109 protein-coding genes and 1 tRNA gene (2 of these 110 running past the window's edge) are annotated in these 114209 nt (G+C 67.5%); 56 read left to right on the plus strand and 54 right to left on the minus strand.

The annotated features are described in order from the left end of the window. Positions 1-1253: the 5' portion of a proline--tRNA ligase gene (gene proS / locus ACZ42Y_RS05830; protein WP_058370854.1), read on the minus strand. It extends 199 nt beyond the left edge of the window; only the first 1253 of its 1452 coding nucleotides appear in the window; the start codon lies at positions 1251-1253; its stop codon lies off the left edge, out of view. A gap of 144 nt (positions 1254-1397) precedes the next feature. Further along, positions 1398-1718 carry an ATP synthase subunit C gene (locus ACZ42Y_RS05835; RefSeq protein ID WP_464735264.1) on the minus strand — a complete coding sequence of 107 codons (321 nt, stop codon included), beginning with the start codon at positions 1716-1718 and terminating at the stop codon, positions 1398-1400. 127 nt (positions 1719-1845) lie between these two features. Between ACZ42Y_RS05835 and ACZ42Y_RS05840 the strand changes: the two genes are divergently transcribed. Further along, positions 1846-2685 (plus strand): D-aminoacyl-tRNA deacylase, encoded by an 840-nt coding sequence (locus ACZ42Y_RS05840; protein ID WP_464735265.1) that lies wholly within the window; start codon positions 1846-1848, stop codon positions 2683-2685. Positions 2686-2697: 12 nt separating this feature from the next. On the opposite strand, the gene ACZ42Y_RS05845 is transcribed toward ACZ42Y_RS05840, so the two are convergent. From ACZ42Y_RS05845 to ACZ42Y_RS05865, 5 genes are all read right to left on the minus strand, one after another. After that, positions 2698-3357 (minus strand): V-type ATP synthase subunit D, encoded by a 660-nt coding sequence (locus tag ACZ42Y_RS05845; RefSeq protein WP_070807908.1) that lies wholly within the window; start codon positions 3355-3357, stop codon positions 2698-2700. 33 nt (positions 3358-3390) lie between these two features. Beyond that, positions 3391-4815, minus strand: coding sequence for a V-type ATP synthase subunit B (locus tag ACZ42Y_RS05850; protein WP_201783113.1), 1425 nt, complete (start codon positions 4813-4815; stop codon positions 3391-3393). Positions 4816-4879: 64 nt separating this feature from the next. After that, complete coding sequence (locus ACZ42Y_RS05855; RefSeq protein ID WP_464735266.1) at positions 4880-6688, minus strand: ATP synthase subunit A; 1809 nt, start codon at positions 6686-6688, stop codon at positions 4880-4882. An 86-nt stretch (positions 6689-6774) separates the two neighbouring features. Continuing rightward, positions 6775-7401, minus strand: a complete 627-nt coding sequence (locus tag ACZ42Y_RS05860; RefSeq protein ID WP_058370849.1) for a V-type ATP synthase subunit E — start codon at positions 7399-7401, stop codon at positions 6775-6777. A gap of 7 nt (positions 7402-7408) precedes the next feature. Then, positions 7409-7717, minus strand: a complete 309-nt coding sequence (locus tag ACZ42Y_RS05865; protein WP_058370848.1) for a V-type ATP synthase subunit F — start codon at positions 7715-7717, stop codon at positions 7409-7411. Positions 7718-7822: 105 nt separating this feature from the next. Here ACZ42Y_RS05865 and ACZ42Y_RS05870 point away from each other — a divergent pair, with 105 nt between their 5' ends. Next, on the plus strand, positions 7823-9901 hold the full coding sequence (locus tag ACZ42Y_RS05870) for a V-type ATP synthase subunit I (RefSeq protein ID WP_058370847.1): 2079 nt from the start codon (positions 7823-7825) through the stop codon (positions 9899-9901). Between the two features lie 186 nt (positions 9902-10087). Here ACZ42Y_RS05870 and ACZ42Y_RS05875 read toward each other — a convergent pair whose 3' ends face one another. From ACZ42Y_RS05875 to ACZ42Y_RS05895, 5 genes are all read right to left on the minus strand, one after another. After that, complete coding sequence (locus ACZ42Y_RS05875; RefSeq protein ID WP_058370846.1) at positions 10088-11101, minus strand: V-type ATPase subunit; 1014 nt, start codon at positions 11099-11101, stop codon at positions 10088-10090. Further along, a complete protein-coding gene (locus ACZ42Y_RS05880; RefSeq protein ID WP_058370845.1) occupies positions 11098-11439 on the minus strand; it encodes a hypothetical protein in 342 nt (113 codons plus the stop codon). The genes ACZ42Y_RS05875 and ACZ42Y_RS05880 overlap by 4 nt, the downstream gene beginning before the upstream one ends. Before the next feature lie 68 nt (positions 11440-11507). Continuing rightward, the gene (locus ACZ42Y_RS05885; protein WP_058371409.1) at positions 11508-12818 is read right to left on the minus strand and encodes a cyclic 2,3-diphosphoglycerate synthase; all 1311 of its coding nucleotides are present in this window, start codon (positions 12816-12818) and stop codon (positions 11508-11510) included. 90 nt (positions 12819-12908) lie between these two features. Next, positions 12909-14177 (minus strand): hypothetical protein, encoded by a 1269-nt coding sequence (locus ACZ42Y_RS05890; RefSeq protein ID WP_058370844.1) that lies wholly within the window; start codon positions 14175-14177, stop codon positions 12909-12911. Between the two features lie 69 nt (positions 14178-14246). Then, entirely contained in the window at positions 14247-14525 is a 279-nt protein-coding gene (locus tag ACZ42Y_RS05895) for a hypothetical protein (protein ID WP_058370843.1), read from the minus strand. Between the two features lie 87 nt (positions 14526-14612). On the opposite strand from ACZ42Y_RS05895, the gene ACZ42Y_RS05900 reads away from it, so the two are divergent. The 6 genes from ACZ42Y_RS05900 to ACZ42Y_RS05925 all read left to right on the plus strand — a co-directional run bounded on the left by ACZ42Y_RS05900 (position 14613) and on the right by ACZ42Y_RS05925 (position 22032). Further along, positions 14613-16802, plus strand: a complete 2190-nt coding sequence (locus ACZ42Y_RS05900; protein ID WP_058370842.1) for a CDC48 family AAA ATPase — start codon at positions 14613-14615, stop codon at positions 16800-16802. Between the two features lie 382 nt (positions 16803-17184). Next, positions 17185-17694, plus strand: coding sequence for a cytochrome ubiquinol oxidase subunit I (locus ACZ42Y_RS05905; RefSeq protein ID WP_464735267.1), 510 nt, complete (start codon positions 17185-17187; stop codon positions 17692-17694). Then, positions 17585-18976 (plus strand): cytochrome ubiquinol oxidase subunit I, encoded by a 1392-nt coding sequence (locus ACZ42Y_RS05910; RefSeq protein WP_464735268.1) that lies wholly within the window; start codon positions 17585-17587, stop codon positions 18974-18976. The genes ACZ42Y_RS05905 and ACZ42Y_RS05910 overlap by 110 nt, the downstream gene beginning before the upstream one ends. Before the next feature lie 136 nt (positions 18977-19112). Next, positions 19113-20348: a cytochrome ubiquinol oxidase subunit I gene (locus tag ACZ42Y_RS05915; protein WP_464735269.1), complete on the plus strand. Its 1236-nt coding sequence runs from the start codon at positions 19113-19115 to the stop codon at positions 20346-20348. Positions 20349-20629: 281 nt separating this feature from the next. After that, positions 20630-21469: a serine protein kinase RIO gene (locus ACZ42Y_RS05920; RefSeq protein ID WP_236698141.1), complete on the plus strand. Its 840-nt coding sequence runs from the start codon at positions 20630-20632 to the stop codon at positions 21467-21469. Next, the gene (locus ACZ42Y_RS05925) at positions 21400-22032 is read left to right on the plus strand and encodes a KH domain-containing protein (RefSeq protein ID WP_058370838.1); all 633 of its coding nucleotides are present in this window, start codon (positions 21400-21402) and stop codon (positions 22030-22032) included. The genes ACZ42Y_RS05920 and ACZ42Y_RS05925 overlap by 70 nt, the downstream gene beginning before the upstream one ends. A 139-nt stretch (positions 22033-22171) precedes the next feature. Here ACZ42Y_RS05925 and ACZ42Y_RS05930 read toward each other — a convergent pair whose 3' ends face one another. After that, on the minus strand, positions 22172-22516 hold the full coding sequence (locus ACZ42Y_RS05930; RefSeq protein ID WP_058371408.1) for a translation initiation factor aIF-1A: 345 nt from the start codon (positions 22514-22516) through the stop codon (positions 22172-22174). Positions 22517-22985: 469 nt separating this feature from the next. On the opposite strand from ACZ42Y_RS05930, the gene ACZ42Y_RS05935 reads away from it, so the two are divergent. Continuing rightward, positions 22986-23447 (plus strand): hypothetical protein, encoded by a 462-nt coding sequence (locus tag ACZ42Y_RS05935; RefSeq protein ID WP_058370837.1) that lies wholly within the window; start codon positions 22986-22988, stop codon positions 23445-23447. A 240-nt stretch (positions 23448-23687) separates the two neighbouring features. Here ACZ42Y_RS05935 and ACZ42Y_RS05940 read toward each other — a convergent pair. The 3 genes from ACZ42Y_RS05940 to ACZ42Y_RS05950 form a co-directional block, all read right to left on the minus strand. Then, positions 23688-23804, minus strand: a tRNA-Pro gene (locus ACZ42Y_RS05940). An 802-nt stretch (positions 23805-24606) separates the two neighbouring features. Continuing rightward, complete coding sequence (dcd, locus tag ACZ42Y_RS05945) at positions 24607-25137, minus strand: dCTP deaminase (protein WP_464735270.1); 531 nt, start codon at positions 25135-25137, stop codon at positions 24607-24609. 64 nt (positions 25138-25201) lie between these two features. Continuing rightward, entirely contained in the window at positions 25202-25924 is a 723-nt protein-coding gene (locus tag ACZ42Y_RS05950; protein ID WP_058370834.1) for a biotin--[acetyl-CoA-carboxylase] ligase, read from the minus strand. A gap of 141 nt (positions 25925-26065) precedes the next feature. On the opposite strand from ACZ42Y_RS05950, the gene ACZ42Y_RS05955 reads away from it, so the two are divergent. Both ACZ42Y_RS05955 and ACZ42Y_RS05960 read left to right on the plus strand, forming a co-directional pair. Then, entirely contained in the window at positions 26066-27550 is a 1485-nt protein-coding gene (locus ACZ42Y_RS05955) for an acetyl-CoA carboxylase biotin carboxylase subunit (RefSeq protein WP_464735271.1), read from the plus strand. Next, a complete protein-coding gene (locus tag ACZ42Y_RS05960) occupies positions 27522-27986 on the plus strand; it encodes an acyl-CoA carboxylase biotin carboxyl carrier protein subunit (RefSeq protein ID WP_058370832.1) in 465 nt (154 codons plus the stop codon). Before ACZ42Y_RS05955 ends, ACZ42Y_RS05960 begins: the two co-directional genes overlap by 29 nt. Here ACZ42Y_RS05960 and ACZ42Y_RS05965 read toward each other — a convergent pair. Beyond that, positions 27983-29539, minus strand: coding sequence for an acyl-CoA carboxylase subunit beta (locus tag ACZ42Y_RS05965; protein WP_058370831.1), 1557 nt, complete (start codon positions 29537-29539; stop codon positions 27983-27985). The two genes, ACZ42Y_RS05960 and ACZ42Y_RS05965, sit on opposite strands and share 4 nt — an antisense overlap. Before the next feature lie 30 nt (positions 29540-29569). After that, positions 29570-30682 carry a M42 family metallopeptidase gene (locus tag ACZ42Y_RS05970; protein WP_058370830.1) on the minus strand — a complete coding sequence of 371 codons (1113 nt, stop codon included), beginning with the start codon at positions 30680-30682 and terminating at the stop codon, positions 29570-29572. A gap of 93 nt (positions 30683-30775) precedes the next feature. On the opposite strand from ACZ42Y_RS05970, the gene ACZ42Y_RS05975 reads away from it, so the two are divergent. Then, the gene (locus tag ACZ42Y_RS05975; RefSeq protein ID WP_058370829.1) at positions 30776-32932 is read left to right on the plus strand and encodes a GNAT family N-acetyltransferase; all 2157 of its coding nucleotides are present in this window, start codon (positions 30776-30778) and stop codon (positions 32930-32932) included. Between the two features lie 730 nt (positions 32933-33662). Here the strand turns inward: ACZ42Y_RS05975 and ACZ42Y_RS05980 are convergent. From ACZ42Y_RS05980 to ACZ42Y_RS06015, 8 genes are all read right to left on the minus strand, one after another. Next, positions 33663-34343, minus strand: a complete 681-nt coding sequence (locus tag ACZ42Y_RS05980) for a VTT domain-containing protein (protein WP_464735272.1) — start codon at positions 34341-34343, stop codon at positions 33663-33665. Between the two features lie 187 nt (positions 34344-34530). After that, positions 34531-35055 carry a Mut7-C RNAse domain-containing protein gene (locus ACZ42Y_RS05985; protein ID WP_236698139.1) on the minus strand — a complete coding sequence of 175 codons (525 nt, stop codon included), beginning with the start codon at positions 35053-35055 and terminating at the stop codon, positions 34531-34533. Positions 35056-35163: 108 nt separating this feature from the next. After that, on the minus strand, positions 35164-35973 hold the full coding sequence (locus ACZ42Y_RS05990) for a CBS domain-containing protein (protein ID WP_464735273.1): 810 nt from the start codon (positions 35971-35973) through the stop codon (positions 35164-35166). A gap of 67 nt (positions 35974-36040) precedes the next feature. Continuing rightward, a complete protein-coding gene (locus ACZ42Y_RS05995; RefSeq protein WP_058370825.1) occupies positions 36041-36874 on the minus strand; it encodes a CBS domain-containing protein in 834 nt (277 codons plus the stop codon). A 90-nt stretch (positions 36875-36964) separates the two neighbouring features. Then, entirely contained in the window at positions 36965-37912 is a 948-nt protein-coding gene (locus tag ACZ42Y_RS06000) for a CBS domain-containing protein (protein WP_058370824.1), read from the minus strand. A gap of 74 nt (positions 37913-37986) precedes the next feature. Then, positions 37987-38823 (minus strand): CBS domain-containing protein, encoded by an 837-nt coding sequence (locus ACZ42Y_RS06005; RefSeq protein ID WP_464735274.1) that lies wholly within the window; start codon positions 38821-38823, stop codon positions 37987-37989. 37 nt (positions 38824-38860) lie between these two features. Further along, positions 38861-39313, minus strand: a complete 453-nt coding sequence (locus tag ACZ42Y_RS06010) for a CBS domain-containing protein (RefSeq protein WP_464735275.1) — start codon at positions 39311-39313, stop codon at positions 38861-38863. A 71-nt stretch (positions 39314-39384) separates the two neighbouring features. Beyond that, positions 39385-40023 carry a tRNA(Phe) 7-((3-amino-3-carboxypropyl)-4-demethylwyosine(37)-N(4))-methyltransferase gene (locus tag ACZ42Y_RS06015; RefSeq protein ID WP_236698138.1) on the minus strand — a complete coding sequence of 213 codons (639 nt, stop codon included), beginning with the start codon at positions 40021-40023 and terminating at the stop codon, positions 39385-39387. A 122-nt stretch (positions 40024-40145) separates the two neighbouring features. Between ACZ42Y_RS06015 and ACZ42Y_RS06020 the strand changes: the two genes are divergently transcribed. The 3 genes from ACZ42Y_RS06020 to ACZ42Y_RS06030 all read left to right on the plus strand — a co-directional run bounded on the left by ACZ42Y_RS06020 (position 40146) and on the right by ACZ42Y_RS06030 (position 42532). Then, the gene (locus tag ACZ42Y_RS06020; protein WP_058371405.1) at positions 40146-41294 is read left to right on the plus strand and encodes a PhoH family protein; all 1149 of its coding nucleotides are present in this window, start codon (positions 40146-40148) and stop codon (positions 41292-41294) included. Between the two features lie 91 nt (positions 41295-41385). Beyond that, positions 41386-41862: a putative metallopeptidase gene (locus ACZ42Y_RS06025; RefSeq protein ID WP_464735276.1), complete on the plus strand. Its 477-nt coding sequence runs from the start codon at positions 41386-41388 to the stop codon at positions 41860-41862. Then, positions 41816-42532 (plus strand): hypothetical protein, encoded by a 717-nt coding sequence (locus ACZ42Y_RS06030; RefSeq protein WP_236698137.1) that lies wholly within the window; start codon positions 41816-41818, stop codon positions 42530-42532. Before ACZ42Y_RS06025 ends, ACZ42Y_RS06030 begins: the two co-directional genes overlap by 47 nt. Here ACZ42Y_RS06030 and ACZ42Y_RS06035 read toward each other — a convergent pair. Then, on the minus strand, positions 42529-43734 hold the full coding sequence (locus ACZ42Y_RS06035; protein ID WP_058370820.1) for a proteasome-activating nucleotidase: 1206 nt from the start codon (positions 43732-43734) through the stop codon (positions 42529-42531). The two genes, ACZ42Y_RS06030 and ACZ42Y_RS06035, sit on opposite strands and share 4 nt — an antisense overlap. Before the next feature lie 93 nt (positions 43735-43827). On the opposite strand from ACZ42Y_RS06035, the gene ACZ42Y_RS06040 reads away from it, so the two are divergent. The 5 genes from ACZ42Y_RS06040 (at position 43828) to ACZ42Y_RS06060 (ending at position 47635) form a co-directional block, all read left to right on the plus strand. Further along, on the plus strand, positions 43828-44421 hold the full coding sequence (locus ACZ42Y_RS06040) for a multiprotein bridging factor aMBF1 (RefSeq protein WP_464735277.1): 594 nt from the start codon (positions 43828-43830) through the stop codon (positions 44419-44421). An 89-nt stretch (positions 44422-44510) separates the two neighbouring features. Beyond that, positions 44511-45629 (plus strand): GTPase HflX, encoded by a 1119-nt coding sequence (gene hflX, locus ACZ42Y_RS06045; RefSeq protein WP_464735278.1) that lies wholly within the window; start codon positions 44511-44513, stop codon positions 45627-45629. Beyond that, positions 45575-46135, plus strand: a complete 561-nt coding sequence (locus ACZ42Y_RS06050; RefSeq protein ID WP_058370817.1) for a tRNA (cytidine(56)-2'-O)-methyltransferase — start codon at positions 45575-45577, stop codon at positions 46133-46135. The genes hflX and ACZ42Y_RS06050 overlap by 55 nt, the downstream gene beginning before the upstream one ends. Before the next feature lie 41 nt (positions 46136-46176). Continuing rightward, positions 46177-46701 (plus strand): helix-turn-helix domain-containing protein, encoded by a 525-nt coding sequence (locus tag ACZ42Y_RS06055; protein ID WP_058370816.1) that lies wholly within the window; start codon positions 46177-46179, stop codon positions 46699-46701. Next, a complete protein-coding gene (locus ACZ42Y_RS06060) occupies positions 46685-47635 on the plus strand; it encodes a DNA cytosine methyltransferase (protein ID WP_464735279.1) in 951 nt (316 codons plus the stop codon). Before ACZ42Y_RS06055 ends, ACZ42Y_RS06060 begins: the two co-directional genes overlap by 17 nt. Here the strand turns inward: ACZ42Y_RS06060 and ACZ42Y_RS06065 are convergent. Then, the gene (locus tag ACZ42Y_RS06065) at positions 47607-48083 is read right to left on the minus strand and encodes a RecB-family nuclease (RefSeq protein WP_058370814.1); all 477 of its coding nucleotides are present in this window, start codon (positions 48081-48083) and stop codon (positions 47607-47609) included. The two genes, ACZ42Y_RS06060 and ACZ42Y_RS06065, sit on opposite strands and share 29 nt — an antisense overlap. Before the next feature lie 232 nt (positions 48084-48315). On the opposite strand from ACZ42Y_RS06065, the gene ACZ42Y_RS06070 reads away from it, so the two are divergent. From ACZ42Y_RS06070 to ACZ42Y_RS06080, 3 genes are all read left to right on the plus strand, one after another. Further along, positions 48316-49134: a hypothetical protein gene (locus tag ACZ42Y_RS06070; protein ID WP_464735280.1), complete on the plus strand. Its 819-nt coding sequence runs from the start codon at positions 48316-48318 to the stop codon at positions 49132-49134. 246 nt (positions 49135-49380) lie between these two features. Beyond that, complete coding sequence (locus tag ACZ42Y_RS06075; RefSeq protein ID WP_464735281.1) at positions 49381-49752, plus strand: winged helix-turn-helix transcriptional regulator; 372 nt, start codon at positions 49381-49383, stop codon at positions 49750-49752. A gap of 79 nt (positions 49753-49831) precedes the next feature. Beyond that, the gene (locus ACZ42Y_RS06080) at positions 49832-50914 is read left to right on the plus strand and encodes an AAA family ATPase (protein ID WP_201783112.1); all 1083 of its coding nucleotides are present in this window, start codon (positions 49832-49834) and stop codon (positions 50912-50914) included. 6 nt (positions 50915-50920) lie between these two features. On the opposite strand, the gene ACZ42Y_RS06085 is transcribed toward ACZ42Y_RS06080, so the two are convergent. Together ACZ42Y_RS06085 and ACZ42Y_RS06090 are read right to left on the minus strand one after the other, a co-directional pair. Next, positions 50921-51877: a hypothetical protein gene (locus ACZ42Y_RS06085; protein WP_058370810.1), complete on the minus strand. Its 957-nt coding sequence runs from the start codon at positions 51875-51877 to the stop codon at positions 50921-50923. Between the two features lie 7 nt (positions 51878-51884). Continuing rightward, on the minus strand, positions 51885-52649 hold the full coding sequence (locus ACZ42Y_RS06090; protein ID WP_236698197.1) for a lipoate--protein ligase family protein: 765 nt from the start codon (positions 52647-52649) through the stop codon (positions 51885-51887). 96 nt (positions 52650-52745) lie between these two features. Here ACZ42Y_RS06090 and ACZ42Y_RS06095 point away from each other — a divergent pair, with 96 nt between their 5' ends. From ACZ42Y_RS06095 to ACZ42Y_RS06115, 5 genes are all read left to right on the plus strand, one after another. Beyond that, the gene (locus ACZ42Y_RS06095) at positions 52746-53690 is read left to right on the plus strand and encodes a radical SAM protein (protein ID WP_058370809.1); all 945 of its coding nucleotides are present in this window, start codon (positions 52746-52748) and stop codon (positions 53688-53690) included. Between the two features lie 6 nt (positions 53691-53696). Further along, positions 53697-54548, plus strand: coding sequence for a radical SAM protein (locus ACZ42Y_RS06100; RefSeq protein WP_058370808.1), 852 nt, complete (start codon positions 53697-53699; stop codon positions 54546-54548). Between the two features lie 12 nt (positions 54549-54560). Then, positions 54561-54848 (plus strand): hypothetical protein, encoded by a 288-nt coding sequence (locus ACZ42Y_RS06105; protein WP_058370807.1) that lies wholly within the window; start codon positions 54561-54563, stop codon positions 54846-54848. A gap of 189 nt (positions 54849-55037) precedes the next feature. Next, complete coding sequence (locus ACZ42Y_RS06110; protein WP_464735282.1) at positions 55038-56459, plus strand: ABC transporter substrate-binding protein; 1422 nt, start codon at positions 55038-55040, stop codon at positions 56457-56459. A gap of 223 nt (positions 56460-56682) precedes the next feature. After that, positions 56683-57426 (plus strand): metallophosphoesterase, encoded by a 744-nt coding sequence (locus ACZ42Y_RS06115; RefSeq protein WP_464735283.1) that lies wholly within the window; start codon positions 56683-56685, stop codon positions 57424-57426. 8 nt (positions 57427-57434) lie between these two features. On the opposite strand, the gene ACZ42Y_RS06120 is transcribed toward ACZ42Y_RS06115, so the two are convergent. After that, complete coding sequence (locus ACZ42Y_RS06120) at positions 57435-58157, minus strand: hypothetical protein (protein WP_058370804.1); 723 nt, start codon at positions 58155-58157, stop codon at positions 57435-57437. Positions 58158-58336: 179 nt separating this feature from the next. Between ACZ42Y_RS06120 and ACZ42Y_RS06125 the strand changes: the two genes are divergently transcribed. Continuing rightward, on the plus strand, positions 58337-59251 hold the full coding sequence (locus tag ACZ42Y_RS06125) for a fumarylacetoacetate hydrolase family protein (RefSeq protein WP_058370803.1): 915 nt from the start codon (positions 58337-58339) through the stop codon (positions 59249-59251). Here ACZ42Y_RS06125 and ACZ42Y_RS06130 read toward each other — a convergent pair. Both ACZ42Y_RS06130 and ACZ42Y_RS06135 read right to left on the minus strand, forming a co-directional pair. Continuing rightward, positions 59248-60084 carry a metallophosphoesterase family protein gene (locus ACZ42Y_RS06130; RefSeq protein WP_070807826.1) on the minus strand — a complete coding sequence of 279 codons (837 nt, stop codon included), beginning with the start codon at positions 60082-60084 and terminating at the stop codon, positions 59248-59250. The two genes, ACZ42Y_RS06125 and ACZ42Y_RS06130, sit on opposite strands and share 4 nt — an antisense overlap. Before the next feature lie 117 nt (positions 60085-60201). Continuing rightward, complete coding sequence (locus tag ACZ42Y_RS06135) at positions 60202-61689, minus strand: 4Fe-4S binding protein (protein ID WP_464735284.1); 1488 nt, start codon at positions 61687-61689, stop codon at positions 60202-60204. A gap of 126 nt (positions 61690-61815) precedes the next feature. Here ACZ42Y_RS06135 and ACZ42Y_RS06140 point away from each other — a divergent pair, with 126 nt between their 5' ends. Continuing rightward, positions 61816-61968, plus strand: coding sequence for a hypothetical protein (locus ACZ42Y_RS06140; protein ID WP_168371287.1), 153 nt, complete (start codon positions 61816-61818; stop codon positions 61966-61968). Between the two features lie 102 nt (positions 61969-62070). Here ACZ42Y_RS06140 and ACZ42Y_RS06145 read toward each other — a convergent pair whose 3' ends face one another. Beyond that, a complete protein-coding gene (locus ACZ42Y_RS06145; RefSeq protein ID WP_058370800.1) occupies positions 62071-62820 on the minus strand; it encodes an MBL fold metallo-hydrolase in 750 nt (249 codons plus the stop codon). Between the two features lie 103 nt (positions 62821-62923). Here ACZ42Y_RS06145 and ACZ42Y_RS06150 point away from each other — a divergent pair, with 103 nt between their 5' ends. The 6 genes from ACZ42Y_RS06150 to ACZ42Y_RS06175 all read left to right on the plus strand — a co-directional run bounded on the left by ACZ42Y_RS06150 (position 62924) and on the right by ACZ42Y_RS06175 (position 66882). Then, entirely contained in the window at positions 62924-63745 is an 822-nt protein-coding gene (locus tag ACZ42Y_RS06150) for a ZIP family metal transporter (protein WP_168371285.1), read from the plus strand. Between the two features lie 52 nt (positions 63746-63797). Beyond that, a complete protein-coding gene (locus ACZ42Y_RS06155) occupies positions 63798-64514 on the plus strand; it encodes a phosphoribosyltransferase family protein (protein ID WP_464735285.1) in 717 nt (238 codons plus the stop codon). A 23-nt stretch (positions 64515-64537) separates the two neighbouring features. Beyond that, positions 64538-64909: a hypothetical protein gene (locus tag ACZ42Y_RS06160; RefSeq protein ID WP_464735286.1), complete on the plus strand. Its 372-nt coding sequence runs from the start codon at positions 64538-64540 to the stop codon at positions 64907-64909. After that, a complete protein-coding gene (locus ACZ42Y_RS06165; RefSeq protein WP_464735287.1) occupies positions 64876-65523 on the plus strand; it encodes a hypothetical protein in 648 nt (215 codons plus the stop codon). Before ACZ42Y_RS06160 ends, ACZ42Y_RS06165 begins: the two co-directional genes overlap by 34 nt. A gap of 202 nt (positions 65524-65725) precedes the next feature. Next, on the plus strand, positions 65726-66550 hold the full coding sequence (locus ACZ42Y_RS06170) for an SAM hydrolase/SAM-dependent halogenase family protein (protein ID WP_058370797.1): 825 nt from the start codon (positions 65726-65728) through the stop codon (positions 66548-66550). Positions 66551-66624: 74 nt separating this feature from the next. Then, complete coding sequence (locus tag ACZ42Y_RS06175) at positions 66625-66882, plus strand: hypothetical protein (RefSeq protein ID WP_058370796.1); 258 nt, start codon at positions 66625-66627, stop codon at positions 66880-66882. Here the strand turns inward: ACZ42Y_RS06175 and ACZ42Y_RS06180 are convergent. Then, positions 66879-68423, minus strand: a complete 1545-nt coding sequence (locus ACZ42Y_RS06180; RefSeq protein ID WP_058370795.1) for a carboxypeptidase M32 — start codon at positions 68421-68423, stop codon at positions 66879-66881. The genes ACZ42Y_RS06175 and ACZ42Y_RS06180 overlap by 4 nt on opposite strands. A gap of 158 nt (positions 68424-68581) precedes the next feature. Here ACZ42Y_RS06180 and ACZ42Y_RS06185 point away from each other — a divergent pair, with 158 nt between their 5' ends. Beyond that, positions 68582-69919, plus strand: coding sequence for a DsbA family protein (locus ACZ42Y_RS06185; RefSeq protein WP_058370794.1), 1338 nt, complete (start codon positions 68582-68584; stop codon positions 69917-69919). A gap of 65 nt (positions 69920-69984) precedes the next feature. Here ACZ42Y_RS06185 and purM read toward each other — a convergent pair whose 3' ends face one another. Further along, positions 69985-70986 carry a phosphoribosylformylglycinamidine cyclo-ligase gene (gene purM / locus ACZ42Y_RS06190; protein WP_464735288.1) on the minus strand — a complete coding sequence of 334 codons (1002 nt, stop codon included), beginning with the start codon at positions 70984-70986 and terminating at the stop codon, positions 69985-69987. Between the two features lie 319 nt (positions 70987-71305). Between purM and ACZ42Y_RS06195 the strand changes: the two genes are divergently transcribed. Further along, positions 71306-71524 (plus strand): hypothetical protein, encoded by a 219-nt coding sequence (locus ACZ42Y_RS06195; RefSeq protein ID WP_058370792.1) that lies wholly within the window; start codon positions 71306-71308, stop codon positions 71522-71524. Between the two features lie 39 nt (positions 71525-71563). On the opposite strand, the gene purT is transcribed toward ACZ42Y_RS06195, so the two are convergent. The 10 genes from purT to ACZ42Y_RS06245 all read right to left on the minus strand — a co-directional run bounded on the left by purT (position 71564) and on the right by ACZ42Y_RS06245 (position 81476). Continuing rightward, a complete protein-coding gene (gene purT / locus ACZ42Y_RS06200; RefSeq protein ID WP_168371284.1) occupies positions 71564-72814 on the minus strand; it encodes a formate-dependent phosphoribosylglycinamide formyltransferase in 1251 nt (416 codons plus the stop codon). 60 nt (positions 72815-72874) lie between these two features. Next, complete coding sequence (gene purD / locus ACZ42Y_RS06205) at positions 72875-74353, minus strand: phosphoribosylamine--glycine ligase (protein ID WP_058370791.1); 1479 nt, start codon at positions 74351-74353, stop codon at positions 72875-72877. Beyond that, a complete protein-coding gene (locus ACZ42Y_RS06210) occupies positions 74350-75579 on the minus strand; it encodes a phosphoribosyltransferase family protein (RefSeq protein ID WP_464735289.1) in 1230 nt (409 codons plus the stop codon). Before ACZ42Y_RS06210 ends, purD begins: the two co-directional genes overlap by 4 nt. Before the next feature lie 9 nt (positions 75580-75588). Continuing rightward, the gene (gene purF, locus ACZ42Y_RS06215) at positions 75589-76935 is read right to left on the minus strand and encodes an amidophosphoribosyltransferase (protein ID WP_236698196.1); all 1347 of its coding nucleotides are present in this window, start codon (positions 76933-76935) and stop codon (positions 75589-75591) included. 19 nt (positions 76936-76954) lie between these two features. After that, entirely contained in the window at positions 76955-79132 is a 2178-nt protein-coding gene (gene purL, locus ACZ42Y_RS06220) for a phosphoribosylformylglycinamidine synthase subunit PurL (RefSeq protein WP_058370788.1), read from the minus strand. Next, complete coding sequence (purQ, locus tag ACZ42Y_RS06225) at positions 79132-79809, minus strand: phosphoribosylformylglycinamidine synthase I (protein ID WP_058370787.1); 678 nt, start codon at positions 79807-79809, stop codon at positions 79132-79134. The genes purL and purQ overlap by 1 nt, the downstream gene beginning before the upstream one ends. After that, positions 79802-80056: a phosphoribosylformylglycinamidine synthase subunit PurS gene (gene purS / locus ACZ42Y_RS06230; protein WP_058370786.1), complete on the minus strand. Its 255-nt coding sequence runs from the start codon at positions 80054-80056 to the stop codon at positions 79802-79804. The genes purQ and purS overlap by 8 nt, the downstream gene beginning before the upstream one ends. A 7-nt stretch (positions 80057-80063) precedes the next feature. Beyond that, complete coding sequence (locus ACZ42Y_RS06235) at positions 80064-80804, minus strand: phosphoribosylaminoimidazolesuccinocarboxamide synthase (RefSeq protein ID WP_058371401.1); 741 nt, start codon at positions 80802-80804, stop codon at positions 80064-80066. 61 nt (positions 80805-80865) lie between these two features. Beyond that, entirely contained in the window at positions 80866-81099 is a 234-nt protein-coding gene (locus tag ACZ42Y_RS06240; RefSeq protein WP_464735290.1) for a hypothetical protein, read from the minus strand. 44 nt (positions 81100-81143) lie between these two features. After that, positions 81144-81476, minus strand: a complete 333-nt coding sequence (locus tag ACZ42Y_RS06245; RefSeq protein WP_464735291.1) for a hypothetical protein — start codon at positions 81474-81476, stop codon at positions 81144-81146. Between the two features lie 452 nt (positions 81477-81928). Between ACZ42Y_RS06245 and ACZ42Y_RS06250 the strand changes: the two genes are divergently transcribed. Beyond that, positions 81929-82348 carry an aldo/keto reductase gene (locus tag ACZ42Y_RS06250; protein WP_058370784.1) on the plus strand — a complete coding sequence of 140 codons (420 nt, stop codon included), beginning with the start codon at positions 81929-81931 and terminating at the stop codon, positions 82346-82348. A 116-nt stretch (positions 82349-82464) separates the two neighbouring features. Here ACZ42Y_RS06250 and ACZ42Y_RS06255 read toward each other — a convergent pair whose 3' ends face one another. From ACZ42Y_RS06255 to ACZ42Y_RS06270, 4 genes are all read right to left on the minus strand, one after another. Continuing rightward, complete coding sequence (locus ACZ42Y_RS06255; protein WP_058370783.1) at positions 82465-82950, minus strand: DUF1641 domain-containing protein; 486 nt, start codon at positions 82948-82950, stop codon at positions 82465-82467. Positions 82951-82972: 22 nt separating this feature from the next. Next, positions 82973-84151 carry an NAD(P)/FAD-dependent oxidoreductase gene (locus ACZ42Y_RS06260; RefSeq protein WP_464735292.1) on the minus strand — a complete coding sequence of 393 codons (1179 nt, stop codon included), beginning with the start codon at positions 84149-84151 and terminating at the stop codon, positions 82973-82975. 335 nt (positions 84152-84486) lie between these two features. Continuing rightward, positions 84487-86385, minus strand: a complete 1899-nt coding sequence (locus ACZ42Y_RS06265) for an aldehyde ferredoxin oxidoreductase family protein (RefSeq protein ID WP_464735293.1) — start codon at positions 86383-86385, stop codon at positions 84487-84489. Between the two features lie 66 nt (positions 86386-86451). Further along, complete coding sequence (locus ACZ42Y_RS06270) at positions 86452-87843, minus strand: TIGR04013 family B12-binding domain/radical SAM domain-containing protein (protein WP_058370780.1); 1392 nt, start codon at positions 87841-87843, stop codon at positions 86452-86454. Positions 87844-88014: 171 nt separating this feature from the next. Between ACZ42Y_RS06270 and wtpA the strand changes: the two genes are divergently transcribed. From wtpA to ACZ42Y_RS06285, 3 genes are read left to right on the plus strand one after another with little or no spacing between them, the layout of a single operon-like run. Continuing rightward, positions 88015-89040: a tungstate ABC transporter substrate-binding protein WtpA gene (gene wtpA / locus ACZ42Y_RS06275; protein ID WP_464735294.1), complete on the plus strand. Its 1026-nt coding sequence runs from the start codon at positions 88015-88017 to the stop codon at positions 89038-89040. Continuing rightward, positions 89012-89824, plus strand: a complete 813-nt coding sequence (locus ACZ42Y_RS06280; protein WP_236698133.1) for an ABC transporter permease — start codon at positions 89012-89014, stop codon at positions 89822-89824. The genes wtpA and ACZ42Y_RS06280 overlap by 29 nt, the downstream gene beginning before the upstream one ends. After that, positions 89808-90533, plus strand: coding sequence for an ABC transporter ATP-binding protein (locus ACZ42Y_RS06285; protein ID WP_058370777.1), 726 nt, complete (start codon positions 89808-89810; stop codon positions 90531-90533). The genes ACZ42Y_RS06280 and ACZ42Y_RS06285 overlap by 17 nt, the downstream gene beginning before the upstream one ends. 59 nt (positions 90534-90592) lie before the next feature. On the opposite strand, the gene ACZ42Y_RS06290 is transcribed toward ACZ42Y_RS06285, so the two are convergent. After that, positions 90593-93220: a radical SAM protein gene (locus ACZ42Y_RS06290; protein WP_464735295.1), complete on the minus strand. Its 2628-nt coding sequence runs from the start codon at positions 93218-93220 to the stop codon at positions 90593-90595. Between the two features lie 394 nt (positions 93221-93614). Beyond that, positions 93615-94892 (minus strand): NAD(P)/FAD-dependent oxidoreductase, encoded by a 1278-nt coding sequence (locus ACZ42Y_RS06295; protein ID WP_464735296.1) that lies wholly within the window; start codon positions 94890-94892, stop codon positions 93615-93617. A 106-nt stretch (positions 94893-94998) separates the two neighbouring features. On the opposite strand from ACZ42Y_RS06295, the gene ACZ42Y_RS06300 reads away from it, so the two are divergent. From ACZ42Y_RS06300 to ACZ42Y_RS06330, 7 genes are all read left to right on the plus strand, one after another. Then, complete coding sequence (locus ACZ42Y_RS06300) at positions 94999-95673, plus strand: 2-oxoacid:acceptor oxidoreductase family protein (RefSeq protein ID WP_083494502.1); 675 nt, start codon at positions 94999-95001, stop codon at positions 95671-95673. A 35-nt stretch (positions 95674-95708) separates the two neighbouring features. Then, positions 95709-96020, plus strand: a complete 312-nt coding sequence (locus tag ACZ42Y_RS06305) for a 4Fe-4S binding protein (protein ID WP_058371399.1) — start codon at positions 95709-95711, stop codon at positions 96018-96020. Between the two features lie 11 nt (positions 96021-96031). Continuing rightward, positions 96032-97261: a transketolase C-terminal domain-containing protein gene (locus tag ACZ42Y_RS06310; RefSeq protein WP_083494600.1), complete on the plus strand. Its 1230-nt coding sequence runs from the start codon at positions 96032-96034 to the stop codon at positions 97259-97261. A gap of 8 nt (positions 97262-97269) precedes the next feature. Further along, positions 97270-98190, plus strand: coding sequence for a pyruvate synthase subunit PorB (porB, locus tag ACZ42Y_RS06315; protein WP_464735297.1), 921 nt, complete (start codon positions 97270-97272; stop codon positions 98188-98190). A gap of 267 nt (positions 98191-98457) precedes the next feature. After that, positions 98458-98784, plus strand: coding sequence for an acylphosphatase (locus ACZ42Y_RS06320; protein ID WP_058370773.1), 327 nt, complete (start codon positions 98458-98460; stop codon positions 98782-98784). 122 nt (positions 98785-98906) lie between these two features. Further along, a complete protein-coding gene (locus ACZ42Y_RS06325; protein WP_058370772.1) occupies positions 98907-103340 on the plus strand; it encodes a coiled-coil domain-containing protein in 4434 nt (1477 codons plus the stop codon). 157 nt (positions 103341-103497) lie between these two features. Further along, complete coding sequence (locus tag ACZ42Y_RS06330) at positions 103498-104193, plus strand: hypothetical protein (RefSeq protein WP_058370771.1); 696 nt, start codon at positions 103498-103500, stop codon at positions 104191-104193. Here ACZ42Y_RS06330 and ACZ42Y_RS06335 read toward each other — a convergent pair. Further along, positions 104170-104712 (minus strand): NUDIX hydrolase, encoded by a 543-nt coding sequence (locus ACZ42Y_RS06335; protein ID WP_269082809.1) that lies wholly within the window; start codon positions 104710-104712, stop codon positions 104170-104172. The genes ACZ42Y_RS06330 and ACZ42Y_RS06335 overlap by 24 nt on opposite strands. 134 nt (positions 104713-104846) lie before the next feature. On the opposite strand from ACZ42Y_RS06335, the gene ACZ42Y_RS06340 reads away from it, so the two are divergent. The 6 genes from ACZ42Y_RS06340 to ACZ42Y_RS06365 all read left to right on the plus strand — a co-directional run bounded on the left by ACZ42Y_RS06340 (position 104847) and on the right by ACZ42Y_RS06365 (position 110686). Then, complete coding sequence (locus ACZ42Y_RS06340; RefSeq protein ID WP_168371281.1) at positions 104847-105635, plus strand: hypothetical protein; 789 nt, start codon at positions 104847-104849, stop codon at positions 105633-105635. A 12-nt stretch (positions 105636-105647) separates the two neighbouring features. Continuing rightward, complete coding sequence (locus ACZ42Y_RS06345; protein ID WP_464735298.1) at positions 105648-106187, plus strand: hypothetical protein; 540 nt, start codon at positions 105648-105650, stop codon at positions 106185-106187. 73 nt (positions 106188-106260) lie between these two features. Next, a complete protein-coding gene (locus ACZ42Y_RS06350; protein WP_464735299.1) occupies positions 106261-107964 on the plus strand; it encodes an APC family permease in 1704 nt (567 codons plus the stop codon). After that, entirely contained in the window at positions 107858-108898 is a 1041-nt protein-coding gene (locus ACZ42Y_RS06355) for an ABC transporter substrate-binding protein (protein ID WP_464735300.1), read from the plus strand. The genes ACZ42Y_RS06350 and ACZ42Y_RS06355 overlap by 107 nt, the downstream gene beginning before the upstream one ends. Positions 108899-108918: 20 nt before the next feature. Then, a complete protein-coding gene (locus tag ACZ42Y_RS06360) occupies positions 108919-109890 on the plus strand; it encodes an iron chelate uptake ABC transporter family permease subunit (RefSeq protein ID WP_058370767.1) in 972 nt (323 codons plus the stop codon). A 7-nt stretch (positions 109891-109897) separates the two neighbouring features. Continuing rightward, positions 109898-110686 (plus strand): ABC transporter ATP-binding protein, encoded by a 789-nt coding sequence (locus ACZ42Y_RS06365; RefSeq protein ID WP_058370766.1) that lies wholly within the window; start codon positions 109898-109900, stop codon positions 110684-110686. Positions 110687-110785: 99 nt separating this feature from the next. On the opposite strand, the gene ACZ42Y_RS06370 is transcribed toward ACZ42Y_RS06365, so the two are convergent. Continuing rightward, positions 110786-113014, minus strand: coding sequence for an ABC transporter substrate-binding protein (locus ACZ42Y_RS06370; RefSeq protein ID WP_058370765.1), 2229 nt, complete (start codon positions 113012-113014; stop codon positions 110786-110788). Between the two features lie 260 nt (positions 113015-113274). On the opposite strand from ACZ42Y_RS06370, the gene ACZ42Y_RS06375 reads away from it, so the two are divergent. Beyond that, a protein-coding gene (locus ACZ42Y_RS06375; RefSeq protein WP_464735301.1) for an ABC transporter permease crosses the window boundary here: on the plus strand, positions 113275-114209 show its 5' portion. The gene runs 64 nt beyond the window's last position; only the first 935 of its 999 coding nucleotides appear in the window; it begins with the start codon at positions 113275-113277; its stop codon lies off the right edge, out of view.

The following is a 114209-nucleotide window of genomic DNA, read 5'->3' on the forward strand; positions in this document are numbered from 1 at the left end:
CCCGCCTCCTCCACGCCCTCGACCCTCTTCACCTTGCTGCGCAGCCAGCTCCAAGCCCGCTCGCGGAGCCCCCTGGCAACGTCCTCGAGGATGCCGGGTAGCTTCTCCTCCAGCTCCTCCAGCTTCACGACTGTCTTCTCGAGGGTGTCGCGCCGCGCTACCACCAGGGTCCTGGTCTCAGCCTCCTTGGGCCCGGCCTCTATCCTCACCGGGACGCCGCGGGCCTCCCACTCGTAGAACTTCCTGCCCGGCCTCACCTCCTCCCTCCGGTCCACGTGGTAGCGGAGCCCCAGGCGGCGGAGCCTCTCCTCGACCTCCCCGATGTACTCCTCCAGCCTCCGGGCCTGCTCCTCCCCGCGGGCAGGTATCGGGACGACCACCACCTGGATGGGGGCCACCGCGGGGGGCAGCGCGGCGCCCCGATCGTCGCCGTGGAGGGCTATTAGGCTCGCTATCACCCTGTCGCTGAGCCCGTAGCTCGTCTGCCAGGCGTAGTCGAGGCTCTCGTCCGGCAGCTGTATGCGGACCTCGAAGGGTATGGTGAAGTTCTGGCCCAGGTGGTGCACGGTGCCTATCTGCAGCACCCTCCCGTCCGGCATTACTGTATCGAAGGCCACTGTGTAGACGGCGCCCGCGAACTTGTCCCACTCCGGCCTCCTGCTCACCGCGTAGGGTATCCCGAGCTCGTCGAATATCCGCTTGTAGAGCTCTATAGCCTCCGCCACCTGGCGGTCAGCGTCCTCGAAGCTGGCATGAACCGTGTGGGCCTCCTTGAAGGTGGTTACCTCCCTCAGCCTTATCAGTGGCCGCGTGGCCTTGGTCTCGTAGCGGAAAATGCTCACTATCTGGTAGAACCGGCGGGGAAGCTGCTTGTAGCTCTTAATCCAGAAGCTCTCCATGTAGCTTATACTCGTCTCGCTCGTGGGCCGCAGCGCGAGCCTCACGTCGAGGGGCTCCGAGCCGCCGTGGGCGACCCAGTAGACCTCACCCTCGAAGCCACGGATGTGCTCGCTCTCCCTCCGGAGCAGGGTCTCGGGTATCAGCAGGGGGAAGAGAACCTCCTCATGCCCGGCCCCGTCGAGCACCCTCCTGACGAGCTCGATAACCCTCCTCCTAATCTGGAAGCCGTAGGGCAGCCAGACACCCATACCTTTGACCGGGTAACGCCCGTAGTCGTAGATCCCGGCCTCCTCGAGCACCCAGTCGAACCACCGCGAGAACTCCCTACTCCACCGCTCCCTCTTCGCAGGCAAGGGGCGCGTGGCACCTCCGCTGCCCTGGAGAACACCCGGGGGCTGGATGCCTGGAGAACCTGGTTCGGTAAAAGAGGCCCCGGCCGTGGGGGTTCCGGTGACGCTGCTAAAAACCGTGGGCCGGTTTCCGGCGTAGCCGCGGGGCTACTTCACCGCGAATATTATCAGTATGGCTATCAGCAGCCCGTAGATGGCGAGACCCTCGCCCAGCACCAGGTATATCAGCAGCCTGCCGGCGACTTCCGGCCTCTCAGCTGTAGCGGCGCTGGCAGCGGCTCCAGTCTTGGCGAGTGCGTAGCCGGCGCCGAGGGCGCTGAGGCCTATAGCTACCGCGGCTGCCCAGGCCTTGGCCGAGGCCACGCTGCCCGCAGGGTCGGCGGAGGCCGCCTGCGCATGCAGCGCCGGTATCAGAGACAGTAGCGCCAGCAGGGCGAGAGCCCTCATGAGCCCGCTCCCAATCTCCATTGGTTTGCACCGGTTGAGCGTGTTGTATGTCAGAGATAAAAATACTATACGGGTATCATCCCGCGGCCGCAGGGCAGCCGCCGGAGAGAGGCGGTTGAGGACACCCAGCCCCCGGGAGGGAGCCGTAGTGGCGGGCAGGGCGCCAGTGATGCTGGTGTACTCGCTCCCCGACACAGCGGGCAGCGGCGCGGCCAGGGAGCTGCGGAGGCTCACTGACTGGAGGAGCTGCAGCCTGCCCAGGGCAGCTGAGTGCCTCCATAGCCCCGGGCTCAATGCCTACCTGGCGGGCTTCTCGGAGGACAGCATCCACCTCGACTTCCTTGACGAGGTGGCGCCCTCCGAGGTGGAGGCCTACATAGTGCTCAGCAGGCACAGCGGCGGAAAGCCCTCCCTCACAGCCCACTACCCCGGCAACCCCGGGCCGGAGGCCCCCTACGGTGGGAGGCCCAGGGAGCTGGCCCACACCTGGCCCCGGCTGCTGGCAGCGCTGATCAGGGAGTACCGGAGGGTTGCTGGGGAGGCCGGGCTCCTCCAGGAGTTTAGCCTAAGCCTCGAGGCGACCCACCACGGGCCGACGAGCCTGAAGAAGCCTATAGTGTTCATCGAGATCGGGAGCGGCGAGAGAGAGTGGGGCAGGAGCGACGCCCACCGGGCCCTGGCGGAGACGGTGCTCCGCGTCCTAGAAAGGGGCTGGCTCAGCGAGCCCTGCGCCTCGGTAGCAATGGGCGTGGGCGACACCCACTACCCGGCCAGCCACACCAGGGCGGTTCTCGAGGAGGGGGTGTGCTACAGCCACATATTCTCGAGGCACGTGCTGAACAGCCTCACAGAGGAGGTCCTGGCCCAGGCGGTGGATAAGAGCAGGGACCCGGTGGACTCGGTGAGGCTGGCCAAAGTATCCTCCCGCGTCAAGAGGCTTGTGGCGGGCTTCGCGGAGAGGAAGGGGCTCAGGGTGGAGAAGGCCTAGGGGGAGAGGGGCCTAGGCTAGGCCCTCGCCGCCGCGGCTCCGGGCCAGCCTCTTCTTCAGAGTCTTCAGCCTTATCACCTCCTCCCTCATCCGGTCGTCCAGCACCAGCTTTATGTACTTTATGTTCTGCTCGTAGCTGGGTATAATGCTGTAGTCGAGCGCGTTCAGCAGCCTCTGGGTCTCCCGCAGCTCCTCCAGCAGCCTCTGTATGGCAGCCTCCGTCTCCACAACCTTCAGCAGGCTCTGGAAGACCTCCAGCAGCCTCTCCCTAGCCCGGATCAGCGAGGGGGAGAGGCGGGCGGCGGAGACTGGCAGCGGGGGCACCGTATCACCCCTAAGCCTGTAGCTCGGCGTCTTGACGGCGAACAGCACCCTGGCAGCCACGTCCACCTCCATGCTGCTGGGCACGGATTCTAGCACAGGCTTAACCTCCTCGAGGCCGCCGCTGGTCATGAGTGCTAGGAAGAAGCTCCGGTAGGCGTCCGCCAGCGCCTCGGCGACCTTCTCGTACTCCCTCCGGTACTCCTGGCCCAGCTGCCTTATGTACAGGAGGATTACATCCCTCTTCTCCTCGACTACCCTCCTTATCCTCCTGAGGTTCTTCAGCTCCCTGCGCAGGTTGATCAGGTTTATCTTGGTTGGCAGCACCCTAGAGGCGCCGCCGAAGGTCATGGACAAGGCCTGCTACACCCCGGGGTGCTGGGCTCAGCCCTCCTCCTTGGCCTGCTCGCCCGCCTTCTTCCTGTACTTGGGGTGGTACTTGCGTATGAACTCGTCCTTGATCCTGTAGAGCTCGCTCTCCGGGAGTATCGAGAGCACCTCCCATGCTATGTCGAGCGTCTCCTCTATGCTCCGGTTCTCGTAGAAGCCCTGCTTGAGGAACCTCTGCTCGAACGCCTCCGCGAACCTCAGGTACTTGCGGTCCACCTCGCTGAGGCTCTCCTCGCCCACTATCGCTGCGAGGCTCCTCAGCTCCACGGCGCGGCTGTAGGCTGCGTATAGCTGGTCGGAGACATTAGCGTGGTCCTCCCTAGTCTTACCGGGACCTATGCCCTCCTTCATCAGCCTGGAGAGGCTCATCAGCACGTTTATCGGCGGGTAAATGCCGCGGTTGTAGAGCTCGCGACTCAGCACTATCTGGCCCTCAGTTATGTAGCCGGTCAGGTCGGGTATCGGGTGTGTTATATCGTCGTTAGGCATCGTGAGTATGGGCATCTGCGTTATGCTGCCCTTCCTCCCGTGGGCGCGGCCAGCCCTCTCGTAGATGCTCGCCAGGTCGCTGTACATGTAGCCGGGGTAGCCCTGGCGGCCCGGCACCTCCTCGCGGGCGGCGCTGATCTCGCGGAGCGCCTCAGCGTAGTTCGTCATATCGGTGAGTATCACCAGCACGTGCATGCCCAGGTCGAAGGCCAGGTGCTCGGCGAGGGTGAGCGCTATGCGCGGGGTTATCAGCCTGACCGAGGCGGGCTCATCGGCTAGGTTTATGAAGAGCGCCGCCCTCTTTATAGCGCCGGTCTCCTCGAAGAACTTCTTGAAGAAGAGGGCGTCATCGTGCATCACGCCTATGGCTGCGAAGACTACTGCAAACTCCTCGCCCGTGCGGACCGTGGCCTGCCTAGCTATCTGCACGGCTAGCTTGTTGTGGGGGAGGCCGGCGCCGCTGAAGAGGGGCAGCTTCTGCCCGCGGACCATCGTGTTCATACCGTCTATGGCGGAGATGCCGGTCTGGATGAAGTCCTCCGGGTAGGCGCGGGCCGCCGGGTTGAGCGGGTCGCCGTTGATGTCGCGCCACACGCCGCTGGTTATCGGCGGGCCGCCGTCGATCGGGTCGCCTAGCCCGTTGAATACCCTGCCCAGCATCTCGTCCGAGACCTTGACCTCGAGGGTCCTGGCGAGGAACCTTACCTTGGTCCCGGTCAAGCTGATGCCGGTAGTGCCTTCAAACACCTGGACTACGGCGTAGCCCCTCCCAGTCTCGAGTACGCGGCCGCGCCTCCTCTCCCCGCTGGGCAGCTCCACCTCCACTATCTCGTCGTAGGCCGCGTCGCTTATACCCTCGACTATGAGTAGGGGGCCACGTATCTCACGTATACTCTCATACTCGCGTATAACTCTCGACTCGGGGGCCACCGCCAAGGCTCTTGCCACCACGCAGCCTATGGCTCGGTCACGGGTACGTGTGGGGGCCGAAAACCTAGGCTGTGGGGGCCGCGGCCAGGGAGCCGCGCTGCTCCATAAGCTCCTCCAGGCCCTTGAGCAGCTCCTGCTTTATCCTGTCAAGCTCCTCCAGCCTGTCGTTGGGCACGTTGAACCTAGCCATTATGAACTCGCGTATCTTGTCTGCGAGCTTCTCGCGTATCTCCTTCACGGTCATGCCGTGGTCGAGGGCGTCGAGGGCGGCCTTGTAGAAGTCTATTATAGTCTCCAGCTGCTTCCACTGCTTCTGCGGTGTTGCGAACGCGTCTATCTTGTCGAACGCGTTCTGCTGGAGGAAGCCCTCCCTTATGATCCTAGCTACCTCGAGCACCAGCTTGTCCTTCTCGCTGAGGCCCTCAGTGCCGACGAGCCTCACTATCTCCCTCAGCTCGTCCTCGCGGAGCAGCAGCTCGTAGGCGGTGTTGCGGTACTCCAGCCACTTGGGGCTAATGTTCTCGTGCCACCACTTGGCCACGGTCTCGACGTAGGCGGAGTAGCTGAGTAGCCAGTTTATAGCCGGGTAGTGCCTGCTGTAGGCCAGCTTGGCGTCTAGCGCCCAGAAGACACGGATGAACCTCTTAGTGTTAGCGGTAACGGGCTCGGTGAAGTCGCCGCCGGGCGGCGAGACGGCCCCGACCACCGTCACGCTGCCCACGCGCTCCGGCTTGCCGGGGACGCGGACGCGGCCAGCACGGCTGTAGAACTCTGCCAGCCTGGAGGCCAGGTAGCTCGGGTAGCCCTCCTCGGCGGGCATCTCCTCGAGGCGGCCTGCTATCTCGCGGAGTGCCTCCGCCCAACGGCTGGTGGAGTCAGCTACTAGGAGCACGTCGTAGCCCATGTCTCTATAGTACTCAGCCATGGTTATGCCGGTATAGATGCTGGCCTCCCTAGCCGCGACAGGCATGTTGCTAGTGTTGGCTATCAGTATAGTGCGCTCCATCATGGGCTTGCCCGTCCAGGGGTCCTGCAGCTCTGGGAAGGTCTCCAGCACCTCGGTCATCTCGTTGCCGCGCTCGCCGCAGCCTATGTAGATGACTATCTTCGCGGAGCTCCACTTCGCCAGGCTCTGGAGGGTCACGGTCTTCCCGCTGCCGAAGGGCCCAGGTATGGCGCCGGTACCGCCTTTAGCCATGGGGAACATGGTGTCTATAACGCGGAGGCCCGTGATCAGCGGCTCCACGGGATCCATTTTCTCCACTACAGGCCTGGGCCTGCGGACGGGCCAGCGGTGGTATAGCTTGATTTCAAACTTCCTGCCGTCGCCCGCCTCCACCTCGGCTATAGTGTCCTCTACCGTGTACTCGCCCTCCGAGGCTATCCAGCGGAGCATGCCATGCACTCCCGGCGGCACGAGGACGCGGTGTGTGACGAGAGAAGTCTCGGGGACCTCGCCCAGCACGTCCCCGCCGGACACCTTGTCGCCCGGCCTGAGCCCGGAAGGCTTGAAGCTCCATTTCCTGCCACGGTCGAGGGCGGGGACCTTGACGCCTCTACGTATGAATATGCTCTTCGTCTGATCCCTTATAGCGTCGAGGGGCCTCTGGATGCCGTCATATATCCTGCCTATAAGCCCGGGGCCGAGTTCCACGCTTAGAGGGGCCCCGGTGCCGTAGACGGGCTCGCCCGGCTTGATGCCGGTGGTGGTCTCGTAGACCTGGATGTAGGCCTTGTCACCCACTATCCTGTTGACCTCGCCTACGAGCCTCTCCTCGCCTACCTCGACCATCTCGTACATCTGCACGCCCTGCATGCCCTCGGCTACCACGAGGGGGCCGGCCACGCGGATAATCCTACCCTTCACGGGCATACTGCTCATCCTCCCTTCTAGACTAGTGTGGCTAGGCTCCTCCCCTGCACCCACGACTCCCGGGGTGGGAGAGACTGCGTTAAGCTCTACTCTTCAAAAAGAATGCTGGCAATCCTGGACCTAGCCTCCTCTACTGCCGTTGAGAGCACCACGTCCAGCCGGTAATCCAGCGAGGGGCCGCCCCGGGCGCGTATTATGAAGCCGCCTATACCCTCCACGGTCTCGTCCGCCAGGGACGCCTTGACCCCGCCGGGGAGCCGCGCCCTCTTCACCGCCCTCTTCACCGCCTCCCTGTCAGGCCCCGCCGGCACCACCACCAGCTCCCTATACTCGGCGGCGAGTCTCCTGGCAGCCTCCTCGAGCAGCCTGGCTAGGAAGCCGGTATACTCCTCCTCGCCCACAGTGCTGCGCAGCTTCTCGAGGGCCTGCCTCAGCGCCTCCTCTACAGCCTCGGCGCGCAGCTTCGCTATCTTCTTCCGGAGCTCCACCTCGTGGCGCGCGGCGAATGACTCCAGTCTCTCGCTCGCGCTCCTCGCGCTCCTCCTCAGCTCCTCCTCCAGCCGGCTAAGGCTCTCCTCGAAGGCCTTGTCGAGTATCTTCCTAGCTGCCTCCAGCGCCTCGTTCATCCTGGCCTCGGCGTTCCTCCTAGCCCTCTCAATAACCTCGTCGACGAGCTTCTCCGGGCTGCCTATCAGCCGGATGCGCGCAGCCATCGCAGGCTCACCCCATGCCTAGTGCCCTGAGAAGCTCCCTCTGAACATCCATGGGCCTGCCCGGCTCGCGGACCGTGGGGAGCCGGGCTATCACCGCGTCGCTGCGGGCGCGGCGGAACCTATCCACAGCCTCCCTCGCCTCGTCAAAGTACTCGGCCGAGAGCAGGACGAGGCCCACGTCCTCGCGGGGTATGAGGCTCTCGACAACCCTGGCGGCTTCGCGGGGCGAGTTCACGCTATAGCCCTCCACCCCTAGGAGGCGGAAGGCGTAGACCGTGTAGGTGTCGGCTACAACCACCACACGCCTTGCCGCCAAGACTCGGCCTCCTGGGCCCAGGGGCAGAACTATGATATTTAAATATTGCAGTAACGCTGAGGGCCGGCGGGAGGAAGGGTAGCGCGCCGGCCGCGGTGAGGCTGCATGGCCGCGTCCACGCTCATAGCCCAGCCCACCAGCCCGGTGTCGGTGATAGTGGCTAGGGAGGCGCTAGCCGACACCCTCAAGCTGCTGGCCGAGTGCGGCTGCCTCCACCCGGAGCCCCTCGAGGCGGAGGGGGCGCTCTCGCAGACCCTACGCCACCTGCGCAGCGAGCTGGAGTCGCTGGCGCAGCGGCTCCTCGAGCTCCTGCGCGCCGCTGAGGAGGCTGGGGCGGGCGCCGCCGAGGGGGAGCAGGTTCTCAAGATCAGCCGTGAGGCCGACATCGGGCTCTCTAGGCTCCTAGGCGAGATAGACAGAGCTGTGAGGGACGTGGAGTCGCTTGTGGAGAGGCTCTCCCAGCTCCGGAACCCCGAGTCCGAGCTGGCCGAGATGCTGGCCGCGCTGGAGGCCTACAGCTTCATAAACATCGATATCGAGGCGTTGAAGAGGAACAGCTACATACGGGCCAAGGTCTACCGCGTCCCCCGGGGCTCAGTGGCGGGCTTCATAGCCGACCTTGAGGCAATCGGAGCCATAGCAGGCCTCCATGCCACCGGGATAGAGGAGGGAATGGAGACGGTTGTGGTCGCCTACCCCACATGGCTTGAGGCGGAGGTCGGCAAGGCCGCTCTCCGGAGCAGGGCAGTGCCCCTAGAGGTGCCCGAGGGCCTGCCGAGAATCCCCGCCGAGGCCATAAGCAGGGTGCGCAGGGAGCTGGAGGAACTGCCCCTGGCTCTCCGGCGCCACGCCCCCAGGATCCGGGAGGCGCTCGTAAAGGTTGAGGCTGCCAAGAGGCTGCTCAGCCTCCTCGAGGCCACCCGTATAACCAGGCTGCTCGCCGTGATCAACGGGTACATCGCCCCCGGGAGGGAGGGAGACCTCGAGGAGGCCCTCGCCAGCCTGGGCGGGGGCTACACGGCCCTGGTGTACGAGGAGACCGGGGGAAGCAGGGGCCACGGAGGAGAGGCCGGGGAGAAGCTGCCCCCGAGCTACTTCAGGGTTAGCGAGAAGCTGGCACCCTTCGCCAGCCTACTCGAGATGGCCGGGTACCCGAGGCCCCGCGAGTTCGTGCCGGCGGTGCTGATGGCCTTCACGCTGCCCCTAGTCTATGGCCTCATGTTCCCCGACATGGGTCACGGCCTCGTCCTGCTGCTGGCCGGCTACTACCTCTTCTACAGGAAGATGGGTGATAGGAACAATGGCCGACTACTCATGCTGTTCGGCGCGGTAGCCATGGCCACCGGCTTCCTCGCCGGCGAGTTCTTCGGCCCCCTGCCGGCAGTAGCCGGCTGGCTGAACGCCATATGGCATGGCCACCCGCCGCTGGCCAGCCCGCTACACCCCTTCGCCGAGGAGCTGGCGGCGGGGACGGCGGGCGAGAACCTGGCCGGAGAGGCCACGCTGCTCATATACAATGCAATCTACCTCTCGGTGGCGCTTGGAGCCCTGCTGATGGCGCTATCCTCCTGGGTCTCTGTGGCCAACGGCGTGTTGATAGGCGACAAGGAGATAACCGCAGTGGGCCTCGGCAAGGCCCTAGTGTTCACCGGTATAGCGGTAGTCTTCCTTGTAGGCGGTGCCGTGGGTCATGGGGCTACCCCGCTGGAGAGGGCTGGATCGGTGCTCTACGATGCAGGCCTGGCCCTCGTGCCTAAGACGAGCCTGGGCATGGCGGCGAGGCTGATGGTTACCATAGGCCTCCTGCTGGCGCTGGCGGCGCCGGCGCTCTTCGGCCACGGCTCCGCGGGGGAGAGGGTTATGAACGGTATAGTGGAGGCCTTCGACATACTGCTCATGGCTATAGGCAACACGGCATCCTTCATGCGAATAATGGGCCTAATGCTGGCCCACAGCGGCCTCATGTTCGGCTTTGCTATACTAGCGGTGGTCGGCGGCCCGGTACTAGGCGGTATAGCCTACATCTTCGGCAACATACTAGTGATAGGCCTAGAGGCGCTGGTTGCCTACGCGCACTCGCTGAGGCTCCACTTCTACGAGATGTTCAGCAAGTTCTACCTCGACGGCGGCAGGCCCTACACGCCAGTGAAGCTGCCGGAGAACGTGAGGCTGGTGGTTGAGTAGAGAGGCCGCGGGAGGGCCAAAGGAGGCATCTCCCGGCCCTGGGCCCAGCCCCTTTTTATCTACAGGGTGGCAGGAGGAGGCCGCCCTTTTCTCCCAGGAGGTGGGGGAGGCGCCCGGGCCCCTGCCGATAGGGGGCTGGGGGCAGTCTCTAAAGGCGCGCGGATCCCCGGCAGGGGAAGGGAAGTCCTAGAAGGAAAGGAGGCCCGTCACTATGCTCTTGGGCTGCCTGCTGTAGCCCGCCAGGGCTATGGCTATGGCGTCCTCGGCGTCGAGGAGGAAGAGCTCGGCGAACCCCGCGACCACGTCGAGGGAGAGGGGCTCCCTGATGAAGATGGTCTTGGCGCTCGCCCTGTTCTCCCTGCGCCTGCTGGCTATGAAGGCCTCCAGGGCTGATAGGCCCTCGCTGGGCCCGGTGCCCGCAGCCTCTAGGAGTATGTTCTCCACGGATTCCGCGTCGCTGGCCTCTATCGCGTCTATGAGCTTCCTCCTGGGGAGCTTGTAGGTGTCGAGCACGCTTGTGTAGAGCGAGACAGTGCTCTTGTCGATGCTCGCCGCCACGAGCGTGGCGGCGGCGCGGGCGGCGTAGATGTCCTGCCGGGCGCCTACTATCTCCCTCCCAGCCTCCGTCCTAACGGCCCTCCTCGCCCTGTTGAATGCCTGGAGCAGCTCTAGCTCCACCGCCACGCTGAGAAGCTTGGCGTCCCTCGCGCGCTGGAGAAGCTTGGCGGCCTCGCTCATCCCCGCCGCCGCTAGCACCGCCGCGGGGTCCGCGCCCTCCTCCGCCTGCCGGCGCGCGGCCGCCGTCTCCGGCGCCTCGGGGTGGATGAGCTCGCCCGGGGAGGGAGGGGCCTCGCCCTGCAGCCTCCTCCTGGCTATAAGCTCCACGTCGCGGGCCACTACCACGAGGCGGTAGGCGTGGTAGACCGCCTCCGAGTAGCCGGGGGTTCTGCCCCTCAGCGTCTCGAGTGCATCCATGTAGTAGCGGAGGGCGGCCCTCTCTACCGCACCGGGCTCCAGCCTCTCCCCTGCCGGGGGGAGGTAGCGGGCCAGCTTCGTGGCCCGGAAGAGCTCGAGGGTGGCCTCGTCCCCAGTGTACTGGGCCAGGAGCGCCCGGAGGTCGTCCTCGTAGCTGAGGGTCTTCCCGACCATAGCCTTGGAGTAGAGATACTCAGCGCCAAGACCTTCGTAGCTGAGCCTCAACCACGCACCACCCTTGCAAGCAGGTTTAGTGCCTCCTCGACAGCCCTCTCCCGGTTCCTCTCGATCCTATCCCGGAGGCTGCTAAGCTCCCGCTCCTCCCTCTCACGGTACTCCTTCTCCAGCCTCTCCAGCTCCTTCTCGAGCTCCTTCTCCAGTCTCCTCCGGTACTCCTCAATAATCTTGTCCGTCTCCTCGGCCAGGCTACGCGCCATCTCATCCGCCTTGGCCAGGAGCCTGGCGGCGTCGCCGCCCAGCTCCTCCTCTATCTTCTTAAGCTTCTCCTCGGCCTCGGCCACGGCCTGGAGAAACTTGTTGATAACGCTGGCAGCCTCGGCCAATGCCGACCCCAGGGTTGAGGTGTAGCCGGCTCCGGCGCTATTTAAAGGATGTCCATTAGGGCCTCGGGCTAGGCCTCCGGGACCGGGTGGCGCTCGAGCAGCCGGTCTATCATGTCCCTGGGGGTCGGGCCCTCCAGCACCTTTATCTCGTAGCTCACCCTGGCCACCGGCTTGTTGAGGCTCAACATACTCTCTATCCTAGCCGGGCTCGCGACCACTATGGCGTCGGCTGGGACGCTGTTGAGCGTCTCCTCCAGGCTCCGGAGCTGCTCCCTGGTGTACCCTGTCGAGGGAACCACCGGGCCAATGTGGGGGTACCGCCTATACATCTCCTTTATCACGCCGGTTGCGTAGGGCCTGGGGTCGATGATCTTGGCGCCGAGCTTCCTGGCGGCGACGTAGCCGGCCCCGTAGGGGGCTCCGCCGTGGGTTACGGTGGGCGAGTCCTCGACCACCACGACCCGCCTGCCCTCGACGAGGTCTGGCTTGTCGACGTTAACCACCAGATCGGCTACGGCTATCTCGAGCCTCGGGTTTATGCGGGTCAGGTTCTCCCTCACCTTCTTCACGTTGTCCTCCCCGGCCTCGCTTGCCTTGGTTATCACGGCTATCTCTGCCATCCTCACGTTGACCTCTCCGGGGAATGTGGAGTACTCCATCCCCGGCCGGAGGGCGTCGGCCACCACGACCCAGAGGTCGGGCCGTATGAAGGGCCAGTCGTTGTTGCCCCCGTCCCATACTATCACGTCGCCGAGCCGCTCCGCCTCCCTTAGCACGGGGCCATAGTCTATGCCGGCTAGCACCGGTGTCTCGAGGTCGAGGTATGGCTCGAACTCCTCCCTCTCCTCGACCGTCAGGGGGTACTTGGAGAGGTCCTCGGGCTCCACTATCACTATGAGCTTCCGGGCCTCGAGGTCCCCGTACGCCATCGGGTGCCTCACTACCACGGGTGCCAGCTGCCTGGACTTTATCTCCCGGACCAGGGCTCTGGAGAGCGTGCTCTTACCAGCACCGGTCTTCACGGCGGTGACGGCTATCACCGGCTTGTAGCTGGCGAGCATGGTATCGCGGGGCCCTACTATGCGGAAGCTCGCCCCCGTCGAGAGGGCCAGGCTCAGCAGGTGGCCCAGCTCCTCGTAGGTGAGGTCGCTATAGGCTAGGACCACCTCGTCGACCGCCTGCTCCCTCACTATCTCCGGGAGGAGCTTCTCAGGGTAGATGGGGATCCCGTGGGGGTAGCGGTGGCCGGCGAGACTGGGAGGGTAGCGGCGCCACTCGATCCCAGGTATCTGGGCGGCGGTGAAGGCGACGACCTCGTAGCCGGGGTTGTCGCGGAACACTGTGTTGAATACGTGGAAGTCGCGGCCGCCAGCGCCCATTATGACTACTCTGCGCTTAGCCAAGGTTACGCTGCACCGGGCTACCCATGAGGCGGCCTGGGGGTTAAACGCTGGGAGCCGCCCCGGGGCTTAGAGCCTGTCCACCCTCACCCCGAGCATCTCTGCCGCGGCCGTCAGGGCGTCGACCCAGTCCCCGGGCACCATCACATAGTGGTTGCCTATGCTCTCGCGGAGGAGCCTTTCCGCGTCGCCCTCTAGCCTCACCCAGACCTGGGTCCGGCAGTGGAGCTTGCTCCGCGGCTCCCCCTCCATCACGGTGCCGCGGGCCACCCGGAGGAGCTCAAGCCCCGGGTCTAGCCTGGCGAGGGTCACCGTGCTCCCCCGGGGCATGGTCACCGCGACGCCCACCCCCATGCCGGTCTCGAAGTGGGTCCTCAGCATGTAGGCTGGGCCGAGGCTCCTAGCGGCGGTGCAGTGGGCTAGAAGCACCCGGCCCCCATCTATGGCGGCGGGGTTGGCCATGAACCCGGGCCTGCCCGAGGCCCAGCTGGCAAGCATCATGGCCACCGTCGTGGGCACGTCGCCCTCGCAGCCCGCCACCACCCCGCTGTCGTTGAACAGGGAGAGGGCGAGACATGCCGTCGTCTTCAGCCGGGGTATGATCTCGAAGCACTCTATCGTGAAGGCGTCGAGCCTCCTCCTCTCGACAATCCTGCGGAGCGCCTCGTAGACCCGGAGGGCCCTGGCCACCTCCTCCCTCGGCACCTCGACGGCCGCGGCGCCCCCCAGGATCCTCTCGAGCAGCTCCCCGCCGGGCTCCGCCTCCTCGAACTCCCTGTAGAGCTCCTCCAGCGGGACCTCCACCAGCTCCACGCCGAGCCTCTCCCGGAGCCTCCCTGGCTCAACCCTGCTGTAGACAAGCCAGGGGCTGGGCTCCCCCACGAGGCCTAGCCTGCTCCCCCGGAGCCTGGAGGCTGCCCGGAGCCCGGCTAGGCCCTGCTCCAGCCTCCTCCTCGCGCGCTGGTCGCGGGGGTCGAGGCTCGGGAGGAACACCGCCGAGGCCCCGAGGCGGCGGGCCAGCGGGTAGACCTCGAGGAGCGCTGGCAGGCTGTTCGCATAGGGATGAGCTACCAGGAGCGCGGGGCCCCTGAGCGCCCGGAGCCCCTCGAGGACTATGTGCTCGGTGCCCCCCGTCGAGACCACTATGGCCGCGGAGCCGCAGCCCCGCAGCTTCTCCGCCGCCTCCTCCGGGGAGGCGGCCACGCCGAGGTCGCGCAGCCCCGAGGCACCCATGGAGGATGTGCTGGCCCGGAGCCCCTCGAGGAACTCCCTGCTATGGATGGGTGAGGCCGCGTAGAGCAGGCAAGGCTCTCCGCCCCGGCCGCGGGGAGCTGTCAAGGCTCAGGGCTCCTCCGGGCTGGCACCCCGCCCCCGGGGGCTGATAGGGCCGGCGGCGGCTCCTATCAGCTATGTGGCGGTGGGAGGGGCTAGGCCGGCGCGCTGGGCAGCTGCCTCCAGGAGGAGCAGGAGGCTGGCCACACCCCTGCAGCTTGAGGCCAGCCTGGGCAGGGGCTCCGGGGGCTCCACCCCCGCCTCCTCTAGGAGCAGCGCCGCCTCCTCCAGCGGCGGCTCAGCCCCCTCCGCCAGGTCGCAGAGCCCCGACAGCCTGGCCAGCCTGCAGAGGAGCCTGGCGGTTACCCGGAGCGCCTCACCCAGGCCCAGGCACGCCTCGTACTGGTCCTCCAAGCCCCCGGGCGCCCTAGGGGGCCGTGGCCAGAGCCACCACTATATAACCCTAGGTTCATCCTTCCCATACCACGGGTGCGTAGAGTAATGGCGTCCGAGATACAGCTCCGCGTCGCCGAGGCCAGGAGCAGGGACGTGGGGAGGAAGATAGCGAGGATAAGCAGGGAGGCCATGGCTAAGCTCGGCGTAGAGGTAGGCGACTTCATCGAGATCGAGGGCCCCAAGGGCGTCGCGGTGGCGCAGGTCTGGCCCCTCCACCCGGGCGAGGGCGACTCAAACATGATAAGGATAGACGGCTTCATCAGAGAGGCAATCGGCGCCAGCATAGGCGATACGGTCACGGTTAGGAAGGCAGCCAACGTGCAGCCCGCAACCAGGGTAGTGCTCGCCCCCACCGAGCCGATAAGGTTCAGCAGAGACTTCGTCGAGTACGTAAAGGAGTACCTGATAAGGAAGCCGGTGGCCCGCGGGGAGACCATCATCGTCCCGGTGCTGGGCAGCGGCCTCAGGCTAGTGGTGGTTGCAACCCAGCCAGCCCAGTTCGTCTACATAACGGAGCAGACTGACTTGGAGATAAGAGAGGAGCCGGTGAAGGAGGAGAGGCTCCGCCGCGGCATACCCAGGGTGACCTGGGAGGACATAGGAGACCTCGAGGAAGCCAAGGAGAAGATAAGGGAGATAGTAGAGCTGCCGATGAAGCACCCGGAGCTGTTCAAGCACCTGGGCATAGAGCCGCCCAAGGGCATCCTCCTCTACGGCCCGCCCGGCACCGGTAAGACGCTGCTAGCTAAGGCCCTGGCCAACGAGATAGGCGCCTACTTCATAGCCATCAACGGGCCGGAGATAATGAGCAAGTACTATGGCGAGAGCGAGCAGAGGCTCCGCGAGATCTTCGAGGAGGCCGAGAAGAACGCGCCGAGCATCATATTCATAGACGAGATAGACGCGATAGCGCCGCGCCGCGAGGAGGTAACAGGCGAGGTGGAGAAGAGGGTAGTGGCGCAGCTACTAACCCTGATGGACGGGCTCAAGAGCCGCGGCAGAGTGATAGTGATAGGCGCAACCAACAGGCCCGAGGCGCTCGACCCAGCCCTCCGCCGCCCAGGCCGCTTCGACCGCGAGATAGAGATAAGGCCGCCCGACAAGAGGGCCAGGAAGGAGATACTCCAGGTACACGTCCGCAACATGCCGCTGGCCGAGGACGTGGACCTCGACAAGATCGCGGAGATGACCCATGGCTACACCGGCGCGGACCTAGCGGCGCTGGCCAAGGAGGCCGCTATGAGCGCCCTGAGGAGGTTCATTAAGAGCGGTAAGATAGACCTCAACAAGCCGATACCAGCCGAGGTCCTCAAGGAGCTCAAGGTGACTATGGCGGACTTCCTCGAGGCTATGAGGTATATACAGCCCAGCCTCATAAGGGAGATCTACATCGAGGTTCCGGAGGTCCACTGGGGGGATATCGGTGGGCTTGAGGATGTTAAGCAGCAGCTCCGCGAGGCTGTGGAGTGGCCGCTCAAGTACCCCGACGTCTTCCGGCGCATGGGGATAACGCCGCCTAAGGGTGTGCTGCTCTTCGGCCCGCCCGGCACCGGTAAGACGCTACTCGCTAAGGCGGCCGCGACGGAGAGCGGTGCGAACTTCATCGCCGTGAGGGGCCCAGAGGTGCTCAGCAAATGGGTGGGCGAGAGCGAGAAAGCGATACGTCAGATCTTCCGCCGCGCTCGCCAGGTAGCCCCGACAATAGTCTTCTTCGACGAGATAGACGCGATAGCGCCGGCCCGCGGCATGAGGCATGACACCAGCGGGGTCACCGACAGGATTGTGAACCAGCTGCTGACAGAGATGGATGGCATAGTGCCGCTCAGCAACGTGGTTGTGATAGCCGCCACGAACAGGCCGGATATACTCGACCCGGCCCTCCTGCGGCCCGGCAGGTTCGACAGGCTGATCTACGTGCCGCCGCCGGACCGGAAGGCCAGGCTCGAGATACTCAGGATACACACCAGGAAGATGCCACTAGCAGAAGACGTAGACCTAGAGAAGATAGCGGAGAAGACCGAGGGCTACACCGGCGCAGACCTCGAGGCAGTCTGCCGCGAGGCGGCAATGATAGCGGTGAGGGAGGCCTTCCGGAAGGGCGCTAAGCCATTATCCACGGTGGTGAGGATGGAGCACTTCGAGAAGGCGCTGAAGGCTGTGCAGCCCAGCCTAACGCCGGAGGATATAAGGCGCTACGAGAGGCTCGCCAGGGAGCTCAAGCGCATGGTGCTCTAACCCCCTTCCGCTAGGGTATCTGTTTTCCTCACCCCTGCCCCTCTAGCCCCGGGCTCCTTGCCCAGGCCCGGGAGGCCCTAGGGTGCTGTCCTAGGCCTCTACTGCCCCCTTCTAGTGCCGGGACGCCTCTCTGGAGGCCCCCGGGGGAGAGGCTCACCTTCTAACGTGTACAGGGTGATGCTGTGAGCCGGGCGTTTTGGAAAATTATGTACAATAACATGTTTGATAGAGCGGCTTCGCGTGGCGTTTCAACAAGCATAATACACGATTCTACTCTATCATAGTACAAGTAACAGTTATGTTTAAAATAGGGCAACCAAGACTTTTCGTACGTAAATGGTGCATTGGAGAAAAGGGAGCGGTATGAGGAGGGGCTGCGGCCATGGCAGGCGTTGCATACTGGTCCGGGTACCCTCTGCCCGGTATGAGGCTACTGTCATTCATTGGTGTCGACTTCCACTGGGATATACTGCAGTACGTGCTCGGCCTGCCATTCATGACGTTCCTGGCGCTGCTGCTCTACCTGCGGAGCCGCGACGAGGACTGGATGAGGCTAGCCAGGACCCTAGCCAAGGGCTTCATACTAGTGTTCGCCGTAGGCGCTGCCACGGGCACCGCCAGCGAGTTTGGCCTAGTGCTGCTGTGGCCCAACCTGACGGAGGCGGCGGGCCGCTACATCTACTTCCCGCTATATATGGAGATATTCGCCTTCATGATGGAGGTAATATTCCTCTACATGCTATGGTACGGCTGGAATAGGATATCTCACAAAGGCTCTAGCGGTGGTGGCATTCTTCGGCTTCCTCGGCGCCTGGTACAGCGCCAGCATGATTATCAGCGTGAACAGCTTCATGGTGGCGCCCACCGGCATACTACCCGCCTACGAGCCTGACGGCACCTACCTCTACAGCCAGGGCTACCCGAAGCTGGCCATCTACCTGCCCAAGGATGTGGCCAAGCTACTTGACATAAAGAAGCTGGCGGCCGCTGGCGTCGAGGTGCTCGGCGACGCAGGCGACTCCTATAAGGTGGCGATACCGGTTAGGGTCGTGCAGCAGCTAGTGCGCGAGGCCTTCACCGGGGTGGCGCTCAAGGACAGCATACTCGTCAAGGGCGGCTTCGTCAACGTGAAGGCTGTGGAGCAGCTGTCCCCAGAGCAGCTCCGTCAGCTCGCCGAGCACCTAGGCCTGCCGAGCAGCAGCCTGCTAGCCTCCGGCAGTGATCCGGTCAAGACGCTGCTGCAGGTGCCGGTGTTCAATGTCCTAGACTACATAGTGATGACCACTGTAAGGCGTGTAGGCTACATGTCCATAACCTTCAAGAGCCCTGTGTACCTGGCAAGCATAGCCCATACCCTGGGCGCCGGCCTCACGGTGTCCGGCTTCACCGTGATGGCTGCCTACGCCCTCCGGCTTCTAAGGATGCCGGAGAACGCTGACCCCAGGTACCGCCGCTACGTCGAGAAGGCCTTCAAGTTCGCCACAATATTCACGCTGATAGCGATAGTCTACCAGGGCTTCATAGCGGGCCACCTAATGGGTGAGGCGGTGGCCGAGTACAACCCCGAGAAGTTCGCCGCCATGGAGGGTACCAGCCAGCACATACTGAGCCTCTCAAGGCTACTAGGCACTGATAAGATAATGCCGCTTATAGCCTACGGCTCTATGAACGCTAAGCTGCCCGACTACGACAAGATACCCAGGGACTACTGCATCTGTAAGCTGGCAAACACGCCGCCGGTGCAGGACTGCAGGCCGCCGATAATGATCCACTACATCTACTACGCCAAGGTAGGGCTAGGGATACTGCTCGGCCTCTACGCAGCCCTCATGACCCTGGTGGTGCTGCGCGACCGCTGGGGCTTCGCGGACGCGCTGCTCAACATACTGCGTATACGCGGCAAGTACCCGAGGACGCTGCTAGCCTCCGCCATAGTGGCTGCCGCCGTGGCGCAGCTGGTGAGCACCATGGGCTGGGTTGTCAGGGAGGTTGGCCGCAAGCCGTGGAGCATATACGGAATGATGACTGTCGACGTTGCCGGCACGGCCAACCCGCCGCCGGCATGGGAGCTGGGCCTAGTGGCTGCCTACTTCCTCATAATGCTTGGTGCCCTGGTGTACGCGGTATACAGGATACTCTGGCTGCCCGGCAAGCCGGAGAAGTTCACGGCCTAGCGCCTCACCAGCCCTTGACGCTCACTCTTCTTTTTACTACTTGCTATAGCTGCTCTATGCATTGAGCCTCTAACGTATATTTTTTAACACCCTAAATATGCTAGATAAGTGTGTAGCCATGGAGAGGGGAGATGGGATGGTAGGGATAGCGCCAGCCTTCCTGGCAATAATGTTCGGAGCCCACATAGTGATGGTTAACCTTGGTATCGGGCTGGCCTGGCTGGTGCCCTACCTGAAGTGGAGGGCTGACCGGGGCGAAAAGGAGCTGGAGGGGCCGGCGAGGGAGCTCATGAAGTTCTACGCCGCCACATACGGTGTCGCGGGCGTCTTCGGCACAGCGTATACAGTGTTCCTGCTGAGCTACTACCCCAAGTTCCTGGGCTTGGCCGGCCATATAACGCTGATACCCTTCGGCATAGCGATACTCGCGATAATACTGCACTTCTTCAGCATAGCAGCCTTCTGGTACGGCTGGGACCGCTGGAGCAGGGCCGCTCACCACTTCATAGGCCTGCTGCTCGGCATCTCGGCGCTTCTAATACCCCTAGGGTTCCGCGCCGTCTTCGCATTCCTCAACATCCCGGCCGGCCTCGGCTACGACCCGGTGCACAACAAGTTCTACCTCGACGTCGGCGCCGCCCTGACCAAGAACCCGACCTACTGGCCGCTCTACCTGAAGAGCATAGCAGCGGCGTTCGCTGCCACCCTAAGCGTTGTGGCGGGCGCATACGCCTACAAGGCGTTCTTCCGCGCCAAGAGCGAGGAGGAGAGGAGGGCCGCGCTCCGCGTGGCGAGGATGACAGCCACCCCCGCCATAATAGCGCTGGTTATAACAGCCCTCTTCGGCGTCTGGTACGCTGTATCCCTGCAGAACGTACCCTATAAGTTCAACAACGTGTTCGCCAGCCTCGGCTGGAAGACTGCTGACGGCAAGGTCTACTACAACATGTCCTGGCTCTTCGTGCTTAAGATGGTGTTTGCCAGCATACAGCTGATAGCCCTGGCTGTCGCTATACCCGCGCTGGCCGCTGGCAGGATGAGCCCCGGCAAGGCCAGGTTCCTGCTGCTCGGCGGCATACTGGGCTTGCTCACCATACTGGCGGGCGAGTACCTCAACGCGTTCAGCCAGTACCCGTTCTTCATAGCGGTCTGGCCCGACGTGCTGACCGGCAGGGTGCCGGTGTCGGCTCTGCCGCAGTTCGGCATACAGGTGCTCAAGGAGGCCCTGCCCAGGGTTGTCGAGGCTGTGAACTCTGTGGTGCTGCTAGACGATGGGCCCACGGTGAAGAGCATACTCGCCAGCATGGGCATCGAGAAGTACTTCAGCCTACAAGAGGTTACCAACAGCATAGCCGCGATAAGGGAGTGGTAACTATGACTGTAGTATTCCTATCGGCGCTGGCGATCGCACTAGTGTACCTCTTCTACGTGCTACTGGCCCCGGAGAAGCCCAGGCAGGAGCAGCTGGCAGCAGCCAAGTCCTAGGAGGAGTGGGGCCAGTGGCCGCTGGACCTCTAGCCCCCCTTTTCCTACTCTGCGCCCCCCAGGGTGCTCCACTCTTCTTCCGCTCATGCATGGTAAGGGATAGGAGGGGCTGCACCACCAGTATCCCCCGCGGGCGTCTCTGGCGGGTGCCGGGCCTGCAGCTGGCTGGTGGAGAGGGGTGTTGCTGGGCTGGGTGGTAGGCGGTACAAGCGGCTGAAGGATAAGGACCTCTTCGAGACCGTGGAGGAGGTCTGGGACCGGCAGACGCTGCTAGCAGCCTACGAGGTCATGAGGAGGCTCCGGCTCGACCGGTTTGCAGGCGTGCTGAGCGCTGGCAAGGAGGCCCGGGTCTACCGCGCAGTGGGCCGGGATGGGCGCGAGTACGCTGTAAAGATATATCTCACGGTCACAGCGGAGTTTAGGAAGAGCATCCAGAAATACCTGCTCGGCGACCCCAGGTTCGAGAACGTGGATACCAGTAACACGAAGAAGCTGTTCTTTGCCTGGGCCCGGAAGGAGTACCGGAACCTCCGGAGGATGTACGAAGCCGGGGTCCGAGTCCCCAGGCCCTACCTGGTGTACCAGAACATTATCGTGATGGAGTTCCTGGGCCGCGGGGGGCTGAGGGCGCCCACGCTGCACGAGATAAGGCACGAGCTGGACGCGGAGCTGGCCGAGAGGCTCGCGCGGGAGGCGCTGGAGCAGTACATGAGGATCTACTGCTGTGCCAGGCTTGTCCACGCGGACTACAGCGAGTACAACCTAGTCTACTTCGACGACCGGCTCTACGTGATAGACGTGGCGCAGGCTGTGTCGCTGGAGCACCCTAACGCCCAGGACTTCCTGCGCCATGACATAGAGAACATATACAGGTTCTTCGCCCTCCAGCTAGGAGTGGAGCTGCCCGAGCCAGAGGAGCTGGTTAGGCGGGTGGTAGCATGCAGGACACAGTGCCCCGGGAAGGAGAGGAGGGAGGACAGGGGGCAAGGGCAGCGCCAGGCCTCCTGAGGCTCTACGCGCGGCTACCCCCGGACCGGATAGGGGTGTTCATAGGGGAGGGCGGTAGGGTCAAGACGGAGGTGATGAGGAGGACCCGGACGAAGATAACGGTTGACAGCAGCACCGGCATGGTCATCATCGAGCCCGAGGCGCCGGACGTGCCGCCCTACATGGTTATGAAGGCCCAGGAGGTGGTGCGCGCCATAGCATACGGATTCAGCCCGGAGAAGGCTATGAGGCTCCTCGAGGACGACCAGGTGCTCGTAGTCATAGACCTCAAGCAGTACGTAGGCGATGCACCCAACCACCTCCAGAGGGTCAAGGGGAGGATTATAGGGGAGAAGGGGAAGGCCAGGAAGACCATAGAGGAGATGACCGGCACATACATATCGGTCTACGGCAATTACGTGGCGATTATAGGGGACTTCGAGACGGCGAACATAGCCAAGCAGGCTATAGAGATGCTTATCCAGGGCAGGCAGCACAGCACAGTATACAGGTTCCTGGAGCGCACAATGTTCAGGCTGCGCAGGACCCGTATGACGCAGCTCTGGGAGCCGCCCCAGCCCTAGCCCCCATCGGGCGTGAGGAGGGCCAGGATAGCCGACCCTCCAGTGGAGGCACAGCCTCCAGGAGCAGGGAGGGGATGAGGTATCTCCTGAAGGCCGAGGCCCCCCTTGGGTAAAAACACTGCTCCCCTGCTCCAGGCTTCTATGCCAGCTCCTCGGACAGTTCGAGCAGCTCCTGGGGCACCAGGCCCTTCTCGACCAGCTTCCTCAGCTCCTCCTTAGTGTAGCGGTACACCACGTCAGCCCGGTCGGGCTTGAAGTCCCAGGGCGCCGCCAGCACTATGTCGCCCTCCCTCATCCACATGCGGCGCCTTAGGCTGCCCGGGATCCTCGCCTTCCTCTCCACGCCGTCCTGGCAGCGTATCAGCAGGTGGTCGGCGCCCAGCACCCTCACCACGACGCAGAGTATGGTGCCCTCCTCCTTGCTGGGCAGGGGGATCTCCTTCCTGCTTTCCTCCCCGCCGCCTTTCCTCCTCTTCTTCGCCAGGGCAGCCTCACCCTTCAACCCTTGCCTACGCCTACACGCCCCTGATTGGTATCCTAAGGAGCCTGGGCGCCGGGGCTCTATTAAGTAGATTAGGCCCTCCCCGGGGCCCCCTGGGGCCGGCCCGGGGTGGCTGGGAGGCTTCTGCTCCTCCGCGTATTCCTGGACACCGGCAGCCTGCCCGGGGGAGGCTACTACTCCCCACTCCACCGGGACCTGGGCTGCGCAACCCTCATCCCGGTGCCCGAGACCCTAGCGGAGAGGGCGAGCCCCGACACCCTCCCCTGGCTCGCCAGGGACCAGTGCACTGGGAGACCCCCTGGCAGGCTTCCTCCCCAGCGACGCCTGGTGGCTGCTCCACAACGATCCCCGGCTGGACCTCGGCTTCTACACCGACTACCCCGCGCCCCGGGGCAGGCTGCCCCGGCGGCTGGGGAGGGGCGACGTAATCGGCTTCATAGCGGGGCTCGCCGTGTACGCTGAGGGCTTCTGGAGCAGGCCCAGGAGCCTGGGGGAGATACGCCGCGCCTTCCGCCGCGCAGCCGCCGAGGGCAGGGCGGGGGTCTACCTGGTGGGCCTGCTAGAGGTCCGGGAGATCCTCGACGCCTCAGAGCAGGGCTGGGCCGCGATACTCCAGAGGCATCCGGAGCTGCGCCACAGCCCCCACCTGCTCCGGCCGGGGGACAGGCCGGCGGCGGTGACGGGGAGAGGCCTCCTCGTGCACCCGCCGGCACCACTCTCCGAGCCCGGGCCGGGGCCCCAGGCCCAGAGGCCAGCGAGGCTGCTCCAACGCCTCCTGGGGGCCAGCGCGGCGGAGGCCCTCGCTAGGGGCAGGTACCGGCGCTCAAGGATCGTGGACCGGAGCCTGGACGAGGTGGCCGAGCTGCTCCGGGAGGAGGGCCACCGGGTCCTGGAGCTCTCCACGCCTGCCTAGGGGCTAGAGTACGGGGGGATGGAGGCGCCTGGGGAAGCGGGCTAGGCACGCACCTCCGCCACTATCGCCTCGGTAGTGTACTGCACGAGGTGTGTAATCGCCGGCAGCCCATAGAGAAGGGTTAGGAAAGTCCGGAGTACTACGTGGTGTGATTGTGAAGTGTCTTGTGAAGTCTCCTAGGCCGCTGTGCTTTCCGGGGAACGCTGGGCCCTGTAAGGCCGGGGGACTCCCCGGAGAGAATGGTGGGGCCGCCGGGATTTGAACCCGGGACCACCAGCGCTCTGGCGCCCGCCCCCGCGCCGGGGGCGGCGGGGTGCGTCCCCAGGCTGGCATCCTACCAAGCTAGACGACGGCCCCGCCCAAGCCCGTGTTAGAGTATCGCGGAGCTCCGGGCCGGGGTTTATTTAGACTACTACCCTCGGCGTGTTTTGCCGACGGCTTCCAGAAGGGCCGAAGTTTAATGTCTTTATAGGGCAGTTCCCACCAGTGTGTGCCAAGGGGGCCTGCCAGAGGCGGAGCCGGTAAGGAATGCCGCCGACGTCGTTAAGAGGCTTAAGGAGAAGCTTAGAGAGCTCAACATGGATCCAGGCTGTATATCCATAGGTGGCGCTGGTGAGAGAAACAGCTTATGGGTTATAGAGTTAACGTGTTCGAGAGATACGTAGCCGAGGACGGAAGGATACCGTCTCTTAAGAGCAGGTTCCTGCTCGCCGGGGTTGCTCTACGAGCCTCGTAGACACGCCGGCTCTCTACGAGAAGCCGCTGCGCAGACGCTACATCCAATACGGGGAGCTAAAAACCGGAGGCGGCTTGTGAGGGCAGGCGAGCTACCATGGTCCATGGTGCTTACCATGCTCTCCATGATATCGCTGCTCCTTGGCGGCAGGCCCTGCGGCGCCACCAGGAGGCCAAGATGCTCGTAAAGACGAGGCTGGCCACGCTCTATGAGAGCCTCTATGGCAGGACCCGGCCTGCTCGTGGCCTCTTCGAGGCTCTGGAGCAGCTCCCGCCAACTTCTACCACGAGTTCCTGGACTCTAAGCAGCTTCTAGACTACCTTGGCGCCGGCGAGGAGCTTGCCACAATACTGCGCGACATGCTTTGCGTGCTTGCGGCTCGCCGGGGGCGGCTCCAGGCGAGCCCCGTGCGCGTAAACCTCTCTAATCCATCTTGGGTGGTGTTACGCCGCGCTGGCCCTGGTACTTGCCCCTGTAGGGCCTGGCCACGGGGCTGGTGGTCTTCACGAAGACTACGTGTAGGAAGCGGTGGCCGGGGTAGAGCTTGACGGGGAACCCGCCGCCCACTATCTCGACGGTGACCTGGCCGCAGAACCCCGCGTCTATCACGGTGGGCGGCACGAAGAGCCCCAGGCGTGCGAACGTGCTCCTCACGTTCACGAGGCCGACGAGGTCGTCGGGGAGGCACACCTCCTCCAGCGTGGTCGCCAGCACATGCTCCCCCGGCGCCACGACGAAGCCGTGGTCGGGGTCCACCTTCCTGCAGTCGTAGTAGGCGCTGGGGTCGATCTCCCCCCGGGTGTCCAGCGTCGGCGCGTCCCCCCGGAACCTGCAGAGCTCCCCGCCTAGCCTCAGGTCCACACCATTCTCCCTGACAGTATCCTCCGAGAGCGGCTCGATGCGCAGCAGCCCCTTATCCAGGTACCAGTATATGTCGCGGTCGGAGAGGATCACCGCCCACGCACCCCTCTACTACAGTTATCACCCTCGTGCGGGGGCAGGGCTGCTCCGGCCCCGTCTACACCCGGCTAATACCGCGGCGATGGGGTTTGCCGTCCCTGCTCCAGCCTAGCACCCGGCAGCAGTAGACCTCGCGGAGGCCGTGGGTGGTCTCCAGGAGCAGGGCCCCGGTGCCCGTGATCCCCCTCGCCACCCCTGCCGCCGGGCCCCAGGGGGTCTCCACCTCGACCCATGCGTCCCGGAGCACGTCCCTCTCCCGGGCCTCCCCGAGGCAGCGGCCCGGGTCCCGGGCGGCATCGAGCACCGCCTCCACAACGGCCAGGTATACCTCGGCCAGGGGGCCCCGGTAGCCCAGGTCCGCGAGCCTCGCGGCGCCCCTGGGGGCCTCGTTGTACACGTTGACCCCCACCCCTATCCTCAGCGCTCCGCCCCTCTCCTCCACGAGCACCCCGGCGAGCTTGCCCCGGTACGTGTAGAGGTCGTTGGGCCACTTCACCTCTATGGAGCCGGGCCCGGCGCCGGCTAGGTTCTCAAGCCGCGCGGCCAGGCAGCCGCCCACGGCCACGGGCAGCCGGGGGCCCGCGGCAGCGCCGGCGGGGAGGCTTATGGTCAGCCATGCTCCCCCACGGGGGCTTAGCCAGGCCCCTGTGCGCCCTCTCCCCCTTGTCTGCGTGAGCGCTGCTACAACGCCGGGGAGCCCGGGGGGCTCAGCGTCCATGGTGGAGGGGAGGGCGTCGTAGACCTCTATGGGGAGGTGTGTGAGGATGACGTGGAGCACCACTCTTCCCAGCCCCCCGTATATAAGCCTTATCTACGACTGCCGCCGTACACCGGTTTCGCCAGCCGCCTTAAGCTTTATATTTTTAAGTATTGGGAGCCCTCGCTCGGTTGTGAAGAATCCAGCCGCAAGGGTGCCGGCGCCGTGGCTAAGAGGGTGCTCATAGCAGCCCGCGGCGAGGTTGCCATCCGCGTCGCCCGCGCCGCCAGGGAGCTCGGCTGGGAGCCCGTCACGATCTACGAGGAGGACGACCGCGCCAGCCCTCACGTCGCCGCCGGCGTGCTCGCGCTCCCGGTTAGGAGCTACACCGACCCCGACTCGATAATAGAGGCGGCGGTGAAGGCTGGCGCGGACGTGCTCCACCCGGGCTACGGCTTCCTCTCCGAGAGCCCCGAGTTCGCCGAGAAGGTGCTCAGCGCTGGCATCTCATGGGCCGGGCCAAGCCCCAAGGCCATGAGGATGCTGGGCGACAAGACGGGCGCCAAGCAGCTGGCGGAGAAGCTCGGCGTGCCGACCCTTCCCTGGTGCAGGGCCCGGAGCCCCCGGCAGGCCGAGGAGTGCGCCAGGAGGCTCGGCTACCCCGTGGTGATCAAGGCGTCGCGGGCCGGCGGCGGCAGAGGGATGAGGGTGGCCAGGCGGCCCGGGGAGGCGGCCCGGCTCTACAGGCTCGTCTCGCTGGAGGCCGAGCTCGGCTTCGGCGGCGCCGGCGAGGTCTACGTGGAGCGCTACCTCGAGAGGCCCCGGCACATCGAGGTCCAGGTCCTCGGCGACGAGGACGGCGTGCTGCTCCACCTATACGAGAGGGAGTGCAGCCTCCAGCGCCGCCGCCAGAAGGTGGTGGAGGAGGCCCCGAGCCCGCTGGCGGAGAGGCGCCGGGGGCTGCGGGAGAGGCTCATAGACTACGCGCTCCGGCTCGCGGAGCACGCGGGCTACACCAGCGCCGGCACCATAGAGTTCGTGGTCGACGGCAGGGGCGAGGCCTACTTCATAGAGGCCAACACGAGGCTCCAGGTCGAGCACGGGGTGACCGAGGAGGTCACCGGAGTGGATATGGTGAAGATGCAGCTCCTGGTTGCGGCGGGCTCCCGGCTCCCCATAAGCCAGCGGGATGTGAGGCTCCACGGCTGGGCGGTGGAGGCCCGCGTCTACGCGGAGGACCCCTGGGCAGGGTTCCAGGCATCCGAGGGCGTGGTCACGAGGTACCGGGAGCCTAGGGGCCCCGGGATACGGGTGGACTCGGGGATAGCCGAGGGCGTCCCGGTCTCGAGCCGCTACGACACCCTGCTCGCCAAGGTGATAGCCCGGGGGATGGACCGGGGCGAGGCGGTGGCGAGGCTCCGGGCGGCGCTCGGCGACATGGTCGTAGCGGGCGTCGAGACCAACCTGGACCTCCTACGCGCCGTAGTCGATAGCCCCTGGTTCGCCGACGGCGAGTACGACACCGCCACCCTGGAGGAGAGGCTCCCCGAGCTCCTCCGCCAGGCCGGCGAGAGGCGGGCCCTGGCAGCAGCTATAGCCTCGGGCCTCCGCGGCGTGGCCCGGCTCCCCGGCCCCCGGGCTCCGGCAGCCGCATTCTCCACGGCAGCGGTGGTAACGGGCCATGGATGGCCCTGGCCGCCCTGGAGCTAGGCTGCTTGAGATCCGGGAGACCGCGCCCGGGGTCTACGAGGCCAGGCTCGAGGTCGGCGGCCGCGTTCTCACGGTGAGGGCGCGCCTCGTGGGGGATGTCCTGGAGACCCCTTACGGCAGTTACCATCTCCCCTCCCTGCTGTCCCGCGGCCACGCCGCCGGGGCGCAGAGGGGCCGCCGCAGGGAGGAGTGGCTGGTCCAGCTCGACGCCGGCGGCGTCCTCCGCGCCAAGCTCCCGGTGAAGGTTGTGGAGGTGAGGGTGAGGCCTGGGGACCGGGTCGAGGAGGGCCAGGTGATAGTCATCCTGGAGACGATGAAGATGGTTAACGAGGTCCACTCGCCCTGCAGGGGCGTGGTAGAGGAGGTGGCTGAGCCGGGCCGGGGCCTGGCCCGGGGCGAGCCGCTGGCCAGGATAAAGTGTCTGGGGGAGGGCTAGAGGGGTATGTTGCCGTGCTTCCTCCGGGGCCTCTGCTCCCTCTTCCCGAGCAGCACCGATAGGGCGTTGTAGAGCTTCTTCCTCGTCTCCCGGGGCTCTATAACATCGTCTACGAGGCCTAGCTCGGCCGCCCGGTAGGGGTTGAGGAAGGTCCTGCGGTACTCCTCGGTCAGCCTGCGGCGCAGCTCCTCCGGGTTCTCGGCGGCCGCCAGCTGGCGGCGGTAGAGGATCCTCACCGCGGCCTCGGCGCCGAGCACAGCTATCTCGGCGGTGGGCCAGGCCAGCACCAGGTCGGCGCCCATAGAGCGGCTCCCCATAGCTATGTAGGCGCCGCCGTAGGCCTTCCTGAGCACCACAGTTATCTTGGGCACAGTGGCCTCGGCGTAGGCGTAGAGCATCTTCGCCCCATGCCTTATTATGCCTCCATGCTCCTGGCTCGTCCCCGGCATGTAGCCCGGCACGTCTACGAACGTCACTATAGGGAGGTTGAAGGCGTCGCAGAACCTTACGAAGCGGGCCGCCTTGCAGGAGGCGTCGATGTCTATAGCGCCGCTCATTACCAGGGGCTGGCTGGCGACGACGCAGACGGGTATCCCGCCTAGCCTGGCGAAGGCGGTCACTATGCTGGGGCCCCACTCGGCCTGCACCTCGAGCAGGCTGCCCGTATCGAATACCCTCGCGAGCACCTCCCTCACGTCGTAGGGCTTCACCGGGTCCGGCGGCACTATCGCGTCCAGCTCCGGGTCCTCCCGGTCCACGGGGTCGCCCGTGTCAGCTATGGGGAGGGGGGCCTGGTTGTTGTCGGGGAGGTAGCTTAGCAGCCTCCGCGTAGTCTCGAAGGCCTCCTCCTCGCTGCCCGCCCTGAAGTGGGCCACTCCGCTCCTCCCGCTGTGCACCCTCGCTCCTCCGAGGCTCTCGAAGTCCACCTCCTCGCCCGTGACCTCCCTCACCACGTCGGGCCCGGTCACGAACATGTAGGTTATCCCGTCGACGACTATGGTGAAGTCCATGAGGGCTGGGGCGTAGGCCGCCCCGCCGGCGGCGGGGCCGAGGACCAGGGAGATCTGGGGCACGACGCCGCTTGCCTGGACTATCGCGTTGAGTATCCTCCCGACGCCGTGGAGCGCTGCGACCCCCTCCTGGATCCTCGCCCCGCCGGAGTCCCAGAGCCCTATCACCGGGACGCCGCTCTTCACGGCAAGCTCTATGGTCCGGACTATTTTCTCGGCGTGCATCTCGCCTATACTGCCGCCCATAACGGTGAAGTCCTGGGCGAATATGTAGACGGGGCGGCCGCCTATCCTCCCGAGGCCCGCCACCACGCCGTCGCCGGGGACACGGCTGCGATCGAGCCCGAAGAGGCTGCCCCGCGTGGAGACGAGCCAGCCTATCTCCTGGAAGCTGCCGGGGTCGAGGAGGGCCTCTATCCTCTCCCTCGCGAGCAGCTTGCCCCTCTCCCGCTGCCTCCTAGCCCTCTCCGGGCCCCCTCCCTCGAGGGCCCGCCTCCTAAGCTCCCGCAGCTCCCTCAGCCGGTCCTCGATGCCCGGCCCCATGCCGCCTTTCTCCCCGCGCACCGCCGGGGGCTAGGGCTTGAGCCTAGCCCCCCAGAGTATCTCGCGCTCATACCACTCCCGCGTCATTCTCCTCGTAGCGGCCTTCACCAGGCGGGCCGTGTACAGGGCGTCGCGGAGGCTCAGCAGCTCCACTGGGCTGTGGATGTACCTGGTCGGCACGGAGACTACGGCGCTGGGCACGCCCTCGCCGGCCAGCGCTATCGCCGCAGCGTCGGTGGTGCCGCCGGGGAGTATGCTGAGCTGGTAGGGTATCCCCTCGCTCCTGGCGGTCTCGATTAGGAGGCGGAGCATCTTAGGGTGGGCTATCAGCCCGGAGGCGCCGCGGCCGTCGGCCACGGTGAGCGCCGGGCCTCCCCCCACCACCGCCACCCGGTCTCTCGGCGCCACTCCAGGCACGTCGTTGGCGGTGGTGACGTCAACCGCTATAGCGGCGTCGGGCTGTATCTGCTGCGCCGCCACCCGGGCGCCCTTGAGCCCCACCTCCTCCTGCACCGCCACCACGAGGTAGACTGTGGGCTCGAACCCGTCTATCTCCTTGAAGGCTTTGATCAGCACGGCCACGCCGACCCTGTTGTCGAACGCCTTCCCCGTGACCCTGTCCCCCAGGAGCATGGTGGCCTCCCGGTCGAGGTCGACGGGGCTACCTATCCTCACGCCAGCCCTCTCCGCCTCCTCCCTGCTCGAGGCCCCTATGTCCACGAAGAGCTGGTCGAGCGGGATGACCTTATCCCTCTCCTCGGGCTTCATCAGGTGGGGCGGCTTGACCCCCACCACGCCGCGGATTATCCTCCCGTCGTCGGTGCGTATCCTCACCCTCTGGCCGGGGAGGACCCGCTCGCTCCACCCGCCGACGGGGGAGAGGTAGATGAAGCCCTTCTCGTCTATATCCCTCACGAAGAAGCCTATCTCGTCCATGTGGCTGTCCCAGAGCATCCTGATGCCTCCACGCTCCCCCCTCTTCACGGCTATGACGTTGCCCAGCCTGTCCACGCGGAGCTCGTCGGCAGCCTCCCGGAGCTCGTCGACCACTATCCCGCGTGCCTCGTCCTCGTAGCCCGAGACCCCGAAGGCGTCTGCAAGCCTCTTGAGGAGCCTGAAGAACTCCTCCGCCTCAGCCGCCACGGCTCCCAGGGCCTCCAGGCCTCCCCAGGCCGGGGCCCGAGCCTATTATGCCGGCCCGCGCCCCCAGGGGCCCCCGGGGAAGGGAGGGTAGGAGTGCCGCGTGTAGGCGTCTCAACGGCGCTCCGCGGCTGGCTGGATGAGCTGCGGGCCAGCGGCTACCGGGGCCTCGCCCTAGTCCACTCCGCCTCCCCGGTCTACGCGGCCGGGCTCCTGGCCAGGCTGCTTGGGGAGAGCTACAGCCACGTCACCTGCATCGCCCCGGGGGAGTACCGCCCCCTCCTCCGCGGCGACTGCGAGAGGCTCGAGAGCCCCGGGGCCATAGACAGGCTGCTGGGCACCGAGAACGATGCAGTGGTGCTCCTCATCCCAAGGCTGCTCCGCCCCAACCTCCTCGCAGCCGCGGCCGAGACGGTGCGCGGGGGAGGGGTGCTGGCCCTGGCGCTCCCGCCGCCCGAGGAGTGGAGCCCCGGGGGCGCGGGCACCGGGGCCTACCGCCGCTACCTCCTCAACCGGCTGGCCGCGGCCAGGTCCATATTCTGGGCCGACTACGACAGGGGCATAGTCTACCGCGAGGCCCTGCCCGGCGGCCGCGCCCGGGGGCCGCCGGGGCCCCAGGGCTACCAGGCGAGGAGCCCAGTCCACCGCAGGCTCCTAGAGGCGGCGGCGACCCTCGACCAGGCCCGGGCGCTGGACGAGATAGTCCTCCACTTCCGCTCCCGCGGCAGGAGCGTCCTGGTCACCGGGGACAGGGGCCGCGGCAAGTCCGGGTTGCTGGGGCTGGCCGCGGCGTACCTGGCCGCCAGCAGGATGGTGGGCTTCGTCCCAGTCACCGCGCCCCGGCCGGAGGCGGTGCAGAGCCTCTTCAGGGTGCTCGACGAGGCGCTCGACCGGCTCGGGGCCAGGCACTGGAGGGTAGAGAGGGGAGGCCTCGTACTAGGCGTCGCGGGCCCCTGGTTCCACTTCCGCTACCACACCCCGGACAGGGTGGAGCCCGGCGCCTTCACGATAGTGGACGAGGCCGCGGCGCTGAGGCCGCTCCGGCTCCGCCGCATAGCCTCCAGGAGCCCGAGGCTGCTAGCAGCCACAACGATACACGGCTACGAGGGCAGCGGCAGGGTGCTCGCCAGGATGGTGGAGGAGATCCTCCCCGAGCCCAGGCTGGTGGTGAGGCTCGAGCACCCCGTCCGCTACCCGCCGGGGGACCCGCTGGAGGAGTGGGTCTACGAGACCTTCCTCCTCCGCGCCGAGCCCGGCGAGCCCCCGCCCTGGCCCCCGGCCAGGCTGGAGCCGGTGGAGCTTGACCGCATGAGGCTGGCCGACGACTATGAGGCGCTCAGGCTTGTCTACGGGCTGCTGGTGCAGGCCCACTACCGCAACGAGCCCGACGACCTAGCGTTGATCCTCGACGCGCCCCACCACAGGCTCTACGCCCTCCTCGCCGACGGCACCCCGGTGGCTGTTGCCGACGCCTCGCTGGAGAGCTGGGACACTGCCTACGAGGCGAGGATAATGCCAGACCTCCTGGCCCAGTCGAGCCCCCTGGCCGAGAAGGCCCGGGGGGTCAGGATAGTGAGGATAGCCGTCCACCCCAGTCTCCAGCGCCGGGGGCTCGGCTCCACGCTGCTCCGCTACATAGAGGAGAGGGCGAGGGAGGTGGGCGCCGACTGGCTGGGCGCGGTCTTCGGCCGGCCCGGTGTCCTAGGCTTCTGGAGGCGTAACGGGTTCCAGGCAGTCTACGTCTCACCCCTCCCCAGCAGGGCGACCGGCGAGCACAACATAGCGGTGGCGAAGCCCCTCACCAGCCTGGGCAGGGAGCTGGTGCTCACGGCGGCGAGGGACCTGCTCCGCCGCCTCCTCCTGGCGGGCCACAGCCTCTACCGCGGCCTCCCCGTCGAGGCCTACGTGGAGCTGCTCCAGGGCTCCCCCGGGCTGGCCCAGGACGCCCTCGCAGACCCTAGCCCGGCGCAGCGCCGCCGGCTAGAGCTCGCCCTCAAGGGGGTGCTGGATGTGGAGGCCGTGCTCGACGCCCTCTGGCTCCTCCTGGTCAACCACCTGCTCCGCCGCGGGGGCCTCTGGGGCACCCCGCTGGAGCAGCGGGAGCGCCTAGTCCTGGCGGCCAGGGTGCTGCAGGGGAAGACCATGAGCGACATAGTGGCGGGGCTGCGCATCCCCCTGCAGGAGGCCAGGAGGGCCCTGCGCAGGGCCCTGGAGCTGCTCGCGGGCCCCGCCCAGAGCGGGGAGCCGGGCTAGGAGGCCCCCGCGGCGCCGCCCTCTGGCACGCGCCGGGAGGCATGAGGGGGCAAGGATAGAAGAGCCCTGGCCTCCGGGAGACCCTCGCGGAAGGTGGTGTCTTGCAGGCACCCGCCGCTCTGGGCGTCTCCATGCTTATCGGGCTGCTGGCCTCCGCCGCGGCGGGGGCGGGCTGCGGCCTCCACGTGGACGTGAAGACCCTGCTAGTGGAGCCGATGCCGGGCGTGGCCATGGGCTATAGGGTGCTCGTGACGGTGTGCACGGCGGGCGGGCAGGCCCCCAGGCTGGAGGCCAGGATGGGCCCCATACCGGTGCCCCTCCACGTCGAGAGGCTCAACGCCACCTGCATAGCCGCCTACACGGAGCCCGCTATCCCGCTCGGCGAGAGCCTAGAGATCATCGCCGGGTCCGGCGCCTGCCGGCGGGTGTTCATGGTGAGCCCACCAGCCCCTCCACCCCCGCCGAGCCTCCCCGAGGCCGGCGAGGAGGCCAACGAGACCCCCTTAACGGAGCCCCTGGAGCCCCTTCTGAGGCTGCTCAACCAGACCGGTATCCGCATCCCCTTCGGCGGGCCCCTCCCCCAGGGAGGGGTGGGGAGCGGGCCGGCGGCGGGGAACGGGTCCACGGAGAGCGGTGGGGCGCGGCACGCGGGGCGCCCGGGGAGCCGGGGGCGCGGCGCCGGGCTGCTCCTGGCCGTCTCGCTGGCCGGCCTCGCGCTCGTGCTCGCCGACTACCTTGTGGACCGCCTAGGCGGCCGCCCTCCCCATGCCGGGCTGCGGACCGGGAGTAGGGCTAGGAAGGCCTGCTTGATCATCTCTATGAACGCGGGTATCACGCCCTTCTCGTCATAGACTTCTATTATCTTATTCCAGTTCATCCTCACTATGACTATCGACACTATTATGCTGGCCACTATGAGCCCGGCTATTGTCTCGGGGTTGAAGCCCCCCTCGGAGCCCGTGAGTGAGGCCACCACGTTGCCGAGGAGGACGGCCAGCGACGTTATGATTATCTTGCCCAGCGTCACAGCTATGAAGAAGAGGAGAGGGTTGTAGCCGGCCACGCCGACGGGTATGTAGAGCACGTCATCGGGGAGCGGGAGGGCGGCAAAGAGGAATATGGCTATAAACATGCCCTTGTTGAAGACACGGGCGAACAGCTCCACGTTCTCCCGCGCCCGCTCGGGGAGCACCTGGTGGACGCCGCGGCCGAGCATGTAGACTACGACCTTGCCCAGGCCGGCCCCCAGCCCGCCGGCGAGGGCGACGAGGATCTTCTCGTAGACGCTGTTGAGGGCGGCGCCGTAGCCGGCTATAACCACTAGGTAGGGCACAGTCATGTACGGGATGGCGTTGCTTACGAACGCTGTCAGGAAGGCGCCGATTGCTGCGCCGTAACCCGCCGTCAGCAACTCGAGGGACCCGAGGATATTCATTCCTGCTCCACGCTCCCCACGCTGCTGGCAGGCCTCTCTAGGCTCATGGACCGGGAGACGTTAGCTAATTAGAGCAGGCCTCCAGGGGCTAGATAGCCCCGGCGGCGGGATGGGGACTGCAAACGCGGCTTAGCCGGAGAGGGGTGCTGAGGCCCTCGATCGCTCACCGCCGCCTGCTCTCCCTGAGCCTCTCGGCCCAGCGCCTCGCCTCCCCGAGCGTCCTCTCTATCCCTCTCCAGTGGCCGCCCCTCCAGTAGACCTGGCCGCAGCCCGTGCAGACCCAGAACTCGGTGTAGGACTCGTAAACCCTCGGCGGCACCCTCCCCCTGACCTCCTCCCTGGAGGCCAGCCGCAGGGGGCTGTTGCAGACGGGGCACCTGCTCCTCCCCGGGTCTACCTCCAGAGGGACGCCGTAGCGCAGGCTTATCAGGGCCAGCGCCCTGGCCAGGTCCTCGCCCACCAGCACGGCTTCGAGGCCCCGGCGCCTGGCACGGTTGTAGAGCCCGCGGTCCCTCGTCACTATTATTCGGCGGCTCTTCTCGGCCTCCTCGAGTATCCTGGAGTCGTGCCAGCCCCTGGCGTACAGCGTGTCGCAGCCCATCATGCGGAGCCAGCGGGCCAGGTTCCCCAGCATAGAGTCCACTATGAACCTGGCGGCCCTTAGCCTCGCCTCGAGCCTTGGCGCCAACTCTGCAGCGCCCCGGGAGGCCTGGTCGCTAGCAGCTGCGGGGTGTATAACGTCTAGGCGCTCCGGGGGGAGGGGCGGCCCCGGCCCGGGAAGAAACCCTTCGAGAGGCTAGCGGCCCCTGGAAGCCACGAGCTTTACGAGCTCGTTCAGAGTAATTATGCCCACCAGCCTGCCCTCGTGCACGACCACGGCCCCCTTAGACTTCTTAGCCTCCATCTTCTCGAGAGCCTCAGCCACGCTGCTGTCCGGGGACACCGTGGGCGGCCTCAGCCTTATTATGTCGTCCACCAGCAGGTGCTCTATACGCTCCTTGCGGTACTTCTCCGGCACTATGTCGTGGAAGGCTAGGAAGGCGTCGGCAACCTCGTCGGCGGTTACGTATCCCACAAGCCTCCCCTCCTCGTCGAGCACCGGTAGGAAGAGTATGTTGTAGCGCAGCAGCAGCTGCCTGGCGTGGAGCACCTTGTTAGTGGTCCTCAGCACCTCCGGCACGGTAACCATAACATCCACTGCCTTCACATCCGGGGCCAGCTCGTGGACGAGCCTCGCCACCTCCCAGCGCGTTATGAGGCCAACAACCCTGTCGCCCTCAACAACGGGGAAGCTCCCCACGCCCTCCTCTATCATCCTCTGCGCTATGCTCGCGGCATCCTCCTCCGGGCCAGCGGTCTTCGGGTCGGGCGTCATGAAGCTCGAGACGTGGAGCCTCCCCACCACCAGGTTGCGGGTCCGCAGCGTAGCCAGCTTCATCATTATATCCTTCTTCGTCATTATGCCCACGAGCTTCTCGTCCTCGAATGCGAGCACCCTGTCGCTATCATGCTTCCTCATAACCCTCACGGCCTGCTCTAGGGTCTCGTCCTTATCCACGGCCGGGTACCGTGTATTCATTATATCACGGGCCTTCCACTCCACCATCCCGGTACGCCTCCAGCACTGCACGTCGTCCACGAGGCGCGGGAAGCCTCGAGGCCTCCTAGGCCTCTTATATCGCCCTCAAGATATTATGCTTGACCACTACGCCCAGAGGAGCCCCCTCCTCCACTACGGGCACAGAGCTGAACCCGTGCTCTATCATGAGCCCGGCCGCCTCGGCCAGGTCGCTCTCCGGGGCGACCGAGACCGGGTCCCGAGTCATCACGTCCTCGGCCGTGGGCAGTAGGGGCTCGTAGACGGGGCCAAGCCTGCCCTTAGGCAGCTCGGCGAACCGGCGAATCCTCTTCTTCTCCTCGAGAGCGGCGGCCGGGGAGGCGAACGCTATGTCGCTCGGCGCTATTATCCCTACAAGCCTCCCGCCGTCCACCACTAGCACGCGGCGGGAGGGATGGCCCTCAAGCAGCTCCACCACGTAGGCCAGGCTATGGCTAGGAGAGGCTCTCGGCGCGTCGCTGTACATGTAGTCCCCGGCCCGGCCTCTGCCCCGGAGCCTCTCGGCGTAGGCCCTCACCACGTCGGTCTTGGTTATTATCCCCACGAGCCTCCCGTCCTCGCCGACCACCGGCAGCCCGCCAATGCCGTGCTGGAGCATTAGCCTCGCGGCCTCCCGGAGGGGCCAGCCAGGCTTAGCCACGACAGGCTCCCTGGTCATTACCTCGGCGACCGGTATGGAGTCGAGAGGCCTGCCCCGGAGCCTCCTGGAGGCCAGCTTGAGGAAGTCAGCCTTTGTGACCACTCCCACGGGCTTCTCGGCCTCGTCAACCACCACGAGCCTTCCGACCCGGTGGCGTATCATAAGCCTCCTGGCGTGGGCGAGGCTATCCCCGGGCCTAACAGCCACGACGGGGGAGGACATGTAGTCCGCTATCCTGGGATACGACATTGCTCCAACCCAGCTCTATACGGGTATGGGATGACACGTGCCCGGGCAAAAATCTGGTGAGGATTGAGAGCCCTGGGGCCCTCCGCCCCTCTAGGAGGGCTGCGTGGCGAGGGCGTAGAGTATGTCCCTCTCAGTAACTATGCCCACTAGCTCGCCGTCCTTCACCACCAGGAGGCTACTGACACCCTTCTCCCTCATCAGGGTCGCCGCGTCGCCGGCGTCCGCGTCGGGGCTAACAGTAACGTAGCCGCTGAGCCCGACGAGCTTCACCGGGGCCCTTAGCGCCTCCTCCATGCTATCGCCCTCCATGTAGCGGAAGACGTCGTGGCTGCCGAAGAAGCGTACGATATCCTTCGCCGTTATCATGCCCCAGAGCTTGCCGCCCTCTACTATGGGCAGTCTCCTGACACCATACTTTATCATAGTCTCGGCTGCCTCTTTCAGCGTGGCCTTAGCATCTATGGTTATCACGTTACTCGTCATTATGTCGGATACTTTGCGGCCGATCCTCTTCTCGGCCAGGTGCTCCACCAGGTCGTGCTCGGTTATGATCCCCCAGAGGCTACCGTCCTCCATCACCACGGGTAGGACACCGACGCTCCTGGTAACCATGATCTCCAGTATCCTCGGCAGCTTATCCGCCACGGTTACGTAGACGGGGTTGGGGTTCATGATGGAGGAGACGTGCTCCTTCAGCAGCGCGGAGAAGATGTTGCCGCGGTGCCTGTTAACAACTATGTTGTAGAGGTCGCCGCCGCCCAGGTAGCTGACGAGATCCGTGGCGGTGACTATGCCCTCCAGCTTCTCGTCGCTGGGCGACACCACGGGCATAGCCCTTACCCTGTAGCGGCTCATATCCTCCGCCAGCCCCAGTATGGTGGTGGTCTTGGTAGTGGTGTAGACGGGCCTCCTAGCCAGGATCTTGGCGTCGCCCTCGCTCCTGTGGATGCGGTCGCTGAAGTTCGGCTTCCCGTCGCTCCTCAGCCACCTAATACCCTCCGGCCTCCTGGGGGGCAGGGGCGCTCTAGGCGCTCCCACGGCTCAACGCCTCCCTGGCACCCTCTCCCCTGGGCATCCAAGCCCAATCCCGGTTCTACACGAGGGCCATGGTATTAAACTACCTTGGACCGAGGGCGGCCCCGGAGCCACGCAGCCACCACATCGCTTCTATCCACGACCCCGAGGAGCCTGCCCTCCTCATCCACGACGTACACCCTGCCTATATCCCGGCGCAGCATGAGCCTAGCAGCCTCCGCGGCGGGGGCATCGGGCTCCACCGCGGCCGGCGGGGTGGACATCACCTCCTCCACGCGGGGGCCCCTCCGCAGCCCCGAGGGGGACTCGAGGTCCGGCCTCGTGAACCCGCGGGCCAGCAGGTCGTGCTCAGCCACAACGCCCACCAGCCTGCCGTCCTTAACGACTGGGAGGGCTGAGAAGCCGCGGGAGAGCATTAGCTGCCACACCTTGTAGACCGGGGTCCCGGGCTCGACGTAGACGAGCCTGGTCTCCATAAGCCGCGACACGGGCTTCTCGAGGAACTCCTCCCCGCTCTCCAGGAGCCTCTCTATAACCCCCTCGAGGCCCAGGACGCCGAGCAGCCTGCCCGCATCGTCCACCACGGGGGCGTACCACTCGTCAAGCTCCAGCATCCTGCCGGCCGCCTCCCGCAGCCCCTCGCCCGGCTTGAGGAGGAGCCTGGGCTCCTCCTCGAGGCCCCTAGCCGCCACCCCCGCCCTGGTGCTGGTCACCGTCAGCAGGGCCCTCCTCCTGACCACGCCCTCGAGCCGCATGGTCTTCTCGTCGGAGACCACGGGGATTAGGCGCAGCCTCAGCTCCCTTACCATGCGCCGCAGCTCGCCGATGCTCGTCTGGGGCAGGGCGTAGGGGTAGCGGGTCGAGAACGCGTCTGAGACACGTGCCTCCAGGCCCGACACCGTTAGTAGAATCAAGTATGATTAATGGAGTAAAATCTCTTTTGCAGGACCTCTAGAGTCCGCCTCCCCGGCCCTCCCTTAGGTAGAGGATCTCGATGAGCCCAGGCGCTATCCTCACTATATCGCTCCTCGATATTATCCCGACGAGCCTGCCGTGCTCGTTCACCACCGGCAGGTGGCCTATCCCCTTCTCCCTCATGTACTCCGCGGCAGCGGCGAGGGTAGCGTCCTCGTAGATCGTGACCGGGTTCCTGGTCATTATGTCCTCCACCCGGGTCTTGGAGGGGTCCAGGCCCCGGGCCACCACCCTCCTCACTATATCGCCCTCGGTAACTATCCCCAGTATGGTGCCCTTCTCGTCCACGACCACGACACTGCCCACGTCGTTCTCGGCCATCTTGCGTGCCGCCTCCACGGCAGTCTCGTCGGGCCTAACGGTGACAACGTTAACCGTCATAACGTCGGAGACGCTCAGCTCCTCCGGGGGAGCACTCTCAGAGGACACCATCAGCCACCCCGCTCCTCCGGGACAGTCTTGAAGGCGATTGGGAGGTTAAAGAATGGTACCTCAAGCCCCTAGAGGAGGCCGAGCCGCCGCGCCTTCTCCACCGCCGGGCCCCAGAGGCTTCCAGGCCTCCTACGCCGCAGTGCCTCCAGGAGCCGCCGGTTCCTCTCCTTAGCCCTCGCCAGGACCTCGTTAGCCACGTCCACCATGCGGTGGAGCGCCTCGCGGTCAACCAGCACCCGGTCTCCATCGGCCAGCAGCATGTCCGCCCTCACCCCCGTCCGCAACTCCACCAGCGGGGCCTCGCCCAGCACCATTACCCCGCTGTGCTTGAACCCCGCCTCCCTCGCAGCAGCCAGCAGCTCCCTGGCCTCCTCCAGGCTGGCCGTGTAGACGTGGTATATGGGCCCCTGCACGCTCAGCCAGAGCCGGTGGGCCCAGGGCTTCGCGAGCACCCCCTCTATCTCCTCGTAGCCCACCCTCCCGTGCTTCTTGAAAACAGTCATGGTCTCGTCCTTGGCCCAGGGGTAGGCGGCGTCTATCACGGTTATCCTGCCCGAACAGCTGCTCTTCGGGTAGCTCCAGGGCCGCAGGAAGATCTCGATCAGCACGTCTAGGATATCCTCGTCGAGATAGCCTATCCTGAGGTCCTCCCAGAGCCTCCGCCAGGCCTCCATCTTGGCCTGCTGCCAGCCGCCCCCCGCCGCCACGGCTCCTAGGCCCCGGTGGAGGGTGTTGGAGGAGGGCCTGGAAGACTTGATAAAAGGGCTTGCCGTACCAGCTACTCACTGAAACGGGTACCCATGGCGAGGGAGGGGCGGGGGTGGACGGCATGGGGGCGCTGCTGGAGAAGCTTAAGCCCATGAGCCCCGGGCAGGAGGAGATGCTCCAGGCCCTCACAAGCGACGAGTACGAGATAGTAGGGCTCTTCGGCCCCACGGGGAGCGGTAAGAGCCTCTTCAGCGTCCTCTACGGGATCGACGCGGTGCTGGAGGGCAAGTACAAGAGGCTCATAATCTCGAGGCCCGTGGTCGACGTTGTCACGGGCAGGGAGCTCACGGCCCAGGAGCTGGGGGAGCAGTACTACGAGATAGCCTCGGCCTACCTCCGCGACATCCTGGCAGGCTTCATAGAGTGGCAGGAGGTAGAGAAGCTCATAGACGAGGGCAAGATAATGTTCGCCGACACCCACTACCTCCGCGGCAGGACTTTCGACGACTCAATAATCTTCCTAGACGACTCGCAGAACATCCCCCCGGAGAGCAGCGTTGAGATACTCATGAGGATAGGCAGGAACAGCAAGTTCGTCATAGCCGGCGACCCGGTGTTCCAGAAGCCCCACGGCGTGGAGCGCGACGGCGCCACCGTTATGAGGGAGGTACTGGTCGGCGAGGAGAATGCCAAGGTTGTAGACCTCGGGCTGAAGGACATAGTTAGGCCCGGCGCCCGCCGGGGGATAAGGCTCCTCATAGAGATGAGGATGAGGAACAGGCCCCTCAACGAGGCGGAGAAGAGGGTGATGGAGGCCGCCAGGATCTACGCCCCGGACGCCGACGTGATAACAGTGGTGGAGTTCATAGACGCCAAGAAGCAGTTCCAGATAACGGCCGAGCACGTGCCAGACGCCCTGATACTGGTGAAGGAGGGCTACCTGGGCAGGCTGGTGGGCCGCGGCGGCGAGAGGATACAGAAGATAGAGCAGGACACCGAGCTGAGGCTCCGCGCAGTGGAGCTGACACTAGACTTCACCAACATCATAAGGGCTGTACACCCTGTAAGCTGGATATACAAGCACGTGGTTGATGTGGACTTCGAGGGCCCCTACCTAGCGGTCCGGGTCCGGAGCGACGAGTTCGGCGCCTTCGTCGGCCAGCGCGGCTTCCACGTGAAGTTCCTGGACGCTGTGTTCAGGAAGCTGCTCGGCGTAGGGGTAAAGGCCTACGAGGTCGAGGAGGAGACTAGGCGTAGGAGGAGGCGCTAGCCCCCAGGCCCCCCTTTCTACGGGGCCCCGGGGGCCACCCACTTGTCCCCCCGGGGGCCGCAGCGGCCCCCCTCTGCCCCGGGCAGCCTCCTTGCCGAGGATCAGGCTTGTGCGCGACTCGAGGCTCGAGGAGGCCCTCCGACTCCTCGTGGACGCCCTCGGCCTGGACTACGTGGACAAGTCCAGGCTCTACGCCGCCTGGAGCAGGGGCGCCCGGACGCGAGCATACGCAAGGATATGGGGGGTTCCCAGCCCCTTCACCAGGCTGGGGCTCTGCAGCCCCATGTACGTGGTGGAGCTGGTCTCAGAGAACTTCGCCCACCTGGGCTGCCGCGACCGGGTGGCGGTGCTGGTGCACGAGCTGCTCCACATACCGCGGAGCTTTAGCGGGGGCCTCCGCAGCCACGGGGAGTGGAGCCGCTGGAGCAGGCTGAGGAGGCTGGCGGACAGCCTCCCCGGCGGCGTGGTTGAGAGGGTGTGCAGGCTCCTGGAGAGCTCTCTGGAGGAGCTTATAGGCGGGGGTGCAGGAGGCGATGGGCAAGATCTACGTGCTGAGGGAGCCCCGTAGGGGAGACCGGGCCTGGAACATCTACGCCCTCCGTGAGGCGGCGTGGCTGAAGCGCTGGTTCCAGGGCGTCTACTACAGCCCGCGGCTCAAGAGGCTCCTAGCGGTCTTCAAGCCGACCCCGGGCACCCATGTGAACATGCTGGTGTTCGAGGAGATGGGGGAGAGCGTGCTCAGCGACGCCTACAGGATGGAGTGCCCCAGGGGCTGCAACCGCTGCTGCGTCTTCCGCAGCGGCGCCTTCATCCTCGAGAACGAGCTGCGCCGCCTCCCCGTGGAGGTCCAGGAGAGGATCCGGAGCCAGCCTAGCGAGCTGGTCCGCACCCCTGGCGGCCCCGTGAGGGTCTACAGGCTCGACACCGGGCCTATGGGGCGCTGCATATTCTTCGACGTCGAGGAGGGTAGGTGCATGCTGGAGGACTACGGGAAGCACGCCAAGCCGATAGTATGCCTGCTGACCTACTGCACCGTATTCGCCACCCGGGGCGGCAGGCTCTACCTCAAGAGAGGCTACCGGGTCCTGCGAGACGGGAGGGTGGAGATGCGCTACGAGGAGGTGGACCGGGATACATGGAACAGGATGGTGGCCAGGATGGGCTCCCTCTGGTCCAGCTACCGTAAAACCTTCAGGAGGGCTGGCGCCGGGGCGGTGAAGAGGGAGGCCAAGGCCTAGATGTGCATTACAGCGCCCTCCCCGACACTCATGGGGGCGCTGCTCTCCAGGTACTCCGGGCTCTCCGCGTAGGGCCTCCTCCGCTTCTTCATAACCTTCTCCACCGCGGCCGCGAAGTCCTCCATCGACACGTACCTGCGGCCGCTCCTCAGCGCCATGAGCCCGGCCTCCATAACTATAGCCCTTATATCCGCCCCCGTGGCGCCCTCAGTCACCCTGGCCAGGTAGGCTAGGTCGACGTCCTCCGCCAGCGGCATCCTCCTGGTGTGTATCTTGAATATCTCCAGCCGGCCCTTCTCGTCCGGCGGCGGCACGTAGATCAGCCTGTCGAACCTGCCGGGCCGCAGCAGGGCCGGGTCGAGTATATCGATCCTGTTGGTGGCGGCTATCACCTTCACGTTGCCGAGGGGCTCGAAGCCGTCCAGCTCCGCGAGCAGCTGCATCAGGGTCCGCTGTATCTCGCGCTCACCGCTGGTACCTATGTCTATCCTCTTAGCAGCTATCGCGTCTATCTCGTCTATGAATATGATGCTGGGCGCCTTCCTCCTCGCCAGCTTGAACACCTCCCTCACTATCCTCGCGCCCTCGCCCACATACTTGTGGACGAACTCGGAGGCCACAACACGTATGAAGGTGGCATTGCTCATGGTGGCCACGGCCTTGGCGAGCAGCGTCTTCCCGCAGCCCGGCGGGCCGTAGAGCAGCACACCCTTAGGCGGCTCTATCCCCAGCTCGCGGAACGCCTCCGGCTTGAGCAGCGGGAGTATGACGGCCTCGTAGAGCTCCCTCTTCTGCTCATCCAGCCCCCCTATATCGTCGAAGGTGACGCCAGGCTTCTCGGTGACCTCCATAGCCCTTACGGTAGGGTCCTCCCTCTCGGGGAGCACCTCTACTATGGTCGAGCCCCGCTGGTTGAGCGCCACGTAGGCGCCGGGTGTGAGCCTTGAGACGTCCACGTTGGAGGAGACGTTCACAACCAGGTTGGGCCCGGTACTGCTCTTTACCACGACCCTGCCGTCGGGGAGCACGCTGAGCACTACAGCCTCTATGAGAGGCGGGTTGAGGAGCTTGTCCACCTCCATCTTGTAGCGGCGCAGCTCCCTACGCAGCTCGGCCCTCTCGGCCTCCAGCTCGCGGACACGCCTCTCAAGGTAGTGTATATAGTCCCTGGTGGCCTCGTTGTCGGCGCCGCGCCGCTGCATACCACTACGCCACCATGCACCTAGATTAGAACGGGCATATGAACACCTAAATAATAGTTTGTGCCCCGTGGCTACTCTGGTGAGACGCCCCCTATGCCGCTAGGGAGACGCCGCAGGGAGGTAGTCTACTGCGAGATGTGCGGCCGCCCGATAGAGGGGAGGAGCTACACCATAGTGGTCGAGGGCGTCGAGATGGTGGTCTGCGAGAGCTGCTACCGCCGCTACATGTCCCGCGCCTCCCCTACGAGGATGGATGAGCCGCTGCGGCTCCGCGTGGCGCCCGGCTCCCGGGCGCCGGAGCCCAGTGGGCCGCGGGCCGCCAGGCCAGCGGCGCCCCGGAGGGTGCGGCAGAGGCCCCCCGCCCGCCGTGGCTCGGGGCTGGGGCTCGTCGAGCGCTTCGAGGTGGTGGAGGACTACGCTGAGAGGGTGAGGAGGGCCCGGGAGAAGCTCGGGCTAACCCAGCGGGAGCTGGCGGTGAAGGTCAGGGTCGGGGAGAATGTGATAAAGCGTATCGAGGCTGGGACACTGGTGCCCCCGATAGACCTGGCTAGGAGGCTGGAGAGGGTGCTGGGGGTGAAGCTGCTGGAGCCCGTAGCGGAGGAGCCGCTGGAGGAGCTGGAGGAGGGGAGAGGCAGGGGCGGCTTCCACCTCACCCTAGGCGACGTCGCGGAGCTGCGCGAGGACTAGCCCCCGGGGCAGCCCCTATAGCCGGGCTCCCGCCCCACGCCCAAGCCCGGATGGCCTGCCGCTCCCCGCCGGGGATGCGTGGAGCCGCCTTGAAGCGCGCCATTCTAGCCCTGCCGAGGAGTATGGAGGGTTGGGAAGAGAGGGAGGCATACGCGCTGGTGGAGACTGCAGGCTACCGTGTCGAGGGTGTCGTGCGCTACCGCCCCGTGTCGCGCTCCAGGCTCTTCAGCAGGGCTAAGCTCGAGGAGATCGCCGCCAGCGCCAGGGGGCTGCGGGGCGACGAGGAGGCGAGGATAATAGTCTACGACGAGCTGAAGCCCCGGGAGTACTTTCGGGTGGTTAGGGAGGCCGGCGTGGAGGCTATAGACAGGACGCTCCTCATACTGGAGATCTTCGCCCTCCACGCTGGCAGCAGGGAGGCCAAGCTGCAGATAGAGCTGGCCCGGCTCAGGCACCGGCTGCCGCTGGTGAAGGAGGCTATAAGGCTTGCCAAGATGCGGGAGCTGCCCGGCTTTCTGGGCCCCGGCGGCTACGCGGTGGACGCCTACTACCGGTACATGGTCTCGAGGATAGCGAGGATAAGGAGGGAGCTGCAGAGGCTCCGGGAGCGTAGGGGGCTGGAGAGGAGGAAGAGGAGGAGCGCCGGGCTCCCCCACGTAGCTATAGTGGGCTACGCCAGCGCCGGCAAGACGACGCTGTTCAACATGCTGAGCGGGGAGGCTAAGCCCGTTGGCCCGGAGTACTTCACAACCGTGTCCCCCAAGGTCAAGGCTGTAGGTGTTGACGGGCTCCGCTTCGCGGTGGTCGACACGGTCGGGTTCATCTCGAGGATACCCCCGGAGATCATAGAGGCCTTCCACTCCACCCTCGAGGAGGCCGCCGAGGCCGATCTAATCCTCTACGTGCTGGACGTGTCGGAGGAGGAGCACGTGCTGGCGGAGAAGCTGAGCGAGGGCCTCGACACGCTCCGGAGGATAGGGGTGATCGACAAGCCCATGGTGATAGCCGCCAACAAGATGGACCTGGTCAGCGACAGGAGCGAGCTCGACAGGGTGCTCCGGCTCGTGGAGGCCATGGCCTCCTCGGTCTACCCCGGGCTCCAGGGAGTTATACCCGTCTCAGCCGCGACCGGTGAGGGCCTGGGCAGGCTGCTATGCCGGCTGTCCACCCTGCTGAGAGGTACGGCCGGGTCTACGTGCTCCGGATAGGCCACAGGCCCCAGCGCGACAAGAGGATAACCACCCACGTGGGCCTCGTAGCCAGGGCGTTCGGGGCCAACGGCTTCATACTTGGCGACGTCTGCGACGACCACGTGATGGAGTCGCTCCGCGGGGTGCTGGAGAGATGGGGTGGCTCGATGGAGCTGCGCTGCGGGGTCAGCAGCCGCCGCTACGTGGCTGAGTGGAAGAGGGGCGGCGGCGAGGTCATACACTTGACCATGTACGGGCTTCACGTGGACGATGTCATAGGCGAGATAAGGGCCAGCCCCAGGCCTAAGCTGATAGTCGTGGGGGCGGAGAAGGTGCCCCCGTTCTTCTACGAGGCCGCCGACTACAACGTGGCTATAGGGAACCAGCCGCACAGCGAGGTGGCCGCGCTGGCAGTGTTCCTCGACCGGCTCTACGGGGGCGAGGAGCTCCGCATCGAGTTCCCCGGGGCCAGGGTGAAGATCATACCATCGCCCAGGGGCAAAAGAGTAGTAAGCCTGGAGTGAGCACAATTATACCTGGCTGACGTCATGGGGCTGAGCAGGCCATGCAGGGCAGCGAGCTTGAGAAGTTCTACCTGTTCGTGGAGAGGCTTGTGGACAGCGAGGCCCGGCAGGTGATCCAGGCCCTCTACGAGGAGGGGGGCGAGCTCTCCGAGGCCGATATAGCTGAGAAGACGGGGTTGAAGCTCAACGCCGTCCGCAGGGCCCTCAACCTCCTGGCGGAGAAGGGGCTTGTCGTGTACAGGAGGCAGAGGCACCCGGAGAAGAACAGGCTCGTCTTCTACTGGAGGATAAACTACGAGGGCCTCCCGGCGATCATCGAGGCGAGAAGGAGGGCTGCGCTGGAGAGGCTCCGGACGCTGCTCGAGGGGGAGGAGGGCACCTACTACTACGTCTGCCCCAACGATGGGACCAAGTACACGTTCGAGGAGGCGCTGGAGCACGAGTTCACCTGCCCCAGGTGCGGCACCATGCTTGTCCCGGACCCGGACCGGGAGCTGCGTATACAGATCCTCCGGCAGTACGTGTCGCTGCTGGAGGCGGAGGTGAACAGTGCTAGGCGTCGTTGACCTCTTCGCGGGCGCCGGGGGGTTTGCGGAGGGGTTCCGGCGGGCTGGGTTCCGCATCCTCCTGGGCGTGGACAACGACCCGGCGGCGATAAGGAGCTATAAGGCGAACTTCCCCGAGTCGGTAGCCCTCGCCATGGATATCAAGGAGGTGACGGGGGCGCTTATAGAGAGGCTCGTGGGCCGCCCCGACGTGGTGATAGGCAGCCCTCCCTGCGAGCCCTACACCGGCGCCAACCCCAGGAGGATGCGGAACCCCCTGGACAGGCTCTACCAGGACCCGGCGGGGCAGCTGGCCCTGCACTTCGCCAGGATAGTCGGGGAGCTGCGGCCCAGGGTATTCGTCATGGAGAACGTGCCCGGCATCCTGGACGTGGAGGAGGAGCTGCGCCGCGTCTTCGCCGAGGCCGGGTACCCGAGGATATACTTTAACCTCCTCCGGGCGGAGGACTACGGCACCCCCAGCCACAGGCTCCGCGTATTCATCTCAAACATCAGGATAAAGCCGCCCAGGAGGAGGCGGAGGATAACCGTCGAGGAGGCCCTGCGCGGGCTCCCCGAGCCGGGCAGCGAGGGAGTGCTGAACCACGAGCCCCCCTCCATGAGCCCCAGGAAGGCCAGGAGGATAGCGAGGCTCCGCTGGAGCCAGGCCCTCATCTACTACGAGGGCGCCGAGGGCCGCCGCTACCCCAACCTGATAAGGCTGGACCCCCGCCGCCACGCGCCCACGGTGCTGGGCTCCAGCAGGTTCATCCACCCCTACGAGCCCAGGTTCCTCACCGTCAGGGAGCAGGCCAGGCTGATGGGGTTCCCCGATAACCACGTCTTCCTCGGAGGGAGGGACGAGCAGTACAACCAGGTGGGGGAGGCCGTCCCGGTCCCGCTGGCGGAGGCTATAGCCTGGGAGGTTAGGAGGTTTCTCGAGAAATCCTCCTAGCCAGGGGGTAGAGGAGGAGCGCCGCCTCGGCCACCGGGGTTAGCCTGCCCTCGCTCCCCACGGGGTAGACAGCCTCCCCGAGCCCCGCCACGTCCCTGCCCGGGGCCGCGTCTATCCCGCCGAGGACTATCATCAGGCTCTCCTCCCCGGCCAGCTTCTCCGCGTAGCTCCACGGGTCCACGGGCTCCCCGTACTCCCTCGACACCACCACTATCCTCCCAGGGGAGAGGATCTCCACGGCGTCCTTCACGCTGGGCAGCACCGAGAAGCTCCTCCCCAGCCGCAGCGCCAGCCTCATCGCCTCCGGGACCCCGCTGGAGGCGGCGGCGCCGTAGACCTTGGTGGCCACCAGGTGGGTAAAGCCTAGGCCGTAGACGAGCTTAGCCATGTCTATGAGGCGCTGCGCGCTCGAGACGTCGTGAACCACTACGGCCACCCTCGGCCTCAATGAGCCGCTCCACCCCCTGCCCTGGTAGCGCGCCGCCGGGGGCTCGGCACTTAAAGGTGTCCACATCACGCCCGGGCTCGGCGAGTACAGCCTTCGCCACAGCCCCCGGCCATCTAGAACCTGCCAGAAGGCCTAACCCGAATTATAGGGACGCGCCGCCTAGACCACCCCAGGGGCCCCTCTAGCCCGTCATCACGCTGAGGGCCCTCCGGCCGGCGAGTGGTGGACGCTCATGCCGCGCCTGGTAGCTCTACGCCTCCCCGACGACGTGTACAGGGAGCTGGAGGAGAGGGCCAGGAGGGAGGGCTTCCCCCTCGTCTCCGACTACATCCGCTACCTCGTGCTGAGGGAGCTGGGCCTCCTCGGCGAGGAGAGGAGTGTGGAGGCGCTGGTGGAGCGCGCCGTCTCGGAGAAGCTGAGGGAGCTGGCCGGGGAGGGCAAGCTGGAGGTCACGCCCCCGGACGTGGAGAAGCTGGCGTCCAGGCTGGAGCGCAGGATACAGGACATGATAAACCCCTGGACGGCTAAGATAGACTCGCTGTCGGCGAAGCTGGCCGAGGCCATAGAGAGGCTGGAGGCTCTGGAAGACAGGCTGAAGAGCCTCGAGGAGGCCGTGGAGGCCCAGCGCCGCCAGGAGCAGCCCCCGCCGCCGAGGGCCCCGGTCCAGCCGGCCCCGGGCGAGAGGGCGGCGGGGAGGGAGCACCACCGGGGCAGGAGGCGCTCAGCCATAGAGAGGCTCCGGGAGCAGGGCGTCGTCTTCGAGCACGAGGTCCACTGGCTCCGCGACCGCGACGCGTTCTTCGAGAAGCTCCGCCGCGAGGGGGCGCTGGTGCTCGACCTCGGCGGGGAGCGGGTGGCGGTCGACAGGGGCTTCTGGGAGAACTTCCGCGAGAAGGTGGAGCAGCTCCCCACCGCCAACGACGAGGAGATAAGGATGCTGCTCACCGACACCCAGTACGAACTGTTCAAGAGGCTCAAGGAGGCCGGGCTAGTCTACTTCGACGCCTCCAGGAAGGCCTGGCGCTTCGTGGAGGAGCCCAAGCCGGGGTAGGCGGCCTCGGAGCCAAGTCACTCTTCACAGCCGGCCCCTAGGGGCTCCGGCGCTGGCGTAGTCTTCATCGGCCATCCCCAGGGAGGGGGCCGGGGATGCGGGGGCTCCCGAAGGGGCGAAACTCGCCATCCCCCGCGCCGCTGCGCGGGGCTCGGATCGGCTGTAAGGCTTCACAGCCCCCATAGGGCTGGGGCCCGGGGGCCCATCCCTAAATACAGTGCCCAGGGGCCAGGGGAGCCGGGGAGCATGGCCAGGCTGGGCGACCTGGAGGAGAGGGTGCTGAGCTACCTCCGCGACCACCCGGGCAGCGGGCCGAGGGAGATAGCTGACGCGCTCGGAGAGCCCCTGCAGAGGGTGCGGGCGGCGCTCCAGAGGCTCCGCGACGCCGGCCTCGCCGCCCGCGGCGAGGAGGGCCGCTACTACGCCGTCGCCCCCGCGGTCCGCGGGCTGCCCCGCAGGGAGCTGCGCCGCCCCGGGGGCCACTTCTCCCCCGGCGACCTCGAGGCGGTGGTTGCGAAGCTCGCGGAGCTCGAGGAGAGGGTCGGGATACTCGAGGCTGCGGTGGAGAGGCTTCTCCGCCGCTGCGGGGCCCGCGGCGATGAGTCCAGCGCCTTATAGCCTCGCCCCCGTCGGCCGCGAATGATACCCCTCCGGGGGTCTGTGCAGGGTGTCCGCCGGGCTGCACAAGCTGGAGGCAATGGCCCGGGGCTACGCCCTCGCGGCCGTGAGGGCCGACCGGGAGGGCAGGATACAGGAGGCTATATCGAACTACAAGAAGGCCATAGATATACTCGGCAAGATAGTGAGGCTCTACCCCGACAACCCGCTGGCCCATGTCTACCGCGGGATAATCCAGCAGTACCGCCGCCGGGTAGAGCAGCTCGAGAAGCTCGGGGTCCCGGCCTCCCCGGCGGAGGCGGAGCAGCTCGAGGACTGGATAGTCACGGAGAGGCCTAGGGTGAGGTTCAGCGACATAGCGGACCTGGAGCACGCGAAGCAGGCGATAAAGGAGGCTATAATATACCCGGTTAGGAGGCCGGATCTCTTCCCCCTCGGCTGGCCCCGCGGGATACTCCTCTTCGGCCCGCCGGGCTGCGGCAAGACAATGCTCGCCGCGGCGGTGGCCAACGAGGTGGACGGGGTCTTCTTCAACGTGGACGCGGCCAGCATCATGAGCAAGTGGCTGGGGGACGCCGAGAAGAGGGTGAGGATGCTCTTCGAGAAGGCGCGCGAGGCGGCCCGCGGCGGGAGGCCGGCGATAATATTCATTGACGAGATAGACGCGCTCCTCGGCGTCCACGAGAGCGAGGTCGGCGGGGAGGTTAGGGTGAGAAACCAGTTCCTCAAGGAGATGGACGGGCTCCAGGACAAGAGCAGCAAGCTGCACGTATACGTTATAGGCGCCACCAACAAGCCGTGGAAGCTAGACGAGCCCTTCATAAGGAGGTTCCAGAAGAGAATCTACATACCCCCGCCCGACCGGAGGGCCAGGCTGGAGCTCTTCAAGCTCTACACCCGCGGGCTCCGGCTGACCCCCGACGTGGACCTGGAGAAGCTCGCCGACATGACCGAGGGCTACAGCGCCAGCGACATAAAGGACATAGTCATGGAGGCCCACCTCCGCACCGTGAGGGAGCTGTTCGAGCGGCAGGGAGGCCAGGGCGAGCCCAGGCCCCTGACCATGGAGGACTTCGTGGAGTCGATAAGGTCCAGAAGGCCGAGCATAACGAGGGAGATGATAGAGGCCTACGAGAAGTGGTACGAGAGGTTCAGGGGCTAGCCCCTCCTACCAGACCACGGTCTCCCGGTGTATAGCCGCCCGGCGCGGCGGGCCGCAGAGCCGGAGCCAGGGGAGGGGCTCGCCGCAGCGGGGGCACCTGGGGGCCGTGCCGCCCCCCGCGTCGGCGTACACCCTGACCCCCCAGGGCTTCCTCGAGACCACTGGGGCGCCGCACCTGGGGCAGGCGGTGTCGGTGAGGGTGTAGCTCTCCTCCGGGTAGAGGTAGACGTTCCACCTCCCCCGGTCCCTCAGCTTCTCCACGAGGCTGTACGCCTTGTCGCCCAGCTCCTCCCCCAGGGGGAGCACGTGGACCGGAGTGCCGGGGTACCTAGCCGCCAGGTCGGCCACGGCGGCGGCCGCGCCGGGGGAGCCGTCGTAGGGGACGTGGATCTCCACGGCCTCGAACAGCCGGTGCGCCTCCCTCAGCGCTGCGGCGGCGTGGTCGGGCCGGGGGAGCTTCTCGACGGCCAGCAGGTACTCGAACACGACGCCGTTGTAGCCCGCCTCCCGGGCCTCGCGCAGCCTCTCCAGCGCCACCAGGCCAGCGGTGCGGGCGAGCACGTAGCGCACGCCGGGGGCGGCCTCGCGTACGAGCCCGGGGAGCTGCATCACCCAGTCAGCCACCAAGGGCTCGCCGCCGTCGAGGAGGAAGACGCTGGGGGACAGCATGCGGAGCCTCCGCAGCTCCCCCGGCTCCAGCCTCCGCAGCTCCAGGCCCCTGGGGTCGGCGTAGTCCCTCCAGCTGCAGCGGCTGCAGCGGACCGGGGAGCCGGGGAGCATGAGCCTGGCCGCCACCCCGCCGGGGCAGGTGTGGGCGAGGGGCACGTCCTCGACGCGGAGCACGCTGAGCCAGAGGGCCCTCCAGGGGCGGAGGTCGCCCCTCCCCGGCGCCACGACGCCGCAGCGCCCCTCGCCGCGGCAGTGGAGGATGCAGCGGCTGCACACCGGCCCCTGCCCCTCCAAGGGCCTCCTACCTCCGGCGGAGCCACCAGCTGCTCCGGTACCTCTCCTCCAGCCGCCGGGCCAGGCTCTCCTCCTCCGGGCTGAGGACGTCCAGCCTCACGGTGTCGTAGCCGAGGGCGCGTCGGAAGCCCTCCACCAGCGCCAGGGCGGCCTCCTCCCGGGCGGGGCGGCGGCCCAGCACCCTCTCGACGGTGGTGACCCTCTCCTCTATGCTCCGGGCCCCGTGGCTCTCCAGCTTCTCCCTGGGGGCGCGGAGGAGCCTGGCCATGACCTGGAGGTCTGAGGCGTAGAGGAGGGTGCCGTGCTGGAGCAGCGCCCCCGCGGCCCTCGCCTGCGCGTTCCCCGAGATCTTCCTCCCGGCCACGACCACGTCGTTCACCGGCTTGAACTCGGCCTCCACGCCCAGGACGCGGAGCGCCTCCACAACGCCCCTGCAGAGGACCCGGTAGCTCTCCTCCACGTCCCTCAGCCCTGGGAGAGAGTCCAGCCCCAACGCTATGGAGTATGTAACCTCCCCCGCCGGGTCGTGGTAGACGCTCCCCCCGCCTGTGAACCTCCTCACCACGTCGATCCCCATCCTCCTGGCCTCCTCCAGGTCCACGCTGGCCTCGAGCCTCTGGAACCTCCCGATAGTCACCGCCGGGGGGTTGAAGACGTAGACTCTGAGCGTGTCCGGGACCGCGCCCTCGCCGCGGAGCCGGAGCAGCGCCTCGTCCACCGCCATCTGCCAGGAGGCGGGGTGGCCCTCCAGGTCCAGGATCACCCGCAGCACCCTCGCCAACGCCTACCGGGCCCTCCTCCCGGGGGCTGGAGCGCGCCTGCCCATATATGCCGGCCCCGGAGGCCCCGTGGCCAGGGGCCGTGCAGGGTGCTGGTACGCGCCTCCATAGGCACGCTGGCCGTGCTGGGGCTCGAGAGGATCCCGCTGGCCGCCAGGCCCACCACGGCCTATCTGCTCCAGTACAGCCCCCAGGGCTGTATGGCGCGCTGCATGTTCTGCAGCCAGTCCGTCTTCTCCAGGGCGGGGAGGAGCCTGCTGAGCAGGGTCACCTGGCCCGTGGTCAGGCTCGGGGACATCCTCTCTAGGTGGAGGAGGGGGCTCTTCGCTAGGGTCTGCATCCAGACCGTGCTCCGGCCCGGCTTCGCCTGCGAGGCCTACAAGCTGCTGGAGGGGCTGCGCCGCGTCGACCCCGACACCCCTGCATCGGTGACCACCACGCCGGTGGCGGCGGGCGTCCTCGAGGCCTGGCGGCGGCTCGGGGTGGACACGCTCGGCGTAGGCCTGGACGCTGCAAGCCCCAGGGTTTTCGCCGAGGCCGGGAAGCCCTACAGCTGGAGCACCTACATAGGGTTCATAGGGAGGGCTGTGGGGGTCTACGGGAGGGGCAGGGTCTACGTCCACCTGGTGGCCGGGCTCGGCGAGACGCCGGCCGAGATGCTCAAAGCGATGAAGCTCATCTACTCCCTCGGCGCCCGGGTGGCGCTCTTCAGCTACACCCGGGTCCCCGGCACGCCGCGCCGCTTCCCGGGCGTGGACATCCACACCTACCGTGTCTACCAGGTCGCCCGCCTCCTCCTCGAGGAGGGCCTCGACCCCCTCGACTACATCGACCCTGGGCCCCCGGCCCGGTTCGCCCGGAGGCCCCCCGTGGACCCGCTCCCTGGGCTCCTCACCAGCGGCTGCCCCGGCTGCAACAGGCCCTTCTACAACGAGTCCCCCAGGGGCCCCATCTACAACTACCCCTCGGCCCGCCTCCTCCAGCGGGACCGGGGCCTCCTCGAGGAGCAGCTCCGCAGGATAGGCCTAGGGTGACTGGGCGTGGGGCTCCCGAAGGCCTTCAGGATGATGAAGAGGTTCACGGAGATAAGCCTCACCGGCGCCAGCTGCCCCCTCAACTGCAGCCACTGCGGGAGCCGCTACCTCCGCGGCATGCTGCCCGTCCCCCGGGGGCCCCGCGGCCTCCTGGGGCTCCTCGAGTCTCTCCACCGCCGCGGGGTCCGAGGCGCCCTGGTGAGCGGCGGCCTGACCAGGGAGGGGAGGCTGCCGCTGGAGCCCTTCCTGGACCAGCTGGCGGAGGCCCGCAGGGAGCTCGGCATGGTGTTCAACCTCCACCCCGGCTACGAGGACCGGGGCTGGGTCCTCGAGAGGCTCCGCGGCGTCGTGGACATACTAGACTATGAGCTGAGCCTCAGCAAGGAGATGGTTATGGGTGTCCGCCGTCTCCCCTTCGGCCCCGAGCGCGTCGCCAAGATAATGGAGCGGATGATGGAGCACGGGCTCGAGGTTGTGCCCCACATCTTCCTCTGGCACCCCTGGAGCAGCCCGGAGCTGCTCCGCCGGGAGCTGATGCTCGCAGCCGACCTGGGCGCTGAGAGGGTGACGCTCCTCGTCTACATCCCCCCGCCCGGCGAGCCCGCGCCCCCCGCGGAGAAGCTCCCCGGGCTCCTCCGGCTAGCCCGCAGCGTCTGGCCCGGGGAGCTCTCGCTCGGCTGCATGAGGCCCTACCAGGTGAAGCCCCTCCTTGACCGGGTGGCGGTGGAGGAGGGCATGGTGGACCGGATAGCCAACCCGAGCCCCAGGGCGCTTAGGGAGCTGGGGGTCAGGCTGCCGCTCTACGATGCCTGCTGCAGCCTCCCCGAGAGGGTGCTCCCACTGTTCAGGGTGAGGTAGGGGCTCTGGGCCGTGGAGTGGCTCGAGATAGGCATCAAGCCGAGCAGCTACATCTCCTCCCTCTGCTACAGCGTGTTCCGGCTGGAGCCCTTCACCGGCTGCGTCTTCGACTGCCTCTACTGCTACGCCCGCTGGTACCGCGGCCTTCGGGCCCCTGGCCAGGAGGCTCCAGGGGCTCCCCAGGCCGGTGCTCCGCCTCTCCACCCTCTCCGACCCCCTCCAGCCCCCGGCGGGGCCCACCCGGCTGTGAAGGAGCCGCTCCGGGCCGGCCCTCCGCCACCGGGTCCCAGCCATAGTTAGCACTAAGGGCGACCCCCTGGCCGACCCCGAGGCGCTCAGCCTCCTCTCCCTAGCCGACCACGAGCTGCTCCTGCTCCAGGAGACCATAGCCCTCCCCGACGGGGCCTCGAGGCTGCTGGAGCCCCCGCCTCCAGGAGGCTCGACGCCGCCGAGGCCCTGGCCAGCCACGGGGTTAGGGTGGTCGTCAGGGTGCAGCCCCTGCTCCCGGGGCTCGAGGAGGAGCAGCTGCGGGTGGCAGAGGAGGCCCTGGAGAGGGGCGCCGCGGGCGTCATAGCGGAGCCTATACGCGAGACGAGGGAGGGCCTGGAGAGCCTCTACCGGGTCCTCGGCGCCGCGTCCCCGAGGCGGGCTGGGAGCCCTACCAGCTGGGCCCGGAGCCGGGGAGGGGCTCCTCCACCCCCGGAGCCGAGTGGAGGAGCAGGATCCACCGCGCTGGAGGCCCTCTCCCTCCGCCACGGCGCCGTCTACGCCCCCTGCAAGGACGCCGTTCTCCCCCTCGTGGCCCGCTGGTACCGGCCCGGCAGGAGCTGCTACCTGGAGTGGCTGGCCGTGGACGAGCCCCCTGCTGCTCCGGGCCCACGCTGCACTAGTACCTCTACTGGCGGCTCCTCCAGGGCGGGGGCGGGTCCTGGAGAGGCTTCGAGGGCTACGCCTGCAGCCTCCCCGAGTTCGAGGCCTTCTGCAGCATGCTGGACCGCCACCCGGGCCCGTGAGGCACACCCTCCGCGCCCACCACCAGCGGCTCCGGCGCCAGCATCCCCAGAGAGCCCCAGGGGCCCGCCGTGGCCGCCGCCAGCCCCCGCCAGCGGTTTTAGTCGACGCCCCACACGCCCTGTGGGGAGAGGGCCGGGAGCATTGAGGATCGTAAGCCTCTCCCCCTCGGTAACAGACACCCTGGTGGAGCTCGGCGCCGGCGACGAGCTGGTAGGGGTCTCCTCCTTCTGCCTCCCCTACGCGCCCGGGAAGAGGATAGCAGGCGACTACCTGAAGCCCCGGCTCGACGTGATCCAGGAGCTCAGGCCAGACCTGGTCTTCACCAGCGGCGAGGCCCAGCTCCCGGCGGCAAGGCTCCTCACCGCCCACGGCTACCGCGTAGTACACATCGACATCCCGGCAAGCCTCCACGGGGTAGCAGACATGGCGTGGAGGATAGGCGTCCACATAGGCAGGATAAGGGAGGCGGAGGAGCTATCCCAGAAACTCCACCAGCGCCTCGCCAGGCTCCACGCCGCCGCCAAGGGAGCACGCATAGCCTACATCATAGACCTCGGCGAGCCAGTCTCACCAGCCGCCCTCAGCTACGCAGGCCACGCACTAACCCACCTAGGAGCAACCCACCCCTACCAGAACAGGCAGGCCAAATGGGCCTACCCCACACCGGAGGAGCTAGAGAAGCACAACCCAGCCATAATAGTCTACGAGGCCAAATCACCAAACCCCACCCACCGCCTCGCACAGAAACGCCTAGAAACATGGCGCATGGCAGGCCTCCTAGCCAGAGCAAAGCTACTAGTAACACCAGTCGACACACTAGCCCACTACGGGCCAAAACTAGCACAAAGACTAGAAAAACTAGCAGAACAACTCAAAACAACTCCAACACCCCCCTGACACCCCCTCCAATCCTATTTGTTTAGGTTTCATCAAGAATGGCGGCGGGTAGGCAGAGCTATAGAGCAATAGAGCCCCCGGCAACACGGGCCAACACCGATGCCCGGCGATGAAGAGATGCAGAATCTGCCCTTACGGCTTGTGGCTGGTGCGGAGGTGGCAGTTTTTGTGCGTCGCCATGCTGGGGCCGGCGGGTTGGGCCGGGTTGGGGCTGGCTGGTATTGTGGCTGGTGTTGCTGCTGGTGTTGTGGGGCTGGCTGCCGCTGGTGTTGTTGAGACTCTGGCTGCTGGGGTTGAGCTCACGCGTGTCAGGCTTGGTGTTGGTAGGCGTGTGCTTCTTCTCGCCGATCTCCATGTTCATGGGTCTCCTGGCTGGAGGGCTGTGTGGGCTGCGCGTGCCGCCCGCCCGGACCTGGTGGTGCTTGCGGGGGATACGTGGGATGAGAGGACGAGGGGGTTTGGGCCGGTGTGGGAGACGCTGCGGGAGGTGGCTAGGTACATGAGGGCTGGTGTGGCCGTGCTTGGGAATCATGAGGTGTGGGCGGCTCGCAGGCTCCCCCTGGGGGAGGGGGTGAGGCTGCTGGAGGATGCGGGGTTCTCGGTGCTCCTTGACTCTGACGCCGAGGTCCTGGGGCTGCGGGTGGCGGGGCTGGCTTGGAGGGAGGATCCCCGTGGCTACCGGGGGCCCTTGGAGAGGCTGGCGCGGGGGGCGGATCTGGTGGTTGTCCATAGCCCCGACGCGTTCAGCCACCTGCCTAGGGGTGCTAGGGTGGTGGCGCTGGCCGGCCACACTCATGGGGGCCAGTGGTGCCTGCCGGTTAACCGGAGCGTGTGGACTAACAGCCGGTATGGCTACGCCTGGGGGCTCTACCGCCGCGGGGAGTCGGTGATGTACGTGTCTAGGGGCCTGGGGGAGAGGGATCCGCCCCGCGTCTTCTGCCACTACCAGGCCGTGCTCATAGAGTAGGGGTGGGGCTAGCCTAGCAGCTGGCGGGCTAGCTGGGCGAGGCCGCGGAGGAGGGGCAGCTCGTCCACGCCTATCACCTTCACGCCGCTGTCGGTCCAGAACTCTACGCCCTCGGCGGCCCCCCGGAGCCACTTATGGAAGCCGGCCAAGTCGACCACTAGGTCGTGGGGGCCGCGTCTGCCGGGGCCGGCGGGGCCCGGCGCCAGGTTGTAGACTACCACGTAGCCCCCGTGGTCCACCTCCACGGAGTGGCCGTCCACGACTAGGACTAGCCTCGGGCCCTCGCCGCTGGAGGGCTCCGGCGCCACCACAGCCTTGAGCGTGGAGGCCTCGGCCTGCTGGTAGCGGAGGCCCTGCCCCGTATACCTTATCGTGGTGTTGGAGGCTACGAGCCTATCGTTGACGTATATTGCCTCCACCGGCGTGTCCCTTATCTCTACCCAGCCGCCGCTGTTGAAGTGGATGTAGCCGCGGGTGGTGTTGAAGACCAGCCTCACCCGGTCGCCGGGATTGACCACCACCGGCCCGCTGTCGGTCACTATGGTGCCCGCGCCTCTGGGGTGCACTGTGAACTCTATGTAGCCCGTCAGCCTCAGGACGAAGCTGCCGTCCATGCGGATCTCCACGTAGTGGTGCCCGTCCCCTGCCGCGGCCGCGCCCACCGCGAGCAGCGCCGCGCCGAGGAGGGCCGCGGCGAGCACGGCGAGGCTGCCGGCGCTCACCCTGCGCATCCCTCTCCCCTCCGGGAGCGGGGGTCCCCGGCCATGCCGCTCTTATAAGCGCCCTAGCCGGCCTCTCGAAAAGCTTGTTGCAGCCGGGGGCCTCACCGCGGGCCTGGCTTTATAGCCGGAATACCCGGGGGGCTGCGGGCCCCTAGGAGTAGGAGCGCTCCCGGAGGGGAGGGTGCGCGGTGCGGGCTGTGCGGGGCCCGGGGTTCAGCGTGGAGGCTGTAATCGGGCTCGCCAGGGTGCTGGCGCCGGGGGGCGGCGTGGAGCCCGCCATCGTGTACCGCGGCAGGGTCTACCCGCTGGGCCCCTGGGGCTTCAGCGACGTGAGGGAGGTGATGCTCGAGTACCCGCCCGAGGAGTTCGAGGCGCTGGCCCGCCGGGTCTCCGGGAGCGACCATGGGCTCCCGCTTCGCGGGGTGAGGCTCGCGGCCCCAGTGGAGAGGCCGGGGAAGCTCATACTGGTGGGGCTCAACTACCGGGACCACGCCAGGGAGATAGGTGTCGAGCCGCCCAGGGTCCCCGACCTCTTCTCCAAGGGCAGCAACGCGGTTGTGGGCCCGGGGGACCCGATACTGCTGCACGACCCGGGGCTCCGGGTGGACGCTGAGGCCGAGCTCGCCGCGGTGCTGGGGCTCCCCGCGCGCAGCCTGGAGCCCGGGGAGGCGCTGGAGGCTGTCTGGGGCTACACGTGCCTCAACGACGTCTCGGCGAGGACGGAGCAGCTGCTCTCCGGGGCCTCCCAATGGTGGAGGGGGAAGAGCAGGGACACCTACTCGCCCCTAGGCCCGGTGGTCGTGCCGAGGACCGTGCTGGACCCTGGCAGGGGGCTGCGCTTAGCCCTAACCGTGTCAGGGGAGAGGCTCCAGGAGGGCACCACGAGCGACATGGTGCACAGCGTGGCTGTGCTCGTCTCCTACGCGAGCAGGGGCACTCTGCTCGAGCCCGGCGACGTAGTGGCCACCGGGACGCCGGCGGGGGTGGGGCACGCCCGCAGGCCGCCCCGCTACCTGAGACCCGGCGACACCGTGGAGGTCTGCGTCGAGGGGATAGGCTGCCTGGAGAACCCGGTGGTAGCCGACTCCCCTGGGGAGGGCTAGCTCCCGTTCACCCTCCCGAAGCGGTGGAGCTTCCCCCTGGCCTTCTCGAGCACCGGGTCCAGCATCTCACGGTACTGCTCTATGCTGTAGCGTGGGAACGGCCTGGGCGTGCCCCGGTAGACTGGTGTCTCCCTCAGCGTGTAGGAGTTGACCCTCACCACCTCGACCTCTCCGCCCTCCTCCACCCTCAGCACGTTGAAGGAGGGGACTGTGCCCGCCTTTATCCTGGTCGTGGTGGCCGTGCCGGCGTGGACGAGGAGCATGCCGTTGAGCTCCCATATCCAGGGCACGTGCTTGTGCCCCGCGAGGACTATGTTGACGCCGAGCCTCATGAGGAGGTCCAGGAAGTCGCCGGCGTCGGCGGGTATGTTCCTCTCCCTGCCCGTGCCCGGCACCGGCACCAGGTGGTGGTGCAGCGCCACTATCCTGACCCCGTTGCAGCCCCCGAGGTTCTCCTCCACGAGCCTGTAGGCCAGCCTGCCTATATGGCCGTCGTCCAGGTCGGGCTCGCTGGAGTCCACGCCCTGGATGCAGACACTGCCGCTGCGCAGGAAGGGGTACCGGGTGCCGAAGAGCTCCTCGAATACCACGTAGCCCATGTTCCTGGAGTCGTGGTTCCCGGGCACCAGTATGAGGTCCCGCGTGTTTATCCTGGAGAGGAGCTCCACGGCTTTCTCGTACTCGTGGATGTAGCCGTAGTCCGTTATATCCCCGGTGACCACCACTATATCCGGCTCAAGCCTGTCCAGGTACCCCACAACGTTCTCGGCAAGCTCGGGGGAGAAGTAGGGTGCGCCCACATGCAGGTCCGAGATATGCGCTATCGTGGTCAAGGCTCTCCAGGCCCTCCTTTCTCAGCCCCTAAGCCCGGGGGCCCTGGGGGAGGGTAAAGAGCCGGATCCACTGCCTCTAGAGGCGGCTGTATACGCCTATAGAGCCTGCCGGCGGCTCTATAGGGCCTGGCCCCTCTTCCTCTGCTCCCCGAGGTACTTGCTGAGGTCTATGAGGCCGAGGGCGGCCTTCTGCTTGCACTCGCTGCACAGGTAGATCTTCATGATGGTCTCCTCCGGCAGCCCGCTGGCGCGGAGCCTCGCCTCCACCTTCCTCAGTATGCTCAGGGGGCCTATCGGCCTCCCGCAGACTATGCAGTGGGCCGTCTCGTCGCTGTGGAGCAGCCTGGTGCCGCCCGAGAGGAGCCCGGGATCGACGGCGCGTGTGAGGCGTATCGCGTCCTCCGGGCAGGTGTCCACGCAGAGGCTGCAGGCGGGGCAGCGGTCGGGGTGGAAGAGCAGCCGGGCGCCCTCCCCGCCCTCCACCATCTCGAGCGCGCCGGTGGGGCAGGCCCTGCTGCAGGCGCTGCAGAGGGTGCACCTCGAGGGATCCACCTCCACCACGCCGAGCAGCGGCGCCGCCGTCTCAACCCTGGAGCCGGGGGGCCTAGCCTTAACCGCCTCGACCGCCGAGCGCCACGCCTTCTCGGCCCCCTGCGCCGCCGGCTTCAGCCCCGGCTCCCGCTGCAGCACCTCCCCGAGCTCCCCCCGCTCGGCGGCGAAGACCGGCTTCAACCCGGTGAGCGCAGTGTAGTCCGCAGCCACCGTCTCCAGGTACCTCTGGAAGGCCTCCACCCCGCAGGCCTTCACGCTCCCGCTGCTGCAGACGTAGACGGGGGCGAGCCCGGCGCCCCAGGCTGCGAGGAGGAGCCGGAGCCCCGCCTGCCCGGGGCAGGTGAGCGTGAGGATGTAGGCCCTGGCCGCCGGCTCGGCCCCGCGCAGCGCCTCGACGGCCCAGGCCGCGTCGCGGCGGCAGAGGATGAGCAGGTAGCCCGGCCCACGGGCGCCTAGGAGGCGTAGATACCTCCAGGCCGGGTCCTCGCCGGCCCCAGCGGCCTCGAGCACGCCGGCGGGGCAGGCGGAGAGGCAGAGCCCGCAGCCGGTGCACTTGTATGGATCAGCCCTGGGCGGCTTCCCCTCCAGCGCCCCGTAGGGGCAGGAGTCTATGCAGGCCCTGCAGCCCTTCAGCAGGCTGCAGGCCTGGGGGTCGACCACCACCGGCGTGTCCACGGCCTCGAAGACGGCGGCGGGCCCGGAGCGGAGCAGGTCGCGGCGCCCAAGCTTCTTCCCGGGGGCTGTGCGGAGCCCGGCCTCCTCGGGCTGGAGCCACTCGAGGAGCGACCGGCGGGCGGCCGCAGCAGCCTCGAGAGGGACGCCGGCAGCCCGGGCCTCGACGGGGTCGAGGCCCCAGACCAGCAGCGGGTTGCCGCCGGTCTTCTCAAGCCTCTCCCAGGCCAGCTCGGCCGCCCTCCACGCCCCGTCCCCTACTATGAGCACGCGCTCGCCCTCTCCGGCCAGCTCGGCCGCCTTCTCGGCGGCGTTCTCGAGCCCGTCAGCCTCCACCGCACCCTCCACGCTGGCGCCAGGGAGCGCGACAAGTCTCGCCAAGTGGGCGCGCCTCCATCCTCATCGGGGGCGGAGGCGATACTAATAATAATGTTTTTTGATGGGGGATGGGCCGCTCTGCGCTCCCCCGCGGGGACCCCCGGGGGCTCCACGCATACCACGGAAAACATGGTGCAGCACAACAGTGATGGAGGCTCTCCACGGCTCCAGGCTCGGGGCAAGCCCCTGGACCGGCTCATAGCAGGCTTCACGGCGCTGAGCCGCGTCTACTGCGTGGGGGTGCGTGACCAGCTGCACAGCCCCGGGGGCGGGACCCCGTGAACCCTCGTGGCGGGGCTAGCGGCCCCCGATAGAGGGGCTGGAGTCCATGGTAGGCCGGGTTTTGACCGGGATGAGGGCCCCTAAGAGGCCTGGCGGGGCTGCCTAGATCCGGGCTGCGAGCCCGTCGGAGGGGACCAGCACGCCCCGCGGCAGCTTGCCCCTCCTAGCCCTCTCCCTCAGCTCCCCCAGGCTGCTCCCGGTGAGGTGGACTAGGGCTAGGATGCTGCCCGGCTTCATGTACCTCCGGTGGGCCAGCGCCTGCTCGACAGTGTGGTGCCCGGTGGCCGCCGCCACCTCGGCCAGGCTGCTGGGCATCGTTGCCTCCACTGCTGCCAGGTCTGCCTTCCCGGCGGCCTCCTCCACCGCCCTGGAGGGGGCCGTGTCGGCGCTGTAGTAGAGGGCTGCGCCGCCCTCCTCCCGGAGGAGGGCGCCGTAGCAGGGCACCGTGTGGCGGGCCTCGACGGGCTCCAGCGCGAGGCCGCCCAGCTCCAGGCTGCCGCCGGGCTCCACCGCCTCCAGCCGGGCCTTCTCGCGGAAGCTGCCCGGCATCCTGGGCAGCAGCACCTCCCTCGCCTCGGCCGCCACGGGGCCTGCGGCTAGCAGGGCTGGGGGCCTGCAGGCCTGCTCCGAGGCCTGGACGGCTAGGTCGAAGAGCCCGGACCAGTGGTCGAGGTGGAGGTGGCTGATGTAGACGTAGCTGATGTCGCAGACGGTGTAGCCTGCCTCGAGGAGGCGCTGGCTGCAGCCCGGCCCGGCGTCGAGGAGCACAGCCACCCCGCCGGCCTCGGCCAGGATGCAGTTCTCCGCCCTGCCCGGCGGCGCCCCGCTCCCGCCCGTGCCCAGGAAGACCACGTGCACCCTCTCCCCCGGGGAGGGCGGGCTTGGTGCACCGGGCACCGCTTTAGAGCCCCCGGCCGGCCGCCGCAGAGCCTAGCCGGCCGGGGGGCTAGAGGGCTTGGAGGGCCTGCTGGCGGGCTGGGAGGGCGGCCCGGTGGAGACGGCGCTTGTAATGGGGCTGGTGGCGGCGGCCTTCACGAGCATTGGAGGGGTGCTGGCTCTGCCCCTGAGCCGCCGGGGGCTGAACCCCAGGGACCTGGATGTGGGGCTGGGGTTCAGCAGCGGGGTTATGACCGTTGCTAGCTTCACCAGCCTGCTGATACCGGCGATAGATCTGGCCGGGAGCCCGTGGAGGCCCCTCCTCGGCTTCGCCGCTGGCGCCATCGCCGTAGCAGTGCTGAACCGCGTCCTCCCCCACGAGCACGCGCTGATAGGCAGGTATGAGGGGCCGGAGTGGGGGAGGAAGCTGCGCGCCGCCTGGCTGGTGGCGCTGGCCATACTTATCCACAACCTGCCGGAGGGCATGGCTATAGGGGCTGCCTCCGCCTACAGCATCGCCAAGGGCGTAGCCACCGGCCTCGCCATAGCGCTGCAGGACGTGCCGGAGGGCCTCGCGGTAGCCATGCCCATCCTGGCCGCCTCCGGGAAGAGGCTCACCGCGCTTGGAGTGAGCGTCCTCAGCGGGCTGAGCGAGACGGCCATGGCCGTGCCGACGTCCATGCTCGGGAGCCTCGCCGCCAACCATCTCCCCGAGCTCCTGGGCTTCGGGGCCGGGGCTATGATGTACGTGGTCAGCCACGAGGCTATACCGGAGAGCCACCGCAGCGGCCACGAGGACCTGGCGACCCTGGGCTTCTTCCTAGGCTTCGCGGTGATGCTGCTGCTCGACACCCTGCTCCAGGGGGCCTCCCCGGCGCCCCGGGGGCCGGGGGAGATATAGCCTGAAAAGCCGCTGCCCCGAGGAGGCGCCGGAGGGCGTGGAGGCCCCAGCCGTGGCGCCGGGGGACAGGGCCGGGGAGCTGAGGCTCCGGCTGGAGGCGGTGGAGCTCCTCCGCCTCCTCCGCCGCTGGTGGAGCCTGAGGGAGCTGGAGGAGATAACCGGGGTGCCCCGCGGGGCCCTCTCCCACTACGTCTCGGGCTCCAGGGTGCCGAGCACGGGGCAGGCGAGGGCGATAGTGGAGAGGGTGCTGGAGAGGCTTCCCCCGGGCAGGCTGCTGGGGGAGAGGATACGCGGGGCCAAGGGCATGGTGGACACCCAGGAGCTTGTGCTGGACCCCCTGGTGCTCCGGCTGGCCTCCCTCTGGGCGTCCCACCGGTACCGGGGCAGGGCCGGCAAGGTGCTGGCCGCCGAGACCGCGGGGGTCCCGCTGGCGACCGCGATAGCCCTGGGGCTCGGGGCCGACCTGGTGCTGGCCAGGAGGAGCAGGGAGAACCCCTACCGGGGCTACATCCGGGGCGAGGCGGGGGAGCCCCCGTTCAGCGTGAAGGTGTTCTACGCCCCCGAGGGGAGCCTACAGCGGGGCGACAGGGTGCTCCTCGTGGACGACCTGGCTAGGACGGGCGCCACCCTGGAGGCGCTGGCCAAGATAGTAATCCGGGCCGGCGCGGAGCCCGTGGCCGCGGTGGTGCTGATAGCCCTGGGGAGCGAGTGGCGCCGCCGCCTGGCGGGCCTCGTCCCCGAGGCCCTCGCCATGCTCGAGATAGGGTAGCCCCGCGGGGGGAGGGTGCCGCCGTGGTGCTCGTTGACGCTGTGCAGGCCGCCAGGGTGGGGGAGGCGCTGCGCCCCGCGCTGGAGCGCTACCGGCCCGACCCCTTCACCGACCCCCGGTTCTACCCCCCGGCGGGCGAGGACCCGGAGACCGTGGCCCGCTACTTCCTCGTAATGGTGGCCATAGACCACCGGCTCTCGAGGCCCGGGAGGCCCTACGAGGCCGTGGTCAGGGGGAGAGGCTGCACGGGGCGGACCTCCTATACAGGCTTGGCCGCCTCAGGCTGGACGAGGATCCTGGCTTCTTCAGCCCCCGGAGGCTTGCAGGGATCACCGCCAGGGACGTTGAGGAGTGGCTGTGCGTGGGCGGCGTGTGCCCGCCCGACCCCGGGGTGAGGGCGGCGCTGCTCCGGGACCTGGGCTCGAAGCTGGAGGCGCTCTACGGCGGGAGCGCTCTCAGGCTCCTCGAGGAGTCGCGGGGGCTGCTCCACAGCTGGGACCCCTCGAGCCCGGGGCTGGTGGAGAGGCTCCGGGTGTTCGAGGCCTACGGGGACCCGGTGGAGAAGAAGCCGATGCTCCTGGCGAAGTTCCTGGAGAGGAGGGGGCTGCTGGAGATAAGGGACCCGTGGGACAAGAGGGTGCCGGTTGACAACCACGTGGCCAGGATAGCTCTCCGCCTCGGCCTCGTGAGGCCGGAGCCCCGCCTCCTCGAGAAGATACGCGGAGGCCGGGAGACCACGCCCTGGGAGGACGTTCTCATCCGCATCGCCGTCCGGGAGGCCTGGCACCTGGTGGCGGAGAGGATCAGCGTTGACGACTTCATCCCCGACGACGTGCTCTGGACCATGGGGAGGAGGGTCTGCGTCCACGGGAGGCCGAGGTGCAGGGGCTGCAGCGGCCACCCCGCGTGCGAGGGGGGAGGCTGCATCCTCCGCGGCGTGTGCCCCGTGGGCCTAGGCGTGGAGGAGCCTGTGGAGGAGCATAGGTTCCTAAACACCTGGTGGTACTAGCCCCCGGGGCCCCGGGGGCCGTGAGGCCGCCTCCCTTTGGCTACCTCCCGAGCCCCTCGGAGGGAGGGGTGGTGAGGAGTCCTGGCCTTGCCGAGCCCCCGGGGCATGCTGCCGCTGCTCTGCGGTGGATGCGGAGAGAGCCCCCCGGGAGCCAGTGTCAATAACGCCGGGGCGCGGGGGGCGGCTGGGGTGCTGCCCGGGCATGGCTCCGCCCGGCCGTGGCCTGGTAGCTTTCATGACTGACTTCGGGCTCAGCGACCCCTACGTCGGGATCGTGAAGGCTGTCATCGAGAGGCTCGGCGCGGGGCGGGTGAGGGTGGTGGATATAACGCACGAGGTGGAGGCCTTCAGCATCCTGGCGGGCGCGTATGTGCTATACACGAGCTACCGCTACTTCCCCCCGGGCACGGTGTTCCTGGCCGTGGTCGACCCGGGGGTTGGGACCGAGAGGAAGCCCGTGGCTATAGAGACCCGTAGCTACTACTTCATCGGCCCCGACAACGGGCTCCTCTACCCGGCCGCCTCCGAGGACGGGATAGTGAGGGTTCACATGATAAGCAACGAGGCGGTCTACATTAAGCCCGTGTCCCGCAGCTTCCACGGCCGCGACATATTCGCCCCCGCCGCCGCCCACCTAGCCCTCGGCGGGGGCATCGAGGCGCTCGGCGAGCCCCTGGACCCGGGCTCGCTGAGGAGGCTCAGCCTCCGCAGGAGCTGCAGGGGCGACGAGGAGGAGGTAGAGGCCATGGTAGTCTACATAGACAGGTTCGGCAACGCGGCCCTAGGCCTCACGGAGGAGTGCTTGAACATGCTCTGCCGCCACGGGGAGGTGGAGGTGGAGGCCAGGGGGAGGAGGAAGGCCCGCTGCCTCCCCGTCTTCAGCCAGGCCGAGCCCGGCGAGCTGGTGTTCTACATGAACAGCCTCGGGTTCCCCGAGCTGGCGGTGAACCTCGGCAACGCCGCCAGGGAGCTGGGGCTCGCCCCGGGCTCTAGCCTAGGGCTGCGCCCCGCCGGGCCCCGCGGGTAGGCCCCCCGGGGCCGGGGGCGAGAGTGAGGAGAACCCCCGCGGGGCAGGAGTAGGAGGCCCGGAGGCGCCTAGCCGTGGCGGCCCGCGGAGAGGCCCTGGAGAGGCTCCGGGCGAGCGGCCTCGACGCCCGGGTCGAGGATGGGAGGCTCCATATACGCGCCGGCAGGGGCTTCAGCCTCGCCGACCTCCCGGCGGAGCTGCTCGAGGACCTCATGGGCTTCGAGGAGATACTGGTGGAGGCCCCGGAGGGCTACTACTTCTACTTCCGCAGGGGGGATGTGGAGAAGCTGCTGGAGCTGAAGAGGAGAGAGGATGGGGGCAGGGGCCCCTAGCCCCGCGGCAGGTACTCCTCCAGCTCGCCGGGGAGGCGGAGGAACTTCCACTCCAGGTACTCCACCAGCGCAGCCGCCGAGGGCTTCCCTCCGAGGCTCCTCTCCACCAGCTCCAGCGGCGGGAAGGTGGCGCCCCAGCGGTGTATCCTCTCGCCCAGCCAGGCGCGGAGCCCCGCCAGGTCCAGCCCGGTCAGTAGCTCGGGGCTCCCGCTCCACAACCTCCTCCATATCATAGCCGCTATCACGTTGCCTAGCGTGTAGGTGGGGAAGTAGCCGAAGCTCCCGTGGCTCCAGTGTATGTCCTGGAGCACGCCCTCGCTCGGGCTCCTTGGCCTCACCCCCAGCAGGTCCTCCATCATATCGTCCCAGGCCTGGGGGAGCTCGTCCACCATCACGCTGCCCTCTATAAGCTTCTTCTCCAGGATGTAGCGGAGGTAGATGTGGAGGTTGTAGGTCACCTCGTCGGCGTCAACCCTTATGAGGTCTGGGCGGACGGTGTTCACGTAGCGGTACAGCTCCAGCGGCTCTAGCCGGAGCCCCAGGTGCTCGGCGAGCCTCTTCGAGAGGAGCCCCATGAACCAGGGGCCGCGGCCGACCACGTTCTCCCAGAACCTCGACTGGCTCTCGTGGACACCCATGCTCACCCCCGTCCCTATCGGGGTGTAGGCCAGCCTCCGGTCTATCTGGAGCTGGTAGAGGGCGTGGCCGTACTCGTGGACGAGGCTGTAGACAGCCCTCTTGATGTCGCGGCCCTCGTAGCGGACTGTTATCCTTACATCATCTATGCCCATGTCTATTGTGAAGGGGTGAGCGGACTCGTCCAGCCTCCCCCGGTCCCAGGGCCAGCCCAGGTCGTCCAGGAGGCGGCGGAGCATCGCCCTGGCCCGTTCCACGTCGTACCCCTGGTCCTCGAGCGGGTGGCGGCTGGGGTAGAAGCCGCCGGTTAGGACGCGGTCGAGTATCCTCCTGGTCGCCGGCACCAGCTCGTTGAAGAGCGGGTCCAGGTGGCGGACCCTCAGCCCCTCCTCGTAGAGGTCGAGGAGAGCGTCGTAGGGGTGGTCCTCATAGCCGAGCAGCTCTGCCTTCCTCCTCTGTATCTCGACTATCTCCTCCAGGTAGGGCTTGAACATTTTGAAGTCGGCCTTCTTCTTGGCCTCCTTCCAGACCTGGGTGGCCTCGCTGGTCACCCTCGCCTCGCGGCGGGCAAGCTCCTCGGGCACCGCCTTGGCTATCCTCACCGCCCTGCGGAGGACCCTCACCACGCCACGCTCGTAGACGTTGAGGCTATCGAGCTTCTCCTCCGCCTCGCGGAGGAGCTTGTCGAGCTCGGGGTCTAGCAGGAGCCGGTGGCTCAGCCCCTCCAGCTCCTCGGCCGCCGTGGAGCGGTCCTTTACCCCCGCCCTGGGCATGTAGGTCTCGAGATCCCAGCCCATGAGGGATAGGGCGTGGCCCAGGGCCCAGAGCAGCCGGTACTTGCCAAGGATTCTCCTGACCGTCTCGTCGCGGAACAGGGTCCCCGCCTCGGAAGCTGTCTCGGGCATTAGCTCCCACGCCTCGCCCAGCAGGAGCAGGCCTCCATATATACATCCCCGGGGGTCTCTGCGGGTATTCGCTGTTTCGCCGCACACTCGGAGCGCTGTATGGGGCAGCGCAATTTAGGGTCCAAGCCCCACGGGGCAGCAGCGAGGATTGGTGGAGTATGCGCGGCTGGAGGCTCTACGCTGCAGTAGCTGTAGCGGTGGCCGTGGCGGCTGCCGCGGCGCTGCTCCTAACCCACCGGGGCGGGGGAACCGCCGCCTCCAGCGCGGCCGGGCCCCGGGCGTGCGGCAGCGGCCCAGCAGTGATGGTCGTCTACGAGAAGGGGCAGGAGAAGCTCGCCTCGGTGGTCCAGGAGCTGCTCAGTAGGCAGCTGGCGGGGCTCCTCCCCAACGGCACCAGGTTCTGCAATGCCACCGCCGAGGCCGCGGGGCTTAGGGGGCTGCGCGTCTACCCCGCGATACTGGTGAGGGCCGGCAACGTTAGCGGCGAGCTCGCCCGGGCGCTGCTGAACGAGACCCTGCCCGGCGGCTGGAGGCCCCTCCGCTACGACTACACAGCCGCCTTCGAGACCCAGGTGGCGCTCCGGCTGGGGCTCCCCAGGCCCAGCTACGCGTACACCGCCAAGCTGCTAGTTGTTGAGGGCGACATGCCCTACGCAACGGTGAACAGGGACTCGCTCAAGCCTGGGAGCAGTATAATGGAAATCCTCTCATCCCTCTTCGCCGCCAAGATAACCGGGGTCGAGTACGTCAAGAAGCCGCCCGCCGGCGTGGACCCCAGGGAGCTGCCGGCCTTCTACGCCGTTTCCCAGCAGCCCCTGGACAGGGGCGTCCCCGGCGTGAGGAGGATAAGCGACAACGTCTACGAGGTAGCCGACGTCAATATAACTGATCTCCTCCTGGAGTCTGGCGCAGTGGAGGCAGTGGAGAGGGAGGGGCCGCCCCCCGGCATAGAGGGGCACCCCGCCCTGGGCCACGGGAGGGTGCACATCGCGATATACGAGGACTTCGCCTGCCCCTACTGCGCCAGGTTCTACAGGGACATCTTCCCCGAGATCAAGAAGCTCGTGGACGAGGGCAAGATCACCTACCATATAGTCGACCTCGTGGTGCACCTGAACCCCAACGTAACCAGGCTGCACGAGCTGTTGCTATGCTACTACAATAGGACGGGCAACGCCACCGCCTACCTGGAGGAGGCCACAAGGATATATAGCAAGGTCTACAAGCTCTACCAGGAGGGGCTGGCCAGCGCGAGCCAGCTCTACAACAGCATGGGCAAGCTACTGAGCGAGGAGGAGCAGAGGCTCAACGCCACCCCCGACTGCCCCGCAGCCAGCCTGGTGGAGGAGGCGTCCCACGCAGCGGTCATGGCGGGGCTCCAGGGCACGCCCAGCTTCGCAGTGTGGGTTGAGGGGAGCAACAAGACCCTCTACATACTGGGCTACAGGGACGCGGACTTCTTCAGGAAGCTGGTGGATCAGCTGGAGAAGAGCTAGCCCTCCAAGCGCCGCAGCAGGGGCCGCACCCGCGTTTTTAGCCCTCCACGGGCCTCCCCCGGGGGCTAGTAGACTATCCTGCCGTACATGGTCTCGAGCACCACCGCCGGCTCCTCCCCCTCCGCCTCCTCCACGCGGCCCAGCAGGTGGGCCCGGTGGCCCATCCTCTCGGCGAGGGAGAGGGCCTCCTCGGCGCGGTCGCCGGGCGCGGCCACCACGAGGCCTATGCCCATGTTCCACACGCGGTAGGCCTCCCTGGGCTCCACCCTCCCGGCCTCCATCAGTATGCGGAATATGGCGGGGGGCTCGGGCATCTCCATCACCGCCGCGGAGCCGTGGGGGAGGATCCTCTTGACCTTGGTGAAGGCCCCGCCGGTTACGTGGGCGGCCGCGGTTATGAGGCCCCGGCGCCAGGCCTCGAGGAGGAACGCGGTGTAGTTGGCCACTGGCTTCGAGAGCTCCTCCCCCAGCCTAACGCTCTCCACAACCGTGTCGTAGCCGCCCAGCCTCTCCTCCACTATCCTCCTGGCCAGACTGTAGCCGTTGGCGTGGAGCCCGCTGCTCTCCAGCCCGAGCAGCACGTCCCCGGGCTTCGCTCTGTTCCCCCTCCAGCCCTTCTCCCTCACAGCCAGCACCGTGCAGACCACGTCCACGCCGCCCGCGAGGCCCGGGAGCACGGCGGTCTCGCCGCCCAGCAGCGCCGCTCCCGTAGCCTCCGCCGCCTCCCTGACCCCCTCCAGGACCTCCCGGAACACCCTCTCGTCGGCCCTCGGCATGGCTATGTAGTCTACCAGCGCCAGGGGCCTGGCGGCGTCGCAGGCGACATCATTGGTGTTCATGACCACGCAGTCCCAGCCGGCGACCCTCATCCTCCCGGTCCTCTCCAGCACCAGCGTCTTGGTGCCGACGCCGTCGACGTGGAGCACCAGCTCGTAGCCTCCAAGCTCTATGGAGGAGGTGTAGGCCTCCCGGCGGCCGGCGAGAAGCCTCGAGGCGAGGCGGTGCATGGCCTCGCTGGCGTCCAGGTCGACGCCGGCGTCGCGGTAGCTGAGGCCCCTAGCCACCACGCCTCCCCGGCCGCCACCCGGCGGCTGGCAGGGATATAGAGATGGCCCGGGGCTGGTAGGATACGCGGGAGGGCATGGCGGGCTGGACAGGGGCCTGCCGCCGAGGATATGCTGGGAGACCAATGGGCTTGCAAACCCCGCGGTCTTCAGGGAGGCTGTCAGGCTCAGCCTCGAGGGCGGCGGCATAGTGAAGGTTGACTGGAAGGCCTGGAGCCCCAGCGTCTACGAGGCCCTCACCGGGTCGATGGGCGCAGGGCTGTTGAGAGGCTGAAGGATAGCCGCCGAGCTGGCTAGGGAGAGGCCGGAGCCGCCGCTCCTGGTGGTAAGCATACTCCTGGTACCAGGCTACGTCGACGCCGAGGAGGTGCGTGGAATAGCGGGCTACATAGCCGGCCTGATGGAGGAGTACGGGGTGAACATACCGCTGGTCCTCCTAGCCTTCCACCGGACCACAGGATGCTGGACCTGCTGCCTACCAGCCGCCGACACGCCCTCGAGGCTAGGCGCGTGGCGCTGGAAGCCGGTGTTAGAGAAGTAACAATAGGTAGTGTAATGCCTGGCTCCCCGGCGACTACTATTAGAGCCCCCTGGAGGCCTCACCCCTCGGAGTGACTCTCAGCCTCCTGGCGGCCATCTGGGCCTTCCTCCTGGCCTCCTCCACCGTCTCCGCCCTGGCCAGCACCACCGCCATGCGGCGCCCCCTGTAGGTCCGGGGCTTGCCGAACCAGCGCACCTCCACCCCCGGCTCCCCGAGGGCCTCGTAGACCCCGTCGAGCACCGGGTACCACTCGCCGTCGAGGTCGGTGTACACCGCTAGGCTCGCGGCGGGGGTGAGGACCCTGGGCCTGGGCACGGGCAGCCCCACGGAGGCGCGGACGTGGACCTGGAACTCGCTCATATCCTGGCTCGCCATGGTGACCATGCCGGTGTCGTGGGGCCTCGGGGCCACCTCGCTGAAGAGGAGGCGGCCGTCCCTGGTCTGGAGCAGCTCGACGCCGAAGACGCCCACCCCGCCGAGGCCCTCGGCCACCCTTATCCCTATATCCCTGGCCTTGTCCAGCAGCTCCCTGGGCCTGGTGCTGGGCTGCCAGGACTCTATGTAGTGGTACTCCCCGTACCTCCAGTGCTCCACGGGCTCCATCGCATCCGTCCTGACCCTGTCTCCGTCCAGCCAGCGGTAGGCGAGCACAGTGTACTCCGTCTCGAGCTGGACGTACTCCTCCACTATCACCCTCCTGCTCGCGCCGCGCGCGTGCCTTATCGACTCCATGTAGGCCTCCTCCACCGCCCTCCTGCTGGGCTCCTCGACCTTGACGTGCCCGTGGCCGCTACTGCTCATCTCGGGCTTGATGAGGCAGGGGTAGCCTACGCGCTCGCAGGCCTCATAGGCCTCCTCCGGGCTCGAGGCGAAGGCGTACCTGGTGGTGGGCAGCCCCAGCTCCTCCGCGGCCCAGCGCCTCAGCTCGATCCTGTTCATCGCTATCTTGACCGCCCTGGCGTTGGGGACGACGTGGAAGCCGCGCTCCTCCAGCCTCTCCAGGGCCTCCGTGTCCACGGCCTCTATCTCGGGGATCACAGCCACCGGGTTCTCCCTCTCCACTATAGCCTCCACCGCCCTGCCGTCGAGCATGTTGACCACGTAGCGGCGGTGGGCTACGTGCATCGCCGGGGCCCAGTCGTAGCGGTCGACAACGACCACCTCTAGGCCGAGCCTCTGCGCCTCGATGGCCACCTCCTTGCCCAGCTCTCCTCCGCCCAGGAGGACTATCCTAGCCGCTCCGGGGCCCAGGGGGCTGGGGAGCCTCTCCATCCTAGAGGGCACGCCCATCCCGGATGGACACCTCCACGCTCACGGGGTGTACACGGGTGACTGGGTATGGGAAAGAAATTAGCCGTAGTCGTAGACCAGGAGGCCGCGACCGGGGATCCAGTCGTAGACCCTGGTCTCGCCCCTCTCACGGCGCCTCAGGTAGGCCTTCCTCACGCGCTCGGCGAGCCTCACCCGGGCCTCGATGTGGCTCCGGGAGCCTATGTCGCGCCGCCACACCAGCGGGTGGCCGTCGAGCAGGCGCACCGCCGAGGCGGCGCGCTGGGCCCTCGCCGCGGCGTCCTCGTAGCCCCTGGTGCTCGGGCAGGCTATCTCCACGAGCCTCGAGCCGGTGGAGACCAGGCCCCCGGGGCCCTCGTCCACGCCGGCGTAGAGGAGGCTGCAGCCCTCCCTCTCCACGGCCCCCCGGTCCACCGCCACGGGGTGGCCCCTGGCTATGGAGCGGTTGTTCGGGTAGCCCGCCGGCGCCAGGGCTATGGTCACCACGTAGGTGTCCTCCGCCACCTCCAGCCTGTAGCCGGCCAGCCTCCCCGAGGCCGCGCGGTCGAGAAGCTCGAGGAAGTCGCTCTCCACCATGTGGACCAGGTTGGCGGTCTCCGGGTCGCCGAAGCGGGCGTAGTACTCTATCACCGTGGGGCCCCAGAGGCTGGTGAGCATCATCTGGCCGCTCAGCGTCCCCCGGTAGGGCTCCCCGGTGTCGGCGCGGATAGCCTCCACGGTCTTCTCGAGGATCTCCACGGTCTCCCGGTACTCACCGGGCTCCAGGAAGGAGGGCGTGGTCCCGGGGCCGCTGACCGCCCCCATGCCGCCCGTCTCGGGGCCGAGGTCCCAGGTGAAGAGGTGCGGGTGGTCCTGGATCGCGGGGAGCGGCACCACCGTGGAGCCGTCGGTGACAGCCATGACCGTGTACTCTACGCCCTCAACCCTCTCCTCCACTATCACCGCGTGCTCTATGTCGCTGTAGCTCTCCCGGATCCTCTCCGCGAGCCTCTCCGCGTAGCCCGCGGCCGCCTCCCTCACAGCCGAGCCCAGGTGCTCCATGGGCTCGGCGAAGACGCGCACCCCGCGGCCGCCCGCCTGCCTGGCAGGCTTCACCGCCACGTCGCCCGCCGCGCGGGCGTACTCGGCCGCCTCCCTCGGGTCGGTGAAGACGCGGTAGCGGAGCCGGCCCGGGATGCGGTGGCGCCACATCAGCTCCCTGGCGTAGGCCTTGTCCTTCTCGATCCTGGCCTGGGCCGCGCCGGGCCCGTAGACGGTGAAGCCCCTCTCCCTCAGCGCGTCGGCCACGCCGGCGAAGAGGGGCTCCTCCGGCCCTATGACCACGAGGTCGGGGCTCCACTCCTCGGCGGTCCTGGCCACGTCGGCCGGGCTCGTGGGCTTCCCGGTGTAGAGCCTGCCCCCCGTCCTCTCGGCGGCCTCGGCGAGGCCCGGGTTCCTCTTGTCGCTCACCACCGCTATCCTGGGCTCCAGGCCGCTCCTGGCCATCAGTACTGCGAGGGCGTGCTCCCGGCCGCCGCTGCCGACTAGGAGGACCTTCACTTCCCGGCCACCTCCCTGTCGCTCATGCAGGCCGTGCAGGGGTCGACCCCGCGGGCCCTGAGGTAGGAGACCGCCTCCCCCAGGGGGAGCCATGCGAGGCTGTCGACGTTGAGCACGCGCTTGATATGCTCGTCGCGGAGCTGCCGGGCTATCAGCGTCCCTGGGTCGAGGAGCTGGACCCGGTGGGGGCAAGGGGCGACTATCCTCGGGCTCGAGACGGCCACGTGGATCTCGCGGGGCGCCTGGCTCCTCCAGAGGCGGTGGATGAACGTCTTCAGCGTGAGCCCGGTGACCACGCTGTCGTCGACCACGGCTACCCGCTTGCCCTCGAACACGCCCGGTACAGGGTTGAACTTCAGGCTGAGAGCCATCAGCCTCTCCTCCACGGAGCCTGTGGACATGATAGCGGTGCGGACCCTGCCCAGTGTGGAGACCAGCGCCAGCTCCAGGGGGGCCCGCTTCTCCTCCGCGTAGCCGAGGGCGTAGGGGAGCGCGGTCTCCGGGACCCCCACCACGACGTCGACCTCCACCTGGTGGCTGCGGGCGAGCCTGCGGCCCATCTCCCTCCGGAACATGTAGACGTTCACGCCGTCCACAAGGCTGTCGGGCCTGGCCAGGTAGATGTACTCGAAGAGGGAGGTGCCCCTCCTCCCCCTCCCCGCGGACACAGTGTCGAGGCTGTACCGGTCCCCGTAGACCGCCTCGCCCGGCTCCAGGTCGTGGCGGTGCTCGCCGCCCATCAGGGTTATCGGCGCCGTCTCGGTCGCGGCGTAGAGGGCGTCGAAGCCGTAGCCGCCGACGGATAGGGGCCTCACCCCGAGCCTGCCCCGGTAGAGCAGGTAGCCCCCGTCCGCCCTCAGCGCCGCCACGCTGCAGGCGTCGAACTCCTCGAGGGAGGCGAGGGCCTCCCCGGCCTCCCCGGGGCCCCGGGCCCCCTCGACAGCCTTGAGGGCCTTCTCGGGGCTGCAGGCGCCGTCGACGGCCACCGCCGCCCTCCTGGAGGCAGCGAGCCTCCCCGTGGGCTCCACGGCCGCCACCACCGCGCCGCCGGGGGGCAGGCTCCAGCCGTCGCTCCAGGGGTCGATGCTGCCCGCCTCCAGCCCACCGCCGCGGAGCACGGCGTAGGAGACCCTGGGGCCCCGGTGCCGGAGCCCCATGACCCCGTAGCGTGCGTACACGTGGGCAGGCTGGTCCTCCTCGTAGAAGTAGGCCAGGAGGACTCCCATACCCTGCCCTCACCTCCTGCCCTCTGTGAACACCTTCTCCAGCCTCTCCACGTCGAGCGGGAACGGGTAGGAGCCGCCGAAGCAGCCGAGGCAGAGCCGGCGGCCCACGGCCTCCTCCAGCCCGCGGAGGCCGAGGTAGAGGAGGCTGTCCACACCGAGGAGCCTGGCCACCTCGTCCACGCTCCTCCCGTGGGCTACCAGCTCGCGGCGGCTAGGCATGTCTATGCCCAGGAAGCAGGGCATCACCACGGGGGGAGAGGCTACGCGGAGGTGCACCTCCCTCGCGCCGGCCGCGCGGAGGGTGGCGGCTATCCTCCTGCCGGTCGAGCCCCTGACAACACTGTCGTCGATGAGGATTATCCTCTTGCCCCAGGCGGCGGAGCGTATCGGGTTAAACTTCCTCCGGAGCCTCCCGTCCCTCTCCCTCGGCGGGGCTATGAAGGCGCGGCCGGCGTACCTGTTCCTGTAGAGCACCTCCACCAGGGGGATGCCCCGCTCCAGCGCGTAGCCTATCGCCGCGCTCCTCCCGCTGTCGGGCACCGGGGCCACCAGGTCTGCCTCCACGGTGTCGCTCCGGGCGAGCCTGCGGCCCATCTCCACCCGGGCGGCGTGGGCCTCCACGCCCTCGAAGACGCTGTCCGGGCGGAGGAAGTAGACGTACTCGAACGCGCAGGGCCTGGGCTCGTGGGAGGGGGCGAGACGGGTCTCGACACAGTCCTTGGGGCTCCCGTTGCAGTATAGGAGGCCTCCGGCCGGCAGCTCCCTCCAGGCCAGCCCCATGGTGTCGAGCGCGGCTGTCTCGCTGGCTACAGCGGCGTAGCCGTCGCCGAGGGCGTAGGCCAGCGGCCGGACCCCATAGGGGTCCCTCGCCGCCGCCAGCTCGCCCCTCGAGCTCAGGGCGACCATGCTGTAGGCGCCGCGGAGCAGCCGTGCCGCCTCACGGAGCGCGTCGGCCAGGCTGCCGTGCTCCAGGTAGAGGGCCTCCACAAGGTCTGCCACGAGCTGGGCGTCCCAGCTGTAGCGGCGGCCGAGCAGCTCGCCGCCCAGCTCACGGTAGTTCACAATGTTGCCGTTGAACGCCACGTAGACCAGGCCCCGGGCGCCCGCCACGGGCTGGAAAAGCTCGCCGCCGTAGAGGCTGCTGGTGCTGTACCTCACGTGCCCTATCGCTGCCCACGCCCTCGAGGCCTCGGGCGGCAGCTTCACCGCCTCCTCCACCAGCCCGCCGCCGCCGGCGAGGCCGATGCGGCCGCCCGCGAGGAACGCCACGCCTGCCGCCTCCTGGCCCCGGTGCTGGAGCTCCAGCAGCAGCTCGTAGACCGCCCCGGCGGCCCCCTCCCCCATCCACGCCGCCACGCCGCACAAGGGCCCCTGCTCACCCCCGGGCTAGGCTCCTCTCGAGAGCAATCTCGTAGGCCTCGCGTAGCCCCTCCAGCGGGAGCCTGGATACCAGTCTCCCCGAGGACAGTAGCTCCACATAGTCACCGCCGGTCTCGCCCACCGGGCGGGCCCAGACCCCGAGCCTCCTCGCCTCCTCGAGCACCTCCCCCAGGCTCTCACGGGGCACCTCGAGGAGGTAACGGCCGGGGGTCTCGGAGAACCCTGCCTCGAGGAGGCTGCTGCACCGGGGGCAGAGCGCCCCGAGGTCTATGCTGGCCCCGGCGCCGCCGGCGACGGCCATCTTGGCTGCGGCGGCGGCCGCGCCCCCGAGCCCCACCGAGTGGGAGGCGGTGACTAGCCCCCTCTCGACGAGCCTCCTCACAAGCTGCGCCGCGGCCTTCTCCTCGCCGGGCCTGGGCTCCGGCGGGGCGCCCGCGGGCTCGCCCAGGAGGATCTCGGCCGCCTCGCTAGCGCCCAGCTCGGGCCTGGTCTCCCCCACCGCCACGAGGACGGCGTCGCCCTGGAGCGCCAGTCCCGTGGCGCGGCCGGCGTCGGCGATCCTGCCGACGACGAGGACGGTGGCCACCGGGTCCACCATGTGGCCCCTCTCGTCCTCGTTGTAGAGGCTTACGTTGCCCCCTATGAAGGGTATCCCCAGGCCCCTGGCCATCCAGGCGAGGCCGTCAACCATCCTCTCGAAGTACCAGAACTGCCTCGGCTTCTCAGGGTTCCCGGCGTTGATGTTGTCGAGCGCCGCCAGCGGCTCCCCGCCCACCGCGGCCACGCTGCGGTAGGCCTCCGCGAGGCTGAGGGCGGCGCCGCGGAACGGGTCCTGCCTCGTATACCTCGGGTTCCCTGCCAGCGCCGCCACGACGCCCCTGGCCGTGCCGTCCTGCAGCCAGAGGACCGCGGCATCCCCATGGCCCGGCGGGAGCCTGGTGCGGCCCTGGACGCCCCAGTCGTACTGCTCATAGACCCAGGCCTTGGAGGCCGCCCTGGGGCTGGAGAGGATCCTCTCGAGCAGCCGGCCCAGCTCCTCCTCCGCCACGCTGAGCCCGGGCAGCGGCCCGGGGGGCTGGGGCTGCTCCGAGCGCCTCTCCACCGGCGGGGCCTCGGCCGCCAGCTCCACGGGAAGGTCCACCACTGTCCTGCCCCTGTAGACCGCCCGGAGCCTGCCCGTGTCGTCGAAGTAGCCTATCACGCTCGCCTCGACCCCGTAGCGGTCGAGGATACGGAGCAGCTCGCCCAGCCTACCCTTCTCCGGCACCAGGAGCATGCGCTCCTGGCTCTCCGAGACCAGTATCTCAGCGGGGTCCATATCCGGCTCCCGGAGGTGGACCCTGTCGAGGTGCACGACGGCGCCGACCCGGCTGGAGGCCGCGGTCTCGGCCACCGCTGTGGCCAGCCCGCCGCCGCCCAGGTCCTTTACGTGGCGGAGGAGGCGGCGCTCGAAGGCCTCGGAGAGCGCGTCTATGAGGAGCTTCTCGAGGAACGGGTTCCCCACCTGCACCGCCGCTATGTCCTCCTCCCTCTCGCCCAGCGGGCGGCTGGCGAAGCTGCTCCCGAGCATCCCGTCCCTCCCGGTGGAGTTCCCCGCCAGCACCATGACGTCGCCAGGCTCCACCCTGCCGGGGAGGATGGCGTCGGGCCTGGCCACGCCCAGGCAGGCCACGTTGACCAGCGGCTGCCTCTCGTAGCTCGGGTGGAACCACGTCCGCCCGGCCACGGTGGGGACTCCTATCCTGTTCCCGTAGTCGCTTATCCCCCGGACTATGCCCCTGGCGAGCCACCTGGAGACGGGGGTGCGGAGGCTCCCGAGGTAGAGGGCGTCGAGCAGCGCTATGGGCCTGGCCCCGAGGCTGAGCACGTCCCTGACGATGCCCCCCACGCCGGTGGCCGCCCCGTTGTAGGGGTCCACAGCGGATGGGTGGTTGTGGCTCTCTATCCTGGCTACCAGGGCCACGTCGTCGAAGAGCTTGACCGCGCCGGCGTCCCTGCCGGGCCCGACCAGCACCCAGGGGGCCTCCGTGGGGAGCCTCCTCAGCAGCCTCTTGGTGCTCTTATAGCTGCAGTGCTCGCTCCAGGTGGCCTCGAAGAGGGCTAGCTCCTCCCTGGTGGGCTCCCTGCCGAGCCTGCGCCGTATCTCCTCCAGCTCCTCCCGCGTCAGCGGCATCACCAGCCCCTCCGCAGCGCTGCCCCGATGGACTCGAAGAGGACGCGGCCGCCGGTTCCCCGGCCCCTGGGCGTCTGGAGGGGGTGGGCGGCCCTCTCCGGGTGCGGCATTAGGCCCAGCACCGCCCCGTCCTGGCTACCCAGCCCCGCGATGTTGGCGACGCTGCCGTTGGGGTTCTCGAGGTACTCCAGCCAGGGCCTATCCCTCAGCAGGGAGCCGGGGTCTGGGTGGTAGTAGCGGCCCTCCGCATGGGCTATAGGCATCTCCAGCACCATCCCCTCCTCGGCCGCGAGGAGCCAGGGCCCCCGCGGCGCGTGGACCCGGACACGCGTCCAGCGGGCGATGAAGCGGCCGCTCTCGTTGGGGAGGAGCGCGCCGGGGAGTATGCCGGCCTCGACGAGCACCTGGAAGCCGTTGCATATGCCGAGTATGGGGGAGCCGGCCGCCGCGGCCTCCCGGAGCTGCTCGGCTGCTGGGCTCCAGGAGGCGAGTAGCCCGGCGCGGCCGTAGTCGCCGTAGCTGAAGCCCCCGGGCACCACGGTGGCGTCCCAGCTCCTCCAACTGTACTCGGTGTGCCAGACCACGTGGGCCTCCACGCCGGCTACCTCGCGGAGCATGTAGGCGGTCTCCTCGTCGCAGTTGGTGCCGGGGAACTTCACCACCGCGACCCTAGGCAAGGGGGATCACCAGGAGGCTGTGGACGGCGGGGTTGTAGAGCCGGGTCTCCCTGGCCATCTCCTCTACGAGCCGGGCCGCCTCCTCCCTTGACCCGGCCTCGACCTCGAAGACGAAGGCCTTCCCGGCCCTGGCGCCGAGGATCCACGTGTAGCCGAGCCTCCTCAGCTCCCCGGCCAGGGTCTCGCCCTCCGGGTCCCGGGCGGAGGGCTTATAGGACACCATTACCAGCACGCGGTGCCTCGCCAAGGCCTCCTCACTCCCCGCAGAGCCTCTCCGGGGCCCCGGCCAGCCTGGCCAGCTCCCTGTACGCCTCCACCAGCTCCTCCACGCTACCTCCCCGGCGGTAGAGCTCTTTGTCCAGGTGCCTGCCCTCGGCGTCGACGAGCCTCATCGTGTCGCCCGACACCTCGTCGACCACCACGAAGCCCCTCGGGGTCCTCGCCACCTCTATCTTGAAGTCTATGAGCCGGAGCCCCCTCCGCCTCCAGAAGGATTCGAGAACCGCGTCCACCCGGAGGGCGAGGCTCCGGAGCGCGTCCAGCTCGCTCCAGGAGAGGAGCCCCGCCTCCACCACGTCCTCCGGGAGCAGGAGGGGGTCGCCCCTCTCATCGTCCTTGAGGTGCAGCTCCACCAGCGGCCTAGAGAGCCGGGCCATGGGCTTGAGGAAGGGCATGCGCCTGACCATGGAGCCGTAGGCGTAGTTACGCACTATCACCTCGAGGGGGGCCACCTCGTGCCTCTCCACGAGGATCCGGGAGCCGCCCATGTAGCAGATGTAGTGGGTGCGCACCCCGTGCTCCTCGAGGAGCTCGAACATCCTGGCCGAGAGCCGGGCCGCGGCCTCCCCCTTGCCCGGCGCCGGGTCCCTCCTCCTCCCGTCGAACGCCGTGACCCCATCCTTGAACTCCATGACCGCCCTTCCGTCGCCGGCGTCTAGGACTCGCTTAGCCTTCCCCTCGTAGAGGAGCCGCCCGGGCCTCAACGTAACCCCCATGATTGGGGCTTGGCCGAGTAAGGGGTCTAAAAGCATTCCAGGATGAGGGAACCCCTCGCCTCTACTTGGCCAAGTATAGAGGATGGAGACTCGCGCTAGTCGCCCGGGGGCTCCGCCGCAGCCACCCCTGTCTCCACCGCCACGTCCCCGGCCTTCCCCAGCCGGCCCCGTGGAGCCGCGCGTAGTAGACGTAGGCGGCGTCGTAGACAGTGAGCCCCAGCTCGCCGGCGAACCTCTCCACGGCCTCCACGTCGCCGGGCTTTATCCTCAGCAGGGTGAGGCTCTCAGCGAGCACGGCAAGCGCCCGGGCCAGCGCGCCGCGCCTCCACGAGGGCAGCGTTAGCGGCCTCGTAGAGGGCCAGATCCAGTATGGCGGCCTCCTCGCGGAGTAGCCTCTCCGCAGCCCTCTCCACGCCACTCTCCTGCGCCATCTTCGCCAGCGGGTAGAGTGCCGAGGCGTCGAGTGTGATCAAGCCGGGCTCCTCCCCTAGGGGAGGCCTTCACCGCCTCAACCCGGTCGCCCGGCTCGAGGCCTCCGCCGGCCTCGGCGGCCCCGCGGAGGGCTTCGGCGAGCCTACGCCTCCTCTCCTCCTCCACCGCGCGGCGTATAGCCTCCACCACCCTGATGTCGATGCCCAGCCTCTCAGCCTCCTCCTTCAGCTCCCTGGGCACCCGGACGGAGACTACGGCGGTAGACACGGGGCCCCGTGTATACAGGGTGGGGGTGTATACAGGCTGTTAAGGCCTGCCGCCCGGCCCTACAGCCTCCCGCCGCTGCTGCCCCGCGGCCGGCATAATCCCCCGTGGAGGACCCTGGAGGCGGGTGCCGCCGAGGCCTTGCACGGGGTGCTGGGCAGGACCGGGCTGAGGGTCTCCAGGGTCGGGCTGGGCCTCTGGCAGGCCAGGTCGAGGCTCTGGGGCTCCCCTGGGGAGGGGCTGCGGGGCGCCCGGGAGGCGGTGAGGGGCCTGGCGGGCTACATAGGGGTCTCCAACTACCCCCAGCCCCTCCTCGAGAAGGCTATGCTCTGCACGCGGCGCCACGAGATAGCTGTGAACCAGGTCCACTACAGCCTCGGCTGCCGGGTGGCCGAGAACAGGCTGAAGCCCTTCATGGAGAGCCGGGGGTGGCTCTGCAGGCCTGGAGCCCCCTCGACAAGGGCGCGCTCGCGGGCAGGACCCGGGCCGACAACCCGGCCCGCCGCATGGACCCCGTGTTCAAGACCGTGGCGGGGGACAGGGTGCTCCAGGAGACGCTGGCGAGGGTGGCGGAGAGGCTCGGCACCAGCAGGGCCGTGGTGGCCCTCGCCTGGCTCGTGGCGAAGGGCGCCTTCCCCCTGGTGGGGGCTAGGAGGAGGAGCCACGCCGAGTCGGCCGCCGAGGCGGCCCGCCTAGACCTCCCCGGCTGGGCAGTCGGGGAGCTCGACAGGGCTAGCGGGCGGTACCGGAGCCTATGGGGCAGGTGCTGCAGCGAGCTGTCCTGGAGCCGCGTCCTCCCTGGGCTCCTCCAGGCCCTAGTCTTCAAGTACATACTCCGAGGCATATAGCCGGCCAGTCTTGCAGCAGCCGGGATGGGCACATAGATGATGCCCCTGGCCCCCGCCCTCCTCCCGGGGAAGGCCGGAGCCGAGGCCGGGCAGACGGGTAGAAAACTAGGGAGAGGCTACCCGCCCTTCTGCTCCTCGAACTTCTTCTTCAGCTCTAGGAGGCAGGCGCCAAGATGCTTAGCCATAGCTATCAGCAGGCCTATGCCATGCTGCACCTCCGGGTCGCGGAGCGCCCCCATGAGGCCTAGCAGCCCAAGAGGTTTGACCTCACTGGGCTTCAGCGATGCCATGGACTTCATGGTGCAGCTTGTTATCCCCTCAACGTTCAGCTTGGCTGAGACGACCTCCTCGGGCTCCAGGCTATTGATGCCCCGCGTGGCGCCATGCGTGAGGGCGAGCAAGCGGTAGAGCGTCGGATCGCGGCTGAGTATGGTAAACAGCTCATTGCTCTTCTCGGCTATGAACTTCAGCATATCCAGCATACCGCTTTTCTTGAGGTAGACAAGGGCCTCTATGATGTCCTCGAGAGCCTTCATACTCTCCTCGTCGAACTTGAGGGCCTCCTCTATAGTGCCCCTCTTCTCCCCAGCCTGGGAGGCCATAGTGCACCACCCGAGCCGGCTGCTACTTCATTGCGGCTATCCATGACTTGTAGAAAGCCTCCTTTACTATACGGAGCAGGGGGTTTGTGGCGGCTATATACCTGGCAGCCTTCCACTGGTCACTCTTCTCATCATATTTCATGTCGAACGCTATCATTATGCCTGAGGTCGCGCCGAAGTATCCGACAACCATGGTGCCCCTGGCGAACTCGGCCACCGGGTAGCCGCCGGTTATCTCGCTGATTATCTGGTCGGCTGCGTAGTCGGCTGCAAGATGCACCGGCACGCCTGCGCCCGGGAAGCCGAGAGGCGGCATGGAGTGCTCTCCCACCATGAATACGTCGTCGTAGTCTGGGTGGCGGAAGTTCCTGGGCCTCACCGGCGCCCACCTCGGATCCTGCTTGAGCTGGAAGCCCTCACTCCTGGCCAGGGGCTCCGGAAGCCTACTAGGAGGCACCTTAATCAACAAATCATACCTCTCCTCAACATTCCCCGCACGAACAACACCCCTCTCACCATCAACCTCGACATTACCGTCATGCATTACAACCTCTACCCCTGTCTCCTCCATCTTCTCCATCCATATGCGTAAGGTGTCGAGAACGCTGAGAGGCGGCGGCATCCTCTCCATCTTAGGCATCATCAAGGCCACCTGTGGCTTCACACCACGGTGCTTGAGGCTCTCAGCCAGCGTGGTGGCAAGCTCCATGGGGAACATTGGGCAGCGATGCTCGGCCTCTGGCACTAGTATGACTATCCTCCCGCCCTTGAAGCCCTCCAGGGCCTTCCTCATCTCCAGTGCTCCTTCGAGCGTGTAGCTGTGGTACCCGTAGCGGTCTAGGCCTGGGTAGGCCTCCCAGCCGTAGCGGACCCCCAGGCTCACGACGAGGTAGTCGTAGCCCAGCCTCCCACTCCTCTCAGTCTCAACAGCCCTCTCGCCGGCATCAATCCGGGTAACCCGGTCAACCAGCACCCTGAAGCCAAACCTCCTACCAGCATCAACAATAGAGGCGCGAACCTCATCCGGCACAGCAGTCCCGAAGGCAACATCGGCGTAGAGGGGGCGGAAGTCGTGCCAAGGCTCATCAGCCACAACAGTAACCTCGGAGTCAGCATTCATCTTCCTGAGGTATTCGGCGAGCCTGCGGGCGGCGACGTAGCCTCCGGAGCCGCCGCCTAGGATGAGGATGCGTTTAGTCACAGCCTAACACCTAGCTACTAGCCCGTTGCGTCATATTGACTGATTAGTAGCGCATTCAAATAAACTTATCCATATTTCTCTCTGCTTCTGCATTAATACATATATATCTTTTAATCCATAAATATCAATAATATCCCCATGGGGGTCGCGTGGATAGGGTCTCCAGCGACGCGGGTTCCGGCTGCACCGCCGCCGGCGGCAGGAACCGGGCAGGGGCGGCGGAAGCCCGGCGGAGAGGAGGGTACGGTAGCGCCTGGGGCTCGGCTCCCCGCTTCCGGTCACCGCCTCTCCCGGGCTCCCTCCTTCTAAGCCTCCTCACAGCCCCGGGCGGCGTGCTAGAGGGGTCTCCTCCGCCTCTCCACCTCCGCCAGCGTCTTCTCCGCGTCCTCCACCGCCCAGTCGAGGCCCAGGCGGCGCAGCGTCTCGGGGAGGGGGACGCCGTACTCCTCGTGGTAGCCTCTCCTCCTGTAGAACTCGCGGATCGCCTCCATGAGGTCGCTCCAGTCCAGCGCGGCCTTCTCGCCCTTCAGGGGGCCCTCCCTTATCGGCTCCATCCAGCGCTTGGGCGGCCGGTCGCCCTCCGGCACCCTGCCGGCCAGGGCCGCGTGTATCCTCGCCAGTGCCTCCGTCCTCCAGCCCACGAGCATCAGCTCCTCTATCTCGGCGTCCAGCCCGGTGACGGCGCTGTAGAGGGCCTGCACCTCCCCGGGCCGGTAGGGCACGAAGCTGCAGAGCCCCATGCTATCGAGCAGGGCCTTCCAGTCCCTGTCCCTCAGCATGCTCTCCACAGTCTCCCTGGCAGGGCCCTTGCTCGGCGGCTGATGGGGGCTGGGCCAGCCGCGGAGGTGGCTAGCGCCCACATCCGCGGTTGCGTAGCTCACCACCAGCCCCCTGCGGCCCCTCGGGTCCCAGGCCGCCGCCTCGAGGCCCTTGACGTGGACCGCCCGGTCGCCGCCGCGGCCCAGTATCCTGGAGGCCTTCTCAACGCCCTCTGCCAGCACCGCCCCTATCCCGCGGCGCTCTGCCACGAGGCGGGCCAGCTCGCGCACTGCCTCGGGGTCGCCGTGCCTCGGCTCCCTGGTGAGCCCGGCCAGCTCCTCCCGGGAGACGAGGCCCTCCTCGTAGAGCTCCATGAGCCAGGAGGCTGTCTCGCCGAAGCTTATGCTGTCCAGCCCCAGGCTGTTGATGAGCCACTCGGTGTAGAGCACCTCGTCGGGGTCAACCACCCCGGGGGCGAGGCCCAGCATGGCCAGGTTCTCGTACTCGGGCTTGACCACTATGTGCTCCAGGCCCCTCCTCCTCGGGGAGGCGAGCTTGCTGCACTTGACGGGGCAGCCCCAGCCCCAGAGGATGCCGGCGTACCTCCGGTAGACGCTCCTCGGCGCCTCCCGGGAGAGGATCTCGTCGCCGCTCAGCCTCCTGGCCTCCTCCTCGGGGAGCCAGTTCCTCCTCCAGTGCCAGCCGGGGCACATGCTCAGCCTGCTGCAGACCGAGACGCCGTCGTTGGTGCCGTAGCGGGCCCAGGCCCTGGTGGGCTCGTCGCCGCGTATCCTCTCGTAGACCTCCAGGTAGAGCTTCCTCCACTCCTCGGGCCTGGCTCTGGCGGGCACACTGCTCCCCCAGACGGCCACGGCCTTCAGCCCCATGGAGCCCATTACTGCTCCCAGCCCGCAGCGGCCGGCGGCGCGGAACCCGTCCACGATTATGTTGGCGTAGCGCACCAGCCTCTCCCCCGCGGGCCCTATGGCCGCGACGCTGGCGCCCAGCCTCGTCTCCTTCCTCACGGCCTCAGCTGCCTCCACCGCACCGCTACCCCAGAGGTGGCGGGCGGGCCTCACCTCGACCCCGCCATCCTCTATGTAGAGGTAGACGGGTTCCTCGGCCTTACCGTAGACAACTACCGCGTCGAACCCCGCCATCCGCAGCTTCCCGGCGAACACCTGGCCAGCGTAGCTGTCACAGAGGATGCCGGTCAGCGGGCTCTTGGCCAGGAACCCGGTCTTCGACGCGCCGGGCGCGTGGGTCGCCAGCGCCCCGGCGGCGATGACGAGCCTGTTAGCCGCCGGGTCCAGGGGGTCGGCGCTCGGCGGGATCAGCCTGTAGCCAAGGAGGTAGAGGAGCCCCTTCCCTCCGAGGAACAGCCTGGCCTCGCTCTCGCCCAGCTCCCGCGTCTCAACCCTCCCGCTGGAGAGGTCTATGAACGCTATCCTGCCGGCGTAGCCGGGGACGGGCACGGGCCGGAACACCCGGGGGTGGAGCCCCGGGGCCCCAGGGTAAAGAGGGCCCCATAGCCGGGACGCCTAGAGGCAGCGGGGGCCCCTGGAGAGGGATTCAGCCACCCCTGGCCCGGCGCCCGCGGCTGCCATCAGCCGGCTCCACCTGCTCCAGGCCCGGCTGCACGTCTCCCTAGCCTCTTCGAGGGGCCTAGGCTCCCTCGTGGGGGCCGGGTCGAGGGCTGTTAGGCAGTAGATCTCCGGGGCTATCTTCTCCTGCCACTCCCAGTCGCCCTCCACTACGCCGCGGCCCAGGAGCCTGCGGACCGCCTCCCGGTACCGGGGGTGCACCGGCCTCGGCCGGGCCCTGGCGAGAGGGGTGCCGGGGAGGGGTAGGAAGCTGTGGAGCCGAAGCCTCGCCCCCATGCCGGCCAGACGGTATATGACCTCCACGGTCGCCTCCACCGCCTCCTCGTCCTCGCCGGGGAGCCCGAAGATTATGTCCACCACCGCCTGGAGCCCGTGGCGGTGTATCAGCTCCACGGCTTCGAGCGCCTCCTCCACAGTGTGGCCCCTGCCAACGGCCTTGAGCACCTTGTCGCTGCCGGACTGGAGGCCCACCGACACCCTGCGGTTGGCGGCGTAGCGCTTCACCACGCGGAGGGCCTTAGGGGTGACGTACTCGGGCCTGGTCTCGCTGGGGAAGCTGCCCAGGTAGGGCTCCCCGCCCGCCTCCCTGACGCCGCGGAGCAGCTCCTCCAGCGCCTCCGGGTTCGGCTCGCCGGGCCGCGGCGACATGTAGGCGAAGCCTATGGGGGCTATGAAGCGTATTCTCCTCCTGCCCGCCTCGATGTAGGCCCTCGCCGCCTCCACGGCGCGGCCGGGGCTGCGGAAGCGCACCCTGGACTTGAAGAGCCAGGGGACCTGGCAGAACCTGCAGGAGTAGGGGCAGCCCCTCATTATCTCCAGAGGCGGGTAGAGCTGGTAGCGGCTGCTGTAGGGCCGGTAGTCGTCGAGGTCGACAAGCTCTATCCTCGTGACACGGAAGACGCCCCCGCCCTCCATGTAGGCTATGTTCGGGACCTCGGATATGTCCCGCTCCCCGAGAAAGTGCTCGGCGAGGGCCACGATAGCGTTCTCCCCGTCTCCCACCACGGCGGCGTAGACGCCGAGGCGGAGGAGCTGCCAGTAGGCCCCCTCCGCGTGGGGGCCCCCGGCCACCACTGGGTAGCGGGAGGCGGCCCCGGCGATCTCATCCATCAGCTCGAGGAACACTGGGGTGGAGACCCCGTAGAGCAGCACGGGGCGGTAGCCCTTCTCCTCCAGCCTCCTGGCCAGGGGGACCGGGTCCTCCTCGGCGAAGAAGAGGTCCAGGCCCTGGCCCAGCAGCCCGCTATCCTCCAGCGCCGCGGCCAGGTGGGCGAAGGCGTTGCGGGCCCCGTAGAGCGTCCGGGCCACCAGCGCGACTCTCTCCGGCAAGACCCCCTATACCCCTAGGCCCCTGGGGGCCTCCGACCCCTAGGCCCGGAAGGGGGTCTAGTATTGGAGTAAGGGATATAATAGATTGGGATTGGGGGAGCCGCCGGGCCAGGAGGAGCGCCGGGGTGGCGTGGCTTGCATAGCTCTAGACGCTTGATGTTAGCGGCCGCATTGGCTGCGATAGTCCTTGTGGCCGCCGTGGCCCTCCTGAGCCTCCGCATGGGGGCTGGGAGCGGCGGGGAGCTCGTCGTATTCACCGCCGGCTCGCTGAGGATCCCCCTGGAGAAGGTGGCGGAGGAGTACAAGAGGCTCCACGGGACGGACGTGATAATAGAGGCTAGCGGCAGCGTGGAGGCGATACGCAAGGTAACCGACCTGGGGAGGAAGGCCGACATCATAGCCGTGGCAGACTACAGGCTTATACCCAGGTTCCTGGTCCCCAGGTACGCGAGCTGGTACATAGCCTTCGCGAGCAACGAGCTGGTACTAGTATACACGAACCACTCCAAGTACCACGAGCTGCTCGAGAAGCACCCGGAGGAGTGGTACGAGATACTCTCGAGGAGCGATGTAAAGTGGGGCTTCTCCGACCCCAACAAGGACCCATGCGGCTACCGGGCGGTGGGCGCGATAGGCCTGGCCTCCCTATACTACCATAACGCATCGATACTAGGGCTGCTCACCAACAACACCAACATAGAGGTTAGGAGGATGGAGAACGGCACGCTGGAGCTGGTAGTCCCCGCGGACCTCGAGGTTAGGAGCGGCAGCAACCTGGTGGTGAGGCCCAAGAGCGTGGACCTCATAGCCCTCCTCGAGGCCGGTGAGCTGGACTACGCCTTCGAGTACCGCAGCGTGGCGGTGCAGCACCACCTCCACTACCTGAGACTCCCCCGGGCAATCAACCTGGGAGACCCCAGGGAGAGCAGCTTCTACAGCAGGGTGGTGGTCAGGATACTCTCGGGGACTGACAAGGAGACGGCAGTGGCCATGGCCCCGATAGTGTACGGCATAACCGTGCTCGATGACGCGCCGCACCACGAGGAGGCGGTAAGGTTCCTGAGGCTCCTGCTCGGCCCCTACGGCAGGAAGGTGTTCGAGGAGGCGGGGCAGCCCTTCCTTGAGAAGCCCCTCGCGTATGGCAGGGTGCCGGAGGAGCTTAGGAGCCTTGTCAGCCTCCAGGGCCAGGAGGGTTGAGAGGCTCCTCCTGGTTTTCGCCGCCTTCTCCTCGCTCGGCATGCTGTTCATACTCGCGCCCCTGGCAGCTCTCCTCGTCAGCGTGGACCCTGGGACATTCGCCAAGGTGTGGCTCCGCGACACCCCCTACGCGCGGCAGGCCTACCCCGCGCTGCTCCGGACCCTCGAGGCCTCCCTAGTATCCTCGACACTGCTGCTGGTAATCGGTATACCCCTGGGCTACCTGCTGGCCCGCAGCGAGTTCCCCGGGAAGAGGCTGGTCGAGGCCCTGGTGGACGTGCCGCTGGTAATCCCCCACGCCGTGGCCGGTATAATGATCCTGCTCGCCTACGGCCGCCGGGGGCTCCTCGGGGGCCTCGCAGCCGCCCTGGGGCTCCAGGTGGAGAACGGCTTCTGGGGCATAGTGGCCAGCATGATGTTCGTGTCCTTCCCGTTGATGGTTGACGTGCTGAAGCTGGGCTACGAGAGGGTCGGCGCCTCCCTGGAGCTCGTAGCCAGGAGCCTGGGGGCAAGCCCCTGGATGGTGTTCAGGAGGGTGACGCTGCCGCTCATACTGCCCCACATCGCCGCGGGCTTCCTCCTGTCATGGGCCAGGGCTATGAGCGAGGTCGGCGCGATACTCATAGTGGCGTACTACCCGAAAACAATAAACGTGCTGATATACGAGTGGTTTAACAACTACGGGCTAAGATACGCTGTAGCCCTCTCAGCCTTCGTAGTGCTCCTCTCCATCGCGGCTTTCACGGCGATAAGGGTGCTGACCCGCCATGATCACGGTGCGTAACCTCCGCGTAGAGCTGGGGGGCTTCACGCTGACCATACCGCGGCTGGAGGTGAGGGAGGGGGAGTACCTGGTGGTAATGGGGGCCAGCGGCGTCGGCAAGACGGTCCTGCTACACGCCCTCGCCGGCTTCATAAAGCCCGCTGAGGGCGAGATACTCGTCGACGGCCGGGACGTCACCAGCCTCCCCCCAGAGGAGAGGGGCTTCGCCTATGTTCCTCAGGATTATGGGCTTTTCCCCCACATGACTGTCTACGAGAACATTGCCTTCGGCCTCCGGGCCCGCCGCTGCCCCGGGGAGGATGTGGACAGGAGGGTGCGGGGGGTCGCCGGGGTCCTCGGGATAGAGCATCTCCTCGACCGCAGGCCCGCGGAGCTGAGCGGCGGCGAGAGGCAGCGCGTGGCGCTCGCCAGAGCCCTAGCAGTAGAGCCCAGGCTACTCCTCCTCGACGAGCCCACGGCCAACATAGACCCGGGCAACCGGGTCAGGGTGAGAGCCTTTATCCGAGAGCTTAGGGAGAAGCTGAGGTTCACAGCAGTACACGTGACCCACGACATAGTGGAGGCCCTGGAGCTGGGGGACTCGATAGCCTGCATGGAGAGGGGGAGGCTGACCGGCAAGTGCAGCGTGGACGAGTTCCTCGAGACGGAGTATGCGAGGCCCTACCTCGAGGAGCTGAAGCCGCTGCTGAAGCGCCTCGGCTACGCGTGACAGGAACCCGGGGGGCGAGGAAGGCCCGCAACGGCTGCTGCTCCTCGGCCCTGGGAGGGCTAGCCCTGCTCCCCCACCGCCCGGAGCGCCGCCCGGTAGGCCGCCTGGAGCGCTGCTGGCGGGTAACCGGGCCTCACCAGCTCCTCCCAGGGCCTCGGGCCCTTCCCGGAGGTGTAGGCGTCGAGGCTCACCCCTAGCCTCCTCGCCGCCGTCCATAGCTGGCCCAGCCTGCCGCCCAGCCGGGCCCACTCGGCCAGCAGCTCCGCCACCCTCTCGTCGCCCCTCGCCACCACCGCCTGGGCGTAGGCGTAGCGGTAGCTGAGAGCATCTACGCTGAGCACCTTGCTCTGGGCACGGCGGAGGATCCTAACCCTCCTCTCGTAGACCCTCCGGTCTATGAGGGGGTGGCGCTGGAGGGGCGTCCAGGGCTTCGGGACCAGGGGGTTCACGCTGACCCGTATCGCCTCCCTGGCGGGGGGCGCGCGGCGGCTCAGCCTCCGGAGCGCCTCGGCGTAGGCCTCCACGTCCCCGTCGCTCTCGCCGGGGAGGCCGAGCATGAGGTATAGCTTGACGTGCATCCTCCGGCGCCAGGCCAGCTCGGCGATCTCCTCGACCCTCTCCAGGGGTATACACTTGCCTATGCCGCGGCACAGCCTAGGGCTGAGCGTCTCCGGGGCCACAGTCACCACCCTCTGCCCGGCCCTGCTCATCAGCTCCACCCTGTCCTCGGTGAGCTGGTCGGCCCTCAGGCTGCCTATCGAGGCCTCCAGCCCCTCCCCGACGACCCACTCGAGGAGCCTGTCCGCACCCGGGTGGTCGAAGAAGCTGAGGGAGTAGAAGGCCACCCCGTTGACCTTGTTGGCCTCCACGCCCTCCTCTACGAGGCTCCTTATCCTCGCGGTGCTCCGGTGCCTGGCCGGGAGCAGGAAGTGGGCCTCCATGCAGAACCTGCACATGTGGGGGCAGCCCCTGCTGGCCTCGACCATGTAGGCCTCTCCCCAGGGCTCCCCGCTGCCGGGGACGCGGAACTGGATGGTCGTGTGGAAGGCCTCGTCCAGGCTGGCGACCACGGCCTTGTGGACGGGGCTGCTGCAGCCGGGGGCCAGGAAGCCAGTGCTGCAGGCCAGCTCCTCGGCGCCGCCTGGGCCCCCGCCGTGGAGGGCATCGAGGAGCCTCGGCACCGTCTCCTCTGCTTCCCCGACCAGCACCAGGTCGGCGAGGCCGAGCGCCACGGCAGGGTTCATGCTGGGGACGGGGCCGCCCACCGCGACCAGCGGGCCCCTCCCGCCCCTCCTGCGGCGGAGCGGCTCAATGCCGGCGGCCAGGAGGATGCGGGCGAGGGTGACGTAGTCTAGCTCGTAGCTCACGGGGGCGAGTATGAGGTCGAAGCTGGAGAGGGGGGAGCCGGTCTCGAGGCTCCTGGGGGGAGGCTCCTCCCCGGCCGTCGAAGCCGCCACGAACCTCTCGGCTACAGCGTAGTCGAGGCTGTTGATCATGTAGTAGAGGTTCTGGTAGGCCAGGCTGGCCACCGCAGCGCTGTAGACGGATGGGTAGACCAGGGCCACCCGGAGGCAGCCCCGGCACCGCTTCACCACTACACCGTGCTCCCTCAGCCGCTCCGGGCCTCCTGGCACCGCCGCTGCAGCCCTGCCCGTGGCCCCGCCGCCGGGACGCGAATATACCGTGGCCCCGGGGCCTCTACCGCCCCGTCGCCGGCGCGAGGGGGCACAGCGGGTCCGGGGCCGGGAGGCGGCCCCAGCGGAGCATTGCCCTAGCGTAGCAGCCCCCGCGGCAGCGGGGGCGAGGGGGCAACCCCTACACTCCCTGGGCACGCTGTGGGTGAGCTTGTTCAGTGGGTGGCTCTGCAGCTTCTCCCAGGCCCTCCGGAGCCCCTCCTTCGCCGCGTCAGCCACCACTACGCCCAACACGTCGCAGAGCACAACCTTGCCCGACGGCGTTATATCCATGACGGCCCAGTCCCTGCAGTTGCTGGCCCTCAGGTGCTTGGCCCAGGGCAGGGCCTCGACGAAGGGGGCGCACCAGGCCGAGACCGTTACGCCGAGCCTCTCGGCTGCCTCCTCCGCGCCGCGGAGGGCCTCAAGGAGCTCCCTTGAGGAGATGTAGCTGCGGGTCTCCACCGCCCTGCCCGAGGGCATCGCCGGGATGATGGAGACGCTTGCAGCCCCCAGCCCAACCGCCGTCTCGACGGCCTCGCCCACCCTCCTGTAGTTGAGCCGGGAGACCGGGATGTTGACGTGGAAGCCCAGGCCGTGGCGCCGGGCCGCCCCCAGGCCCCTGAGGAACCTCTCCCAGCTCCCCGGGCCCTTCGCCGCCTCGTAGACCTCCCTGGGCCCGTCGAGGCTGGTGTAGAGGAGCACCCCGAGCCTCGCCAGCTCCCCCGCAACGCCGTCGCGGAGGAGAGCCATGTTCGTGAAGAGGCTCGCCTCTATGCCCGAGTCGACCGCCGCCGCCAGGAGCTCCAGTATGTCGCCGCGGAGGAGGGGCTCGCCCCCAGTGAGGTTGATATGCGCGACCCCCAGCTCGGCCGCCTCCCCCACCAGGCGGAGCGCCTCCCCGGTGGAGAGCGGCCTCTCACCGAGGTAGCGGGCGGCGTAGCAGTAAGGGCAGCGGAGGTTGCAGGCGGCAGTCACTATCCAGACTATCCACTCCGGCCCCTCGCAGCCCAAGACCCGTCCAGCCCATCCAGCTCGGGGCGGCTGGCCCCCTCTTCTACCCCCAGCCTCCCCGGGGGGCCGCGGGGCCATCGCGTTACAAAAATTATAAATATAAAAAGGAGCGCCCCTGGAGCGCCCGCGGAGGGGCGGGGAGGAGGCCCGTTAGGGGGCCTCCTCCCTGGCGCCGCCCCGCACCCCCTCTACTGCTGCTGGCCCTCACTCTCCTTGGACCGCTTGGACCTCTTCTTCTTCTGGGCCATGTAGGCCACCTCCCTCAGTCTTAGCGTGTGGGAGGGGGAGGGGGGGTCCAGGCTATCTAGTGTTCACTTAATCACGCATGCCCGGAAAGGGGTATCTACCCCCGCATGGGGCCGCCGGCGCCCACCCCCCGCCCGGCGCGGCGGGGCTAGATGACGAGCCTCTCCTCCTCCACTCTCCTGCTCCTGGTGCCTAGTATGCTCGCGTCCACCTCCTCTCCGCCGTAGAGCGCCGCCCTCTTCTTGCCCAGGGCTAGGGAGGCAGCTATCCTGCCGACCGCGTCGGCCTTCATTATCCCGCTGCCGCTTGTGCCGGCCGCCGCCACGAGCCCGGGCTCGGACAGCACGACGGGTTGCCCGTCTATGGAGATGTCGTAGAACCCCGCCCAGGCCGAGGAGGGCCGCGCGTTCTCGAAGGCCGGGAGGTAGTTGTGGAGCACCGGGTAGATGCCGTACTCGTAGAAGTGCTCCTCGGGCTGGGGGTCGGGCTCCCAGGAGAAGGGCCTGCCCAGGTGGTCGGAGGCCCCAACCCAGAAGGCGTTGTCCTCGGGGGCGGGGCGGATGTAGACGCCTTTCGGCAGGAGGATGAAGGGGGCGAGCCCGAGGCTGTTGAAGCCCTCGGCGTGGAGCAGCCTCCGCAGCTCCGGCCGGTCGGCGCGTATGACGAAGACCTGCCTCTTCTTCGGCTTCGCGTGTATATCCACGCCCACAGGGTCGAGGAGGAAGGGGGTCTCAGCACCCCCGGCCACTATGGTTACGTCGGCCCTTATCTCGCCCCTCGACGTGGCCGCGCCCACCACCCGGGCCTTCTGCCAGGGGAGGGGCTCGCCGGGGACCCCCAGGGGCTGCTCCGGCTCCACCAGTATCTTCTCCACCCTGGTGTTGTAGAGGGCCTCAACGCCCATCTCCCCTATCCTCCTGCTGTAGTACTCCACCAGCCTCTCGGGCCTGATTATGCCCGCGTTCTCGGCCAGCACGCCCACGTCTATGCCGGGGAGCTGCATCAGCTCCGCCTCCTCGCCGCCCGGCCTCGTCCTGAGGCCCAGCAGTTCCTCTAGCTCCTCGGGGCTGTAGACCCGGTAGCCCAGGCCGCGGCGCCGCAGCTCCTCGAGGACCGGCGCGAGGGCCTGGTGCTGCTCCTCCGTGAGGAGGAAGAGGTAGCCCGTGAACCTCATCCCTAGGTCGAAGCCCTCCCTCTCCTGCACCTCCCTGTAGAAGGCTACGCTGCTAGCCGCCAGCGCCATATTGGTCCTGGATGTGAAGAACGCGCGGAAGGCGGCGGCGCTCCTGCCCGTGTCGCCGTGGCCGGGGCCGGGGTGCTTCTCCACCAGGAGGACCCGGCAGCTGGGGCACAGCCTCTTGACGTGGAAGGCGGAGGAGAGCCCGATTATCCCTGCCCCAACTACGAGCACGTCCACCCTGGTCATAGCAGTGCATCCCGCGCCCCTTCTACGGCCCCTCACCCATGCTGTGGGCCGGCGGGGGGAGCCTACGGGGGGTGGTCTACCAGTGGGCCAACTATAAATATCGAGCATGGTGCCGCCCAAGCCCCGGGGCGTGGAGCAGGCCTTGCCTACAACACCGCAGGGCGGCGGCTTCCTAGAGGCGCTGCGGAGGACCGTGGAGATACGCTTCCACGGCCGCGGCGGCCAGGGGGCGGTGACGGCCGCCTCCATACTCGTGAGGGCGGTGCAGCTGGAGGGCAAGTGGGGCCAGGCTATCCCCAGCTTCGGCGCCGAGAGGAGGGGCGCCCACGTCCTAGCCTTCGCCCGGGTGGCCGACCGGCCGGTGCCGGTCCACAGCATGGTGCGGAGGCCCCACGTGGTAGTGGTGCTCGACCCCTGGCTCCTCGAGACCGAGAGGGAGAAGGTTCTGGAGGGCATGAGGCCTGGGGCCACGGTGGTGGCCAACCTGCCCAAGCCCGTGGACCTCGGCGTCGAGGGGCTCCGGCTCTACTGGGTCAACGCCACGAGGATAGCGGAGGAGCTGGGCCTCGTGGTGGCGGGCTGGCCGGTGGTGAACACGGCCATGCTGGGCGCACTGGCCAGGGCCACCGGCATAGTGTCGATAGACTCGGTGGCCAGGGCCATCCGGGAGCACTGGAGCGGCAGGCCCCGGGTGGCGGATCTCAACGCCGAGGCCGCCAGGCGCGCCTACATGGAGACCGGGGAGGCGGTCCAGAGGCCCGTGGAGGTGGCCGGGCTGTGACCGCGGAGGCCTCGGGGACCCGGAGGCCGGGGGAGGTGGCTGCCGTTGACCCGGCGGGCCACGCGCTCCCCATAGCGGTGGCTGGGCGTGGCTCGGCCGGGCGCACCGGGTCCTGGAGGGTCAAGCGCCCCGTCCTCCGCCCTGAGAAGTGCACCGGCTGCTACCTCTGCTGGATCTACTGCCCCGAGGATGTGATAGACATGAGGGAGGGCGCGGGCCCTAGGGGCCAGGCGATACCGGTGATAGAGTACGACTATTGTAAGGGCTGCGGCGTCTGCGCCATGGCCTGCCCCACCCACGCTCTCGAGATGGTTGACGAGGAGGAGTTCCTCCAGCGCGAGGGGTGAGGCCCGTGCCCGTGGTCACGAGTCTCCGCGGGAACGAGGCGGTCGCGTACGCGGCCAAGCTGGCCCGCGTCGAGGTGGTGGCGGCCTACCCCATAACCCCCCAGACCATAATCGTCGAGAAGATCGACGAGCTTATCTCCAGCGGCGAGATGGACGCCGACTTCATCGATGTCGAGAGCGAGCACAGCGCCCTCGCCGCCGCCTACGGCGCCGCCGCGGGGGGCGTCAGGGCGTTCACCGCCACCAGCAGCCACGGGCTAGCCTACATGTATGAGATGCTCTGGTGGACGGCCGGCAGCAGGATCCCCCTGGTAATGGCCGTGGTTACCAGGGCCATCGGGCCGCCCTGGAACATTCACGTGGAGCACGCTGACATAATGAGCACTAGGGACACGGGCTGGCTGATCTCAATGGCCGAGAACAACCAGGAGGCCCTAGACCTGACGATAATGATGTTCCGGGTGACCGAGGACCCGAGGGTGTATCTTCCCGGGATAGTCGGGCTGGACGGCTTCATACTCAGCCACACCGTGGAGCCAGTGGAGCTGCCCGACCAGGAGACCGTGGATGAGTTCCTCCCGCCCCGCCGCCAGCCCTACGTGATACAGCCCCGGGAGAAGATCGCGATGGGCAACCTTGTGCCCGACGAGTACTTCGAGGAGCTGAGGATGGACATGCACCGGAGCATGGCCAGGGCCAGGGAGGTGATAAGGGAGGCCGGCCGGGAGTACGGGAAGCTGACGGGGAGGAGCTACGAGAGCCTCATAGACTGCTACCGTTGCAGCGACGCCGACGTGCTGGTGGCCGGCATAGGCTCGTGGATGGGCGACGCGAAGATAGCTGCCGACATGCTTAGGGAGAAGGGGATACGCGCCGGGGTGCTGAGGCTGCGGTGGATCCGGCCCTTCCCCTGGGAGGAGGTCCGCGAGGCAGCCATAGGCAAGAAGCTCGTGGCCGTGATGGATAGGAGCATCTCCTTCGGCCACGCCGGGCCGCTGTTCCTGGAGCTGAGCAGCGCCCTGGAGGCGAGGCCTAGCATGGTAGGGGTGCCGGCCGGGATAGGCGGCGTCGATATCTCCTACGAGGACATAGCATCTATAGTGGAGCATGCTTACAGCCTGGTGGAGGAGGAGGGCCGCGTCTACATACCCGCCTACTGGTACCACCTCGGCAAGTTCCACCCCATGCCCCCGCTCGAGCACCCCGTGAGGGGGGAGAAGCTGCGGGAGGCCCGGAGGTGAGCCCCGGGATGGCTATAAACATACGTAAGCTACCCAAGGAGAAGTACGTTATGCCCGGCAACGCCGCGTGCCCGGGCTGCCCGGAGACCATGGGGTTCAGGTACCTCGGCATGGCGCTCGGCGACAAGGCTGTGGTAGTGATCCCCGCTGGCTGCAGCTCCGTCATACAGGGCATGTGGCCCCGGCAGGGCTGGGGGCTCCCGGTGCTCAACATAGTGTTCGCCGCCGGCGCTTCCGCCGCCAGCGGGCTTGCCAGGGCGCTCCGCCGCAGGGGCGTGGACGCGCAGGTGGTTGTCTGGGCCGGGGACGGCGGCACCGCTGACATAGGCCTCCAGGCCCTCAGCGCCGCCGCGGAGAGGGGCGAGGACATAATCTACATCTGCGTCGACAACGAGGCCTACATGAACACGGGTATCCAGAGGAGCGGGCTCACCCCCTACGGCGCCTGGACCACGACCACCCACCGGGGCAAGAAGGAGTTCAAGAAGCCCATGCCACAGATAGTAGCCGCCCACAGGGTCCCCTACGTGGCTACCGCAAGCGTGGGCTACCCCTGGGACTTCATAGCGAAGCTGCGCAAAGCCGCCAGCATAAGAGGGTTCAAGTACATCCACCTCCACGCCCCCTGCCCTGTGGGCTGGAGGTTCGACCCAAGCCTGACCGCGAGGATAGCCCAGCTGGCGGTCGAGACGGGGATGTGGATACTCTACGAGTACGAGAACGGCCGGCTGAGGCTCAACCCGCCGAGCAACAGGCTGCTAGACCCCTCGAAGAGGAAGCCCGTGGAGGAGTACCTCAAGCTCCAGGGCAGGTTCCGCCACCTGACCGAAGAGGACATCAAGAAGATCTACGAGGAGATAGAGGCCAACTGGCGCGAGATAAGGGCGATGCTCAAGCTCCAGGAGCTGGAGGAGCAGGACAAGCTCTAGCACTAGGCGCCTAGAGCATCGGGAGAACGCCTCACCCTTTTCCACGCGCCCCCACGCTCTCCCGGGGAGCTCTTGAGCCCCCGCCTTGACGCCAGGGTGCCCTGGCAGCGGCGGCCCGGCGGTGAGGGGCAGCTCCGCTGCGTCGAGGAGGTATGGCCCTGGCAGCCTCGTCCACCAGCACCTGGAGCCCCTCCCCCGCCCCGGGGGCCACATTATTAAGCCTGTTACATGGGTGCACTTCCCTACACCCTCCAGGGCGGAGGGCCCATGGCCGGCGGGATGGCTAGGGCCTATCTCCGCATCTACGGCAGGGTACAGGGCGTCTTCTTCCGGGCCACTATGAGGGAGGTTGCCCGGAGGCTCGGGGTCACGGGCTGGGTCAGGAACATGCCTGATGGGAGCGTGGAGGCTGTTGTCGAGGGGCCCCGGGAGGCCGTTGAGGAGGTGATACGCTGGGCCCACCGGGGCCCGCCGGCGGCCCGGGTTGAGAGGGTCGTGGTGGTCTGGGAGCCGTACCGGGGCGAGTACCGGGACTTCACTATACGCTACGACCTGGAGCCGTACCGGCCCACGCCCCTCCAGGAGGAGGGCTAGAGGCCCCAGGAGGCTCCGGCGCCGCGGCCATAGTGCTACCCGTGTACTACGGGCTGGCCGCCGGGAGCCGAGGGGTGCCGCTGTATGAGTGTTACTCATGCCTCTACACCCGGGTTTCGGCTATGCCTCCGGAGACTGTGGCCAGGCGCTGCGGGCCGCCGCCCGCGAGGCTGCCGAGCCTGACTGGCACGGACGCCAGGAGGCTCGACGAGTACCTCCCCCCGCTGCCGAGCAGGCAGAGGGTCTACCAGCAGGTAGCCGAGGCCCTCAACGAGATGGAGAAGAGCCAGGACCCCGTCCTCGTGCTCCTCGTGGCGGAGTGGGGGGAGGGGAAGACAAGCGTATACAACGCTAGGATCAGGCCCTGGCTGGAGGAGAGGGGCTGGCTGGGCCTCGAGGCCCGGGCCGCCACGGTGCTCGCCCACCTCTCCTCGCTGCGCGGCAGGAGCGAGAGGGGCCCCGCCTACCGGCTCGCCGCCGCGCTCCTCGCCGCGGGGCTGGAGCAGAGGGGGCTCCTCCCCCGCTACGGCGGCCCCGATGGGGCGGAGAGCCTCCGGGGCTACGTGGAGAGGGTGCTCCGCGGCCTGGTGCCCAGGGGCGGTAGGCTCGTAGTGTTCATAGACGAGCTCGAGGACCTCGTCGCCTCGGCGAGGGAGGAGGAGCTGGCGGAGCTCGTGGCAGGGCTCGTGGGCATACTGAACGGCGACGTGGAGATAGTCTCCGCCGGCTGCAGCGGCGAGGGCTGCATGCCGGGCGCCCTCCACCTGGTGGCCAGCCTCACTCCCCCGGCCTACAGCAGGCTGATGGGGCTAAGGGACTTCGCCACCGTGGCCGCGAGGCTCCGGAGGAGAGTGAGGAGTATCTGGATAAGGCCGCTCACCAGGCGCGAGGCCTTCGCCTTCCTGGAGAGCCTCGCCCGCTACACTCTCGGCAGGGGGCTCGAGGGGCTGCTCAGGGACCACAGCCTGGCCCACGCTGTGGTATCAGGCACGCTGGGCAACATGGGGGCACTGGTCTCGGCCTTCCGCTACCTAGTCTCCTGGGCGCGGGGCCGCGGTGACTGCGGCGACGGCGTGGCCGTGCTCGATACCGGGGAGCTGCTGGAGGCCCTCCAGGGCCTCACGCTGAGCGTCGGCGGCGCCGAGCTGCCGGCCCTCAACAGCGAGGCCTACTCGAGGCTGGCTGAGGGCTGGGGGGCCCGGGCGAGGCTGGCGGGCTTCGACGCGGGGCTCGCCAGGAGGCTGCTCGAGGAGCTCGTGGCCAGGGGCGCCGCGCCGGTGGAGGACCTCGCCGCCGCGCTCGGGGCCAGGCCCGGCGTCCTTGAGGAGATGGTTAGGGAGATGAACCTCTACGGCGAGCAGTCCTGGCCCCGCCGCGAGCTGGGGGTGCAGAGGCTCGTCCACGAAGTGCTCGAGACCCCGGCGGTGGAGGATGCCTTCAAGCTTCTCCGCACGGTGGAGCCGGAGGCTGTGAAGCTCCTCCCCCAGCTGGCGGGGATGGATGGGGGGAGCCCGCTGGAGCAGCTGCTCGACAGCCTCGTCTACACCGAGCCCACGGGCAGGCTGGTCGTGGCCGTGCCCCCGGACGAGAGGGCCGCGGTGGACCTGGTGGCGGACGCGTCGCCGCTGGAGCTAAGCCGCTCGGAGGCCGAGAGGCTGGCCCAGCTGCTCTGGGAGGCCCTATTCTCCCGGCTCCTGGGCGCCGGCGGCTCCAGGGCCTACATGCTGTCGCCGAGGCTGCAGCGCCTCCTCTACGTGAGCCCCGAGCTGAGCTACCTGGACTTCATAGCTGACCGTGTCGAGAGGCTGCAGGTGATACGCCGCGTCTACACCGAGGCCGGCCGCAGCCACCTCGCCGCCGGCGCCGCCGCTGTGCTGGCCGCCGAGGGGCTGCTAAGGGAGCCGCCGGCGCTCCAGGGCGAGGGCGTGGCTAGGGCTGAGGCCGTGCTCCAGGGGGGCGCGAGGGCCCGGGTGCTGGTCTACGCGGTGCCGGGCGAGGTGACCGCCGAGGAGGCTAGGAGGCTGGAGAGCCAGGTGATGGCTGCCGTTATGAGCGGCTGGAGGCCCCACGCCGTGCTGCTGGTGCACCATGGAGGGGTGGAGCCGCGGGCCAGGAGGCTGCTCGAAAGCCTCGAGGGCAAGCTCTTCCTGAAGATAGTCGACGCCCCCATAGAGTCCATGGTTAGCCGCGTCAGGCTCCAGGCCCTCGGGGTGAAGCTGGCCGCCGAGACGGGCGGGCTGGAGGAGGCGCTGCACGCCGCCGTGGAGGCCGCGGGGAGCCCGGAGGCCGCCGAGAGGCTCGGGCTGGACCCCCTCCGCCTCCACTCCATGCTCCGCGAGCTCGCCGAGGAGCTGAGGCCCAGGGAGAGGCTGGAGCGGGGGCTAGAGGAGGGCGTCGAGGGGGCCCCGCTTCTGGTGAGGGACCCGAAGCTGGGCTACGACGTCGAGAGGCCGACGGAGCTGAGCGGCGCGCTCCGCTACTTCCTCGTGGTCCCGAGCACGAGGGCCTCCGCCAGGGAGGCGCTGCACGCCGCCTACGAGTACGTTATGAGGTACCACCTCTACCGCGGCCCGGGCGGCGAGGGGCGGGGCCTGCTGAGCCCCGACATAGACCGGGGCGAGGTCCAGACCCTGGAGAAGTACATGCTCCTGCTGGCCGCCAACGGCTTCCTGGAGAAGACGAACGGCTCGGCGAGGGTGGACGTGCTCAGCCCCGTGGAGAGGAGCGTGCTCCGGGCCCTGGAGCAGCTGGGCGCCCGGAGCCAGGAGGTCCAGGCGTCCAGGGTTTGGGAGCTGCTGGTTGTCGAGGCTCGCAACCCGGGCACTAGGAGAATGCTGCTCCAGAGCCTCGTCTACCGGGGCCTCGTCGCCGCCTCCTCCGAGAGGAGGGTTGACCCCGAGCGCTCCAGGCTCCGGCTCCGCGACAGCGAGGAGGCAGCGTGGCAGCTGATACGGGAGGCCCGGGAGCTCGTCGAGGAGATAGAGGGGGACCCCGAGGCGAGGAGCTGGGGGCTGATAGTCTCCGCGAAGGCGAGGGACTACAGGGCTGGAAGCCTCGAGGGGTTCGCCAGGAAGATGAGAGGCCTGCTGGCCACTGCCGAGGAGGCCCTGAAGGCTGGCAACCTGCTCATGTCCCTCCGGCTGGCCCGCACCGTGCTCGACGCGGCGGAGTACGTGAGAGGCGAGATCCTCCGGGGCCACGTGAAGCCCGCCGCCGCGGAGGCGAGGAGGCTGAGGGCGCGGCTGGAGGAGTACGCCGGCAGGATAGAGGAGGCCCGCAGGGAGACCGAGAGGCTGCTGGAGAGGCTCACCGGCAGGAAGGTGAGGCTGAGGATAGAGGGGCTCGAGAGGCTGAGGGAGGCGGTCCACGCAGTGGAGGAGATAGAGGAGCTGAGGATCAGCGAGGCGCAGCTGGAGGAGGAGGCCAGGAGGCTCTGGGAGGAGGCCAGGCGCCGGAGGCCCCGCGACCCCGGCCGGGTGAACCCCTTCTACGTCTCCGGCACCGGGCCGGCGCTGCACTTCAACTACAAGCTCTGGCTGGTAGCGAGGAGGCTCGAGGAGCTGGGGCTGGCCAAGCTGACCCCCAGCGGGATAGAGGAGGGCGAGTGGCTGCAGAGCACGCTCAGGGCGCTGGAGGAGCTGGCCGAGAGGCTGCGGAGACTGCTGGAGGAGACCGCCGGGCTCCGGAGGAGGGCGGAGGAGCTGGCCGAGAGGCTGCGGAGGCTGGGCGCCGAGGCCCCGGAGCCCCAGGCGATAGTGCTGCAGGGCCTGGAGGCGCCCGGCGAGATAGGCCTGGACGAGGCTGAGCAGCTGCTCGCCGAGGCCCGGCGCCAGCTCGAGGAGGGCCGCCGGCCCCTGCTGGAGCTGGAGGAGCAGGTGGACCGGCTGCTCCAGAGCCTGGAGGCGATGGAGGAGCTGGCCGCCGAGGCGGAGAGCTGGCTCCACGGCCTCGAGGAGGCCAGGGCCAGGGCCGGGGAGGCCGGGCTCCCCTCCTCGAGGAGGCTCGGGGAGGCGGTGGAGGACCTGGCGCTGGCCCTGGACCAGGCCAGGGCGCTCAGGAGCAATGCGATGGAGGCGCTGAGGAGGGGCGGGGGCCGGGTCGAGGCCGCCAGGGAGGCCAGGGGGCTGGTGGAGAGCGCCGTGGCGGTGCTCCGGGACAGCCTTGAGAGGGCTAAGAGGGTTCACGCCGACGCGGTGGCGGAGGCTGAGAGGCTGCGCAGCGCGCTGGAGGCGGAGGCGCAGGCGCTCCGCGAGGCGCTGGAGAGGGCGGGCTCCGGGGCCCCGGAGCCCCCCAGGGCCGGGGACCCGTTCGAGGCCGTGGCCAGGCTGCACGGCTACATGGAGGAGCTGAGGAGGATGGCTGAGGGAGCAGGGCTGCTCTCGCCGGAGGAGCTGGAGGCCTACAAGCTGGTGGCGCTGGAGCGGAGGAGGAGGGGCGAGCTGCTGCTCCGCGAGGCCGCCGAGATAGTGGCCGAGAGGATGGGGATCGGCCTCGAGGAGGCCAGGAGGATACTGATATCCCTCATCGAGAAGGAGGTCCTGGAGCCCAGGCTCTAGCCTCTCTTCCCCGCGGCCTCCGGGCGGCGGGATTAGCTTCGGCCACCCCCAGGCAGAGCTATAGGGAGGCCCGGCCGGCAACGAGCGAGAGGGGGAAGAGGGGCCGGGAGAACCCCTCCTCCCAGAGCCTCCCGGGGGGCAGGAAGGGGCAGCGGTGATGCCTAGGAACCGGCGGCTGGACGACTACCTCCGCGAGCTGGGGGCGGCAGTCCACTCCAGGCAGGTAGACGTGGAGGAGCTGATCCGCCGCGTGGCGGAGGAGGCCGCCAGGGAGGCCGGCGGGGGCTGCGGGGAGGGGGCCGATAAGGCCCTCCTCGAGAGGCTTGAGAGGATAGAGGAGAGGCTGGAGGCCATCGAGAGGAGGCTGGAGGCGCTGGAGCGCCGGGGAGGCGGGCTAACGCGCCGCGACGTGGAGGAGCTGGCCCGCGCCATATCGGCCGCGGTGGCCCAGGCGCTGCGGCAGGCGCAGGGGAGCCGGGCCAGGGAGGAGCCCGCCTGGCTCCGCGCCGTGGCCGAGAGGCTCCGGGGCAGGGGCTACGTGCTGCTCCACGAGCTGCCGCCGGAGGCCCGGGAGGGCTTCGACCCGGAGGAGGCCCGGAGGAGGGGCCTAGTGGTGGCCGGCCTGGGCGGGGAGACCGTGGTGCTGACGCGGCAGGGGCTCCGCGAGTTCCTCGAGAGGCTGAGGGGGCTCCGGGCGAGCGACGAGTACGAGGCAGAGGCGCAGATGGGCCGCTACAAGGCTCTCTTCCGGCTCCTCCGCGAGGAGGGCCTCGTCTACTACGCCGGCCCGGGCCGGGGCTGGGTGGTGCAGGGCAGCCTGGGGAGGATGCTAGCCGAGGAGAAACTTGTATAGCAGGAGCCCGGCCAGGGTCTTGCAGTCCCTTATCTCCCCCCTCTTGATCATCTCCAGCGCCTCCTCCAGCGGGACCCAGCGGACCTCTATCACCTCGTCCTCCTCCGGCCTGGCCCCCACCTCCCTGAGCCCGCCCGCCGCGTAGATGTAGAGCATCTCTGTGGAGACCCCGGGGCTGCTGTAGAACCTGGCCAGGGGCCTGAGCCAGCCCGGCTCGTAGCCGGTCTCCTCCACAAGCTCCCTCCGCGCAGTCTCCTCCGGCTCCTCCCCCGGCTCCAGCGTGCCGGCGGGGATCTCGTAGAGCCACTCCCCCACGCTCGGCCGGTACTGGCGCTCCATAAGCACCCTGCCCCGCTCGTCCACCGCCACCACGGCCACCGCGCCCGGGTGCTGGAACGTGTCGAACAGCCTCCTCTGCCCGTTAACCAGGGCCTCTACCTGGCCGAAGGAGAAGCGGCGGCCGCGGCACAGCTCCCGGAAGCCTAGCACCCTTGGCTCCTCTCCACGGCTCCCCGGCAACCATGACCCCCTCGCTCTGGGTTGCATCCCCTGGAGCCGCCGGGGCCTGGCTGGCTCCGAGGGGGACCGGGCTAGGCGGTATATAGCCTCTAACCCCGGGGTGGAAGCCTAGGTGTGTAGAGGAGGGCGGCGGGTTGAGGGCTTTATCGCCGGTGGTGGCGGAGGTGCTGCTGATACTCATAGCTGCCGCGGCAGCCGCCCTCCTCTACACCTGGCTCAGCGGCCAGGTCTCGGGCTCCCTAGGGACTCCGGCGCTGCTGCCCGAGCTGCGTATCGAGGACGCCGCGCCCCTCTACAGCGGCAATGGGAGCTACTGCTACGGGGTAAAGGTGTCGCTGAGCAACACGGGCCTCGCGGCGGCCGAGCTGGACAACATGACTAGCGGCTACATACTGGACTCGACGGGCTCGGCGATACCTGCGGTGGTCTACAACATAACGGGGGGCATGAGTATCCCGCCCGGGGGCTTCACCGCCCTGATCGTGCTACCCCTCGAGAACACCAGCCTGGTCAACCCGGTGTACGCCAAGATTGTGGCGCGCAGCGGCGTGGAGGCTGTGGCGCCCGTAGCCCCCCTATGCAGCCTGATGGGGGCGATAGTTGCTAGGCTCCCCGCCCAGGACGGGTACAGCAGGACCCTGGAGGCGGGTGACGCGAACCTAACGCTATCCGTGACAAGCCCCAGCACCGGCCTATACCGGGTGGACTATAGGATAGACGTGCCCGGCGGCTACAGGCTCGTCTACGCCATGATCGAGGTCTTGAACTCGACGGGCCGGCACCCCATGTGGGCCGCCAGCCCGGTGGTGGTCTACAAGGACGTGGCGGGGCCAAACTACGTGGCGGGCTACTGGTACCCTATAGCCGGCCAGGAGTTCCCCGTAACTGTGAGGCTCGTGCTCTACGTGGAGAGGGCCTCATAGGAGGCGGCGGCCTTGGGGATGGAGGTTGTGCTAGTACCCTTCCACCTCGCCAGGCTCGGCGACCGGCTGGTGGGAATGGACGCCTACTTCTGGCCGAGCCTGGAGGAGAGGTACCGGGTGGTCCTCCTAGTCCAGCCGGCTGAGCGTCTCTCCGGCGCCCCGGCCGGCGGCTGCCGGCTCCCCGCGAGGGTGGAGGCCCGGGACCAGGTGGAGGAGATCCAGCACCTCGCCAGGGAGAGGATCCCCAGGCCCCGGGTGCGGAGGGGCAGGGCGTGGCGCAGCCTGGCCTGGCTCCTCGTACCCGTGAAGCTGCTCGAGGCGGCCGGCCTCTGGGACCGAGTGGAGGTGCCCGAGAAGGCCTACGCCCTGGCGCTGGCCCGCGGCCTCCAGGGGCTCGAGCCCCTAGGCGAGACGCGGTACGCCGCCTTCACCCGCGGCGGGGATGGCGTTCTCCTCCCCGTGGACGAGGGGATGAGGAGGATCTACTCCGAGCTGGCCCGCCGCGACAGGGGCTACGCCAGGGCCGCCAGGGAGGCTGCATGCAGGGGCTAGAGGGGATTGGCGGGTCGGCCAGCAGCCCCTTGGTCTTCACACCTAGGCCCCCACGGCCCCCGGGGGAGACGCCGTGGAGGGCCTCAGCTTTGCTACATCTCCTCACTCCCGCCTACCCCGGGCTGGCGGCTGGCGAGGCGCCTATTGTCTTTACCCCGGCGGGCCCCCGGGGGGCCGGGCCGCCGGGGGTGGGGATGGGCTGAGGCCTGGAGGCGGTAAGCTGAGCCTCTGGGAGGCCACCGCCATAGCCGTCGGCATGATCATAGGGGCTAGCATATTCGCGCTGGTCGGCGTGGGGGCCGAGGTCGCGGGCAGGGACCTTCCCCTGGCGCTGGTCCTCGACTCTCTCGCGGCCGGCCTCGTGGCCTACTCCTATGCCAAGCTGGGCGCCAGGTTCGTCTCAAACGCCGGCCCGATAGAGTTCATCATAAGGGGGCTGGGGGACGGCCTGGCCACCGGGGTCCTGGCCTTCATGCTCTGGCTCACCTACGTGCTCTCAATATCCATGTTCGCCAAGGCGTTTGCCGGCTACCTCCTCGCCCTCCTCGGCCGGGAGCCCGGTGGCCTCGCCGCCGGCCTCGCCGAGGCGCTGGCCATAGCCTTCTTCACCGCGCTCGACATAAGGGGCTCGAAGACCGTGGGCAGGGCCGAGGGCGCCATAGTGGCTGCCAAGCTGGCGGTGCTGGGCCTCTTCATAGCCGCCGGCATCTGGAGCGTGGAGCCGGGCCTGCTCGCCCCCGACCTCAGCCCCCGCGGGCTGCGGGGAGCGCTCTACGCCGCCTCGGTCTTCTTCCTCAGCTACACCGGGTTCGGGCTGGTGACCAACGCCTCGGAGGACATAGAGGACCCCGAGCGCAACGTGCCCCGGGCAATCTACCTGAGCCTGGTGATAGCAAGCCTCGTCTACGTGCTCGTGGCTGTTGTCGCCGTTGGCAACCTGCCGGTGGAGGAGCTGGCAAGGGCCAGGGACTACGCGCTCGCCGAGGCGGCGAGGCCCTTCCTCGGGAGCCTCGGCTTCACAATGGTCTCGCTGGGGGCGCTGCTCTCCACGAGCAGCGCGATAAACGCCAGCCTCTACGGGGGCGCCAACATAGCCTACGCGCTCGCCAAGAAGGGGGAGCTGCCCAGAGTGTTCGAGAGAAGGAGCTGGCTCAGCGAGCCCGAGGGCCTCTACATAACCGCGCTCCTGAGCCTCGCCTTCGCCCTCGGGCTCAACCTGGACGGGGTGGCGGAGGTCTGCAGCGCCACATTCATAGCCGTGTATATGGCCGTCATAGTGTCCCACTACCGGCTCGCCGGCGAGACCCGGGGGAGCAGGCCGCTCATACTGCTGAGCCTCGCGGTGGTGCTGGCCCTGCTGGCCCTCCTCCTCTACTACCAGCTGGCGAGCAACCCACGCGCCTTCTACACCACGGTCACCGTCTACACCGCCGTGGCCCTGCTGGAGGCCGTGTACCGCCGGGCCACCGGCCGCCGGTTCCGCGCCGGGGCTCAGGAAGGCCAGCTCAACAGCTATAAGCATAAGTATTGGACCCCGGGTCCAGCCAGTGCTCCGGCGGCAGGCCTTGAGGACCGGAGCAGCTGTGGCCCTGGCAGTGGTCCTCCTCCTAGTGGGCCTAGCAGCCGGCTACCTAGCTGGCAGGAGCGGCTCCAAGACAGCCACGGAGACGGTGGCCACTACCGTGACAACCACTGTGACGCAGACCATGCCGCCGAGCACCGTGACGGCTACAGAGACCGTGACAAAGACCCTGGTGGAGAATCACACGATCGTTGAGACGAGCACGGCCACCGTGACAGCCACGGCCACGAGGATAGTGCTCGTGGACGCGCTGGGCAGGAGTATTGTGCTGGAGAAGCCCGCGGAGAGGATAGTAACCCTGGCCCCCTCGATAACGGAGGATGTGTGCAGCCTAGGGCTCTGCAGCAGGATAGTGGGGCTAGACAGCTACTCCAAGACGGTGGAAGGGGTGCCGTCGAACGCCACCGTGGTGGGCGGCTACTGGAACCCCAGCCCGGAGAAGATAGCGGCGCTGCACCCCGACCTGGTGCTCGCCTGCAGCGGCGTACCCTACCAGGAGAGGATGGCGCCGCAGCTGGAGCAGCTGGGGATAAGGGTGTTCTTCCTCCGCTGCGACCGGGCCAGGGACCTGAACGACATCTACTGGGACCTCCGAGCCGTGGCCACCCTGCTCGGCCGCCCCGAGGCAGCCGATAAGGTGATAGAGGGGATGCGGGAGCGGGTCGCCAGGCTCGAGGAGGCGCTGGCCAACATGACCAGGCCCAGCGTGGCGCTGCTAGTCTACCTGCAGAAGAACGGCGCCTGGGTGGCCGGCGGCGGCACATTCCAGGACACGCTGGTAAACCTTGCAGGCGGCACGAACGTGTTCCACAGCCTCCACGGGTGGCAGATGGTCGGCTACGAGGAGATACTCTCCAAGAACCCCGACTACATAGTGGTGACGGGTATGTCCCCCGCCGACTACAACCGCACCATAGCGCTGTTCGAGTCCACGCCGCTGAAGAACGCGAGGGCCTTCAGGGAGGGCCACGTCTGCGTGCTCTACGGCGAGGCGGCAAACCGTCTAAACCGCCCAAGCCCTGGAGTGGTTGACGCCGCCTACCTGCTAGCCCACTTGCTCCACCCCGACAAGGTGGAGGCCCCGGCAGGCCTCGCCGAGAGCTACCACTGCCTAGGCCAGAGCGGCTAAGGGGGACCGGGGCGCCTCCCATGGGGAGCCCGCGTGTTTTTCCCTGGCTCGGCGCGGCCCTGGCGCTGCTCTTCCTGGCCTCGCTCTCAGTCGGGCCCGCCGGGGTCTACAACCCGCTCGATCCGGGCGGCTGGGGGCTGATCCTCCGGCTCCGGCTTCTCCGCAGCCTCCTAGCCCTAGGGGTTGGCGCCGCCCTGGGGGCTGCCGGGGCGCTGATGCAGTACAGCGTCTCCAACCCTCTGGCCAGCCCGAGCATACTGGGCGTCTCGCCCGGGGCGCTGCTGGCCTCCGTGCTCGTCTTGCTCGCCTGGGACGGGGCGCCCCTGCCCGGCCTGCCTCTCCTCGCCGGAACCCTGGGCGGGTTCGCCGCCTACCTGGCCTCCGCCGGGCTCGCAGCCCGGCTGGGCTTCACCCGGGCCGGGCTGGTGCTCGCCGGCCTGGCGGTCTCGAGCCTGCTCTCGGGGCTCTCGAGCATGCTCGTCATGCTGGCAGAGGCGAGGCTGGGCATGCCCGCCGCCATGGTGCTCCTCGGCAGCTTCGCCTACGCGGTCCCGGGGGACGTCTACACAGCGCTGGGGGCGGCCGCGGCCGCGGCCCTACTGGGGGCGGCTCTGGCGAGGGGCCTCGACGCGGTCTCCTACGGCGACGAGGCCGCCGCGGCCATGGGCTATAGCCCGGCCCGGGTGAGGCTGGCGGCGAGCCTCGCGGCCGCGGCGCTGACCTCCGTGTGCGTCTACGCCGCCGGGCTCATAGGCTTTGTTGGCCTCGTAGCCCCTAACGCTGCAAGGCTGCTGGCCGGCGGCCACCCGAGCCGCAGCATCCCGGGCTCCCTGCTCCTGGGCGCGGCTACGGCGTTGTCCGCCGACCTGGCGGGTAGGCTGCTCGCCCTGGCCATGGGCCTCGGCGAGGTGCCCGCCGGGCTGATAACCAGCAGCGTGGGGGGCGCCTTCCTCGCCTACATGCTCCTCCGCGGCGGCCTGGAGGAGGGCTAGGTGAGGCATGGAGGAGGCTGAGGGGCTGAGGGCCCTCGATATCCGCGTGGAGCTGGGCGGCGCCACCATCCTGGACGGGGTGAGCCTTGAGGCCAGGCCCGGGCTGGTCACCGTGGTGCTTGGGCCCAACGGGGCCGGGAAGACCACGCTCCTCAAGACGGTGGCAGGGCTGCTGGAGCCCAGCAGGGGCCGCGTCCTCCTCGACGGGGTGGAGGTCCACCGGCTCCCCCCGAGGGAGAGGGCCAGGCGGCTAGCCTACATCCCGGCCTTCCTGGAGGCGCCGGGGCTCGGGCAGAGCGTCGAGGAGTTCGTCGCCGCCAGCCGCTACCCGCTCCGCCGGAGCCTGGCCCTGGGCCCCTCGGAGAGAGACCTCGCGGAGGCTAGGAGGCAGCTTGCCAGGGTGGAGGCTGCGGGGCTCGCGGCGAGGAGGCTTGCGGCGCTGAGCAGCGGCGAGAGGCAGCGGGCCCTCCTAGCCCACGCTCTCGCCAGGGGCGCCCGGGCGCTGCTCGCCGACGAGCCCACTAGCTTCCTCGACCTGCGCGGGAGACTGCTCACCTACAAGCTGCTCGTAGAGGAGGCGAGAAGGGGACGCATCGTGGTGGCCGCGACCCACGACATGGTGCTAGCCGGGCTCTACGCCGACCGGGTGGCAGTGCTCCACCGGGGCCGGGTGGTGGCCGCCGGGGGGCCGGGAGAGGTGCTGGAGCCGGGGCTGCTGGAGGAGGTGTTCGGGGTTAGGGTGGAGATGGCCCGGGTGGCCGGGAGGAGCGTGCCCGTGCCGGTGGACACCGCGTAGGGAGCGTAGAACCCGGGGGGACGCGCCGGGGCCCGCGAGAAGGGGCCCGGTGGAGACGGGGAGAGGGGAAAAAGACTACGGGTTCACAGGGTTGGCCGGTTACTTCACTGTGACTGTTATCTCGCTGAACTTGGTGCCGCCGTAGAGCAGTGGGCCGGCGTAGTCGTCGGGGTCCAGGTAGTCGGGCGCCCAGCCTATGATGTAGACGTCGAAGTCGCCCTTCTCGGTCTTACTCAGCAGGGTTGGCCAGTTCAACGCCTTCACGGTCACCCTGAAGCCCAGCTGGCCCCAGGTCTGCTGGAGTATCGACGCTATCTTCTCGCGCTGGCTGTTACCAGTGTTGTACCATATCTCTATCGTGTACTCGGATGGGTTGATGCCGCTCTTCCTTATCAGCTCCGTGGCCTTAGCGGGGTCGAAGTGGTACTTGATCACTATGTCGTCGTTGTGCCCGGGGAACCCGGCGGGTAGCACGCCGTACAGCGGCACCAGGTAGCCAGCGTACACAGCGCTGCTTATCTGCTCGAAGGGTATCATGTATATCAGCGCCTGCCTTACCAGCCTGTTGTTGAACGGAGGCTTCATAGTGTTCAGCACTATGTAGATTATCGTGGGCTCTATGCCGCCCTCCTCCACCTGTATCCTGAAGCTGGTGCCCTCCATCTGGTAGTCCTTCACGTCCTTGAGCCTGTCGAGCGGTATCGCGCCGGTGTCGGCCTGGCCGGACTTCAGTATCTCTATCCTGGAGACCGCGTCATTGTTTATCAGGTAGATCACTGTCTTGTGGCTGGGGACGCCGTTCTCGCCGTAGGGCTTCATTGTCCAGAGGGTCTTGTTCCAGTAGTAGGGGTTGTACTCGAGCACTATGTAGCTGTTCTCCTTGTACTCCTTCACGTAGTAGGGGCCGGTGCCGACGGGCTTCTTGTGGAGCAGCAGGTGGGTCGGGTCCTGCTCGCCGGGCTTCACGTAGGCTGCCCAGGCGGCGGGGTTCTTGCCGTAGTTGCTGGCCTTGAGCGCCTCCTCGTACTTGCCCTTCAGCTGGTCAATGTTGTCGAAGAAGTACTTCATGGGCACGACGCTGGCGAAGGGGTCGGCGAGTATGCTTAGTATAGCGCCGTAGGGCTGCTTCAGCTTCAGCATGACTACGCCGGCGGTCCCGCCGCTGTAGCCGAAGAACTTTAGCAGCTCGTCCAGGCTCTTCGGCTCCACGGTCTTCCCGTGGTACTCGGCGTAGATGCCGCCCTTCTGCAGGAGCTGGTTGAACTCCTGCTCGGTCAGCACCTTGGAGTTGTTAACGTCGACGAACTCGGTTATCATCCAGCTGGGGTCTAGGCCCAGCCTGGCTATGCGCCATATGCTGAACAGCGCATCGACAGCGGTTATATTGTAGGTCTTCTTGTCCCAGGGGTCGTAGGCCTTCACGCCGCCCCTTATCACGAAGTACCACACGGTGCCGTCCTCGCTGTGGGCCCAGGCCACCGCTAGGTCGGGGCTCACCTCCTTGGTCTCGTTCTTCCAGTAGGTTACCAGGGTGTCGCCTATGTTGTGCCATATCGCCCAGCCGAAGGTCTCGTAGTCGGCGGCGGGGTCGAAGGTGTCAGGCCAGCCTATGGTGACTATCACGTAGGTGCTGGGATCGTTCTTGTAGCCTCCCAGCCCAAGGTCCACGCTGGGGGCGTTCTTGTCCTCCCAGAGGAGGTCGTAGCGCTCGGCGAGGATCGGGTGGTAGTAGCGGCCGTGGAGCCAGCTCCACTGGACGCGTACCTGCTTATACTGGCCCAGCCAGAGTATGGGGACCTCGTAGTTGCTCAGCTTGTAGATTGCCTCGTAGAGTATCTCGCGTATCTCGGGGTTGGTCTCCCTCCTGGCAGCGATTATCAGCGCGTCTATGGTTGTGTTCCTGTAGAAGGCGGGGTCTATGGTTGTGAAGGCTACCGACTCGTTTATGGGCTTGGTGTGCTTCTCGTCTACAACGTACCTCACTACCACTAGCTTCTTACCGTGGGTCTCTATTTGGGGTATGCTGACCCCCTTGGGAGCCACTACCACCACGGCCTTGCTCGTCTCTATCACGTGGACTCCCTTGGGCAGCTGAGCAGGCTTCGCTGTCTGGGTGGCGGTGGCCGTTGGGCTGGCTGTAGCGGTGCGGGTCGTGGTGGTCCCGGGAGCCTGCGTTGCCGGGGAGGTCGAGGCGGCTGTGGTCGTGGCGGCCGTGGTGGTTGTAGTTGCTACCGGTCCTCCGCCCTTGTGGAGGGACACGTAGGCAGCTATTATGGCCAGGATTATGATTAACACGCCTATAGCGCCTAGGGTCTTCCCGGACGCCATGCCAGGTGCACCTCTCCCGTGGGCATAGGGCTGCCAAGTGTTCGGGCATTGTTTTAGTACACTATCTGGGTTAGCCCTAGGCCGCATCAGCAGTGTTTATAAAAGCTATCATGAGGTTCCACTGGGTCTTCAAAGCATAGCGCGTGGGATAAGCTTCCCGCAAAGAGTTATCCGGGGCCCCGCTCGGGGGCAGCCGACGCGGCGGCCAGTGGGCCTGGAAGCCCCCGGGGGCTGGAGGAAGAGCCTCAGGGTGGGCTCTTGTGGCGGACCTAAGGAGGTTCATCGCGCGTAGGTTCCTAACCTTCGTGCCCACCATTATAGGGGTGACTCTCCTCGTCTACATTATAGCTGCTGTTATACCGGCTGACCCTGCGAGGCTGTGGGCGGGCGGGCAGAAGGCCTCGCCGGAGGTCGTGGAGAGGCTTATCCGGGAGTACCATCTGAACGACCCCTGGTACATCCAGTACTACTACTTCATGAAGAACTTGTTCTTCGGCAACCCCGTGAGCCCTGTGACCCACAACAACGTGTGGAGCGAGATCACGGACCGGTTCCTCACGGTCACTCTGCCCCTCACGCTCCTAGCCTTCGTGCTGATAGTTGTTATTGGTGTTCCCCTGGGGGTGTTGGCGGCGATTAAGAGGGACACCGCGGTCGACATGGTTATCCGGGGCCTGGCCCTGGTCGGGCTCTCTACGCCGATCTTCTGGCTGGCCTACTTGATGATATTCGTCCTGTACCCCCACGGGCTCGTGACCCTGGCGGGTATGCCGACGCCCAGCTACCGTATCACGGGCGTGCCCCTCGTGGACGCGCTGCTGAAGCTCGACCCCCACTACCTGGGGCTGATGCTGAAGAGGCTCTGGCTGCCAGCGTTCATGCTAGCCTACCCTGGTATAGGCGTGATAACAAGGCTTGTCCGGAACAGCTTCCTCGACGCGTATAGCAGGGACTACGTGGACTTCATGGAGGCCCGCGGGTTCCCCAGGAGGAGGGTGTACCTGCACGTGCTCCGCAACTCGCTCTCCCCGATAGTCACCGTGCTGGGGCTCCAGTTCGGCGGGCTGCTGGCCGGCGCCCCGATAACCGAGACGATATTCGGCCTGCCCGGGCTCGGGCTCTACATGCTCCAGGCTATAGAGAACTTCGACTACATGTCCCTGACCGCGTCCGTGCTCCTAGTAGCCTTCATCTA

The sequence above is a fragment of the Pyrodictium brockii genome, assembly GCF_055379715.1.

Coding starts and splice junctions, on each gene's coding strand:
- ACZ42Y_RS06170 (WP_058370797.1), top strand. CDS start 65,726: ATGGCTCCGCCCGGCCGTGGCCTGGTAGCTTTCATGACTGACTTCGGG.
- ACZ42Y_RS05870 (WP_058370847.1), top strand. CDS start 7,823: ATGGCCGCGTCCACGCTCATAGCCCAGCCCACCAGCCCGGTGTCGGTG.
- ACZ42Y_RS06140 (WP_168371287.1), top strand. CDS start 61,816: ATGGTGCAGCACAACAGTGATGGAGGCTCTCCACGGCTCCAGGCTCGG.
- ACZ42Y_RS05885 (WP_058371409.1), bottom strand. CDS start 12,818: ATGGGCGCTGGCGGCCGCGACTTCCACGTATTCAACACAGTGTTCCGC.
- ACZ42Y_RS06365 (WP_058370766.1), top strand. CDS start 109,898: ATGGAGGAGGCTGAGGGGCTGAGGGCCCTCGATATCCGCGTGGAGCTG.
- ACZ42Y_RS06075 (WP_464735281.1), top strand. CDS start 49,381: ATGGCCAGGCTGGGCGACCTGGAGGAGAGGGTGCTGAGCTACCTCCGC.
- ACZ42Y_RS06070 (WP_464735280.1), top strand. CDS start 48,316: ATGCCGCGCCTGGTAGCTCTACGCCTCCCCGACGACGTGTACAGGGAG.
- purL (WP_058370788.1), bottom strand. CDS start 79,132: ATGCCGCTGACGCGGGAGGAGCTGGAGGAGATACGGCGCAGGCTCGGC.
- ACZ42Y_RS06295 (WP_464735296.1), bottom strand. CDS start 94,892: ATGACCAGGGTGGACGTGCTCGTAGTTGGGGCAGGGATAATCGGGCTC.
- ACZ42Y_RS06370 (WP_058370765.1), bottom strand. CDS start 113,014: ATGGCGTCCGGGAAGACCCTAGGCGCTATAGGCGTGTTAATCATAATC.
- ACZ42Y_RS05835 (WP_464735264.1), bottom strand. CDS start 1,718: ATGGAGATTGGGAGCGGGCTCATGAGGGCTCTCGCCCTGCTGGCGCTA.
- ACZ42Y_RS06185 (WP_058370794.1), top strand. CDS start 68,582: ATGCGCGGCTGGAGGCTCTACGCTGCAGTAGCTGTAGCGGTGGCCGTG.
- ACZ42Y_RS05990 (WP_464735273.1), bottom strand. CDS start 35,973: ATGGTGGAGTGGAAGGCCCGTGATATAATGAATACACGGTACCCGGCC.
- ACZ42Y_RS06180 (WP_058370795.1), bottom strand. CDS start 68,423: ATGCCCGAGACAGCTTCCGAGGCGGGGACCCTGTTCCGCGACGAGACG.
- ACZ42Y_RS06120 (WP_058370804.1), bottom strand. CDS start 58,157: ATGCGCAGGGTGAGCGCCGGCAGCCTCGCCGTGCTCGCCGCGGCCCTC.
- ACZ42Y_RS06360 (WP_058370767.1), top strand. CDS start 108,919: ATGGGGAGCCCGCGTGTTTTTCCCTGGCTCGGCGCGGCCCTGGCGCTG.
- ACZ42Y_RS06235 (WP_058371401.1), bottom strand. CDS start 80,804: ATGGGGGTTACGTTGAGGCCCGGGCGGCTCCTCTACGAGGGGAAGGCT.
- ACZ42Y_RS06300 (WP_083494502.1), top strand. CDS start 94,999: ATGGTGCCGCCCAAGCCCCGGGGCGTGGAGCAGGCCTTGCCTACAACA.
- ACZ42Y_RS06255 (WP_058370783.1), bottom strand. CDS start 82,950: ATGGCCTCCCAGGCTGGGGAGAAGAGGGGCACTATAGAGGAGGCCCTC.
- ACZ42Y_RS06210 (WP_464735289.1), bottom strand. CDS start 75,579: ATGGGAGTCCTCCTGGCCTACTTCTACGAGGAGGACCAGCCTGCCCAC.
- ACZ42Y_RS06020 (WP_058371405.1), top strand. CDS start 40,146: ATGGGGGCGCTGCTGGAGAAGCTTAAGCCCATGAGCCCCGGGCAGGAG.
- ACZ42Y_RS05905 (WP_464735267.1), top strand. CDS start 17,185: ATGGCAGGCGTTGCATACTGGTCCGGGTACCCTCTGCCCGGTATGAGG.
- ACZ42Y_RS06325 (WP_058370772.1), top strand. CDS start 98,907: ATGCCTCCGGAGACTGTGGCCAGGCGCTGCGGGCCGCCGCCCGCGAGG.
- ACZ42Y_RS05995 (WP_058370825.1), bottom strand. CDS start 36,874: ATGTCGTATCCCAGGATAGCGGACTACATGTCCTCCCCCGTCGTGGCT.
- ACZ42Y_RS05845 (WP_070807908.1), bottom strand. CDS start 3,357: ATGACCTTCGGCGGCGCCTCTAGGGTGCTGCCAACCAAGATAAACCTG.
- ACZ42Y_RS05900 (WP_058370842.1), top strand. CDS start 14,613: ATGGCGTCCGAGATACAGCTCCGCGTCGCCGAGGCCAGGAGCAGGGAC.
- ACZ42Y_RS06285 (WP_058370777.1), top strand. CDS start 89,808: ATGATCACGGTGCGTAACCTCCGCGTAGAGCTGGGGGGCTTCACGCTG.
- ACZ42Y_RS06040 (WP_464735277.1), top strand. CDS start 43,828: ATGCCGCTAGGGAGACGCCGCAGGGAGGTAGTCTACTGCGAGATGTGC.
- ACZ42Y_RS06035 (WP_058370820.1), bottom strand. CDS start 43,734: ATGCAGCGGCGCGGCGCCGACAACGAGGCCACCAGGGACTATATACAC.
- ACZ42Y_RS05860 (WP_058370849.1), bottom strand. CDS start 7,401: ATGGCTGCGCGCATCCGGCTGATAGGCAGCCCGGAGAAGCTCGTCGAC.
- ACZ42Y_RS06050 (WP_058370817.1), top strand. CDS start 45,575: ATGCCGGCTGTCCACCCTGCTGAGAGGTACGGCCGGGTCTACGTGCTC.
- ACZ42Y_RS05855 (WP_464735266.1), bottom strand. CDS start 6,688: ATGCCCGTGAAGGGTAGGATTATCCGCGTGGCCGGCCCCCTCGTGGTA.
- ACZ42Y_RS06330 (WP_058370771.1), top strand. CDS start 103,498: ATGCCTAGGAACCGGCGGCTGGACGACTACCTCCGCGAGCTGGGGGCG.
- porB (WP_464735297.1), top strand. CDS start 97,270: ATGGCTATAAACATACGTAAGCTACCCAAGGAGAAGTACGTTATGCCC.
- ACZ42Y_RS06055 (WP_058370816.1), top strand. CDS start 46,177: ATGCAGGGCAGCGAGCTTGAGAAGTTCTACCTGTTCGTGGAGAGGCTT.
- purT (WP_168371284.1), bottom strand. CDS start 72,814: ATGGGCGTGCCCTCTAGGATGGAGAGGCTCCCCAGCCCCCTGGGCCCC.
- ACZ42Y_RS06080 (WP_201783112.1), top strand. CDS start 49,832: ATGGCCCGGGGCTACGCCCTCGCGGCCGTGAGGGCCGACCGGGAGGGC.
- ACZ42Y_RS05925 (WP_058370838.1), top strand. CDS start 21,400: ATGCAGGACACAGTGCCCCGGGAAGGAGAGGAGGGAGGACAGGGGGCA.
- ACZ42Y_RS06320 (WP_058370773.1), top strand. CDS start 98,458: ATGGCCGGCGGGATGGCTAGGGCCTATCTCCGCATCTACGGCAGGGTA.
- ACZ42Y_RS05965 (WP_058370831.1), bottom strand. CDS start 29,539: ATGGGGCCGGGCATCGAGGACCGGCTGAGGGAGCTGCGGGAGCTTAGG.
- ACZ42Y_RS05960 (WP_058370832.1), top strand. CDS start 27,522: ATGGATGGCCCTGGCCGCCCTGGAGCTAGGCTGCTTGAGATCCGGGAG.
- ACZ42Y_RS05915 (WP_464735269.1), top strand. CDS start 19,113: ATGGTAGGGATAGCGCCAGCCTTCCTGGCAATAATGTTCGGAGCCCAC.